Annotated in this window: 105 protein-coding genes (1 of these 105 cut by a window edge); 102 read left to right on the forward strand and 3 right to left on the reverse strand. The window is 52.3% G+C overall.

Going from position 1 to position 98,374, the window contains the following annotated elements:
* The 65 genes from KGZ92_05010 to pgsA all read left to right on the forward strand — a co-directional run.
* On the forward strand, positions 1–593 hold the 3' portion of the coding sequence (locus KGZ92_05010) for an OmpA family protein (protein MBS3888646.1). 118 nt of this gene lie to the left of the window's left edge; 593 of the gene's 711 nt are visible here — the last part of the coding sequence; the start codon falls outside the window, past its left edge; the stop codon is at positions 591–593.
* A 19-nt stretch (positions 594–612) separates the two neighbouring features.
* Positions 613–1,029 carry a flagellar basal body-associated FliL family protein gene (locus tag KGZ92_05015; GenBank protein ID MBS3888647.1) on the forward strand — a complete coding sequence of 139 codons (417 nt, stop codon included), beginning with the start codon at positions 613–615 and terminating at the stop codon, positions 1,027–1,029.
* Positions 1,030–1,040: 11 nt separating this feature from the next.
* Positions 1,041–1,400 (forward strand): flagellar biosynthetic protein FliO, encoded by a 360-nt coding sequence (locus KGZ92_05020; GenBank protein MBS3888648.1) that lies wholly within the window; start codon positions 1,041–1,043, stop codon positions 1,398–1,400.
* Positions 1,322–2,077, forward strand: coding sequence for a flagellar type III secretion system pore protein FliP (gene fliP, locus KGZ92_05025; GenBank protein MBS3888649.1), 756 nt, complete (start codon positions 1,322–1,324; stop codon positions 2,075–2,077). Before KGZ92_05020 ends, fliP begins: the two co-directional genes overlap by 79 nt.
* Positions 2,078–2,107: 30 nt before the next feature.
* On the forward strand, positions 2,108–2,377 hold the full coding sequence (fliQ, locus tag KGZ92_05030; GenBank protein ID MBS3888650.1) for a flagellar biosynthesis protein FliQ: 270 nt from the start codon (positions 2,108–2,110) through the stop codon (positions 2,375–2,377).
* Complete coding sequence (locus KGZ92_05035; protein MBS3888651.1) at positions 2,374–3,135, forward strand: flagellar biosynthetic protein FliR; 762 nt, start codon at positions 2,374–2,376, stop codon at positions 3,133–3,135. The genes fliQ and KGZ92_05035 overlap by 4 nt, the downstream gene beginning before the upstream one ends.
* Positions 3,132–4,199, forward strand: coding sequence for a flagellar biosynthesis protein FlhB (flhB, locus tag KGZ92_05040; protein MBS3888652.1), 1,068 nt, complete (start codon positions 3,132–3,134; stop codon positions 4,197–4,199). Before KGZ92_05035 ends, flhB begins: the two co-directional genes overlap by 4 nt.
* The gene (gene flhA, locus KGZ92_05045) at positions 4,199–6,241 is read left to right on the forward strand and encodes a flagellar biosynthesis protein FlhA (protein ID MBS3888653.1); all 2,043 of its coding nucleotides are present in this window, start codon (positions 4,199–4,201) and stop codon (positions 6,239–6,241) included. The genes flhB and flhA overlap by 1 nt, the downstream gene beginning before the upstream one ends.
* The gene (locus KGZ92_05050) at positions 6,238–7,275 is read left to right on the forward strand and encodes a flagellar biosynthesis protein FlhF (GenBank protein MBS3888654.1); all 1,038 of its coding nucleotides are present in this window, start codon (positions 6,238–6,240) and stop codon (positions 7,273–7,275) included. The genes flhA and KGZ92_05050 overlap by 4 nt, the downstream gene beginning before the upstream one ends.
* Positions 7,272–8,132, forward strand: coding sequence for a MinD/ParA family protein (locus KGZ92_05055; GenBank protein ID MBS3888655.1), 861 nt, complete (start codon positions 7,272–7,274; stop codon positions 8,130–8,132). The genes KGZ92_05050 and KGZ92_05055 overlap by 4 nt, the downstream gene beginning before the upstream one ends.
* A complete protein-coding gene (locus KGZ92_05060; GenBank protein ID MBS3888656.1) occupies positions 8,133–8,777 on the forward strand; it encodes a PilZ domain-containing protein in 645 nt (214 codons plus the stop codon).
* Complete coding sequence (locus tag KGZ92_05065; GenBank protein ID MBS3888657.1) at positions 8,774–9,502, forward strand: FliA/WhiG family RNA polymerase sigma factor; 729 nt, start codon at positions 8,774–8,776, stop codon at positions 9,500–9,502. The genes KGZ92_05060 and KGZ92_05065 overlap by 4 nt, the downstream gene beginning before the upstream one ends.
* Before the next feature lie 10 nt (positions 9,503–9,512).
* Positions 9,513–9,854 carry a hypothetical protein gene (locus KGZ92_05070; protein ID MBS3888658.1) on the forward strand — a complete coding sequence of 114 codons (342 nt, stop codon included), beginning with the start codon at positions 9,513–9,515 and terminating at the stop codon, positions 9,852–9,854.
* Between the two features lie 5 nt (positions 9,855–9,859).
* Positions 9,860–10,600: a flagellar hook-basal body complex protein gene (locus tag KGZ92_05075; protein ID MBS3888659.1), complete on the forward strand. Its 741-nt coding sequence runs from the start codon at positions 9,860–9,862 to the stop codon at positions 10,598–10,600.
* Positions 10,601–10,612: 12 nt separating this feature from the next.
* Positions 10,613–11,362: a flagellar hook-basal body protein gene (locus tag KGZ92_05080; protein ID MBS3888660.1), complete on the forward strand. Its 750-nt coding sequence runs from the start codon at positions 10,613–10,615 to the stop codon at positions 11,360–11,362.
* Positions 11,363–11,380: 18 nt separating this feature from the next.
* Entirely contained in the window at positions 11,381–11,854 is a 474-nt protein-coding gene (locus KGZ92_05085; protein MBS3888661.1) for a chemotaxis protein CheD, read from the forward strand.
* The gene (locus KGZ92_05090; GenBank protein MBS3888662.1) at positions 11,851–12,633 is read left to right on the forward strand and encodes a protein-glutamate O-methyltransferase CheR; all 783 of its coding nucleotides are present in this window, start codon (positions 11,851–11,853) and stop codon (positions 12,631–12,633) included. Before KGZ92_05085 ends, KGZ92_05090 begins: the two co-directional genes overlap by 4 nt.
* Positions 12,634–13,242: a chemotaxis protein CheC gene (locus KGZ92_05095; protein MBS3888663.1), complete on the forward strand. Its 609-nt coding sequence runs from the start codon at positions 12,634–12,636 to the stop codon at positions 13,240–13,242.
* 5 nt (positions 13,243–13,247) lie between these two features.
* Positions 13,248–13,610: a response regulator gene (locus KGZ92_05100; protein ID MBS3888664.1), complete on the forward strand. Its 363-nt coding sequence runs from the start codon at positions 13,248–13,250 to the stop codon at positions 13,608–13,610.
* Positions 13,611–13,617: 7 nt separating this feature from the next.
* Positions 13,618–14,601 (forward strand): flagellar motor switch protein FliM, encoded by a 984-nt coding sequence (gene fliM / locus KGZ92_05105; protein MBS3888665.1) that lies wholly within the window; start codon positions 13,618–13,620, stop codon positions 14,599–14,601.
* Positions 14,591–15,661 carry a flagellar motor switch phosphatase FliY gene (fliY, locus tag KGZ92_05110; GenBank protein ID MBS3888666.1) on the forward strand — a complete coding sequence of 357 codons (1,071 nt, stop codon included), beginning with the start codon at positions 14,591–14,593 and terminating at the stop codon, positions 15,659–15,661. The genes fliM and fliY overlap by 11 nt, the downstream gene beginning before the upstream one ends.
* Before the next feature lie 117 nt (positions 15,662–15,778).
* A complete protein-coding gene (locus tag KGZ92_05115) occupies positions 15,779–16,606 on the forward strand; it encodes a C40 family peptidase (GenBank protein MBS3888667.1) in 828 nt (275 codons plus the stop codon).
* 96 nt (positions 16,607–16,702) lie between these two features.
* Complete coding sequence (gene dprA / locus KGZ92_05120; protein MBS3888668.1) at positions 16,703–17,770, forward strand: DNA-processing protein DprA; 1,068 nt, start codon at positions 16,703–16,705, stop codon at positions 17,768–17,770.
* Between the two features lie 52 nt (positions 17,771–17,822).
* Complete coding sequence (gene topA / locus KGZ92_05125; protein ID MBS3888669.1) at positions 17,823–19,889, forward strand: type I DNA topoisomerase; 2,067 nt, start codon at positions 17,823–17,825, stop codon at positions 19,887–19,889.
* On the forward strand, positions 19,882–21,213 hold the full coding sequence (gene trmFO / locus KGZ92_05130; protein ID MBS3888670.1) for an FADH(2)-oxidizing methylenetetrahydrofolate--tRNA-(uracil(54)-C(5))-methyltransferase TrmFO: 1,332 nt from the start codon (positions 19,882–19,884) through the stop codon (positions 21,211–21,213). The genes topA and trmFO overlap by 8 nt, the downstream gene beginning before the upstream one ends.
* A 17-nt stretch (positions 21,214–21,230) precedes the next feature.
* Positions 21,231–22,109, forward strand: a complete 879-nt coding sequence (xerC, locus tag KGZ92_05135; GenBank protein ID MBS3888671.1) for a tyrosine recombinase XerC — start codon at positions 21,231–21,233, stop codon at positions 22,107–22,109.
* 133 nt (positions 22,110–22,242) lie between these two features.
* Positions 22,243–23,019, forward strand: coding sequence for a GTP-sensing pleiotropic transcriptional regulator CodY (gene codY, locus KGZ92_05140; protein ID MBS3888672.1), 777 nt, complete (start codon positions 22,243–22,245; stop codon positions 23,017–23,019).
* Positions 23,020–23,165: 146 nt separating this feature from the next.
* A complete protein-coding gene (gene rpsB, locus KGZ92_05145; protein ID MBS3888673.1) occupies positions 23,166–23,864 on the forward strand; it encodes a 30S ribosomal protein S2 in 699 nt (232 codons plus the stop codon).
* A gap of 34 nt (positions 23,865–23,898) precedes the next feature.
* On the forward strand, positions 23,899–24,519 hold the full coding sequence (tsf, locus tag KGZ92_05150; protein ID MBS3888674.1) for a translation elongation factor Ts: 621 nt from the start codon (positions 23,899–23,901) through the stop codon (positions 24,517–24,519).
* Between the two features lie 78 nt (positions 24,520–24,597).
* Positions 24,598–25,323 (forward strand): UMP kinase, encoded by a 726-nt coding sequence (locus KGZ92_05155; GenBank protein MBS3888675.1) that lies wholly within the window; start codon positions 24,598–24,600, stop codon positions 25,321–25,323.
* A gap of 32 nt (positions 25,324–25,355) precedes the next feature.
* The gene (frr, locus tag KGZ92_05160; GenBank protein MBS3888676.1) at positions 25,356–25,877 is read left to right on the forward strand and encodes a ribosome recycling factor; all 522 of its coding nucleotides are present in this window, start codon (positions 25,356–25,358) and stop codon (positions 25,875–25,877) included.
* A gap of 46 nt (positions 25,878–25,923) precedes the next feature.
* Positions 25,924–26,661: a di-trans,poly-cis-decaprenylcistransferase gene (gene uppS / locus KGZ92_05165; protein ID MBS3888677.1), complete on the forward strand. Its 738-nt coding sequence runs from the start codon at positions 25,924–25,926 to the stop codon at positions 26,659–26,661.
* Positions 26,658–27,440 carry a phosphatidate cytidylyltransferase gene (locus KGZ92_05170; protein MBS3888678.1) on the forward strand — a complete coding sequence of 261 codons (783 nt, stop codon included), beginning with the start codon at positions 26,658–26,660 and terminating at the stop codon, positions 27,438–27,440. The genes uppS and KGZ92_05170 overlap by 4 nt, the downstream gene beginning before the upstream one ends.
* A gap of 1 nt (position 27,441) precedes the next feature.
* Complete coding sequence (gene dxr / locus KGZ92_05175) at positions 27,442–28,593, forward strand: 1-deoxy-D-xylulose-5-phosphate reductoisomerase (protein MBS3888679.1); 1,152 nt, start codon at positions 27,442–27,444, stop codon at positions 28,591–28,593.
* A gap of 3 nt (positions 28,594–28,596) precedes the next feature.
* Entirely contained in the window at positions 28,597–29,622 is a 1,026-nt protein-coding gene (gene rseP / locus KGZ92_05180; GenBank protein ID MBS3888680.1) for an RIP metalloprotease RseP, read from the forward strand.
* A gap of 8 nt (positions 29,623–29,630) precedes the next feature.
* Positions 29,631–30,701, forward strand: coding sequence for a flavodoxin-dependent (E)-4-hydroxy-3-methylbut-2-enyl-diphosphate synthase (ispG, locus tag KGZ92_05185; GenBank protein ID MBS3888681.1), 1,071 nt, complete (start codon positions 29,631–29,633; stop codon positions 30,699–30,701).
* Positions 30,702–30,713: 12 nt separating this feature from the next.
* Entirely contained in the window at positions 30,714–31,364 is a 651-nt protein-coding gene (locus tag KGZ92_05190; protein ID MBS3888682.1) for a glycosyltransferase, read from the forward strand.
* The gene (locus KGZ92_05195; protein MBS3888683.1) at positions 31,351–32,016 is read left to right on the forward strand and encodes an MgtC/SapB family protein; all 666 of its coding nucleotides are present in this window, start codon (positions 31,351–31,353) and stop codon (positions 32,014–32,016) included. Before KGZ92_05190 ends, KGZ92_05195 begins: the two co-directional genes overlap by 14 nt.
* Before the next feature lie 114 nt (positions 32,017–32,130).
* Positions 32,131–32,595, forward strand: coding sequence for a ribosome maturation factor RimP (locus KGZ92_05200; GenBank protein MBS3888684.1), 465 nt, complete (start codon positions 32,131–32,133; stop codon positions 32,593–32,595).
* A gap of 13 nt (positions 32,596–32,608) precedes the next feature.
* Positions 32,609–33,646, forward strand: coding sequence for a transcription termination/antitermination protein NusA (nusA, locus tag KGZ92_05205; GenBank protein MBS3888685.1), 1,038 nt, complete (start codon positions 32,609–32,611; stop codon positions 33,644–33,646).
* Between the two features lie 11 nt (positions 33,647–33,657).
* Positions 33,658–33,924, forward strand: a complete 267-nt coding sequence (locus tag KGZ92_05210) for a YlxR family protein (GenBank protein MBS3888686.1) — start codon at positions 33,658–33,660, stop codon at positions 33,922–33,924.
* A complete protein-coding gene (locus KGZ92_05215) occupies positions 33,917–34,261 on the forward strand; it encodes a ribosomal L7Ae/L30e/S12e/Gadd45 family protein (protein MBS3888687.1) in 345 nt (114 codons plus the stop codon). Before KGZ92_05210 ends, KGZ92_05215 begins: the two co-directional genes overlap by 8 nt.
* On the forward strand, positions 34,234–36,444 hold the full coding sequence (infB, locus tag KGZ92_05220) for a translation initiation factor IF-2 (protein MBS3888688.1): 2,211 nt from the start codon (positions 34,234–34,236) through the stop codon (positions 36,442–36,444). Before KGZ92_05215 ends, infB begins: the two co-directional genes overlap by 28 nt.
* Positions 36,441–36,731, forward strand: coding sequence for a DUF503 domain-containing protein (locus KGZ92_05225; protein MBS3888689.1), 291 nt, complete (start codon positions 36,441–36,443; stop codon positions 36,729–36,731). Before infB ends, KGZ92_05225 begins: the two co-directional genes overlap by 4 nt.
* A 24-nt stretch (positions 36,732–36,755) precedes the next feature.
* Positions 36,756–37,103: a 30S ribosome-binding factor RbfA gene (rbfA, locus tag KGZ92_05230; protein ID MBS3888690.1), complete on the forward strand. Its 348-nt coding sequence runs from the start codon at positions 36,756–36,758 to the stop codon at positions 37,101–37,103.
* Positions 37,090–38,070: a bifunctional oligoribonuclease/PAP phosphatase NrnA gene (locus tag KGZ92_05235; protein ID MBS3888691.1), complete on the forward strand. Its 981-nt coding sequence runs from the start codon at positions 37,090–37,092 to the stop codon at positions 38,068–38,070. The genes rbfA and KGZ92_05235 overlap by 14 nt, the downstream gene beginning before the upstream one ends.
* Complete coding sequence (gene truB / locus KGZ92_05240) at positions 38,063–38,950, forward strand: tRNA pseudouridine(55) synthase TruB (protein ID MBS3888692.1); 888 nt, start codon at positions 38,063–38,065, stop codon at positions 38,948–38,950. Before KGZ92_05235 ends, truB begins: the two co-directional genes overlap by 8 nt.
* Entirely contained in the window at positions 38,944–39,855 is a 912-nt protein-coding gene (gene ribF / locus KGZ92_05245) for a riboflavin biosynthesis protein RibF (protein ID MBS3888693.1), read from the forward strand. Before truB ends, ribF begins: the two co-directional genes overlap by 7 nt.
* A gap of 93 nt (positions 39,856–39,948) precedes the next feature.
* Positions 39,949–40,215, forward strand: a complete 267-nt coding sequence (gene rpsO, locus KGZ92_05250; GenBank protein ID MBS3888694.1) for a 30S ribosomal protein S15 — start codon at positions 39,949–39,951, stop codon at positions 40,213–40,215.
* Positions 40,216–40,284: 69 nt separating this feature from the next.
* Positions 40,285–42,390, forward strand: coding sequence for a polyribonucleotide nucleotidyltransferase (locus KGZ92_05255; GenBank protein ID MBS3888695.1), 2,106 nt, complete (start codon positions 40,285–40,287; stop codon positions 42,388–42,390).
* Positions 42,391–42,478: 88 nt separating this feature from the next.
* The gene (locus tag KGZ92_05260) at positions 42,479–43,435 is read left to right on the forward strand and encodes a polysaccharide deacetylase family protein (protein ID MBS3888696.1); all 957 of its coding nucleotides are present in this window, start codon (positions 42,479–42,481) and stop codon (positions 43,433–43,435) included.
* A 59-nt stretch (positions 43,436–43,494) separates the two neighbouring features.
* Positions 43,495–44,757 (forward strand): insulinase family protein, encoded by a 1,263-nt coding sequence (locus KGZ92_05265; GenBank protein ID MBS3888697.1) that lies wholly within the window; start codon positions 43,495–43,497, stop codon positions 44,755–44,757.
* 40 nt (positions 44,758–44,797) lie between these two features.
* Complete coding sequence (locus tag KGZ92_05270; GenBank protein MBS3888698.1) at positions 44,798–45,043, forward strand: YlmC/YmxH family sporulation protein; 246 nt, start codon at positions 44,798–44,800, stop codon at positions 45,041–45,043.
* Positions 45,044–45,127: 84 nt separating this feature from the next.
* A complete protein-coding gene (dpsA, locus tag KGZ92_05275; protein MBS3888699.1) occupies positions 45,128–46,012 on the forward strand; it encodes a dipicolinate synthase subunit DpsA in 885 nt (294 codons plus the stop codon).
* A 1-nt stretch (position 46,013) separates the two neighbouring features.
* Positions 46,014–46,595, forward strand: coding sequence for a dipicolinate synthase subunit B (locus KGZ92_05280; GenBank protein ID MBS3888700.1), 582 nt, complete (start codon positions 46,014–46,016; stop codon positions 46,593–46,595).
* A gap of 35 nt (positions 46,596–46,630) precedes the next feature.
* Complete coding sequence (dapG, locus tag KGZ92_05285; protein ID MBS3888701.1) at positions 46,631–47,833, forward strand: aspartate kinase; 1,203 nt, start codon at positions 46,631–46,633, stop codon at positions 47,831–47,833.
* Positions 47,834–47,852: 19 nt separating this feature from the next.
* Positions 47,853–48,731 (forward strand): 4-hydroxy-tetrahydrodipicolinate synthase, encoded by an 879-nt coding sequence (gene dapA, locus KGZ92_05290; protein ID MBS3888702.1) that lies wholly within the window; start codon positions 47,853–47,855, stop codon positions 48,729–48,731.
* A gap of 195 nt (positions 48,732–48,926) precedes the next feature.
* Positions 48,927–49,508 (forward strand): ATP-dependent Clp protease proteolytic subunit, encoded by a 582-nt coding sequence (locus KGZ92_05295; protein MBS3888703.1) that lies wholly within the window; start codon positions 48,927–48,929, stop codon positions 49,506–49,508.
* Positions 49,505–49,714 carry a YlzJ-like family protein gene (locus KGZ92_05300; GenBank protein ID MBS3888704.1) on the forward strand — a complete coding sequence of 70 codons (210 nt, stop codon included), beginning with the start codon at positions 49,505–49,507 and terminating at the stop codon, positions 49,712–49,714. Before KGZ92_05295 ends, KGZ92_05300 begins: the two co-directional genes overlap by 4 nt.
* Before the next feature lie 121 nt (positions 49,715–49,835).
* Positions 49,836–50,648 (forward strand): undecaprenyl-diphosphate phosphatase, encoded by an 813-nt coding sequence (locus tag KGZ92_05305; GenBank protein ID MBS3888705.1) that lies wholly within the window; start codon positions 49,836–49,838, stop codon positions 50,646–50,648.
* Positions 50,649–51,068: 420 nt separating this feature from the next.
* Positions 51,069–52,829, forward strand: a complete 1,761-nt coding sequence (locus KGZ92_05310; GenBank protein MBS3888706.1) for a DNA translocase FtsK — start codon at positions 51,069–51,071, stop codon at positions 52,827–52,829.
* A gap of 25 nt (positions 52,830–52,854) precedes the next feature.
* Complete coding sequence (locus KGZ92_05315) at positions 52,855–53,610, forward strand: helix-turn-helix domain-containing protein (GenBank protein MBS3888707.1); 756 nt, start codon at positions 52,855–52,857, stop codon at positions 53,608–53,610.
* Between the two features lie 59 nt (positions 53,611–53,669).
* Positions 53,670–55,460: a YgiQ family radical SAM protein gene (locus KGZ92_05320; protein MBS3888708.1), complete on the forward strand. Its 1,791-nt coding sequence runs from the start codon at positions 53,670–53,672 to the stop codon at positions 55,458–55,460.
* Positions 55,461–55,489: 29 nt separating this feature from the next.
* Positions 55,490–56,815 (forward strand): 30S ribosomal protein S12 methylthiotransferase RimO, encoded by a 1,326-nt coding sequence (gene rimO, locus KGZ92_05325; GenBank protein ID MBS3888709.1) that lies wholly within the window; start codon positions 55,490–55,492, stop codon positions 56,813–56,815.
* Positions 56,802–57,338 (forward strand): CDP-diacylglycerol--glycerol-3-phosphate 3-phosphatidyltransferase, encoded by a 537-nt coding sequence (gene pgsA, locus KGZ92_05330; protein MBS3888710.1) that lies wholly within the window; start codon positions 56,802–56,804, stop codon positions 57,336–57,338. Before rimO ends, pgsA begins: the two co-directional genes overlap by 14 nt.
* A gap of 14 nt (positions 57,339–57,352) precedes the next feature.
* On the opposite strand, the gene KGZ92_05335 is transcribed toward pgsA, so the two are convergent.
* Positions 57,353–58,075, reverse strand: coding sequence for a pirin family protein (locus KGZ92_05335; protein ID MBS3888711.1), 723 nt, complete (start codon positions 58,073–58,075; stop codon positions 57,353–57,355).
* 125 nt (positions 58,076–58,200) lie between these two features.
* Here KGZ92_05335 and KGZ92_05340 point away from each other — a divergent pair, with 125 nt between their 5' ends.
* From KGZ92_05340 to KGZ92_05455, 24 genes are all read left to right on the forward strand, one after another.
* A complete protein-coding gene (locus KGZ92_05340; GenBank protein MBS3888712.1) occupies positions 58,201–58,719 on the forward strand; it encodes a hypothetical protein in 519 nt (172 codons plus the stop codon).
* The gene (locus KGZ92_05345; GenBank protein ID MBS3888713.1) at positions 58,716–60,188 is read left to right on the forward strand and encodes an AAA family ATPase; all 1,473 of its coding nucleotides are present in this window, start codon (positions 58,716–58,718) and stop codon (positions 60,186–60,188) included. Before KGZ92_05340 ends, KGZ92_05345 begins: the two co-directional genes overlap by 4 nt.
* A gap of 57 nt (positions 60,189–60,245) precedes the next feature.
* A complete protein-coding gene (locus KGZ92_05350) occupies positions 60,246–61,490 on the forward strand; it encodes a competence/damage-inducible protein A (GenBank protein ID MBS3888714.1) in 1,245 nt (414 codons plus the stop codon).
* Positions 61,491–61,550: 60 nt separating this feature from the next.
* Positions 61,551–62,573, forward strand: coding sequence for a recombinase RecA (gene recA, locus KGZ92_05355; GenBank protein ID MBS3888715.1), 1,023 nt, complete (start codon positions 61,551–61,553; stop codon positions 62,571–62,573).
* Complete coding sequence (locus tag KGZ92_05360) at positions 62,563–63,024, forward strand: regulatory protein RecX (GenBank protein ID MBS3888716.1); 462 nt, start codon at positions 62,563–62,565, stop codon at positions 63,022–63,024. The genes recA and KGZ92_05360 overlap by 11 nt, the downstream gene beginning before the upstream one ends.
* 135 nt (positions 63,025–63,159) lie before the next feature.
* Complete coding sequence (gene rny / locus KGZ92_05365; GenBank protein ID MBS3888717.1) at positions 63,160–64,698, forward strand: ribonuclease Y; 1,539 nt, start codon at positions 63,160–63,162, stop codon at positions 64,696–64,698.
* Between the two features lie 47 nt (positions 64,699–64,745).
* Positions 64,746–65,534 carry a TIGR00282 family metallophosphoesterase gene (locus KGZ92_05370; GenBank protein MBS3888718.1) on the forward strand — a complete coding sequence of 263 codons (789 nt, stop codon included), beginning with the start codon at positions 64,746–64,748 and terminating at the stop codon, positions 65,532–65,534.
* A 25-nt stretch (positions 65,535–65,559) separates the two neighbouring features.
* Positions 65,560–66,537, forward strand: coding sequence for a dipeptidase (locus tag KGZ92_05375; protein ID MBS3888719.1), 978 nt, complete (start codon positions 65,560–65,562; stop codon positions 66,535–66,537).
* Between the two features lie 149 nt (positions 66,538–66,686).
* Positions 66,687–67,667 (forward strand): GntR family transcriptional regulator, encoded by a 981-nt coding sequence (locus tag KGZ92_05380; protein ID MBS3888720.1) that lies wholly within the window; start codon positions 66,687–66,689, stop codon positions 67,665–67,667.
* Positions 67,668–67,711: 44 nt separating this feature from the next.
* Positions 67,712–68,389 (forward strand): carbon monoxide dehydrogenase, encoded by a 678-nt coding sequence (locus KGZ92_05385; GenBank protein ID MBS3888721.1) that lies wholly within the window; start codon positions 67,712–67,714, stop codon positions 68,387–68,389.
* Between the two features lie 38 nt (positions 68,390–68,427).
* Entirely contained in the window at positions 68,428–69,594 is a 1,167-nt protein-coding gene (locus KGZ92_05390) for a ferredoxin oxidoreductase (protein MBS3888722.1), read from the forward strand.
* A 41-nt stretch (positions 69,595–69,635) separates the two neighbouring features.
* The gene (locus KGZ92_05395) at positions 69,636–70,493 is read left to right on the forward strand and encodes a ferredoxin oxidoreductase (protein ID MBS3888723.1); all 858 of its coding nucleotides are present in this window, start codon (positions 69,636–69,638) and stop codon (positions 70,491–70,493) included.
* Positions 70,494–70,541: 48 nt separating this feature from the next.
* The gene (locus KGZ92_05400) at positions 70,542–71,246 is read left to right on the forward strand and encodes a 2-oxoacid:acceptor oxidoreductase family protein (GenBank protein ID MBS3888724.1); all 705 of its coding nucleotides are present in this window, start codon (positions 70,542–70,544) and stop codon (positions 71,244–71,246) included.
* Positions 71,234–71,506, forward strand: a complete 273-nt coding sequence (locus KGZ92_05405) for a pyruvate ferredoxin oxidoreductase (GenBank protein ID MBS3888725.1) — start codon at positions 71,234–71,236, stop codon at positions 71,504–71,506. The genes KGZ92_05400 and KGZ92_05405 overlap by 13 nt, the downstream gene beginning before the upstream one ends.
* 65 nt (positions 71,507–71,571) lie before the next feature.
* Positions 71,572–72,822, forward strand: a complete 1,251-nt coding sequence (locus KGZ92_05410) for a Glu/Leu/Phe/Val dehydrogenase (protein MBS3888726.1) — start codon at positions 71,572–71,574, stop codon at positions 72,820–72,822.
* A gap of 147 nt (positions 72,823–72,969) precedes the next feature.
* A complete protein-coding gene (locus KGZ92_05415; protein ID MBS3888727.1) occupies positions 72,970–74,628 on the forward strand; it encodes a methylmalonyl-CoA mutase family protein in 1,659 nt (552 codons plus the stop codon).
* A gap of 15 nt (positions 74,629–74,643) precedes the next feature.
* A complete protein-coding gene (locus tag KGZ92_05420) occupies positions 74,644–75,048 on the forward strand; it encodes a cobalamin B12-binding domain-containing protein (GenBank protein MBS3888728.1) in 405 nt (134 codons plus the stop codon).
* Positions 75,032–75,988 (forward strand): methylmalonyl Co-A mutase-associated GTPase MeaB, encoded by a 957-nt coding sequence (gene meaB / locus KGZ92_05425; GenBank protein ID MBS3888729.1) that lies wholly within the window; start codon positions 75,032–75,034, stop codon positions 75,986–75,988. Before KGZ92_05420 ends, meaB begins: the two co-directional genes overlap by 17 nt.
* Position 75,989: 1 nt before the next feature.
* Positions 75,990–76,406 (forward strand): methylmalonyl-CoA epimerase, encoded by a 417-nt coding sequence (gene mce / locus KGZ92_05430; protein ID MBS3888730.1) that lies wholly within the window; start codon positions 75,990–75,992, stop codon positions 76,404–76,406.
* 6 nt (positions 76,407–76,412) lie between these two features.
* Positions 76,413–77,957 carry a methylmalonyl-CoA carboxyltransferase gene (locus tag KGZ92_05435; protein ID MBS3888731.1) on the forward strand — a complete coding sequence of 515 codons (1,545 nt, stop codon included), beginning with the start codon at positions 76,413–76,415 and terminating at the stop codon, positions 77,955–77,957.
* 9 nt (positions 77,958–77,966) lie between these two features.
* Positions 77,967–78,353 carry an OadG family protein gene (locus KGZ92_05440; protein MBS3888732.1) on the forward strand — a complete coding sequence of 129 codons (387 nt, stop codon included), beginning with the start codon at positions 77,967–77,969 and terminating at the stop codon, positions 78,351–78,353.
* Positions 78,305–78,790, forward strand: coding sequence for an acetyl-CoA carboxylase biotin carboxyl carrier protein subunit (locus KGZ92_05445; protein ID MBS3888733.1), 486 nt, complete (start codon positions 78,305–78,307; stop codon positions 78,788–78,790). Before KGZ92_05440 ends, KGZ92_05445 begins: the two co-directional genes overlap by 49 nt.
* Before the next feature lie 78 nt (positions 78,791–78,868).
* Positions 78,869–79,951 carry a sodium ion-translocating decarboxylase subunit beta gene (locus KGZ92_05450; protein MBS3888734.1) on the forward strand — a complete coding sequence of 361 codons (1,083 nt, stop codon included), beginning with the start codon at positions 78,869–78,871 and terminating at the stop codon, positions 79,949–79,951.
* A 65-nt stretch (positions 79,952–80,016) separates the two neighbouring features.
* The gene (locus KGZ92_05455; protein MBS3888735.1) at positions 80,017–80,586 is read left to right on the forward strand and encodes a phosphate propanoyltransferase; all 570 of its coding nucleotides are present in this window, start codon (positions 80,017–80,019) and stop codon (positions 80,584–80,586) included.
* Between the two features lie 7 nt (positions 80,587–80,593).
* On the opposite strand, the gene KGZ92_05460 is transcribed toward KGZ92_05455, so the two are convergent.
* A complete protein-coding gene (locus tag KGZ92_05460; protein MBS3888736.1) occupies positions 80,594–81,427 on the reverse strand; it encodes a YitT family protein in 834 nt (277 codons plus the stop codon).
* Positions 81,428–81,549: 122 nt separating this feature from the next.
* Between KGZ92_05460 and KGZ92_05465 the strand changes: the two genes are divergently transcribed.
* The 12 genes from KGZ92_05465 (at position 81,550) to KGZ92_05520 (ending at position 96,634) form a co-directional block, all read left to right on the forward strand.
* The gene (locus KGZ92_05465; GenBank protein ID MBS3888737.1) at positions 81,550–82,632 is read left to right on the forward strand and encodes a glycosyltransferase; all 1,083 of its coding nucleotides are present in this window, start codon (positions 81,550–81,552) and stop codon (positions 82,630–82,632) included.
* A 19-nt stretch (positions 82,633–82,651) separates the two neighbouring features.
* Positions 82,652–83,977, forward strand: coding sequence for a tRNA (N6-isopentenyl adenosine(37)-C2)-methylthiotransferase MiaB (gene miaB / locus KGZ92_05470; GenBank protein ID MBS3888738.1), 1,326 nt, complete (start codon positions 82,652–82,654; stop codon positions 83,975–83,977).
* An 83-nt stretch (positions 83,978–84,060) separates the two neighbouring features.
* Positions 84,061–86,670, forward strand: a complete 2,610-nt coding sequence (gene mutS, locus KGZ92_05475) for a DNA mismatch repair protein MutS (protein ID MBS3888739.1) — start codon at positions 84,061–84,063, stop codon at positions 86,668–86,670.
* Positions 86,660–88,345 (forward strand): DNA mismatch repair endonuclease MutL, encoded by a 1,686-nt coding sequence (mutL, locus tag KGZ92_05480; GenBank protein MBS3888740.1) that lies wholly within the window; start codon positions 86,660–86,662, stop codon positions 88,343–88,345. The genes mutS and mutL overlap by 11 nt, the downstream gene beginning before the upstream one ends.
* Before the next feature lie 2 nt (positions 88,346–88,347).
* Positions 88,348–89,283, forward strand: a complete 936-nt coding sequence (gene miaA, locus KGZ92_05485) for a tRNA (adenosine(37)-N6)-dimethylallyltransferase MiaA (protein MBS3888741.1) — start codon at positions 88,348–88,350, stop codon at positions 89,281–89,283.
* A 35-nt stretch (positions 89,284–89,318) separates the two neighbouring features.
* Positions 89,319–89,561, forward strand: coding sequence for an RNA chaperone Hfq (gene hfq, locus KGZ92_05490; protein MBS3888742.1), 243 nt, complete (start codon positions 89,319–89,321; stop codon positions 89,559–89,561).
* 402 nt (positions 89,562–89,963) lie between these two features.
* The gene (locus KGZ92_05495; GenBank protein ID MBS3888743.1) at positions 89,964–90,704 is read left to right on the forward strand and encodes an AAA family ATPase; all 741 of its coding nucleotides are present in this window, start codon (positions 89,964–89,966) and stop codon (positions 90,702–90,704) included.
* Between the two features lie 584 nt (positions 90,705–91,288).
* On the forward strand, positions 91,289–91,720 hold the full coding sequence (locus tag KGZ92_05500) for a hypothetical protein (GenBank protein ID MBS3888744.1): 432 nt from the start codon (positions 91,289–91,291) through the stop codon (positions 91,718–91,720).
* A 166-nt stretch (positions 91,721–91,886) separates the two neighbouring features.
* Positions 91,887–93,164 carry a helix-turn-helix transcriptional regulator gene (locus tag KGZ92_05505; GenBank protein ID MBS3888745.1) on the forward strand — a complete coding sequence of 426 codons (1,278 nt, stop codon included), beginning with the start codon at positions 91,887–91,889 and terminating at the stop codon, positions 93,162–93,164.
* 500 nt (positions 93,165–93,664) lie between these two features.
* The gene (locus KGZ92_05510; protein MBS3888746.1) at positions 93,665–94,222 is read left to right on the forward strand and encodes an RNA polymerase sigma factor; all 558 of its coding nucleotides are present in this window, start codon (positions 93,665–93,667) and stop codon (positions 94,220–94,222) included.
* 983 nt (positions 94,223–95,205) lie between these two features.
* Positions 95,206–95,955 carry an N-acetylmuramoyl-L-alanine amidase gene (locus KGZ92_05515; GenBank protein MBS3888747.1) on the forward strand — a complete coding sequence of 250 codons (750 nt, stop codon included), beginning with the start codon at positions 95,206–95,208 and terminating at the stop codon, positions 95,953–95,955.
* A gap of 58 nt (positions 95,956–96,013) precedes the next feature.
* Positions 96,014–96,634: a hypothetical protein gene (locus tag KGZ92_05520; GenBank protein MBS3888748.1), complete on the forward strand. Its 621-nt coding sequence runs from the start codon at positions 96,014–96,016 to the stop codon at positions 96,632–96,634.
* Between the two features lie 533 nt (positions 96,635–97,167).
* Here KGZ92_05520 and KGZ92_05525 read toward each other — a convergent pair.
* Entirely contained in the window at positions 97,168–97,383 is a 216-nt protein-coding gene (locus tag KGZ92_05525; protein ID MBS3888749.1) for a transposase domain-containing protein, read from the reverse strand.
* A 190-nt stretch (positions 97,384–97,573) separates the two neighbouring features.
* Here KGZ92_05525 and KGZ92_05530 point away from each other — a divergent pair.
* Positions 97,574–98,374, forward strand: an 801-nt coding sequence (locus KGZ92_05530; GenBank protein MBS3888750.1) for a site-specific integrase, incomplete at its 3' end; no start/stop codon positions are given.

The following is a 98,374-nucleotide window of genomic DNA, read 5'->3' on the forward strand; positions in this document are numbered from 1 at the left end:
TTGATATTCAGAAATTTCGCCGTTTTGTGATGTCTTTTCAAGGGCAAGGGGTGCTCGATGGGGGAGATGTTCCAGACACTGTTAGTCCGATACCAGAGCAGCAGGTTGGAGAAGTAGCGACCGAATCCGATGAGCCCTTTTGGGAAGATAGCGGACGTCTTATGGTGCATGTGCAAGAGTTTCTTGATACGCATGATATCGATGCCGAGGTGCAGGTGTACCAAGAAGTGCAGGGAGTCGTGCTAGAGCTTAAAGACCACCTGCTTTTTGACTCGGGGCGCTCATCCATACGGGCGGATGGCATGGGCTTACTTAACACCTTGAGCCTGCTCTTTAATCAATTTCCGAACCAGGTTACGGTGCAGGGCCACACCGACAATGTGCCCATTAGCACAGTGGAATTCCCTACGAACTGGGAGCTTTCTACCTCGCGTGCTACACGTGTGGTGCGTTACTTTGTCGAGGTGCGCGAGTTAAATCCGCACCGTTTCTCGGCTGCAGGATACGGCGAGTTTCAGCCGGTGGACAGTAATGAGACTAGTGAAGGCCGCAGCCGAAACCGCCGCGTTGTTTTTTTATTACGAGGATTTTAGACTAGCGAGGTAGATCATTATGGTAAAGAAAGTAATTATCGGCGTGGTAGTGGTCGCACTTTTGGCCGTGGCTGTGCTCTTTGGGCAGCCACTATTTTCGAGCGTGATGAACATGGTTAATCCGCCACCGCAGCTTGTGGTTGCCCCCTCGCAGGAGTTTACCGTGAACTTGCTCGACTCAGGTATGCGGCGCTTTCTTCGTCTGCGCATGTCTTTTGAGTACTACGATAACAGCAAGTTGGTGGCTGAGCTAAATAGTAGAGATGCCCAAGTGCGTGATACTGTTTTCGCGGTCCTACGAACTAGAAGCGTTAGCGACCTTGTTACTAATGACCATATTGCCACGCTGCGGCAAGATCTAATTACTGCTCTCAACGAGATTTTAGAACATGGCGATATAGTTAATGTTTACTTTGTGGAGTTTGCGATTCAGTAGGGGGTTTGGTCTTGCCGGCTAGTGATTTTTTTGGCGTACTTGTGAACACGATTTCTTCTCTCGCGCTGGTCCTTGGTCTTTTATTTTTGCTGCGCTACTACTTGCTGCGCGGGGTGGGGGGCAGTGCGCCGAGGAGGGCAGCGCAGCTTAGAGTGCGTGAACAATTAATGCTTGGCCCACGGGCCCGCGTAGTGCTTATAGACGTCGCCGAACGCACTTACCTCGTAGGGATGAGCGAGCAGGCGGTGACCATGGTCGAGCTTAAGGATTTGGCTGCTCCCTCAGGCGAAGCATTGCCACCAACATCTTCTACTTTTACCACCCATCTACAAGATGTTCTGACCATGCTACGACAGGGGGGCAAGCGCTAGTGTTGCCGATTCCTCTTTTTGATTTGACGGTGCGCACTCCCGGTTCGCCTGCCGAGGTGGTGGAGAGCGTGCGCCTACTCGTACTACTTACCGTACTAAGCCTGGTGCCGGCCATTATGATGATGGTGACTTCATTTACGCGCACGGTGATTGTGCTCTCGCTCGTGCGAACCGCCGTAGCGGCGCAAAATGTACCCCCCAACCAAGTGATTATTGGTCTCGCGCTTTTCATTACTTTTTTTACCATGACACCGACCATTACCGCCCTGAACGACAGTGCTCTGACACCGTTTCTAAACGGCGAGATCAACCAAGAAGTGGCGCTAGAAAGGGGAGCGGTGCCCCTGCGCGAATTTATGCTGCAGCACACGCGGGAGGCCGACCTAGCTCTTTTTCTCATGGCGACGGATAGCCCGGCCCCGCAGACACCGCAAGATGTTTCGCTTAATGTGCTTATACCCGCCTTTATGATTAGCGAGCTTAAGACGGCTTTTCAGATGGGGGTCATTCTCTTTATCCCCTTTATGGTCATCGACATGGTGGTGGCCAGCACCCTTCTCTCCATGGGCATGTTTATGCTACCCCCCGTCACCATCTCCCTGCCCTTTAAACTACTGTTGTTTGTTATGGCTGATGGTTGGCACTTAGTTGTTAAATCTCTGATCGAAAGTTTTTAACGATACTACATGAGAAGTGGGGGTTTGTAAGTGACAGAGGGTACGGCGTTACACCTAGCGCGCGAAGCCATTGCGCTCACCATGCTTTTGTCGGGCCCGCTTCTTATTGCTAGCCTCATTGTTGGCTTGCTCATCTCTATCTTTCAAGCGGCGACGCAGATTCAAGAGCAGACGCTCACCTTTGTGCCCAAGCTCGTGGCAATAATGTTTACCTTGCTTGTGCTCGGCAGCTGGATGCTTAACACCATGATTTCTTACACAGTCGAGCTGCTATCCACCTTGGGGCAGATGGCGCGATGACTGTTATGGCACCATGGCTGACCTTTCTCTTGATTTTGGGGCGCATTATGTCTATGCTCGTCACGGCACCGCTCTTTGGCCGCCGCGACATACCGCTCATGCCTAAGCTTGGGCTGGGCATGTACATGAGCCTGTTGACCATGACCACGGTAGAGACGTCCTTTAGTGGCAGTAACGCCGCCTTTATACAAGCCTTCTTGGCTGAAGTCGTGGGCGGCTTGGTGGTTGGCTTGCTGGCGTCGTGGCTGCTGTCTAGCTTTGCCATGGGGGGGCAGCTGATGGACCAGCAGGCTGGTTTCGGCACCGCCTCGGTGCTTGACCCCGGGACGGCAACGACGGTCACCCTCATCGGCAACTTGCTGCTCTATGTGGGCCTTTTGCTTTTTTTGGAGCTCAATGGTCACCATCTGCTCATTATGGGACTAATGCGTAGCTTTGCGGTCGTGCCTGCCGGTAACCTAGGCTTGCCGCTCTCCCTCACTGAATGGGCGGTACGCACTCTGACCATTTCTACGGTTCTGTTTTTACGCTTGGCCATGCCTCTACTCGCGGTCATTGTCATCACCGACATTGCTCTGGGTATGATTGGGCGAGCCGTGCCGCAACTTAACGTCTTGATGCTCGGCCTGCCCCTTAAGGCGGGTGTCGCCCTGCTTTTGCTCGGGGTATTATCGCCCTTATTTCTGGCTATTGGCCACGAGGTGGTTATGCAGGTCGAGAATAGCATGGGCTTGCTGCTCGGAGGTATGGTTAGATGAGCCCAGAGCAAGGCAATGAGGAACGCACCGAACAAGCGACGCCTAAGCGCCTGAGCGAGGCGCGAGACAAGGGGCAAGTGGCCAAGAGCACGGATCTCATCGGGGCCATGGGTTTCTTTGGTGTTTTTCTGGCCTTTGCCGCGACGGCAGGGGGCTTTGTCAGCCAGACGCTCGCCTACCTTATGCGCTCGCTTTCTACCTTTGGCGATCCTGCCCTGCTACAAGGCGGCTACGGCCAGTTATTTGGCGGGGCACTGACCATGTATGCCAGCCTCGTTTGGCCGGTGCTCTTGGCTGCCCTCGTCATTGGTGTGGCGGCAAACCTTATGCAAGTTGGTTTTATCTGGAGCATGGACCCCATCAAGCCCGAACTGAGCCGTCTTGATCCCCTTGCTGGGCTCGGACGCATGTTTTCCATGCGAGCTCTGTTTGACCTGATTAAGGCCCTCGTAAAATTACTACTAGTGGGTTGGGCTGCCTACTCGGGGGTGCAAGGGGAGCTAGACAGTTTGCTACAGGTGGGCTTTGCCGAAGGAACAGCCGCCATTGTGCTGGTCGGGCGCGTGCTTTGGACCTTGGCCCTACGCGTGGGCTTGGTATATGTCCTTATCGGCACGGTTGATTTTCTTTACCAAAGGTATGAGCACAGCAAGAACTTGCGCATGAGCAGGCATGAAGTAAAAGAGGAACACAAGCAAATGGAGGGCGACCCGCAGGTTAGAGCCAAGCAAAAGGAACGGCAACGCCTGCTGGCCACGCGCCGTATGTTTAGCGATATCCCCAAGGCGACGGTGGTCATCACTAACCCCACGCATTATGCTGTGGCCTTAAAGTACGAAGAGGCTAGTGGGGGTGCTCCGGTCGTCGTGGCTAAGGGCAGCGACTACCTGGCGCAGCGCATTATTGCCGCGGCCAAGGCAGCCAAGGTGCCCATTATGCCGCAGCCGGAAGTAGCTCGCGCCCTGTATGCCAAAGTTGATTTGGGCCGCGAGATTCCCATCGAATTGTATCGTTTAGTGGCCGAAGTCTTGGCCGCCGTATTTTCCCGCAAAGGAGGACTGTGATGTTAAAGACGCTACTCGGCCAGAGTGACATGATAGTTGCCTCCCTAGTCATTGGCATTATTATTATAATTATTGTGCCCCTGGCCCCATGGGCCTTAGATTTGCTGCTCATTGTTAATATTGCCATTAGCCTAATCGTCTTTCTGACCACCTTCTTTACCACTAATATCCTACAGCTCAGCGTTTTTCCGACCCTGCTCTTGGTGACGACACTTTTGCGCTTGGCGCTCAACATTTCGTCTACGCGCCTTATCCTCTCGGCGGGGGAGGCCGGGGCGGTTATTACAGCCTTCGGCTCCTTTGTTATCGGTGGCAACTACGTGGTCGGTCTGGTCATCTTCATTATTATTACAGTTATTCAGTTTGTCGTTATCACCAATGGCGCGGGGCGCGTGGCGGAAGTAGCGGCGCGTTTTACTCTTGATGCCATGCCCGGCAAGCAAATGGCGGTGGATGCCGACTTAAACGCGGGGTTAATCAATGATGTGCAGGCGAGAACGCGTCGACGTGAATTGCAGCGAGAGTCGGATTTTTATGGGGCCATGGACGGTGCCAGCAAATTTGTTAAAGGCGACGCCATTGCCGGTATTGTCATCACTTTGATTAATATTTTTGGCGGGCTAGTTATCGGCATGCTGCAACTTGGTATGTCCATCCAAGAGGCCGCCGTAGTGTATGTCATGCTGACGGTGGGCGATGGCTTGGTCAGCCAATTGCCGGCTCTCTTAATCTCCTCTGCCACCGGTGTTTTGGTGACTCGCGCCAATACCGACCATAGTTTTGGCACAGAATTGACCGCCCAACTGTTTTCTATGCCTAAAGTTCTCGGCATGGTGGCTGTGCTCTTGGCAGGTATCGGCCTAGTGCCGGCTCTTCCTGCCACCCCCTTCCTGGCAGTTTCAGGCGCGATTGGGTATGCCGCCTATGTGTTGACGCAAGAGGCACAGGAAAAGGTCAGGACGGCAGCGAAAGCGACCCAGCAAGCGCCGCCAAGACCTAGTGAGCCAGAAAATGTGCTCAATCTAATCTCGACAGAACAACTAGAAGCCGAAATTGGCTTTGGCTTAGTGCGCCTAACCGACGGCAGCAAGGGCGGCGACATGCTCGAGAGATTGGCTGCTCTGCGCCGCCGGGTGATGGCCGAGCAGGGGATCTTTATTCGGCCGATTCGCATCCGCGATAATCTGCAGCTTAAGCCCAATCAGTATGTCTTCAAAGTGCGTGGCAATCAAGTGGCGGAGGGGGAGCTAATGCCGAACCACTACCTGGCCATGGACTATGGGGGAGGGAAGGTAGACCTGCCGGGCACGGATACCCTAGAGCCGACCTTTGGCCTGCCCGCGCGCTGGATTGCCCAGTCAGAACGAGAGCGCGCCGAGCTCATGGGACTTACAACTGTTGATGCCACGACCGTGCTTATTACGCACTTGAGCGAGGTGGTGCGACGCTACGCACACGAGCTCTTGGGCCGCCAAGAGGTCAAGGAGCTGGTTGAAAAAGTAAAGGAACAGAACCCGGCCGTAATTGAAGAGCTAACCGCGGAACATGTCACGGTGGGCGAGCTGCAGAAGGTACTACAGGGGCTCTTGCAAGAAGGGGTACCGATTCGCGACCTGGTCACTATTTTAGAGGCCGTAGCGGACAATGTACGAGTGTCTCGCGATAGTGATGTACTACTTGAGAAAACACGCCAATCTTTAAGCAGAACAATTAGCCAAAATATAGCGACACAAGGTACAATATATGCAGTGACTTTGCACCCGCGCACCGAGCAGGGGATGCTAGAGTCCGTCGGAGCGAGCGGCAATGGGCACATACTGCTTGAGCCCGGCAAGCTCAGCACTTTTTTTGATCGCCTAGCCAAGCAGGGTGAAAAGCTGCAGGCACAGGGCAGGCAGCCCGTGGTGCTTTGTCCCTCGCGTTTGCGTCTACCACTCCGCAGGCTTACGGCACGACACTTTCCGCATTTTATTTTTATATCTCCCGGTGAAGTCTCCAGCGGCATGAGTATAGAAACTATAGGCGTGGTAGGTGTGGAATGAAAATAAAAAAAGTCGTAGCTAAAGATATGCAAGTCGCTCTGCACCTACTGCGTAAAGAGCTTGGCCCTGAGGCGGTAATAGTTAGCTCGCGTACCATACGTGAGCCGGGGTTTTGGGGTTTGTTCAAACCCCCGCGCGTTGAGGTCACGGCGGCCGTGGAGCGCATGCCAGAAAAAGAGCCGCATGAGGATTCTTTGCGCGCGGAATTACATGAAATTAGGGCCTTGATACATCAGATTGGCGTGACAGAGCATAAGACCTCGGCGAAGGGCGGCTTAACCCCGAAGTGGGCGGAGCGTTTTAGGGCGGCAGATCTTAGCCCCGAAATCGTTTCTTTACTAAGCGAACAATTAGGGAACGGAGCCGGAGGCAGGGCGGAAGAGGAGAGTCGCGTCTTAGAGCGTCTAGCTAAGTACTTCACCCTGCCGGCGCCTCGCGGCAAGGGTAAGCGTATTTCTGTATTTGTCGGCCCTACGGGCGTGGGCAAGACTACAACCATCGCTAAATTGGCGGCCCGTCGTGCGCTACAAGAGAAAAAGAGAGTTTCTCTAATTACTATCGATACTTTTCGTATCGGGGCGGTGGAGCAGCTTAAGATTTACGGCGATATTATCGGCGTACCGGTGGAAGTAGTTACGTCCCCAAGCGAATTTCGCGAAGTGCTAAAGCTACAGAAGAACAAAGACGACATCTTTGTCGATACCACCGGGCGCTCTGCTAAGAAACCCTTGCAGGTGGGTGAGCTTAAGGCCTACTTCGACGATATACCTGACCTAGACAAGTACTTGGTCGTGAGCGCGACAACGAAGAGTCGTGACTTACTTAGCATCTATCGCGCCTTTTGCGACCTTAATCTTTACGCGGCCATTGTCACAAAATGTGATGAAACGGAGAACCTCGGTGGCATTGTTGACCTATGCTATCGAACTGCTTTACCTGTGGCCTATGCTACCAATGGGCAGAATGTGCCGGAGGATATCCGCGTAGTCGACCCCATGGAAATGGCGAGAATGGTCTTGGGGGTGCAGGGTTGATGGCAGACCAAGCCCAGAGCTTGCGCAAGTTAGCGGCCAAGGACCGTGCAGGGCGCCGCACCAAGGTGATTACCGTGGCCAGCGGCAAAGGCGGCGTCGGCAAAACCAATTTAGTGGTCAACCTAGGTATTGTTTTGGCTCGCCTCGGTAAAGTAACCACGCTGGTGGATGCCGACCTCGGGATGGCCAATGTCGATGTGGTGCTCGGGCAGTTTTTTGAGTTTGACCTCGAGCATGTTCTCAAGGGGCAAAAGACCCTTGAAGAAGTTATCGGTATCGGACCGCATGGCTTACGCATTGTGCCTTCGGCCTCGGGGGTGCCCGAAATGGCCAATATGGAGAATAAGCAAAGAAGCCGTTTGATTTCGGAGCTGGCCAAGCTCGAGCACACCACGGACTTTCTCTTAATTGATACTGGTGCGGGTATCTCACGTAATGTCTTGGCTTTTGCCAACTTGGCCGATGAGGTGCTTATCGTGGTTACCCCTGAGCCAACCTCTTTGGCAGACGCTTACGGCCTGGTCAAGCTGCTTGTTAAAAGCAAGGCGGTACGAAATATAGCTTTGGTGGTAAACAGGGCGCAGGGTGCGCAAGAGGGGAAGTTAACGGGGGAGCGGTTTTTAGCCTTGGTGGAGCGGTTCTTAAGTTTTAAAATGCGTTTCCTTGGTTATATAGCCGATGACGCCGTAGTCGGGCAAGCGGTTCGTAAGCAGCAGCCCTTTGTCATGGGACACCCCGAGTCTTGGCCAAGTCGGCAAGTTGAGAAAATTGCCAGAGAACTCCTGGGCGAGGTGGCGAGCCCAGAGCCGGAGCGTGGGCTCTTGGCTGGATTGATGAGGCTGTTTGGAGGTCGCTAGATGATTAACCCCTCACTCCATATTGGGCTGCGGCTTGAGCTTACCCGCAAAGACGATTTAAGAGTCTATGTGACGCGAGTGGAAGATATCTCACACCTAGAGTTTGCGGTGGGCGTCCCCTTTGGCTCTACTAGCGCAGAAGTTTTTCATCCCGGCGAGGAAATCTTCTGTTGGTTTGGCGATAAGGAAGATCAAGCCTTGTGGGGTTTTGCCGCGCGCGTGCTGCGCCGTGAAGTGCGTCGCATACCTTTGTACTATATTTCCATGCCAACAAACTTTGAACGCGTGCAGCGGCGCAATTTCTTCCGCTTGCCGACTCTGATTCAGGCTCAGTATCGCTTGCTAGGGGAAAATCACTGGTACAAGGCTTTTGTCATTGATATTAGCGGCGGGGGCGTGCGGCTATCTCACCGCGACCCCTTAGCTCACCTAGATATGGTCCAAGTTACTTTCGCTCTACATAAATCTGACTCTCACTTTCTCTTGCAGGGGCAGGTGATGCGGGTGGAGAGGGTAGATTCAGCCGGAATTCTCATGTATCATACGGGTATAAAATTCATTAACCTGCCGATGAGCACGCAAGACCGACTCGTGGGCTATGTCTTTGCCCGCCTGTCGGAAACAAAACGCTTTAGAGGGGAATGAAAGTGCAAGTCCTAACATCAGTTGAGACCGAGCGCGAAACGCTACTGCTCTCTTTCTTGCCCTTGGTGCGGCGTATTGCCGGTCGCATCTACATCCCTAGCCCAGGTGTTTTAGACAAGGAAGACTTAATATCCCATGGGCTGGTGGGACTTATGGAAGCAGTAGACAAGTATGACCCCTCTCGCGAGATAAGTTTCGAGAGTTATGTGTATCGCCGCGTGCGCGGGGCCATGATTGACGCCATCAGAACCATTAGCTTTAGCCCACGCACCGTCAATGAACGCGTCAAGCAATTTCGCGAAGTAGAGGACAAACTTAGAGCGCAGGGGATGGACATCAGCGATGAACAGGTAGCCAGAGAAATGGGTTTGTCGGTGGCGCAAGTGCGTGAAGTTTTGGGGCATATCGCGTTACGATCCTTAATCTCCCTAAATCGTGTTCTTTACTCGGAGGAGGGCGAGGAAGTACCCGTGCTACAGGCAGTGGGCTCTAGCTCAAGCCCAAACCCCGAGGCAATCCTCGAAGAGGCAGATTTGCAGGCAAAATTAGCCGAGTCGCTAGACAAATTACCAGCCCGCGACCGACAATTGCTCAATCTCTACTATGTGGAGGAGTTAACTCTCAAGGAGATTGCCGCTGTTTTTGGTGTTACAGAGGGCCGTGTGTCGCAGTTACATGCCCGAGCTATAATTAGATTAAGAGAAGTAATGGATTACAGGACATAGGAGGGCGCAAGTGCTGAATTTTGTTTTCTTTATTTTGGGCGGTGTAATCGGTGTACTGACTGCTTACAGCTATTTTAGGCTGAACGATAACCGCGCCCAGTTTAATTTAGTGGCCCTAGAGTCACGGGTGGAGTCGCTTGAGGAGCAATTAGCCTACCTCTCCTTGCGAGCAGAGGAGGACAAAAAAGTCACTACGACCCCTCGCGGCAAGCGCCCGGCGACAAATGTAGGCAACCATCAGCGGATCTTAAATCTCTTGGCTGAGGGCTCTGACCCAGAAACTGTGGCGCGGACCACTAATGTGCCGCTCGGGCAGGTGGAACTTCTTTATCGATTGCATCGGAGGGAGTGAGTAGGATGTTGAGGGGTTTGTACCAGGCGACAGCGGCGATGGTCGTTGCCAAGGCTAAACAAGAAAATATCTCTGGCAATATATCCAATGTAGAGACGGTGGGTTTTAAACGCCAAGTTCTCAGCGAAGAAATCTTTTCGCAGGCCATGCTGATGGCCAATGTCGGAACGAACTCTACCGCACTTGGTGGAGCCACGGCCAGAGCGGCCGTTAGTGAGCCCGAGCTTGATTGGACGCGCGGCCAGGTTACCGCTTCAGACTCGCCCTACCACCTAGCTTTGGTGGGCAGGGGGCTCTTTGCGGTGGAAAGAGACGGAGAAGTTCGTTTTACGCGCGCCGGTGATTTTCGTCTCGATGCTTCTGGTTACATAACCGATGCTTTTGGTGGACGGCTTCTACTAAGCGATGGCAATCCGTTGCGTACTGCGGGTGAGAGTTTTCGCGTGGCGGAAAATGGCGAGGTTTTTCTTAATGATACTTCTGTAGGCTTCGTGCAGGTAGCTGACTTTGCTGAACTAGGCGACCTTACCAAGGACGAAAATGGTCAGTTTATCGCCGCGGGAGCGGCAACACCGGCCGCCGAGGTACAAATTAAGCAACATCATCTAGAGCTCTCTAATGTTGACCTGGCCAAAGAAATAATGGACATGCTCCTCGTGAGCCGCGTGTTTCAGAGTGCACAGCGCATTGTGTCCGCGTACGATCAGCTTATGGAGCGGACGAGCAATATTGGTAGCGCGAGATAGGAGGATGAGGCCTTGATAGCTGGAATTAAGCGCAGTTTTAGTGGCTTGCTCGCACAGCTTGGTCGACTTTCGGCTACGGGCGCGAACATCGCTAATGCCACTACCCCAGGCTATAAACGCACTGCGGGGACATTTAGCGAGATACTACTAGCGGGTCTGGACCGGGGCAATGTGCCGGTGGTCCCCGGGGAGGAGAGGCAGCTAGCACTCGGCGTAGAATTCCGCAGTGAGATGCTCTTCACACAGGGCGGGCTACTGGCCACCGGTAGACCTTTAGACATCGCCATTGAAGGTAACTCCTGGATTGAGCTGGAGCACGAAGGAGGACGCATTAGCTTTACGCGTGAAGGTTCCTTCACGCAGGACGCCATGGGGCGGCTGGTGCATGGCTCGGGAGGGTGGCTGCCGGGCATCCTGATTCCACCACAGACCTCGGTCATCGATATCGATCATGCCGGAAGAGTCTCGGTGGGGCAAGAAGGCGTGGTGACAGAGGTAGGGCAGGTACGCCTAGTGGCCTTTATTAATCCTAGCGGTCTGTTAAACGAGGGGCAGTCAACTTTTGCGCCGAGCGAGAACTCCGGCCCGGCACAACCCAATGTAGAAGGACGCCTCCACCAAGGATACTTGGAACTTTCTACGGTGTCGTTATCAGATGAAATGACCTCGCTGATCAGGGCGCAGCGGGCCTACCAGGCCAGTAGCCAGGCTGTGCGAACCTTAGATGAGATGTGGGAGAATGTGAATGCTTTGCGCAGGTAGTCGGGAGGATTTATGGGTATGGAGTATCATGTGGGCATTGGGGAGTTACGAGCCGCGCGGGCCCCAAGCACAATTATCACTCGCGGCCTAGGTTCATGTGTCGGTGTCATGTTGTGTGACTTCGGACAAGGTGTTGGGGGTTTAGCACATGTGATGTTGCCCCGTAGCTCAGAATTCACGAGTTTTACTAACCCCTACAAATTCGCAGATCTAGCGCTTCCGGCCTTACTCGAGGAGCTACGAGCCCTAGGTGGGCGAAATTTTAAGGCCAAGCTCGCCGGCGGGGCCAAGATGTTTGCCGCCGCCACCGAACGCGCCGGCTTTGACATCGGTCTGCGCAATGTGGAACAGGTGCGTTTGACTTTGCGTCAACTCGCTATTCCCATAGCCAACGAGGATGTGGGGGGCAGTGTTGGGCGCACGGTTACTCTAGATACTGCTACGGGGGTAGTTAAGGTGAGAACGGTAGGACGAGGGGAGCAGCTGCTATGAGTGAGCAGGTGGCATATGCCAAGTTTAAAGCGCGTCTAAAAAACCAGTATGGACTAGATCTAGACCTGTACAAAGAGGCGCAAATTAGCAGACGACTGCAGGGCTACATGCAGCGCCACCAGCTTAGCGACTATGCCGACCTAGAAAGATATGTGGCCGCAACCGAAAAGGCCTCGCACTTGATTGACTACTTGGACATCAATGTCTCAGAGTTCTTCCGTAACCCCGAGCTCTTTAGCTACCTAGAACAAGAAATTCTCCCGAAGTTAGCGCAGAAAGGCGAGGCCGTTCGCCTTTGGAGCGCGGGTTGCTCGATTGGTGCCGAACCATACTCGCTCGCTATTGCCCTAGCCGAGGCCAAATTTCGTATAGCGCCCCAGATTTGGGCGACTGACCTTGACGCCGGAGCGCTGCAACAGGCCGCTAACGGGCAGTATAGTCTTGGCGATGTACGCAATGTCCCGCCGGAGCGCATAGCCAAGTACTTTGATGTCGCAGGCACTGCGGTGACTATTAAGCCGCAGCTCAAAAAGGGCATAAGTTTTGTAAAACATGACTTACTGCGCGACCCAATTAGAGATAAATTCAGCCTTATCGTTTGTCGGAATGTCGCCATCTACTTCACCGAGGAAGCGAAGACCAGCATGCTGCACCGTTTTGCTGGTGCCCTACATCCGGGCGGGATTCTCTTTACTGGCGCTACGGAGAGTTACATAAATTACCGTGACTTAGGCTTTAAGCGGCTTCACACATGTTTTTATGAGAAAGCAGGTGAGTAGATGCAGAATATCTCGGCGCAACAAATCGATATACTAAATGAAATTGGTAACATCGGCGCGGGTAATGCCGCCACCGCCCTCTCGCAGTTGATGGGCACGATGGTGGACATGTCCCTGCCGTGGACAAAACTTTGCCTCATTGAGGAAGGCTGCGAGCTACTAAGTCGCCCCGATGAGGCTGGTGTAGGCATTCAAATTGCCTTGGAAGGCAAGATTAACGGTTTGACGCTTTTAACCTTCGATGAAGAGAGCGCTTTGTATATTTTAAACGCTTTTGGCGACATGCTGCCTGATAAGAGGCTAGAGAGCGACATGGCTCGCTCCGCCCTCATGGAAGTCGGCAACATTGTCACGGGGTCCTTCGCTACCGCAATTTCAGAATTTCTTAAGACCACCGCCTGGTGTACCCCCCCGCTCCTCATCCATGATTATTTTGACGCTTTTGTTTGTTCCGTAGTGGTAAGTGGTTGCCAAGAGACAGATCATGTATTAGTCTTTAAGACAGAACTTTTTGTGGGCGGCAAGGCTTTGCAGAGCGACCTGGCCTTTATGCCTACCAAGGAATCCTTTCAGTTAATCATGCGCGAGTTAGACGCAACAAGGGGGTAGAAACTATGAGCAAAAGAATTTTAGTGGTAGATGACGCCGCGTTTATGCGTATGATGCTGTCAGACCACCTCACTAAGGCTGGTTTCGAGGTGATTGGGCAGGCAGAAAACGGCGCCGTGGCTGTTGTGAAGTACAAAGAATTACGCCCCGACATGGTCACTATGGACATTACCATGCCTGAAATGGACGGCATTCAAGCCGTTAAAGAGATAAAAAAGTTTGACCCCACCGCCCGCATCGTCATGTGCAGCGCCATGGGCCAGCAGCACATGGTTATGGAGGCCATACAAGCCGGCGCAAGGGACTTTATCGTCAAGCCTTTCGATGTGGCGAGGGTAGTGCAGGCAGTGACCAAGGCCTTGGCATAGGTGCCCCATGAGGGAAGTTCTTAGTCAAGCCGAGATAGATAGTCTCTTAAAGAGTTTGGAACAGGGTGAAGTTGAAGCCCTTGAAGTTCCCAAGGAACAAATCAAGGTGCGTAAGTACGATTTTCGCCGACCCAATCGCTTTTCCAAGAACAACCTGCGCAATTTGTCGCAAATTCATGACAACTTTGCCCGGCAGTTAGCAAACTTTCTGACTGCCTACTTGCGCACTCCTGTGCAGGCCAAGGTAGCTACCGTGGACCAAGTGGCTTTTGAGGACTTTATGGTCTCTTTGCCCAGCAATACCGTGGCTACGGTGTTTTCCATGCAAGAACCAGGCCTAGCATTGTTTGACGCCGGCACAGACCTTATTGTGCCCATGATTGACCTTGTTTGCGGGGGCGCTGGCGACCCCCTGCGCAAGTCGCGCCTCTTGACCGAAATTGAGCTGGCGATTTATCGGCGAGTGTGCATGCATATTTTGGAGCGCTATCAGTCGGTGTGGGTAGATTTTGCTACTCTCGACTGCAGTATACAGAGTGTGGAGACTAACCCCCGCCTCATCCAGAGTATCGGTCTCGGCGAAATGGTGGCGATTGTTGCGCTTACAGTTACGGTTAACCGCAGCCAAGGAATTATGACCCTTTGTTTGCCATTTCTCGCGCTCGAGTCCATCTTAAACAAGAAGGGGGACGCCATCTCGGCTAGCGACGGCCCCTCCCTCAGTCAACAATGGTCCGCCCGCCAACAGATTCTCAGTGGCGCAGTCCTCGACTTGACGGTCATGCTCGGTGCGAGCGAATTAACGGTGAGAGAGTTTCTCCATCTAAATGCGGGTGATGTCTTTACCGTCAACACTAAGCCGGGTGGTTTCGTGGAGTTAAGTGTAGAAAACAACAAGGCTTTTCTGGCCCAGCCGGGCCTGGTCGGGCGGCAAATGGCGGTGCAAGTAGTGGCGGCACTGGCAGAAGGGAATGATGGGTTTGAGCAATAGATACTTGTCTCAGGCAGAAATTGATGCCATCCTGCACATGGGGGTTGCCAACGAGGCACCTGCTTTAAGCGCCATGGAAGCTGATGCCCTCGGTGAAGTGGGGAACATTTCGATGGGCACCGCCGCCACCACGCTTTCCCAGTTGCTGGGCCAGCGCGTCAGTATCACTACCCCGCGTGTCAGCGTCTCGACTCTAGAGGGTTTGTACGCTCAGTTCACCGTGCCTTATATGGCAATTTCGGTGGACTATATTCAAGGGCTGTCGGGCTTTAGCCTTTTAGTAATTCGTAACACCGACGCCGCCATTATAGCCGACTTAATGATGGGTGGTAGTGGTAGGCCTGAGACAAATGAATTAGACGAGATTAAGGTGAGCGCTGTTTCCGAGGTCATGAACCAGATGATCGGCACTGCCGCCACCTCTATGCATTCTTTGTTTGGTAAAAAAGTAAATATCTCGCCTCCCCAGGTGATCTTGTTTGACCAGCCGCCCAACCCCGAGGCGCAAAGGGAACTACAGGGAGAAACTTTAGTGGTCGTCACCTTTAAGATGGTGATTGGCGCCTTGATCGACAGCGAATTGCTGCAGGTGATGCCCATGCGTAGCGCGCAGCAGATGGTTGAATACCTTATGGGTGGGCAGACCCCTGCGGCAGCTCCCCAAGCGGCAGCCGCAGCGCCACTGCCTGCCGTGACAGAGCCCCCCGCCGCACAACTCGCTGCCCAAGAAGCTCCGCTCGTACAGCGGGCGCAGTTTTCACCATTGCCGCCCGCGCCAAGCTCTATTCCTGGGGCTAGCATTGATCTGATCCTAGATGTGCCTCTCCAGGTGTCGGTGGTCTTAGGTCGCAGCCGCAAAACGATTAAAGACGTCATCACGATGGGCATAGGCAGTGTCGTGGAACTTGATCGCATGGTGGAGGACCCGGTAGATATATTAGTAAACGGTACTCTCATTGCCAAGGGTGAAATTGTGGTCGTGAACGAAAACTTCGGGGTGAGACTGACCAGTATTCTTAGTCAGACGGAGCGCTTAAAAGAGCTCGCCAAGGGGAAGTAAACGGGGAGTAGTCTGACCCGCGCGGGTGACCAGAGAAGCTTGTTTCCATAATATACTGGGAGTCTTCTGACAGGTACAGCGAACACCTCCACGAATTTAACTAGTGGAGGTGTTGTATTGTACAAAAAACTACTTGTCGCAGTCGTCCTGTTGTCCCTCTTGACCACGCTGTTTCCCTTGGGTGCAGCGAGCGAGGCTCCTTTAGGAGCTCGCGCCGCCGAAATCGCGAGAGAAGAAGTGGGTTCCCCCTTTGTAAGGGGCGGAGAAACGCCGCGAGGTTTTGATGCTTCCGGGCTTGTCTACTATGTCTTTGGACAACTCGGCGTCGAGGTGCCGCGGACAGTGGCCGAACAACATTTGTTTGGCGAAGGGGTTAGGCGGAGCGACCTTAGCCCGGGAGACATTGTACTTTTTGCCCATGAGGAGGCGCGCTTTACGGGCATCTTTGTGGGTGGGACTACGGTGGTCTGGGCTAGCAGGAGCCTCGGCCGAGTGCGGACGGCTAATTTGAACGAGGCAGCCATAAGCCGCATGTTTCGAGGCGCACGACGGGTAACGCCTAGTAGCGAGACTAGTATCGCCGACCTAGTGATAGCCACCGCGGAACAGTACTTGGGTGTGCCATACCTTTTTGGCGCGGAAGGGCCGACACGCTTTGATTGTTCTGGCTTCACGCAGTGGGTCTTCGCGGCCCATGGCATTACTTTGCCGCGTACCTCGCGCAGCCAAGCCCTAGTCGGTCGTGCGGTGTCGCGAAATGACCTCGCCAAGGGCGATTTGTTGATTTTTGTGGACACGTGGCGAGAGGGTATCTCACATGTGGGTATCTACATCGGAGAAGGCCGGTTTATTCATACCGTGCCACGAAGTGGAGTTTCTTATGCCAATCTAGGGCAGAGTTACTGGAGCACGCGCCTCCATAGTGTGCGCCGCGTACTACCCTAGTAGTGCCGCGTAGGGCTCCGAAATGAATAACTGGGAAAGGCTGCGTGTAGTACGCAGCTTTTCCTGTTATAATGACCCTAGGCAGGGGGGAGAGTAGTGGAGAGAAGGCGTTTAATGGCCGCATTAGCCCGCGTTCCTGGTATGCGGTATGCGGATATACTTCAGCTCAATTTTGAGTCAGCTAGAGACTTGACGAGCCGCTCGCTCGCGCAAGCGGGCCTGCTTCCGCGCTTGGCTGAGGCTGTGCCGCGGGCCATGCAGGACTTCGATTACGACAGCTGGGAGGAGCGCAATGCTCGCGCCGGGTGCCAAGCACTAGTCATCGGTGAGCCTGCCTACCCAAGTAGCCTGCTCGACCTCTATGCCCCGCCGCTAATCATTTACTGCCGCGGTACACTGGCTAGCCTTAAGCGGGTGGCGGTAGTGGGCACCCGCACAGCGACAGCTTACGGCAGGCAGCTGGTCGAGACTTTTGTGCCGCTCTTAGTTGACAACAATTTTACGGTGGTCAGTGGCTTGGCCAAGGGGATAGACACTTTCGCGCACGAGACGACTCTCAGAATGGGTGGGCATACCATCGCTGTCCTGGGTACGGGTGTAGACAACATGTATCCACGCGAAAATACCAGGCTGGCCTGGCGCATCATAGAGAGTGGGGGGGCGCTCCTCAGCGAGTATCCACCGGGCACCCCGCCGCTACGCCATCACTTCCCTGAGCGCAATCGTCTCATAAGCGGCTTGTCCATGGCATGCCTAGTGGCCGAGGGCGACCGCAAGAGTGGGGCCTTGATAACAGCACTGCATGCCCTAGAGCAAGGTCGCGAAGTGCTGGCCGTGCCGGGGAACATTTTCAGCCCCCAAAGCAGAGGCCCAAATTATCTTATTAGTCAAGGCGCTACCCCATTGACAGACCCTGCCGTATTGCTGCAAACTCTAGGAGTACAAGAGCAGAGAGGGCAGGAGCGCAGGGCAAAAGAACTGGGGAGTCATGCTAGCTTGGTGATGCTTGCTCTAAGTAGGAACGCCTGCTCGGTAGACGACCTCGGTCTCTGCACCAAGCTACCCATGCCAGACCTACTGGCTGCTCTCACCGAATTAGAGCTAGAAGGCACTGTGCTTCGTCTGCCAACTGGGCAGTATATCTGCCAAACCCCGCCCATCTAGCGCCATTTCGGCGCTGTAGTAAGGTTTAATTCACAGGAGCAGAGGTGTTGTGATGGCTGAATACTTAGTTATAGTAGAATCTCCTGCCAAAGCGAAGACAATCGCCAAGTACTTGGGCCGACAGTATACCGTGAAGGCCTCCTTTGGGCATCTGCGCGACTTGCCTAAAAGCCAGCTGGGTGTGGATGTCGACCACGACTTCGCCCCAAAATACATTACCATCCGCGGCAGGGGAGACCTTTTAAAGGAACTTAAGACGGCAGCCCGCAAAGCGACCAAGGTGTACTTGGCCACTGACCCCGACCGGGAAGGTGAGGCCATTTCTTGGCACTTGGCGCAAGCTCTTGAGCTTGATATGACGAAGCCTTGTCGGGTCACTTTTAATGAGATTACGAAGTCGGCTGTGCAAAAGGCTTTTAAGGAACCACGTGACATTGCCGCACTTCTCGTCAGCGCCCAGCAGACTAGGCGCATTTTGGATCGCATTGTGGGCTACAAATTGTCGCCCCTCTTGTGGGCCAAAGTTAAAAAGGGCCTTAGCGCAGGTCGCGTGCAGTCTGTGGCCGTGCGCATCATTGTGGACCGTGACGAAGAAATTGCCGCTTTCATCCCCACAGAGTACTGGAGTCTCATGGCCGAACTCCGGCCAAGTGAGGGCAAAGCTTTTCTGGCTAAGCTTAGTGCCCGCGAGCTACCCGATGAGGCGGCAGTGAAGGCGGTTATGTCAGACCTCTCTCTGGGTACGTTCGTTGTAGAAAGTGTGAAAAAGAGTCAGCGTGAGCGTAAGCCGGCACCTCCCTTCACCACCAGCACCCTGCAGCAAGAGGCCTCGCGCAAGCTAGGCTTCACTGCCAAGCGCACCATGCGTTTGGCGCAAGCTCTCTACGAAGGTATTGAGCTCGGTAAGGAAGGCGCGGTTGGGCTAATCACCTACATGCGCACCGATAGCACTCGACTGAGTGATACCGCTCTAGCCAGCGCTAGTCAGTACATAACTGAACGATTCGGAAAAGAATACCATGAAAGCAGGCAGTTTGCCGGCAAGGGGGGGGCGCAGGATGCGCATGAGGCTGTTCGCCCCACCTATGTGGAGCGCCCTCCTCTCGCGCTTAAAGACTTGCTTAGCCGCGATCACTATAAATTGTACAAACTTATTTTCGAGCGTTTTATCGCTTCGCAAATGGCGCCCGCACTTTATGCGCAAGTGCACGTCGAAGTAGCCGCCAACAAGTACCTGTTTAAAGCGCATGGTTCGCGCATGGTGTTTGCTGGGTTTACGGCCGTGTATAGCGAGAGCCAAGATGAAGCCGATGCCGATGTAGAAAGCGAATTGCCTGAGCTAGTAGCGGGGCAAAGGCTTGCCCTCGGCAAGTTGACGCCGAAGCAGCACTTTACCGAAGCACCGCCTGCCTTTACCGAGGCTAGCCTGATCAAGCTGCTCGAAGAAGAAGGTATTGGCCGCCCTAGCACCTATGCGCCCATTATCGATACCATTGTCGAGCGTGGTTACGTCACTAAAGACAAGAAAAAGTTCATGGCGACCGAGCTCGGCCAAGTCGTAGTGCGCTTACTAAAAGAATACTTCCCTGAAATCGTTGAGGTCGCCTTCACTGCCAAAATGGAGGCGGAGTTAGACTCCATTGAGCATGGCACGGCCACCTCGCAAGAAATTTTGCGGGATTTCTACGCGCCTTTTGCCGTCAAGCTCGCTCATGCCTTTGGGCACATGGAAAAAATTAGCGTTTCAGATGAAGAATCGGATCAAGTTTGCGAACTTTGTGGGCGCCGCATGGTTATCAAGATGGGCAGATTCGGCAAGTTCTTAGCCTGCCCAGGCTTTCCGGAGTGCAAAAATACCAAGCCCTTACTCACGGAGACGGGGGCCATTTGTCCGCTATGTCAGGGGAAGGTCGTACAGAGACGCAGCAAGAAGGGGAGGCTCTTCTACGGCTGCGCAAACTACCCTACCTGTGAGTTTGTGTCCTGGAACAAACCATTGACTAATAAGTGCACGAAGTGCGGGTCCTTCACTGTCGAAAAGAAGAACCGTAAAGATGAGACAACGATTGTTTGTGGCAACCCAGCTTGTGGTTTCCTACAGGAGGAAGTACATGCGTGAGGTAGTAGTTATTGGAGGAGGCCTAGCTGGTGTAGAGGCTACATGGCAGCTAGTGCGGCAGGGTATCCCCGTGGTGCTCTACGAGATGAGGCCAGTTGTCAGCACGGGTGCGCACCATACTGACCTGCTAGGTGAACTTGTGTGCAGTAATTCGCTCAGGGCCAGCGATATTGCTAATGCCGTGGGACTACTCAAGGAAGAAATGCGCAGACTAGACTCCTTGATTTTAGCTGTTGCGGAACAAACAAGCTTGCCAGCAGGAGGCGCTTTGGCAGTAGATAGAACTGAGTTTGCCAACACTTTAACGCGCATCTTAGAGAATCACCCCTTGGTGACCATACGGCGCGAGGAGGTAGGGCAGCTGCCGAGAGAGGGTGTTGTCGTGGTGGCTTCAGGGCCGCTTACCTCGGCTACTTTGGCCGCAGACGTAGGCTCCCTACTAGGCGCAGATTACCTCTCTTTTTATGATGCCGCTGCTCCTATTGTCACCACGGAGTCTATTGATATGGAGAGGGCCTTCTTCGCTTCGCGTTATGATAAAGGCGAAGCCGCTTACCTGAATTGCCCACTCTCTGAAGAAGAATACCATGAGTTTTACCATGCACTCTGTAGCGCCGAGCGACAGGAGCTAAAGCACCTAGATAAAGAAAAATATTTCGAAGGCTGCATGCCCATCGAGCAAATGGCCGAGCGCGGCAGGGAGACGATGCTGTTTGGGCCTTTGAAGCCAGTAGGCTTAGTCGACCCTCGCACCGGCAGGCGCCCTTTTGCGGTGGTGCAGCTGCGCCAAGACAACCGTGCTGGGACTCTCTACAACTTGGTTGGTTTTCAGACTAGGCTTAAGTGGGGTGAGCAGCGCAGGGTCTTCTCGCTCATCCCTGCGCTAAAGAACGCCGAGTTTGTCCGCTATGGTGTAATGCATCGCAATACCTTTATTAACTCGCGCCAAGTTCTCTCGCCCACTTTGCAGTACCGACAGAGAGAGTCGCTTTTTTTTGCCGGTCAGCTCACCGGGGTAGAGGGTTATGTCGAGTCTGCTGCCTCAGGTATCGTGGCAGGCATCAATGCCGGACGCCATCTACGGGCTCTTGAACCTGTAGTTTTTCCGCAAACAACGGCCATAGGCGCTTTGCTCCACTACATCTCCGCAGAAACTGTGGGCACGTTTCAACCTATGAATGTTACCTTTGGGCTCTTTCCGCCCTTGACTAGCCCGCCTAGGGACCGCCGACTGCGCAATTTAGCCTATGGCGAACGTTCGCTCAAAGAGTTGACAGAGTTTTGCGATAAAAATATGATACTCCCTTGTTTGCCAGGGTCGTAACATGGTAATATCTGAATATGGAGAAGTATGTCGACGCCTTTCTGTTGCACCTTTCTGCCGACAAAGGGCTATCCGCAAAGACTGTGGAGAGTTATGCCCATGACCTAGGTCAATTTTGCGGCTTCTGTAGTGAGAGCCGCCCGATCGCAGAGATCTCGCGCACCGACTTGCGTAGCTTCTTGGCCTATCTATATCAACGCGGTTATGCCAAGAGCAGTGTGGCGCGAAAGATCTCTTGTTTGCGTTCTTTTTTCGGATTTTTGTTGCGCGAGCAGGTGGTAACAGACAATCCCGCGGGTCAGATTTTGCTGCCGCGCCGCAAGAAGTCGTTGCCGACTTTCTTGCATCCTCCTGATATGGAGAGACTGCTGGATTCTCCACAAGAAACGCGACTAGAGACGCGTGACCGCGCCCTTTTGGAGTTACTTTATGCCACGGGTTGTCGCGTCAGCGAGATGGCGGGCTTGACATTAGGGGCGGTGGACTGGTACTCTCGTACCCTACGCGTGGTAGGCAAGGGCGATAAAGAGCGGCAAGTGCCATTTGGGAGGACGGCGGCGGACAGTTTGCGCGAGTACCTAGAGAAGGTACGCCCTAAGCTCTTGGCACATGACAACATTAAGCATGTATTCTTAAATTACCGCGGCTCTCCCCTTTCGGAGCGGGGTGTAGGCAGGATACTTGACAAGTATGTCGCTCGGGCTAATCTCCCCGAGGCGACAACCCCCCACAGTCTGCGCCACTCCTTCGCCACGCACCTGCTAGATAACGGTGCTGACTTGCGCACGGTGCAGGAGCTGCTCGGACACTCCTCAGTTTCTACAACACAAATTTACACGCACGTCACAAGTGAACGCATAAAGTCGGTGTATAATAAGGCACATCCTCGTGCCTAGGGAGGGAGTGAGTAGAGGCTCCTGCGCTGCCCCTTTGTCAAAAGAGCAGTAACCAGGTATACTGAAGTAGGGCGCTTTATCCCTGTATTGGATTTCAAGATTTAGGAAGTATATCTTATAGGTGGAGGTTAGTATGGTGAATTTGCTTGAAAAGACCCGTATGTTGAACAAGGTGCTGCGACAGTCCGCTGGTGAGACCGTTAGGTTTAGCGATTTGGCGCAACTTTTTAGCCAGGTGTTTACGGCCAACACTTACATTTTGAACACGCGAGGCAAATTGCTTGGCGTCGCCCTCATTGATGAATACGACTGTGACCTGTTAAAGCGCCACGTGCGCTCTGGGCGTTTTCCTGCTGACTACAACGACAAGTTGATGTCGCTCTCAGAGAGCAATATCAATTGCCGGGAGACAGAGAGTTGTGTCTTTGATGACTCGGTATGTGATCACACTAAGAAACTGACGAGCATTGTACCTATTATCGGTCGGGGAGAGCGCCTCGGGACCTTACTTGTGGCGCGTTTTGATGAGCCCTTAAATAGCGATGACGTCGCTCTGGCAGAGTTTGGCGCTACTATTCTCGCCATGGAACTACTGCGCGCGCGCCAGGAGATGGCCAGCATAGAATCCCGCCAACGCGCGGTGGTCGAACTGGCAGTGGATGCGTTGTCTTATTCTGAGCTCGAAGCCATTGAGCATATTATGCGCGAGTTAGGCAGTGAGCAAGAAGGACTACTCGTTGCCAGCAAAATCGCCGACCAGGCTGGCATTACTCGCTCGGTAATCGTCAACGCCCTGCGCAAGCTAGAAAGCGCGGGAGTCATTATGAGCCGTTCTTTGGGCATGAAGGGCACCTACATCAAAGTGTTGAACAACAAGTTGCTCGAGGAGTTAGCCAAGAAGGATCACTAAGAGTTGCTTGTTAATTATGGGTGTGCTATACTAACTCTCGGTGTTTAAACTACACACGCTCCCGGATGGGCAGAGCTGTGTCCCCCCACGGGGGGATTCTCTACCAAGCGATGGGTGCGGAGGAAAAACAATAGGAGGTGAGTCTCATGGCAGTAGTCAGCATGAAACAACTGCTCGAGGCTGGTGTGCATTTCGGCCACCAAACTCGACGTTGGAACCCAAAGATGGCTCCGTATATTTTCATGGAGCGCAACGGCATCTACATTATCGACCTACAAAAGACTGTCCGCAAACTTGAGGAGGCTTACACGTTCATTAAGAGCGTGATCAGAAATGGTGAGAGCATCCTTTTCGTGGGGACGAAGAAGCAGGCTCAAGAGGCCGTGCTTGACGAGGCACTTCGCTGCAACATGTACTTCGTCAATCAGCGCTGGCTAGGTGGTACTCTGACCAATTTCCAAACTATCGAAAAGCGCGTGAAGAGACTGCACGATCTTGAACGCATGAAAGAAGACGGTACTTTTTCCGTCCTGCCCAAGAAAGAAGTCGTGAATCTCCTCAAGGAGATGGAGCGCTTAGAGAAATTCTTAGGCGGCATCAAGAACATGCAAGGACTCCCTGGAGCCTTGTTCGTAATTGACCCGCGCAAGGAGAAAAACGCCATCGCCGAGGCCCGCAGACTAGGTATTCCTATTGTGGCTATCGTCGACACTAACTGTGATCCCGATGAAGTGGATTACATTATTCCCGGCAACGACGACGCCATCAGGGCTGTCAAGCTTATAACTGCCACCATGGCTGACGCTGTACTTGAAGCACGCCAGGGCGAGCAATTGGCCGAATAATACGCATCCTACAGGCACGAGGGGAGGTCCTATGATGGCTAAAATTGAGGCAAGTCTAGTCAAAGAACTGCGCGAACGTACTGGCGCAGGAATGATGGACTGCAAAAAGGCGCTCGGCGAGACAGCCGGCGATATGGAGAAAGCAATTGAGTTTCTACGTGAAAAAGGCCTCGCTGCTGCCAGCAAAAAGGCGGGGCGCATCACAAGTGAAGGCGTCGTGGAGTCTTATATACACGGCGGGGGCCGTATTGGTGTATTAGTGGAGATGAACTGCGAGACTGATTTCGTGGCTAAGAACGAAGATTTTCGGGCTTTAGTGCGCGACATGGCCATGCAGATTGCCGCCGCTAATCCACAGTACATCACCCGTGAAGAGGTTCCACAGAGTATTATTGAGCACGAAAGAGAAATTTTGCGTGCGCAGGCTATAAACGAGGGCAAGCCTGAGAAGATTATCGACAAAATGGTTGACGGCAGAATCGAGAAATATTTTGCTGATGTTTGCCTCATGGAACAGGCCTTTGTGCGTGAAGGTGAGCAAACGGTCAAGGAGTACATCCAGTCTAAGGTGGCCGTCTTTGGTGAGAATATTGCCGTACGTCGGTTCGCGCGTTTTCAGATGGGTGAGGGACTACAAAAGCGAACTGAAGCCTAGGACGAAGTAAAGGAACACCGCGGTGTTCCTTTTTTCAGATGCCTAATTTGCGGTGTGACAAGGGAGTGTGGAATTTTAATGGAGTGTCCCAAGTATCGTCGGGTCATCCTCAAATTGAGCGGCGAAGCCCTAGCGGGGAAACTGGGTTATGGAATTTGCGGCGAAGTCATGGAAAAGGTGGCAGAGCAGCTCGTTAAGATTCGTCGTAGCGGCATAGAGATTGCCGTCGTTGTGGGTGGCGGTAATATTTGGCGCGGTGCTGCTGGTAGTGCACAGGGTATGGATCGCGCTACTGCGGATTACATGGGTATGCTGGCTACTGTGCTTAATGCCTTGGCTCTCCAGGATGCCATTGAAAAACTCGGCGTGGACACGCGCGTACAGACAGCCATTGAAATGCGAGAAATTGCGGAGCCCTATATTAGGCGTAAGGCCATTACCCATCTTGAAAAGGGGTACATTGTAATTTTCGCTGCCGGAACCGGAAATCCTTATTTTTCGACTGATACCACCGCTGCCCTGCGCGGGGCAGAGATTGGGGCGGAGATTATTCTTAAGGCCACCCAAGTCGACGGCGTTTATGATAGTGACCCCCGTAAAAATCCAGAGGCGAAACGCTTTGCAGAACTATCCTATATCGAGGTTTTGCGCCAAAATTTAGGTGTTATGGACGCCACCGCAACTTCTCTGTGCATGGTCAATAATATTCCCATCTTAGTGTTCAGCCTTGAAGATACCGACAACATTTACCGTGCCGCTTTGGGAGAGGACATTGGAACATATGTAAGGGGTGACAATAATTGATTAAGGAGACGCTGAAAGAGCTAGAGGATAAAATGAAGAAGACGGTGGCCGCCTTGCAGAAAGAACTGGCCGGTTTACGTGCCGGTCGTGCCACGCCAGGGCTTTTAGAGAAGATAACTGTAGAATACTATGGTGTGCCCTCGCCCTTGTCGCAAGTTGCCACTATTACCGTTCCCGAGGCGCGGATGTTAGTTATTCAACCGTGGGACAAGTCCTTGCTAAAGGCTATTGAAAAAGCCATACAGAAGTCAGACCTCGGGCTCACCCCAAACACTGATGGCACCGTCATCCGCTTGACTATTCCGGCACTCACGCAAGATCGGCGTAACGAGCTAGTCAAGGTGGCCAAGAAGAAGACCGAGGATGGACGAGTGGCCTTGCGGAACCTGCGACGTGAAGGCAATGAACTGATTAAGGAACTAGAAAAAGACGGGGAGGTCTCCGAGGACCAAGCCAAGAAGGCGCAGGAAGACGTTCAGAAGCTAACGGATAAGTATATTAAAGAAGTCGAGGATGTTCTGCACGCTAAAGAAGCAGAAATCATGGAGATCTAGTCTGCTACCCCTCTCACCAGGGGTTTTTTGATATAAGGAGGGCAGCATGTTTGGTCTGAGAACCGAAGCCTTAGATATAAGTAACTTACCTTGTCATGTGGCCATTGTCATGGACGGTAACGGACGCTGGGCTGAACGCCGGGGCCTGCCTCGTGTGGCTGGGCATCGGGCTGGTTTAGCGGCGGCGCGGACGATTATCACTGAGTCCGCGCGTCTTGGCATAAAATTTCTCACCTTGTATACTTTTTCCACGGAAAATTGGCAGAGACCAAGGGAAGAAGTAGATTTTCTCATGCGTTTGCCCGAGGAGTTTTGGCGCAAGGAGAAAAAAATGCTAGAAGAGCGTGACGTGCGTATTAATGTGCTAGGGGACATCGCTGGTTTGCCAGAGGCCACGCGTCGCGTGACGCTTGAGGCGATGTCTGCCACTAAGGATCGTCAAGGCATGACAGTCAATTTGGCCCTCAACTACGGGTCTAGAGCAGAAATTTTGCGGGCGGCGCGACTCTATGCAGAGCGTTTCCCAGATGCGAGTGGGGACGAGGCGGCCTTTGCACAGTGCTTGTACTCTGCTGGCATGCCAGACCCCGACCTTTTGCTCAGGCCGGGTGGCGAGAAAAGGCTCAGCAATTTTCTTTTGTGGCAGGCTGCCTACGCGGAGATTGTCTTTAGTGATGTTAACTGGCCAGATTACGGGGTCAAACACTATCATGCTGCCCTCGTGGAGTACCAGAAGCGCAACCGCCGCCGGGGACGGGTATGGAGTCGGGGGGCGAAGCCGTGAATCAACGTATTGTAACTGCCCTAGTAATACTGCCCATTGTCATCTTCTCTACCTATGTGGGAGGGAATATATTCGCCCTCATGGTCACCATTTTAGGGGTGCTCGCGGTATTTGAAGGACGCACCTTGCTCTTGGCGCAGGGCATACACTTTACACGCTTGACTTACCTACTGCCATTGATTTACTTTGGCGTCCTTATTTTCGACCAGGCAGACATGGCCTTGCAAGTAGTGGTAGCATCGGTTTTGGCAATTCTTACGCGACAACTACTGGATTTCCCGAGGTTTAATCTCGTGGCGGCGGGGGCTAATTTGCTCGTCGTCTTCTATCCCACGCTGCTCCTGGGCAACCTACTGCTGCTGCGTCTATCAGCTGGCTGGGAGTGGACCTTCATTCCCTTGGCTGCTGTGTGGGCTTATGATGCCTTTGCCTATTTATTTGGCGTGCGGTTCGGTAAAATTAGAATGTGGACCAGTGTATCTCCGAAGAAAAGTTTGGAGGGGGCCATGGCGGGTCTGGTCAGCAGTGTCCTAATAATGGTGTTGGCGCGACAATTTCTTGATATCGGACTAATGGTGTCCCTTTTCTTAGGTGTAATCTTAGCTGGCACGGCCCACGTAGGTGACTTGGTGGAGTCGGCCCTAAAACGCTCCGTAGGGGTAAAGGACTCGGGAGATTTTTTCCCCGGTCATGGAGGGGTGCTAGACCGACTTGATTCTACGGTTTATGCGGCTTCAGTAGTTTACTGGCTGTGGTCTGCCAATGTGATGGTCTGGTAGGATGAGAAAATTAATCATTCTAGGGTCTACAGGCTCGATTGGTCGGTCTACACTGGAAGTAGTAGCAAAACACAGCGATCGCCTGCAAGTAGTGGGCCTCTGTGCTGGTAAAAATGGCGACTTACTGCTAGAGCAAGTGGCTTATTTTCGCCCCTTAGCTGTGGCCGTAGAGGACCTTAGTTACGTAGAGCTGCTTCGCCGCACTTTTCCCTACGTCAAAGTATACGGCGGTATAGATGCGGCTACAGAGTTGGTTCGTGAAACAGACTGCGATGTCGTCATGGCCGCTATTTCTGGGATGGCCGGGCTAAGGCCAGTTATTGCCGCCGCTAAACTGGGCAGGGCCATTGCCCTAGCGAACAAAGAGAGTTTGGTTGTCGGCGGCAAACTGCTCATGGATGTTACCAAGGCACAGGGGTCAATGTTGCTGCCGGTAGACAGCGAGCATTCGGCCTTGTGGCAAGCTTTAGCGGCTTGGCCGCGGGAGGCCGTGCGAAAGCTTATTTTGACAGCTTCGGGGGGGCCTTTCTTTGGTAAGTCAAGGGATGATTTGCGTGAAGTTAAAGTGGCGCAAGCCCTCGATCATCCTACCTGGAAGATGGGTGGAAAAATAAGCATCGACTCGGCGACCTTGATGAACAAGGGTCTCGAGGTCATCGAGGCACACCACCTCTTTGGTTTTGCCTACGAGGATATTCAAGTCTTGGTGCACCCCGAAAGCATAGTTCATTCACTGGTGGAATTTGTCGACGGTGCCCAGCTAGCACAGTGTAGCAACCCAGATATGCGTATTCCCATACAGTATGCTCTCTCTTACCCAGAGCGCTGGCCGGCAGACTATGTCGTCAATAACTATGCGGGCAGGCAACTTAGTTTTTATGACCCTGATCTAGGCACTTTTCGCTGTCTGCCACTGGCCCTTCGGGCCGGTAAACTGGGTGGGGCCTATCCTGTCGTGCTGAATGCAGCCAACGAAGTGGCGGTGGAGGCTTTTTTGCGCGGCAGGCTGTCATTCCTAGGTATCGCCGAACTGCTCGAGGCGGTACTAGGCGAGCAAGTTCCGGATGCTCCGCGGGCTCTGTCTGATCTTTTTCTCATTGATGAGTGGGCTCGCCGGCGGGCAGCCGAGATTATCAAGCTAAGGACGGTGTAGGGATTGGTTATTTTAATGGCCATTGCCATTATTGGCGTTTTGGTGTTTTTTCATGAGTTAGGGCATTTCTTGACGGCCAAAGCCTCAGGCATGATGGTGCATGAATTTGCGCTAGGTATGGGGCCCGTCTTGCTCGCGCATACACGAGGAGAGACCAAGTACTCTTTGCGCATGTTGCCCATTGGCGGTTTTCTCCGAGTAGCAGGTGAGGAAAATGAGCCTGGTAAGCTGGCTATACCCTTCGACCGGCGTTATGATACCAAGCCAGTCTGGCAGCGCATGGTCTTTGTTGCTGGGGGTTCGCTGATGAACTTCGTACTAGCCTCCTTGATTTTTGCCATAATTTTTATGGCTGTAGGTGTCCCTACCACGGAGCCGCTGATCGGATCGGTTACCCCAGACTGGCCTGCCGCACAGGCGGGGCTCCAAATTGGAGACCGCGTAGTGAACATTGAGGGGCGAGATATTGCCACATGGACCGAGTTGCAGCGAGCCATTGGGGAAACCACGGCACCGACAATTACGGTCGAGATTTTGCGCGATGAGACACGACTTACCCTGTCGATGACTCCGCGGGTGGATGAGGCCACCGGGCGTCGCTTGGTAGGTGTAGCCCCGGCCAATGTTAGGCACGGTTTCTTTACGGCTTTGTTCCTCGGAACTCGCGAGGTAGTTTGGTTTACCGCGGAGATTCTTTCCGTCATAGGACGCATGGTCACAGGCCGCATGCCAGCCGAGGGTGCCGGGCCTATCGGCATGGTAGTCATGGTGGGTGAAGTAGCGCGCACAGGACTGGCCAACTTGCTTTCTTTCGCAGCAATCATCAGCATACAGCTCGGCATGTTTAATCTGCTGCCCATACCCGCCTTGGACGGCAGCAAGCTAGTCTTTCTGGCTCTAGAGGGCGTGCGTGGTAAGCCTATAGCTCCCGAGAGAGAAAACATGATTCATTTTCTGGGCTTTGTCATGCTCATGGTGCTTATTGTGCTGGTGACCTACCAGGATTTGCAGCGACTTAATATCTTTTAGGAGTGGATATGGTGCGGCGGAAGACGATCCCTGTACAGCTGGGTCGCTTGACGATAGGTGGTGATGCGCCTATTGTCATACAGTCCATGACTAATACTGCCACCGAGGATGTGCCGAGCACTTTGCGGCAAATTGTGGCCCTCAGTCAAGCGGGATGTGCGATGGTGCGCATCGCAGTTCCCCATGAAAAAGCGTTAGTTGCCGTAGAAGAGTTGGTGCGGGCGTCACCAGTCCCCTTAGAGGCAGATATCCACTTCGATCATCACCTAGCTGTGGGGTCTCTGGAACGCGGTGTCGCTAAAGTTCGCATCAACCCAGGCAATATCGGGGGGCACGACAAAGTTCGCGAGGTCATGGAAACGGCTGCGCGCTACGGTGCGGCGGTGCGCATCGGAGTTAATTCCGGTTCTTTGCCCAAGCACATTCTGGCGAAGCATGGCTCTCCCTCTGCGCAAGCTCTCTTCGAGGCCGCCTTGGAGTATCAAGAGCAAGTAACTGGGTGGGGTTTTTCTAATCTTGTTTTCTCTTTAAAATCCTCCGACGTAGTGCGAACGGTGCAGGCTAACGAGCTTTTTGCCGCGGAGTCTCCCTTTCCTCTCCATATCGGTGTTACCGAGGCCGGTACCTTGCTTAAAGGTGCAGTGCGCTCGTCGGTTGCTCTGGCCCTGCTGCTCAGTAAGGGCATCGGTGATACTTTACGAGTGTCGCTGACCGCCGACCCTGTAGAAGAAGTCGTGGTGGCGAAGGAGATTCTCATGAGTCTCGGGCTGTACCCTAAAGGCTTGCATGTCGTCAGTTGCCCAACCTGCGCTCGCACGTCGGGGGATTTGATTGCCTTGACAGAGAGTGTAGAACGTGAACTCACAGAGCTCTCCTCTGTGCCGCTACGCGTGGCGGTAATGGGCTGCGCGGTCAATGGGCCTGGTGAGGCCAAAGAAGCGGATCTCGGCATTGCTTTATCTCACGGTAAGGCTGTATTGTTTCGGCAGGGGCAAGCGATCGAAACGATACCACTTGAAGCTGCTGCTGCTCGACTTATAGCCGAAGTGCGCCGCATGGCGTCTACTTTACCAAGATAGGGGTGCCAAGCGATGCGTTGTGTGGTCATAATACCCGCATATAATGAAGAGAAGACAATTGCCGAGGTAGTGGTGGCCGCGGCTGCCTGCCCGCTGGTGGCCGAGGTAGTGGTCGTTAGCGATGGCTCTAGGGATAACACCGCGGTGATTGCTGCGACTGCCGGCGCTACAGTTGTTGATCTGACCACAAATCGAGGCAAAGGCGGTGCCATGCAGGCGGGGGTAACGGAAGTGCCGGGGGATGTGTATCTATTCCTTGATGGCGATCTACTTGGTCTGACACCGCTTCATGTGGCCGCCCTTCTGCAGCCCATAGTAGAAGGGGAGTACGAGGCCACGCTTGGGATTTTTGGCAACGGGAGACTGGCCACGGACTTAGCCCAGAAGATTGCCCCCTTTTTATCAGGCCAGCGTGCTATTACAGCGCGCCTTCTCGCTCAAATACCTGACTTCTCTGCTACGGGATGGGGAGTCGAGGTGCTGCTAACACAACACTTGCAGACTGCCAAAATCCCCGTGGCCCATGTCCCTCTGGTTGATGTGACCCATGTGATGAAAGAAGAAAAGCGCGGCTTGATGTCGGGGGCACTCTCTCGCCTGCGTATGTACTGGCATATTCTCAAGGCATTAGGTAGAGCAAGGAGGCCTAATTGTGATAGATAATGTCGAGCTAATTGCTCGCCTTGGTGTATCGTGCATATTGGGCGGCTTGATTGGGCTTGAGCGTGAGGGGCTTAACCGCCCCGCTGGTTTTCGCACGCATGTCTTGGTGGCTCTAGGCTCTACTTTGATTATGTTGATTTCTATTTATGGGTTTCGCAATGTGTCAGGGCCCCATGACCCCGCACGTCTGGCGGCCCAAGTGGTAAGCGGCATTGGGTTTCTCGGTGCTGGCACCATCATGAAGGAAGGCCTTAGTATCAAGGGCCTGACCACGGCCGCGTCCCTGTGGGTGGTGGCAGCCATTGGGCTGGCCTCGGGTGCCGGCTTTTACGTGGGTGCGGTAGCGACAACCATCTTTGTCTATGTTACTTTGGTGTTTTTTACACGTCTCGAGAGATACTACTTACATCGCGATCACTATGTGCGCTTAACTGTGGTGATGCTAGATACAGCAGGGCAGCTCGGAAAAATCGGCACCGTCCTAGGTAGGCGTGAGATAAGCATGCGCAATATCTGTACTAGTCATGTGGGTGTGGAAGGGGAACAAGTTATTGTTCAGTTAGAAATTAAACTGCCTCATGGGGTGACCCTGCTGCATGTGCTGTCCGATCTTAAAGAGGTGGCGGGGGTAGTGCGTGTCACCGAGTCTTGAGCAGATGGCAATGCTTGCATAGCGTTCTTCCTTTGTGATATGATGTTTGCGGCAAAGAGTGGGGTTTTCCCACTCTTTCGTTCATAAATAGTTAACTCAGCGAGGTGTTTTTTCTTGCAGCAAGCAGCTCTGCCTCTCTATGAATTATTCTTGCCCGTGGTGGATTCTCTAGGGCTCTCGTTAGTCGATGTGGAATGGCTCCCCGCTAGGGGTGGGGCGAGACTCGCGGTGCTTATTGCTCGTAGGCATGGTTCAGTTAGCACTGCGGATTGCGAGGAAGTAGCTCGCGCCCTTCTGCTCGCCCTGGAGGCCTCGCCTTTACTTGCGCCGAATTGTGCTCTCGAAGTATCCTCTCCGGGCTTAGACCGGGTGCTTAAGCGACCACATGAATTTGAGGTGTTTGCAGGTCGCCTTATTGATATCAGTCTCTCTGTGCCATTCTGTGGAAAAGCAGAATTTCAGGGCACTCTACAGGGCAGGGAGGGCGACAATGTGCTGCTAGAACTGCCGTCCGGCGAGTCACTGGCCTTGCCCGAGCAGCATATTAGAAAAGCCAAGTTAGTTTTTAAAATGAAATGAGGGAAACAAGGCAATGAATTCGGAATTCATCGATGCCATCAATCACCTATCTAAAGAGAAAAATCTAGACAAGGGAGTTCTTTTTGAAGCCATCGAGACCGCCCTAGTATCTGCCTACAAGAAGAACTTTGGTGGCAGTGGGAATGTGAGGGTCCAGGTGGACCGCGAAACGGGAGAAATACATGTCTATGCTCTTAAGCGTGTGGTGACCCAAGTGGTAGATGCTCACGCTGATATAGGTATTGACGAGGCTAAATCTACTAACCCTAATTACGAATTAGGCGATGTCTTTGAAGAAAAGGTTACACCGCGAAACTTTGGGCGAGTTGCCGCGCAGACAGCTAAACAAATCGTGGTGCAGCGCATTCGTGAGGCCGAGCGCGGACTTATCTATGAAGAGTTTACTAATCGCGAGAGTGATATCGTTTCGGGCATAGTGCAAAGGGCCGATGCCCGGAATGTAATTATTGACCTAGGCAAAGTGGAGGCAGTGATGCCCACTTCGGAGAGGGTTCCCGGAGAAGTATACCGCATGGGTCAACGGCTTAAAACATATGTGCTTGAAGTCCGTAAAACTACCAAGGGACCCCAAGTGACCGTTTCGCGCAGCCATCCTGGGCTGCTCAAACGCTTGCTCGAGTTAGAAGTAGAAGAAATCCATGACGGCATAGTGGAGCTTAAGTCGGTGACTAGAGAAGCGGGTAGCCGCAGTAAAGTGGCGGTGAGCTCGCGCGACCTAAATGTAGACCCGGTGGGTGCCTGTGTAGGGCAAAAAGGCATGCGTATCCAAATCATTGTCAACGAGCTTGGCAATGAAAAGATTGACGTTATTGAGTACAAGAGTGACCCTGCGCAGTATGTGGCTAATGCTTTGAGTCCAGCCAAGGTCATTCGCGTGGATATTGATGAACTGGCCAAAGTGGCAAGGGTTGTCGTTCCAGACTATCAACTGTCACTGGCCATTGGTAAAGAAGGCCAAAACGCTAGGTTGGCCGCCAAGTTGACAGGTTGGAAGATTGATATCAAGAGCGAGAGCCAGGCCGAAGCTTAAGGGGTGGGCTAATGAAAAAGAAGCATGTTCCAGAACGCACCTGTGTGGGATGTCGCTCTGTCAAGCCTAAACGTGAACTTATCAGGATTGTACGCGACCCTGAAGGACATGTTGATGTGGACTTTACCGGGAAGAAGTCTGGGCGGGGTGTGTACATTTGCCCCAATGTCCCCTGCCTTGAGGCTGCACTAAAGGGCGGCAGAATAAGCGCGGGCCTAGAGACAGACCTACCTCCGGAAGTGGTCTCTCGTTTAAGAGAGAAATTGCACCATGTCTGATAAATTTCTGCAATTTTTAGGTTTGGCGCAGCGGGCTGGGGCGGTCGTAAGCGGGACCATGGCCTGTACTGAAGCCCTTAAAAAGGGAAAAGTCAGCTTACTGGTAGTTGCCGAGGACACCGAGCCCAAGTCAGCCGCCCTCTATCGCCAGATGGCGGAGAGTAAATCTATTCCTTATCTTACCATTTTTTCGCAGGCCGCACTGGGTCATGCCATCGGCAAGAGCAGGAGAGCCCTAGTAGTCATAAATGATGCCAATTTCGCCCGTCGCTTACAGGAGTTAAGCCTGAACATTGGAGGTGGACCGACATGTCCAAAATTAGAATCTTTGAGTTAGCCGAGGAATTGCAGGTACCTGCTGAGACTCTCGTGGAGGCTCTGCGTGATTTAAAACTCAATATCACAAACCCCATGAGCATGGTCGACACACAAGTCGCGTCAGTCATTCGCGAAGTGATTATCAAGCAAAAAAAGAGGCGTCCCGTAGATACAGCGCCTGCGGTCAACGCTGCTCCGGCAGTGGTTGTACCAGAAACGTCTTCACCACTAGAGGCTGTACCTATGCCGCCGACGGATGTGCGGCCTGCACCTGCACCCGGAAACAAGAAACCTGCCGATAATAAGCCTGGCACGCGGCAGCAGGCCGACAGGCCTAGGGATAAACGGCGTGCCGAACCCGCAGCCAATATTGTTAATCGCAAGCTGGCCTCCCATGGGCGCCCGCAGCGGTCTGGCGGCAGCTCAGCGCCCTCGGGTGCTAACTTGACGCCAACTGCGCTAGTGTCTATAGAGAGTGCCGTCACGGTGGGTGAGTTCGCCAAACTCACTGGGCGTTCCGTGGGTGATATCATTACTAAGTTAATGCACTTGGGTGTGATGGCCACCATTAATCAGCAGCTAGATTTTGATACTCTTGGCGTGTTGGCGGCTGAACTCAATATTAAACTCGAAATAAAACTGCCCCCGACCGTAGATGCTGCTACTGCCATTGATGATGATCCAGCCGAGAGTCTGAAGCACCGCTACCCAGTGGTCACCGTCATGGGTCATGTGGACCATGGCAAGACTTCGCTACTTGATTGCATACGTCGCACTAATGTTACTGCTTCGGAAGCGGGGGGCATAACGCAGCATATTGGGGCTTACCAGGTTGATGTTGGTGAGGAGAAAATTGTCTTCTTAGACACCCCAGGCCACGAAGCTTTTACCCAAATGCGGGCGCGTGGAGCAAAAGTTACAGATATAGCTATTTTGGTTGTGGCTGCGGATGACGGTGTCATGCCGCAAACAATTGAAGCCTTAAATCACGCCAAAGCAGCTAATGTGCCCATCATTGTAGCGGTTAATAAGATGGATAAGCATAATGCCGACCCCGACCGCATCAAGCAGCAGCTGACTGAGTATGGCCTCGTGACCGAAGAGTGGGGTGGAGACACAATTTTTGTCGGCGTCTCCGCGTTGCAACGCCGGGGCATCGATGATTTGCTGGCCTCGGTGCTAACCGTGGCTGAAGTTTTAGAGCTTAAGGCTAACCCCGATCGCCCAGCAAAAGGGATAGTCATTGAAGCCCATGTTGACAAGGGCAAAGGGCCCATCGCCACGCTGCTGATTCAAAAAGGCACCCTCAATGTGGGCGATATTGTCGTGGCAGGTGGTGCTTATGGCCGCGTTCGAGCCATGGTCAGCGATAAGGGGAAGCGTCTTAAGAAGGCGCCACCTTCGACTCCGCTCGAACTACATGGTCTTTCTATGGCCCCGCAGGCAGGCGATGAGTTTGTTGTAGTAAAAGACGACAAATTGGCGCGCTCCATGGCGGAAAAAGCGGCAGAACTCCGCAAGTTAGAGCTGCAAAGACCAGTACGAAATGTCACTCTGGATGATTTCTTCAAGCAGGTACAAGCTGGGCAAACTAAGTCCCTTAACTTGATCATCAAGGGTGACGTGCAAGGTTCGGTAGAGGCCCTCAAGCCCGCGGTGGAGAAGCTCTGCAACCAAGAGGTGGATGTCAAAGTCATTCATACTGGGGTGGGTCCTGTAAATGAGAGCGACATCATGCTCGCTAAGGCTTCTAGTGCCATTATTATTGGTTTCAATGTGCGGGCTGAAGTTAATGCGCGCAAAGCGGCGGAGCAAGAGCAAGTGGACCTTAGATTTTATCGCATCATCTACGAGGTAATCGACGATATTAATGCAGCCCTTAAGGGCATGCTAGCCCCTGTTTTCAAGGAGGTAGTCCTTGGCCAAGCTGAAGTGCGCGTTGTATTCCGTGTCACAGGTTCAGGCGTCATTGCCGGCTGCATGGTTACCGAGGGCAAGATAACCCGCCAAGCAAACGCGAGACTCCTGCGGGGCGGCGTCATTATTCACGAGGGCAGGATTGGTTCGCTTAAACGCTTCAAGGATGATGCGAAGGAAGTCGCCACGGGTTATGAATGCGGCATTGGCCTTGATAACTATGACGATCTTAAGGAAAGCGATGTCATTGAGGCCTTTGTCAAGGAACTAGTTTTACCGTCATGAAACATCGCCTAGGACTGCTCTCTTTAGAACTTCACTTTCCTTTGGCGCATTCCCTCAAAGACAAGCGAGCCATTGTGAAATCGCTGATCGCGAAAATTCGCGGCAGGTTCAATGTCTCGGTTGCCGAGGTGGGCCACCAAGAAGTCTGGCAGAGAGCACGCATAGTCATAGCAGTTGTATCAGGTAATGCTCTGGAGGTTGAGAAGACCTTTGCCGCAATAACAAATTTTGTGGAGAGTGCTTTAGCCGAAGGGACGATACTAGATGCGACCGAAGAACTATTCTAAGGTTTAGACAAGGGGGAACGTGTAATGTCCCAATTTCGCACTGAACGCATCAAGGGGCAAGTGAAAGAAGAGCTAAGCGCTATTTTGCGCTTGCTTAAGGACCCTCGCCTCGGCTTTGCCACCGTAACTAGTGTTGAGCTGTCTGGTGACCATAGGCATGTCAAGGCTTTTGTTTCCGTCCTGGGGAGCGAGGATGAAAAAAGGGCCACTCTAGAGGCCCTAGAGAGCGCCACTGGCTTCGTGCGCACCGAGATTGGCAAGCGTATCAAGATGCGTCACACTCCAGAGATAATCTTTCGCCTTGATGAGTCGATCGAACACGGCGCACACATTAACAAGCTGTTGAAGGATATTGAGCGTGAAAACAAGTAACTCCACACTAGGCGAGATTGTTTCACTGATCAACAAGGCAGAAAAGCTCTTGGTCGTGGGGCATATCGCTCCTGATGGCGACTCTTTAGGCTCTTCTATCGCCTTCGCGCGCCTCCTCCGTCAGTTAGGCAAGGAGACGCAGGTGGCTTGCCTAGATCGCATACCACCTCGCTATGAGTTCTTACTGCGCTATGCCCCCTTAATTACTGAGGTGGGGCAGCTTCCGCGCGAAGTCGATTGCTTGGTCGTTGTTGACTGCGGTGACCTGGTGCGGACAGGCTTGCCTGAAACTTATGTTACGGGGCTCACCGTGGTAAATATTGATCACCATGTATCGAACAGAGGAACCTGGGGAAAGTCTTGGGTTGATGAGGACAGTAGCGCCACAGGGCAGCAAATTTTACGCTTGGTAGAACATGCACATTGGCAGGTGGACGGGGGGACGGCTACTTGTCTTTATGCCTCGCTCACTGCCGATACAGGGTTTTTCCGTCACAGCAACACCACGCCAGCACTCTTTAGGGATGCGGCTAACTTGCTAGAGTGGGGCGCTGACGCTAGACTCGTGACGGAGCAGGCACTAGAGCGTAAGAGTCTTGGTGAACTCTGCTTACTGCGCCATGCTCTTCATACCTTGACCCTGCACGGCGGGGGTAGAATTGCCCTGATTATGGTTTCTTTTGACGTCGCTAGGCAATGCGGGGTACAAGCCGATGAAGTCGAGGACATGGTCGATTATGCGCGAGCTGTTCCGGGGGTCCAAGTCGCTATCTTGCTCAAGGAAATGGCTCCCCAAATTACTAAGGTTAGTCTGCGCGCCAAAGGTCAGATTGATGTGAGCGGTGTGGCGGAGACTCTTGGTGGGGGTGGCCATCGTGCGGCGGCGGGGGCTACCCTGGCCTATGGCATCGACGCGGCACGAGAAGTAGTTTTAGAGAGAGTTCTGCGAGTGCTTGGCTGTGACTGACGGCTTTATAAACCTCTATAAAGAAGAAGGGTTGACCTCCCATGCGGTCGTCAATCAAGTGCGCCGTATCTTCGGTGTGCGAGCGATTGGGCATATGGGGACGCTTGACCCTGCCGCTAGGGGAGTTTTACCCTTAGCCGTAGGCAAGGCGACGCGCCTCATCCCCCTTGTTGAGGGGGATACAAAAGTGTATCGTGCCGAACTAGTGCTAGGGCGAGCGACAGACACCTATGACACCTCGGGAACAACGCTCGCGACGGCCGAGGCATCCTCTATTGCAGCTAGCGCCATAGGGCAGGTTTTGCCGCTCTTTGTCGGCAGGCAAGAACAGGTTCCCCCCATGTATTCGGCCATTAAAGTTAAGGGCCAGAAGTTGTATGAGTTAGCGCGGCGCGGAGAGACGATCGAAGTTCCGCCCCGCATTGTACATGTGCAAAGCATTGTGCTCGGTGAATTGCGCCGTGAACAGAGTTTGTCGATCGCCATGCTTGACATCACCTGTTCTAAGGGGACATACGTGCGCTCGCTTTGCTATGATATCGGTCGTATTTTGCACTTGCCCGCGTGCATGGGCAGGCTGTGGCGAGTGAGAAGCGGGCCTTTTGCTGCCGAAGATAGTGTTATGCTTGCCCGTCTCGCCGAAGACCCCTATCGCTACCTAATCCCGATAGATAAGTTGCTCGCAGCTTTTCCGCGCGTAGACCTATGCTTACCTACAGCCAAACAATTTGTGCATGGTCAACGCCTAGCCGTGGTTCATGGGGATGTCGTGGAATGCCCAGTCTATTGTGGACCACTGTTTATAGGTCTGGGAAAAGTAGCAGCGGGAATATTGTCCCCGACCAAGGTCATGGTGCAGGAGGTAGAACTGCTTTGTTGATATCAGCATTAGATCAGTCCATGAAAATTGGCGCTGTCTGCCTAGGAACCTTTGACGGCGTCCATCTTGGGCATCAAGCTATCTTTAAGAAGACCTGTGAGGTGGCTAGACAAAGACAGGGTTTGTCAGTAGTCTTCACTTTTTATCCCCACCCGGGGGCTATGGTAGGCAGGAACCAAGTCGGTTCTATCACTACGAGGCAGCAGAGAGCCCGTTTAATCGCCGAGTGTGGCCTGGATTTGCTCATTGAGCATCCCTTTACAGCGGAGTTTGCTTCCTTAAGTCCTGAGCAGTTTGTGCACGAAGTGCTCCTTAGGTCCTTTCCTAAAGCTACAGTTGTGGCGGGGTTTAACTACAGATTTGGACATGCGGCACAAGGAAATGTAGAGATCTTGCGAACGCTCGGGGAGAGACATTCTTTTAGCGTGGTGGAAGTGCCACCGGTTTTTGTCGACGGGGCCATAGTCAGCAGTACGCGAGTCAGGCAGGACATCCTAGCGGGTAATTTTGCCAGCATCACCGCTTGTCTCGGCAGGGTCTTTGCTTTGCAGGGTGCAGTGGGCACAGGCGATGGTCGCGGACGCACACTCGGTTTCCCTACCGCTAATGTGCATTTTCTACCTGAACAAGTACTACCACCTTCCGGGGTTTATGCCGTTTTCTCGCGTGAATTGGGCTACGGAGTCGCTAATTTGGGTAAGCGCCCCACCTTTCCCCAAGCTAGCACTACCTTGGAAGTGCACTTCTTCTCTCCCACGCCCGATCTCTATGGGCAAGAACTAGAAGTAGAGCTCCTCCACTACTTGCGGCCCGAAAGCCGCTTTGCAGATCAGGAGTCGTTGCGCCTGCAAATTGCTAAAGACATCGCCGACGCCTCTGTCTATACCTTGCACCAGAGAACCTAAAGTGCTAGAATAAAACGTAGCCTTTGGCTGGGTTTTCCGACTCCTCCGCCGGATTACGTGGCCAGGGGAGAATATTATGAGGAGGTGAAGTATATGAGCATCAACCAAGAACAAAAACGCGGCATCATCGATCAGTATCGCCTTCATGAGTCCGACACAGGTTCGGCTGAAGTGCAGATTGCGATTTTGACGAACCGCATTACTGAGTTAACAACTCATTTGAAGATGCACTCCAAAGACCATCACTCAAGGCGTGGTTTGTACAAAATGGTTGGACAACGCCGTCGCCTATTGAATTATCTGCAGGCCAAGGATGTGGAACGTTTCCGCGCCATTAAGGAGCAGCTAGGAATACGCTAAAGAGCAAAGCGGGGTCGCCCGCTTTTCTTTTTAGTTCGATTTGGCATACTAAGCTAAAGGAGGTAGAGCATGAACCAGTACTCCATATCCATCGCAGGACGAACTATGACCTTAGAGACAGGTCGCTTGGCTAAACAGGCCAACGGCGCCGTATTAGTGAACTACGGCCATACCTCTGTGTTGGTGACAGCCACCATGTCCCGTTCACCGCGAGAGGGCATTGACTTCTTCCCCCTACTAGTGGATTACGAAGAGCGCCTCTATGCTGTGGGTAGAATACCCGGTGGTTTCTTGCGTCGGGAAGGGCGTCCTGGCGAGAAGGCAACTTTGGCGGCCAGACTTATTGATCGCCCGCTGCGTCCTCTTTTTCCGGAGGGTTTTCGCAATGACGTGCAAGTCGTTGCCACAGTTCTGTCAGTTGACCAGAATAACCCCCCCGAAATTGCCGCCATGGTTGGCGCATCCGCCGCACTGTCCATCTCCAACATTCCCTTTTCCGGACCAATTGCCGGAGTGATTGTCGGCTTGGTCGACGGGCAGTACATAATCAACCCCACTATCGAACAATCCAGTAAAAGTCTGATCCACTTGGTGGTCGCGGGCACAAAAGACGCTATCATGATGGTCGAAGCTGGCGCTCTGGAAGTTAGCGAAGCGCAGATGATAGAAGCTATCATGGCCGGACATGAGGAAATTAAGCGCATCATCGCCCTTATCGAGACCATGCAAGAAGCGCACGGCGTACCCAAATTGTCCGTTTCCCTGTTTGAAGTGCCAGAGGCACTTCGTGTAGCTGTGGAAGATTATGCTGCTCTTCCCCTCGAGCAGGCCGTCATGGTTGCCGATAAACTGTCCCGCGAGGACGCGATTGCCGCAGTTATGAGCGAAGCCAAACTCAAATTCAGCGAGCTTTTTCCTGGTCAAGGAAAACTCGTCAGCGAGGTTCTGCACGATATAGTGAAGAATATTGTGCGCGAACGCATTCTCGCTTATGCCGAGAGACCAGATGGTAGGAAACCGCGCGAAATTCGTCTGATAACATGCGAAGTCGGTGTCCTGCCGCGCACTCACGGCTCTGGCTTGTTCACACGCGGTCAGACGCAGGTTCTCTCTGTTGTCACCCTCGGCACTAGAGGGGATATACAGATTATTGATGACCTTGGCCTTGATGAGTCGAAGAGGTACTTGCATCACTACAATTTCCCTGCCTACAGTGTTGGTGAAGTGCGCCCACAGCGCGGCACCTCGCGGCGGGACATTGGGCATGGCGCCTTGGCAGAGCGCGCGCTCCTGCCGATGATACCTTCTGAAGAAGAGTTCCCCTACACTATTCGCGTGGTCAGCGAGGTTTTAGAATCTAACGGTTCCACTTCGCAGGCGAGCGTTTGCGGCAGCACCTTGGCGCTCATGGAGGCTGGTGTGCCTATTAAGGCGCCTGTGGCTGGTATCGCCATGGGTCTTATCACCGATGGGCAGCGTCATGTAGTTCTTTCTGATATTCAAGGGATGGAAGACCATCTCGGCGATATGGATTTCAAGGTGGCCGGCACAGCCAAGGGCATCACCGCGCTGCAAATGGACGTGAAGGTGGCGGGCTTAGACAAAGACATTCTCACCGAATCTTTGGCCGAGGCACATACTGGCCGTATGCATATCCTGCACAAGATGCAAGAGACCATTAAAGAACCACGCCCAGATCTCTCCGCTTTTGCCCCACGCATGTTGACCATTTCCATACCGGTAGACAAGATCAAAGATGTCATTGGCCCCGGTGGCAAAATGATTAACAAAATCATTGCTGAGACGAATGTCAAAATCGATATTGAAGATGATGGTAGGGTTTTTATCGCTGCGGTTGATGCGGCACAAGGCATGAAAGCCAGGAGAATCATCGAAGATTTGACGCGCGAAATGGGCATTGGCGAGATTTACAATGGTCGTGTAACCCGCGTAGAAAAGTACGGCGCTTTTGTCGAGCTTATGCCTGGAAAAGAAGCCTTAGTCCACATTTCACAACTCTCGCACGGTCGGGTCGCGAGAACGGAAGACGTGGTCAACATTGGCGATGAAATACAGGTCAAAGTCATTGGCGTAGACCGTCAGGGACGCATTGATGCCTCACGAAAAGAGCTGTTATCGCCACAATCTAATGGTGGACCGCAAGGACAAGCCTAGGGATATGGGAGCGTTGCCCTGGCAATGCTCTTTATTTTTTTGGCGCCACCCACATATACATTAGAGTATAGAGTGGGGAGGGTTGCCGGTGAAAAACAAAGTAACCCTAGTTGTTGTGGTGCTGCTTTGTGCGCTCTTGCTCCAAGCCCTTCGGCCTAGCACAGCCATTCCTGTGGCCCGGGTAGCCAAAGGAGTGACTTTAGCGGGCATGGAGATTGCGGGCTGGACTGAAATGGAGCTAGAAGCGCACTTAGAGAGCGTTCAGCCACAGCTTTTTAGCGCGCCAGTTGAGCCAAGTTATGACAAGGTACAGCGCGGGGTCATCCCAGGGCTGGCTGGCCGCGAGCTAGATATCGCCGCCACTCTAGCGCACTGCCTAGGGGCCTTGCCGCAAACCAGTTGTGACTATGTTTTTCGCCCGGTCCTGCCTAGCGAGCCTTCGCTCGAGCTACCTATTTTTCAGGGCAACCCAGACAAAAGAAAGATTGCTTTCGTCATCAATGTAGCCTGGGGAAATGAAGAACTGAGCGAAATTCTCGATATTTTGGATTACTACAAGCTGCAGAAGACATTTTTCTTGGTCGGGCGTTGGGTCAGTAAATACCCTGAATTAGTTAGGGAAGTATATAGGCGTGGACACGAACTAGCAAACCATGCTTACTCTGACCTGCACTTGTCGCAGCAGAGCAGCGAAAAGATCAAGGACGAAATTTTGCGCACGACGGCAGCCATCGTCGCGGCCGTAGGGCCACTAGAAATTCGCTTCTTCAGCCCGTCCTACAATGATTTCGACCAGGAAGTCATACAAGCCGCAGCGGCACTCGGGTATCAGACGGTGCTCTGCAGCTTGGACACTGCGGATTGGATGCGCCAAGGGGCAGACCAAATCGTTCGGCGCATCGTGCCGCGAGCCCACAATGGCGCTATCGTCTTAATGCATCCCGCTAGGGATACCCCGCGCGCACTGCGTATCATGATTCCTCTGCTTAAGCAGAAGGGTTTTGCCTTGGTGACCCTAGGTGAGCTGCTTTCGCCTCTACCCTAGTAGATGTGCTTGGAAGTGTTTGGAAAAATAGAATGAATGGCTTGAATAGAGGGATTTTGATGGAGATCAGCAAGAACAAAGCAGGCATAGTTGTGGCGAGCGAACACATTCCCCATGTTGACACTGTGGCCCTCGGATTTTGGGTGCGCTGTGGTACCCTCTACGAGGGAGAGTCTGAGCAGGGTTTGTCGCATTTTTTAGAGCACTTGTTTTTTAAAGGAAGCCAGGAGCGTAGCGCGCGTGACATCGTGGAGGCCATTGATAACGTGGGTGGCGAGCTCAATGCCTACACTACCAAGGAATATACTTGTTTCTATGTTAAAGTGCTCAAGGAGCATTTGGGCTTAGCGGTAGATGTACTTAGCAATATGTTAAGCGCACCTAAGCTCTCGGTTAGCGACGTGGAAAAAGAGAAACAGATTGTACTTGAAGAGATAGCTCTTTACGAGGACACGCCTGACGAACTCATTCACGACTACTTGGCAACCACGATATGGCCGCATCATCCCCTGGGTCTGCCGATTTTAGGCAACAAGGAAAGTATCATGGCCCTCAATCGTGAGAAATGTTGGGATTTCTATCGGAGGCATTACCAGCCGCGCAACATTGTTATCACGGCAGCCGGAAATCTTCTTCATCAACAGCTCGTAGAACTAGTGGAAGAAAAACTCAAACTCGATGGTGAGCAGGGTGGCGACGCTTCTCCCGCCACGGCTACCGCCTACTCAGAGCGCTCCTGCTTTGTTGATAAGCCTACCGAACAATTGCACATTTGCTTGGGGTTTCCGGGCCTAGCCTGGCAACACGAGGACATCTACACCTTGAGCATGCTAAACAACATCTTGGGAGCAGGCATGTCTTCGCGCCTTTTTCAGCTCGTTAGGGAAGAGATGGGGCTAGCCTACAATATTTATTCCTACAGTGCGTCTTTTGTAGAGAATGGATATTACGGCATCTATGCCGGACTCTCGCCGCGCAATGCCGAACAACTCGTTACGGCAATTGGCGGTGAGCTTAAGGCCATGAAAAATGGCCTTGTCAGTGCCGCCGAGCTAGCGCGAGCGCGTGAACAGGTTAAAGGCGCCATAGTCATGGGGCTAGAGAGCACGGCAAATCGCATGAGTCGTATGGGGCGCGGGCTCCTCTTGGTAGGGGAGGTTACCCCGACTTTAGAAATCGTCAACAAGATTGAGGCCGTTACTCCCGATGACATCCAAAGATTGGCAGAGCGTTTACTCAAGATGGGTAGCAGTACTATCTGTGCCTTAGGACCAACCAAGGATCTACCTGATCTCAGTGCCACACTTCACGCTGCCTTCTAAGCACAGTCATCTCATCATAGACATAGATGAGGTGAAGGAAGTGAAGTTCAGTGAGCTAGCCGGAAAAGAGATCATCAACACCTTTGATGGCTCCAGACTAGGGCTCCTAGGAGACAGCGACCTAGTTATCAATGGGCGCACGGGTAAAATATTGTCTCTAGTGGTCTGCAAGCGTGGTCTTTTCGGCCTCGCTAGAGGGCAGAATGAGAGCATTCTCTCGTGGACAGCAGTCAAGAAAATAGGCCAAGACATGATTATTATTGACATGGGCAAACGAAGTCTCTGAGCTACTTGCAGAGACTCTTTTTTTTCACCCCTACAGCCCGCAGCACATATAGTGATGTTGAAGTAGCTGTAGAGGAGGATGAATGTGGCTACCACTCTAGCCGGTCTCTGCATTGCCCTGGTAGGCGGTGATTTGCGAGTCGAGCATTGCCTCCAAGGTCTCATCTCCCAAGGGGCCAGGTTGTATGGAGTAGGTCTCGAGAAGCTACCGCCCACCCTAGACATGGTGCATTGTAGCCTAGAGCGGGCGGTGCACGAGTGCCACGCCCTAGTGCTGCCCATGCAAGGCTGTGATGAAGACGGCTCTGTGAAAAGCAGTTTCTGTAATGAGCCCCTGTCGCTAGTCGGTGAGTATCAGGCACGAGGTCTCTTGGTCTTAACGGGGGTAGCCGGGCCTACATTGCGTTTACTGGCTGCTGATTACGGCTGGAACTTAGTCGAAATTGGTGAAGATGATGAACTAGCCTACCTCAATGCGGTTCCGACAGCTGAAGGAGCTGTGCGCCTAGCGCAAGAGTTAGCGCAGAAGACGATTCATCATAGCAAGGCGCTAGTCATAGGCTTTGGGAGGTGTGGGACGATTCTAGCACACCTTTTGCGCAACATGGGCGCCGAGACTTATGTCTATGCAAGACAAAACGGCGATTTGGCACGAGCTATTGCGCTTGGGTTCATAAAGGTTTCTCAAGTGGAACTGGTTGAGACGTTCTCGCGCATGGACCTAGTTTTTAACACGGTACCTGCCGTCATAGTGGGTCGCGAGCTGCTCTTGGTCTCACAGCCCAAAGTGATCGTCATCGATATTGCCTCTAGGCCCGGGGGGGTTGACTACAGCGTGGCTAAGGAGCTAAAGCGTGTCGCGGTGCTAGCCCCAGGACTACCCGGTAAATGTGTGCCGGAGACCGCAGGGCGAATTCTCGGCGCCGTGCTGCCTCGACTCATAGTGGAAAACATGGCGAAGGAGAGGTAAAATGATAGCTAAGCGTATTGGTTTCGCTTTGACGGCGTCCTACTGCACCTTTTCGTCTGTACTACCTGAAATACGGGAGCTCACCGCTCGTGGCGCCCAAGTAATCCCCATTATGAGCGAAAATGCAGCCACCTCCGACACTAAGTTTGGTCAAGCTGCCATGTGGAAGGAGAAAATACTAGAAGTCTCTCGGGCGCATGCTATAATCGAAACTATTGTGCAAGCAGAACCTATCGGCCCAGGTAAACTGCTAGATCTTTTAGTGGTTGCCCCTTGCACCGGCAACTCGCTTGGTAAAATAGCTAATGCCATCACCGATAGTGTAGTGACGATGGCCGTTAAGGCGCACTTACGCAATATGAGGCCCGTGCTAATCGCGGTATCAACCAATGATGGCTTAGGCCTCAATGCCGTCAATATAGGCAAACTCCTAAATAGCAAAAACGTGTTTTTCGTTCCGTTCTCACAGGATAACCCCGAGTTCAAACAGAATTCCCTAGTAGCGCATATGAACCTCATACCAGATGCGGTAGAACATGCTTTGCGTGGTCTGCAGCTCTCCCCGGTGCTCCGCGGCACATAGTTTACTCGCTTCGGCCATGAAGATTGGAGGTCATTATGGGCATTATAGTACAGAAGTTTGGCGGTACCTCAGTTGCCACAGCAGAGTTGCGGCAGAAAGTTATCCAGAAGGTCGTAGAGGGCAGGGCCCTCTACGACGTCGTCGTGGTGGTATCGGCCATGGGTCGCAAGGGGGACCCCTATGCGACAGACACTCTTATCGGCCTGCTGCAGCAAGCAGGTGTCCCCGATAAGCACGATTTAGACATCATGATGGCTTGTGGTGAACTGATGTCGGCCGCTCTAGTGGCGACTAGCTTGCGACAGGCCAGAATAAAGGCTGTAGCTTTGGCCGGCTGGCAGGCCGGCATTGTTACTGATGCGACCTTTGGCGACGCACGCATTATTACGGTCAAAGCTGACTACTTGAGAAGTCTCATTGCCCAGGGTATAGTGCCAGTTGTGGCAGGCTTTCAGGGCGCTAGTGACAATGGTGATATCACGACGCTCGGCAGGGGTGGTAGTGATACTTCTGCCGCGGCCATAGGCGTGGCCTTAGGCGCGAGTGCCATTGAGATTTACACAGATGTCGACGGCATAATGACGGCCGACCCACGTGTGGTGCGTGACGCGCGCGTCATCAACACCCTAGACTACTCTGAGGTCTTTAACATGGCCTCGCAAGGTTCTAAGGTCATTCATCCGCGAGCCGTAGAACTGGCCATGCAGCGCAACATACCCCTCATCATTAAGAGCACGCTGAGTGAGGCGGCGGGTACGGTCATTGCTAACAACGTTCTCTTTGAAAGAAAGATTGGCAGAGCGGTAACTGCAGTCGCGCATTTGCCCGGGGTATCACAGGTGACTATCACGACTCCGAGCGATGATAGTACCTTGGAATATGAGATCTTTCGACGTTTAGCTCTAGCGGTGGTCAGTGTGGACTTAATAAACGTGAGCCCCGCGGAAAAGAAATTCATCGTGCAGTCCGAGGCCGTGGAGAAGGTGCAAGACGCCTTGCGCGATCTACCTGTGGTAGTTAACCATAGAGCGGGTTGCGCTAAGGTGAGCGTCATCGGTACAGGTATGCGCGGCATACCTGGGGTCATGGCCAAGGTGGTAGCCGCCATGCGCGAAGCTGCGGTGCGCATTTTGCAAACGAGCGACTCCTACTTGACTATCTCCGTTCTTATCGACGAGAAGGACATGGAAAGAGCTGTGCAGGCTTTGCATCACCAATTTGAACTTAACATCGAGTAGAGTAGGGGGGGGTAAAGTCATGAATTTTGGTCGACTGATGACCGCGATGATTACGCCTTTTGGTGAGGATGGCCAAATTAGTGCCGAGGCCGTTGGGGTGGTCGTAGAACATCTGGTGCAGACTAAGACGGACACTATTGTCGTGTCTGGCACGACAGGGGAATCGCCCACACTTAGTCAGGATGAAAAGACTTTTCTCTTACAGACCGTAAAGAAGATGGCTCGCGGCCGCGTAAAGGTACTTATGGGCACGGGTACCAATGACACCAAGGAGACTATCGCCAATTCGCGCCGGGCCATACAACATGGGGCGGATGGCATCATGCTCGTGACTCCCTACTACAACAAGCCACCTCAAGACAGTCTCTACCAGCACTTTCTCGCAGTGGCGAAAAGCGTAGATGTACCGGTGCTCCTCTACAATGTGCCGGGGCGCACCGGTTGCAATATGCTGCCGGCCACGGTGGCGAAGTTATCGCAGGTAGAGGCCTTCATTGGTGTGAAAGAAGCTAGTGGCAGCTTAGACCAAGTCAGCGAGATCGCCCGCTCGGTGCGAGAGGGTTTTCTTATTTATTCGGGTGACGACTCTCTCACTTTACCCATGCTCTCTGTCGGAGCGGTAGGGGTGGTAAGCGTGTCCTCCCATATTGTGGGCAGCGAGATGAAGGACATGATAGAGGCCTTTTTCGCTGGTAGAGTTGATGCTGCCTGCAAAACGCATCTCCATCTCTTGCCCTTGTTCAAGGCACTCTTTACTACGACTAGCCCCATTCCCCTAAAGTGGGCCCTAAACCGCCTCTGTTATCCGGCGGGTGAGGTTCGGCCGCCCCTCTACGATATGTCGGTAGCGGACAAGGCTTTAGTGGAAGAGTCCTTACGATTAGTTGGTAAACTTTAGCATGGTATTTTCTCCGCTCGAATAGCCACACTATCAATGAGTCGACGTGGGGTGCCTGTCGACTAAGAAAAGAACGGAGAAAGAGCTGTGCGTCAAGAACAAGAAGAAGTAAAACCCGCTGTTCCACCTCCCTCTACATCCCTACAAGAGTTTGGTCAACTGCGTCTACCATCAACCGAGAGTAGTCTTCACGTCATGACCATTGTGGGACAGATAGAGGGGCATATGATTCTGCCACCTCAGAACAAGACGACGAAGTACGAGCATATCATTCCACAACTAGTGGCCATCGAGCAAAACCCAAAAATCTTGGGGCTCCTGGTCATTCTTAATACCGTGGGGGGAGATGTCGAAGCCGGCCTGGCCATAGCAGAAATGCTGGCCACCATGTCTAAACCAACAGTGTCTCTAGTCTTAGGGGGTGGGCATTCCATCGGCGTGCCCATTGCCGTGGCGGCAGGACATTCATTCATCGCTGAAACGGCGACCATGACCATTCACCCCATTCGTTTGACTGGGATGGTCATCGGAGTACCACAGACATTTGAGTACTTAGAGAAAATGCAAGAGAGAGTAGTACGCTTTGTGGTGAATAATAGCGGCATCAGCACTGAGAGATTTCGTGAACTGATGTTTAGGACGGGGGAGTTAGCCAGAGATATTGGTACGGTGATTGTAGGAAAAGAAGCCGTACAAGAAGGGCTCATTGATGATGTGGGTGGCCTGGCACAGGCCCTTAGCAAGCTGCGCCAGATGTGTCATATAGGTGCAGAATGATCTACTCCATAGTTCCACCAGAAGTAATTTTTGCCGAGAACATAGCGCTTAAGTATCCTGAAGAAGTTGTTTACTTGGGCAAGAGAGTCTTGGTACAGCCGATGGATGATAGGACCTGCCAAATTATACAGTTACTCAGTAGTAGTCCTAGCGATTTTTTGTTACCGGCCTTTTCGCCCGGCAACATCATTACCCTCCACACGTAGTAGTAGTAGTAGTAGTAATATGGAATAGGGCTGCCCTATGGAATTGGGTAGTCCCTTTTCTTTGCCGCAGCGAAGGGCCCCTCGTTGTGGTATAATCCATGTAGCGAAAGGGGAGGTTTTTTTGTCTCTGGGGGCTGTTATACTCTTGGCTATTGTGCAGGGACTGACCGAGTTCTTGCCTATTTCTAGTTCCGGCCACTTAGTTCTCGCCCAGTACTTGCTAGGGGTAGAGTCGCCGGGAGTATCTCTTGAGGTGGCCCTCCATATTGGCACCCTCATTTCGGTGGTCATCGTTTTCTGGGACGATATTTTTGGCTTGCTGCGTGCGGTAGTTAGTATCGTACTAGACCCCTACAATAGGCGGAGTCCCGCGACTGCAGCGTATCGGCGCTTACTTTTTCTCTTGGTCGTCGGCAGTGTGCCTACCGGCCTCTTGGGGGTTCTCTTTGCTGACACTTTTGAGCTTTTGTTTGCTAGCCCACGTTTTATCGGCTACGCCTTGCTAGTAACGGGCATTATTCTTGTCATAGGCACTATGAAGCAGGGAAAAAGAGAGATGCGGGACATTGGTCCTGTCGATGCTCTCTGGGTGGGACTAGCGCAAGGGCTGGCCATCACCCCTGGTATTTCGCGTTCTGGCACAACTATCGCCGCAGGTCTCTTTAGGAATTTCGATAGGGATACGGCGACTCGTCTTTCATTCTTGCTGTCCTTACCAGCAGTGTTGGGAGCAGCTCTGCTTAAAACGCCCGAGCTCTTAAACGATTACGCCACGCATCCTCTTTCTCATGTGCTGCTTGGCATTGCGGTGTCGGCCCTTGTTGGCGTAGTGGCCATTAGGTACTTAGTGGCCCTGCTCAAGCGCGGCAAATTGCAGTATTTTGCCTACTATGTGTGGGCAGTAGGTGTTTTGACGATAATTTTTGTCCAGTAAGAGGGTGGGGAGTTGAAAACTGTGCCAAGGCGCAACATAAAGAAGACATCGTCTGCCAAAACGGGTCTGTCAAACGAAATTCTCGCTGTTCTTATGATCATTGTGGCCGCGTTCTTGGCACTGAGTTTGCTTGCGACCGATCTCACCGGTCATGTCGGCAGGTTCGCGAGCGTCATACTTGTGGGCTTGCTGGGCAGAGTGGGGGCAGTGGTAACCATGATCTGCGCCATGCTAACTGGGGTGCTGGCCTTAGCGGGAAGAAAGAAAGCCACGCGCAGAATTCACTGGTTTATGGTGCTAGTTGTCGCCGCCGTACTCTTGGCCAGTGCCCTCGCGGTTCCCGCGATTAGGCGCGATTTGCCCTATAGTTACAATACTCCTGGCGGTGGAGGCATAGTGGGAGGCTTTCTCGGCAACTTGATGGTTAGCTTAGTGGGTGAAATTGGCGCCTGGGTGGTAGTCGTCACGGCGGTGCTGCTAGGTCTCTTGTGGGTTACGGGAGTATCCTTAGTGGCAGTAGTGCGGCGCCTACTAGGCTCCCTGCAAGGAGCGCTGTCCTTGGCACGAAAACAGCGGCGACCCGCTGTGGCCACTAAGACTGTCGCCCTACCACCATCCCCCGAGGGGTGGTCAGATATCACGGAAAACGAACATATCCCTGAGCCCACGCCGCTGCCGAAACCGCAGCCCGTGGTGCTAGAGGAGCTGCCCGCAGGCAAGATAGAGCAACTAAAATTGCCCCTCTCGGATTACCAGCTACCAGACCTTGACCTTCTCAACCGCGCCCTACGCACCAGTGTGGTACGTGGCAGCCGAGAAGAAAAAGACAATATTCGCACCCTAGAAGAAACGCTCGCTAATTTTGGCGTGAGGGCTAAAGTCGTTGAAGTCACCAGAGGGCCTACCTGTACCCGTTACGAAATGCACTTATCTCCGGGCACGAAGGTTAGCAAAGTTACAGGCCTTAGCAATGACTTGGCCATGAGCTTGGCCAGTGAGGGCGTGCGGATAGAGGCTCCCATCCCCGGCAAAGCGGCGATTGGCATCGAAGTTCCTAACAAGGCCAGGGGCTCCGTCTTCTTGCGCGATGTGGTGGAGAGCACCGAGTTTAATGCCAGCACATCACCCTTGACAGTAGCTTTGGGCAAAGATATAGAGGGCACGACGATTATCGCCGACCTGACTCAGATGCCACATTTGCTGATTGCTGGTGCTACGGGTGCAGGCAAGAGTGTGTGTATAAATACTATTATTTCTAGCGTATTGTACAAGGCGAAGCCAAGCGAAGTTAAGATGATGCTGATAGACCCTAAAGTAGTGGAATTATCGCTCTACAACGGTATACCTCATCTTATTGCGCCCGTATTAAATCACCCTAAGAAAGCAGCCCATGCCCTGAAGTGGGCCACAGGAGAAATGGAAAAGAGGTACGCTCTCTTCGCGAAGGCTGGCGTGCGCGACATTGCGCGATACAACGAGAGGGCTCTCGAGCGAAACCTCGACCACATGCCCTACTTACTCATCGTCATCGATGAGCTGGCCGATTTGATGATGGTGGCGAGGGCGGATGTAGAAGATGCCATTTGTCGTCTCGCGCAAATGGCGAGGGCCGCCGGGATGCACCTGGTCATTGGTACACAGCGGCCCTCTACGGACGTGATCACCGGTCTTATCAAGGCCAATATCCCCTCCCGACTTTCCTTCACGGTATCATCTGCCACCGACTCCCGTGTAATTCTCGATATGTCAGGCGCCGAGAAATTGCTTGGCCGAGGAGATATGCTCTACCTCCCTGTGGGGCAGAGCAAGGCCAAGAGAGTGCAAGGAGCTTTTGTATCGAATCGTGAAATTGAAAAAATCGTAGACCATGTCTCAGCCCAGGCTGAAGCCGTGTATGCACCCGGGCTCGCTGCTCTTGACGATGTCGATAACAGCGTTCCAGAAGGCGACAGCGAGCAAGACGATCGTTTTCTAGATGCGGTGCGCGTCATTGTCGAAACCGGGCAAGCCTCGGTGTCCATGTTGCAGAGGCGCATGCGGCTCGGCTATACTAGGGCCGCGCGTATTGTAGACCAGATGGAAGAGGCGGGTATCGTAGGCCCAAGCGACGGTAGCCGACCGCGCCAGATCAACAAAAGCCACGCTCTGGTAAAGCAACTGCTTGACAACAACAAAGGGTGATGTGCGAGCATAAGGGGGGAGACAAGTGCAGGGGATCGGTAAAGCCTTGCGTCAGGCCAGAGAGGCAGAAGGCCTCTCGGTGGCAGAAATGTACCGGCGTACTCACATTAGAGAGTGGATCGTGGAGGCCATTGAGGCCGAGAATTATGCGGCGATTCCAGGTGGGCCTGCCTACCTTAGAGGCTTTGTCCGCCGTCTGTGTGTGGAGCTTAATCTCGACCTTTTAGAGTTGTCTCAAGGGGTGGAACTAGAGGGGCGTGAAAATAGGCCGCCCTTAACACAAACTACGCCAGGGCGGCAGCTCAATCGGGCTTCCTTAGCAGGAGTGGTACTGATGTGCTGTGCGTTCTCTTTGGCGGCCCTGTACTGGTTTTTTGGCTTGCCCAATACACCAAAGCCCCCTGTAGCCAATTTGCCCCCCGTAGATCCTCCCCAGGTCGTGACACCCATAACCCCACCCACCCCTCCTCTAGTCGAGCAGCCTACCTTTGTTTTTGCGGGGGTGCTAGAGGGACGACATGTATTTGTCGTCAAAGAGTGGCCAGTGCAGCTTAAGGTTGCCGTGCGCGAAGAACAGTGCTGGGTCATGGTAGAAGTCGATGGCGCAGGCGGTAGATCGGCCATGCTACAGGCTGGGGAATCAAGGGAGTTTACCGCCAATCTGTCTCTCCGCCTTCGTCTAGGGCGAGCCCGCGTAGCAGATATTATAGTCAATGGGCATTCCTTGCCTGGGCAGACGGGCGATGTGATGGATTTCACTTTTACGAAAGCAGGCCCATAAGGGGTCTTTTTTTTGGAGGTAGTATGGAAAAAATGTCACTGGCAAAACATCCCCTACCCATGACGCGGGCGGAGATGGCCATGCGCGGCTGGAACGAGCTTGACTTTCTCCTGATTACGGGGGACGCCTATGTCGATCACCCTAGTTTTGGTGTTGCGCTCATTGGCAGGCTACTCGAGGATGCCGGCTACAGGGTGGGTATTATCGCCCAGCCTAATTGGCGCGACATAAATTCTTTCCAAGTGCTGGGCACACCAGCCTTAGCAACCCTGGTGACGGCTGGCAATTTAGACTCTATGGTAGCGAATTACACAGTCGCCGGCAAGCCTAGGCGGGAAGATGATTTTTCACCTGGTGGCCGAGGAGGCAATCGCCCGGACCGGGCGGTAGTAGTTTATGCTAACAGGGCGCGCGAGGCGCACCCTGGGGTTCCCGTTGTCATGGGAGGAATAGAAGCCTCGCTAAGGCGGCTAGTTCACTATGATTTTTGGTCAGACAAGATTAGGCGCTCTGTCTTGTTCGATAGTAAGGCCGACCTGCTGCTTTATGGCATGAGTGAGTTTTCCTTACTAGAAGTTGCGGAGAGGCTCCGTTTTGGCAAAACGCACTTTGCCGATATCCCAGGAGTGTGCTATATTGTTTCACATGTGCCGCAAAGCGCCGTGCTCTTACCTAGTTACGAAGAGATCTGTCAAAACAAAGAGCGTTTTGCGGAGGCATTTCGCCTAGCCCATAATGAGCAAAATCCGTACACAGGGCGCATGCTCTGCCAAGGACATGGTGAGACAATGCTCTGTGTTAATCCACCACCGCTACCGCTCAGTACGGCGATGATGGACAAGGTTTACAGCCTGCCCTTTACGCGACAAGTGCATCCCCGGTATGCGAACGAAGGTGGTGTAAAATCGCTCGAGGAAGTGGAGTTTAGCATAACCAGCCATAGGGGCTGTTTCGGCAGTTGCTCCTTTTGCGCTTTAACAGCGCATCAAGGGCGCAAAGTGCAGCGCCGTAGTAAGGCCTCGCTGCTCGCGGAAGCTAGGCTCCTAACTACATTGCCAAACTTCAAAGGGTATATTCACGACATTGGTGGTCCTACCGCTAACTTTCATAATGCCGCCTGTGACAAACAAGAAGCGGAGGGCGGTTGCCGCGATAAGGAGTGCTTGTCGCCCCTGCCCTGTAAAAGGCTCAAGGCGAACCACAGCGATTACTTAGAGGTACTGCGCGAAGTGCGGGCACTACCTGGCGTAAAAAAAGTATTTGTGCGCTCAGGAGTCCGTTTTGACTATGTCGTCTTAGATGCCGACGACACTTTTTTGGCAGAGTTATGCCAGCACCATGTCTCAGGGCAACTCAAAATTGCCCCTGAACACATTTCGCCCCGTGTTTTGCGCCTCATGGGAAAACCAGCGCGGCACGTCTATGAAGAATTCTCGGCCCGTTTCCACCGCTTTAATGAGAAGCTGCAGCGAGAGCAGTACTTGGTGCCCTACTTTATGTCTAGCCATCCTGGTAGCACCCTAGAAGATGCCGTTCTTCTGGCCGAGTATCTAAGAGACAACAATATTCGCCCCCAGCAGGTGCAGGATTTTATTCCTACTCCAGGCTCTATGTCCACGTGCATGTACTACACCGGACGGCATCCTTTGACGGGCGAAAAGGTGTATGTGCCGCGCACCAGTCAGGAAAAGAGATTGCAGCGCGCCCTGCTACAGTACTTTTTACCGAAAAATTATGCCTTAGTGCGCGAAGCGCTCAGACTTATAGGTCGCGAAGACTTGATAGGGCATGGTAAGAAGGCTCTCGTTCCACCAGATCAAGTTGTACCGCATAGAACAAAAAAACGCTAGATGCACTAAAAAATATGGGAGTGGACGAAATGCGGATCGGTTTTGTTAGCCTCGGTTGCACCAAGAATCAAACTGACAGTGAGCTTATGCAGGGCCTCCTTACGGCGGGCGGGCATACTCTAGTCAGAGATGTGGCGGATGCCGAAATTATTATCGTCAATACATGTGGCTTTATCCAAGCGGCCAAAGAAGAGTCAATCCAAGCCATTTTAGCGGCAGCAGAACACAAAAAAGCGCTGTGCCGCAAGCTTATTGTCGCCGGGTGTCTTTCCCAACGATATGCGGAGGAACTGCTTCTTGACATACCAGAAGTAGACGGGCTTGTTGGCACGGGTAATTTCACCACTATTGGTGAGGTCGTAGCTAGAGTAGAGGCGGGGGAGCGCGTCTTAGCAGTCGGTGGTGCTGATTACGACTACGAGGAAAGCATTGAACGCACTACCACTCACACCTATTCTGCTTATGTAAAAATAGCTGAGGGCTGTAGCAACTGGTGTTCCTACTGCGTTATTCCACTAGTGAGAGGTGAATATCGCAGCCGGAGCATGGAGAGTATTTTGCGCGAAGTGGCACAACTAGAAAGCAAGGGACTCAAAGAGCTTAACTTAATTGCGCAGGACACAACGCGTTATGGTATTGACCGTTACGAGCAAACAAAACTCGCCGAGCTACTCGAGAAGCTCCACGCCATACCCGGTCTTAACTGGATACGTCTCTTGTACTGCTACCCAGACTTCTTTACGGATGACTTAATTGCGGCCATTGCAGCTCTCCCTAAGGTCTGTAAGTACTTGGACATGCCCCTCCAGCATATCAACAATCGCGTCTTAAAGGCCATGCAGCGCCGAGGAACTAAGCAGGACATCATGGCTCTCTTGACAAAACTGCGCACCAACATACCGGATTTAGTTTTGCGTACTACCTTTATCGTCGGCTTTCCAGGTGAAACCGAGGATGAATTTCGCGAGCTGATGCAGTTTGTGGCCGAGATGAAATTTGACCATGTCGGTGCTTTTAAGTACTCTCGCGAGGAGGATACTGCGGCGGATGACTTAGAGGATCACATCCCTGAAGAAATCAAAGAGGCTCGCTACCGAGAACTGATGTTACTACAGCAAGAGCTTAGTCGCCAGCACAATCAGCGCTTCATCGGCACTGTGCTAACGGTATTGGTAGAGGGAGCGTGGGAAGAAGGAAATGGCGTCCTCGGGCGGGCAATGAAAGACGCCCCTGAAGTAGACGGTGTGGTCTACGTACAAGGGGCGCAGGCTGCTGCGGGTCAGTTTATACCGGTGCTCGTGCAAACTTCGTCAGAATACGATTTGTTTGGGGTGGCTTACCATGAATCTTGCTAATAAAATCACCTTAAGCAGGATCTTCCTCTTGCCGGTGTTCCTCTTTTTTATCTCAGAACAGATGCGCTACGGCCCACTTATTGCTGCGGGCATTTTTATCTTGGCCGCGGCCACTGATGGTCTGGACGGCTACGTGGCGCGCAAGAAGAAGCAGGTCACCACGCTCGGAAAACTACTGGATCCCTTAGCGGACAAATTGCTTGTTATGTCAGCGCTAGTATCCTTGGTGGAGCAGGCGGCATTGCCAGCTTGGATTGCCATTGTCATCTTAGCACGGGAATTTGCCGTCACCGGGCTTAGGGGTGTGGCTGCAGCCGAGGGGAAAATCATTGCCGCGAGCAAGTTTGCCAAACTAAAAACAGTAACCCAAATTGTCGCCATAGTGGCGGTTATGACCAACAACTACCCCTTCGCCCTTATTGGTTTCCCCTTTAAGGACATCGCCCTGGCGCTAGCGGTGCTTTTTACCGTCTTGTCAGCACTGGAATATTTTCGTGACGCGGGAACATTGCTTGAGTCTTAAGGCCGGAAGTATCTCTAGGGCAGGTCAAAGAGTAGTACCTCGGCTAGGTCGCCGTTTTCTATGCTCACTTTCGGAGCAAATGTTTTTAGCGCGTCGCCACCTAGAAGTACCTGCCCATTGACCTTGACGCTGCCCTTAATGACCTGCACATAGGCCCTTCGACCTGTATCTAGTGAATAATCAAGAGCTTCATCACCGTGCAATTTGCAGAGAAATATTTTGGCGTCTTGCTGCAAGGTAACTCCTGTTTCCGTCGCTTGGGGGGCAGCAATGAGCAGCAGTCTACCGCGAGCGTGCTCTACGTCAAGCTGCTTCTGTTCATAACTTGGCGCCACTCCACGCACATTAGGCTCTATCCATATTTGCAGAAGATGCGTATCTACGCTTCCCTGACTATGCTCACTATGGCGCATGCCGCTGCCGGCCGTAATCCTTTGCACCTCGTAAGCCCCCATGGTCGCCATATGCCCCATGGAATCTTCATGGCGCAATTGGCCGCTCAACACCAGCGTTACTATTTCCATATCGCGATGATGATGCATACCAAAGCCATGGCCTGGTTGCACGTAATCTTCGTTAATGACTCGTAGTGCTCCAAAGCCCATGTGCGCGGGATCGTAGTAATCGGCGAACGAAAAAGAATGGTATGTCTTGAGCCAACCATGATTGGCGTGTCCGCGGTCTCGGCCTAGGCGGATTGTATCGGAGAAGCTACTCTGTTCTGTCACTGTATTCATCCTCCACTCGGGTAGTTTATGTTGCTACTGCTATTGTACCATAAATTGTCTTATAGCGCACGGCGCAGCAAGGATAGAGATTATGGTATACTGGCAGTATGTTATGTAAATTAGGAGGGCTATGGATGCCTTGGCAGCGTTCTAACTGGAAGCTGATTGTGGTGGTGTCTGCTGTCTCCCTAGTCGCCCTAATCGCTATACATGTGGTATGGCAACGAATGATGTTAGAGGGCTCTCTGCTGCGGTCCCTGCGTAAAGATGCTGACGTACTGAGCGTGACTCTCGAGACTTCGAACAATAAGAGTATCGCCCTAATTGAGCTAAAAAACGTAGCTCGATTGGCTACGACAATCCGTCGTTTAGAAAGTATCAGTGAGACAGGTAGGCCACACCTTAGCGAGATTATCTGGAAGGATAACTCTAGTCCCCGTCTCGACCAGCTCTATCAGGAAATGCACTATGCCCTGTATGAAGCGCGTCTTAGCGGCGCGTTTGTACTGCTATCTACACGCGTAAATGAGGCAGTGAGTCTCGCCAGTATCGATGGCTATGTTCTTGAAGTTGATGATAACGCTTTGTACCTAGAGCTCTATGACGCGGAACACTACCTTTACCGGGTTATACCGCTACCGGTGTCGCCATGAAAAACCATGTAGAGATTGCCGCAGGCTTGTTTCTTGGCACTCTAGGGTATCTCGCCTACTTGGGGGTAGATGCTGTTTCTCTGGTCGTAGTCTTAGGTCTTGGTGCAGTGGTCTTCTACCGGCTGCTGCAGCCAGCTGGCTACGGCAGAGCACAAAACATCGACCCCAGTAAAGATGAACAACTTCTTTTTGACGACATAGGTGGTCTCACCACCGCGAAGCAAGAACTCACGGAAGCTCTCGACTTTATCCGCCTAGATCAAGACGCGGCACGCATGGGCATACGCCCGCTCAAAGGTATTCTGTTATGTGGCCCGCCAGGCACCGGCAAGACCCTGCTGGCACGGGCAGCTGCTTCTTACACAGACGCCGTTTTTCTTTCCGTAGTCGGCTCGGATTTTGTGCAAATGTACGCGGGTGTAGGTGCGGAGAGAGTTCGGCAACTATTTAGCCAAGCGCAGGAGCTGTCTAAAAAACAGGGCAAAACACGCGCCATTGTCTTCATCGATGAAATCGATGTCCTCGGCGTTAAGCGAGGTCAGCATAGCAGCCACATGGAGTATGACCAAACTCTCAACCAACTCCTTTTTGAGATGGATGGATTGACTACCACCATGCTAACTAGGATCCTAGTGATTGGTGCGACCAACAGGGCAGACTTGCTAGATGCTGCGTTGATACGTCCAGGACGGTTTGATCGGGTGGTCAAAGTTGATTTGCCAGAGAGAGAAGCTAGATGGCACATCCTCAAACTGCACACGAGAAAGAAACCGCTAGCCACATGTGTAGACTTAGAAAAGCTAGCCAACGAGACGGCGGGATTTTCTGGCGCACATCTTGAGAGCTTGGCCAACGAAGCCGCTATTCTGGCGTGGCGGGCACAGGAGACCTTACTGACCCAGAGACACTTTGAGGAGAGCATTGACAAAGTCTTGCTGGGGGCCGAGATGCCCCGCCAAGTAGCAAAGGCCGAAATGGAGCGTATTGCTATACACGAACTCGGGCATGCTTTTGTCTCTGAGGCACTGCAAAAGAGAAGCGTCTGCCATATCAGCATTCTGTCGCGGGGCTCTGCCTTAGGGTATGTACGTCAGCAACCGCAGCAAGACATGATTCTCGAAACAGAAGAGACGCTACGGGTTAAGATGGCCTTCCTCTTGGCCGGAGGTGTGGCTGAAGAAATGTTCGCGGGGAGCCGCAGTCTAGGAACGCGCAGCGACTACCACGCCGCAATGCAAGTGGCTCTGAACATGGTAGCTGCGGGGATGTCTGAGCTAGGTATTGCAGATGAGAACCTGGTCCCTAAAGCGCAATTGCATGCCGCCGTACAGAAACTGATTGCCGAGGGCGAGGGGGTCGCTAGGAGCATTTTGCACCAACACAGCACTCGGATAATGGTTGGTAAGGACATGTTGCTAAAGCAGGAGAAAATGTGTGGCGAAGAGTTGCGCATCTTATTGGCGAGCTAAGTAGGCTCGCCCTTTTGTTGTACATTTCTGTTATAGTAAACGGGAGGGGGGATCGGTGTGGTAAAGGCTGAGATTATCTCAGTAGGCACAGAACTACTACTCGGGCAAATTGTCAACACAAATGCACAGTTCCTGGCACAGCAGATGGCTGAACTTGGTTTGGCCCTCTACTTTCAAACAGTGGTCGGTGACAACGAATCGCGCCTTCAGGAGAGTTTGCACAGGGCCTTAGAGCGGGCACAAGTGGTTATCCTCACGGGTGGTTTGGGGCCAACCGAGGACGACATCACCCGCGAGGCCGTGGCGCATTACTTGGAGAGAGAGCTAGTATTCTCGCTAGAAGTAGCAGAGCGCTTAGATAGTCAATTTGCTGGCCGTGAAATGCCAGCGAACAATTTACGTCAAGCCTACCTACCCAGCGGGGGAATCATGCTGCCAAATCCCCATGGGACAGCGCCTGGTATCATGCTAGAAACGGAGCTATGCCAATTTGTTTTTCTCTTGCCCGGACCGCCCCGCGAAATGCAGGCCATGTTTAGAGACTATGTGGTGCCTCACTTACGCGCTAAGGGCCTGTTGCAGGGGCAAGTTTGTTCGTGGACGCTGCATTTTGTGGGCATTGGCGAGTCCAAAGTCGCACAGATACTCGAGGATCTGATTCGCACCCAGACAGTGCCGACTATTGCCCTCTACAGCCGCTTAGGCGAAGTAGATGTTCGTTTGACGGCCTATGCTGCGAGTGCTGCTCTAGCAGAGCTCATTATTGCTCCTGTACGCAGTCTGGTTATAGATAGGCTGAAAGAGCATTACTATGGTGAGAACGAGTGCACACTGCCGAAGGCGGTCGGCTTGGCCTTAGAAGCCGCAGCATCGAAGCTCTCTCTGGCCGAGTCTTGTACGGGGGGACTAGTGGGGCATCTTATCACGAGCGAACCGGGCTCTTCAAACTATTTTCTCGGCAGCATGGTCTGCTACTCTAATGAGGCCAAGGTAGAGGTCCTAGGAGTAAGCAGAGAGACACTGCAAAAATATGGTGCGGTGTCAGAACAGTGCGCGCGCGAAATGCTTAGTGGGGCGATGAGGCTTGGTCAGGCAACGGTGGGCCTAGCCATAACCGGCATTGCTGGTCCGGAGGGAGGTTCAGACTTAAAACCTGTGGGCACGGTCTGGCTGGCCATAGGGTGTAACTCACGCGTGCAAACTGTGAAACTCACGCTAAGGGGTGACCGCGCTGCCATCAAAGAACGCGCCGCTAGGCTGGCCTTGGGTCATCTGCTGAATATGTTGCGCCAGAGGAATTAGTTGCGAACATTTGTTCGTTAGAGTATAATTTGCACAGGGAGATTGACAGGAGGATTGGCTATGGAAAAGAAAAAGGCATTAGAAATGGCACTGCATCAGATCGAAAAACAGTTCGGCAAGGGTTCTATCATGCGCCTCGGAGGCGACCAATTGGTAGCGCTTGAGGTGATATCTACGGGTGCGCTCTCGTTAGATATTGCCCTTGGCATTGGTGGGGTGCCGCGGGGGCGAATTATCGAGGTCTTTGGCCCTGAATCGAGCGGTAAAACCACAGTAGCTCTCCATGTCATTGCCGAAGCACAAAAAAACAAGGGCGTGGCAGCTTTCATCGATGCTGAGCATGCGCTTGATGCCTCCTATGCGCGGAAGCTCGGCGTGAACATAGACGATTTGCTGGTCTCGCAACCTGATACCGGAGAGCAGGCCCTAGAGATTGCCGAAGCCTTGGTGCGCAGCGGTGCACTTGATGTTGTCGTCATCGACTCTGTTGCCGCCCTAGTTCCCCGTGCCGAAATAGAGGGTGAGATGGGTGATGCCCATGTTGGATTACAGGCACGTCTTATGTCGCAGGCCTTGCGCAAACTTGCGGGTGCCATAAGTAAGTCAAAGACTACAGCCATTTTTATCAATCAGTTGCGCGAAAAAGTAGGGGTCATGTTCGGCAGTCCCGAGACCACGCCTGGCGGTAGGGCTCTAAAATTTTATGCTTCTGTACGCCTAGACGTGAGACGGGTTGAGTCGCTCAAGGTAGGGCAGGATGTTGTCGGTAATCGCACTCGCGTAAAGGTTGTCAAGAATAAAGTCGCTCCCCCCTTTAGACAAGCTGATTTTGATATTATATACGGCGAAGGCATCTCTCGCGAAGGTTGCATCATTGATACGGCCACCGAAAGCAACATTGTGGTAAAGAGCGGGGCATGGTATTCCTACGAGGATGAGCGCTTAGGACAGGGTCGCGAAAATGCCAAGCAGTACTTGCGTGAGCACCCCGAGACAGCACAGAAAATTGAGTTGCGCATTAGAGAGAGCCTGAAGCTCGGTCAAGTCGCGCACAAAACCGACGGCGAGTCTTTTGAAGAATAGCGAAGTTTATAAAACCGCAGTGCGCATCTTAGCTAGGCGGGATTACACGCGGGCGGAACTTGGCCAAAAGTTAAGGATACGTGGCTTCTCGGCAGATTTAATCGCTGAAGCCTGCGAAACGCTGATTGAGCGGGGCTTCTTAGATGATCAGCGCGTGGCGCAGAATATGCTAAGTGCCGCACTCAGCAAAACTGACTTGGGGAGCAGACGTCTCGCTGAACAACTCTACAAGCGCCTGCTCCCGCGGGCCGTAGTAGAGGAAGTAGTGGCGAGTTTTCTTAGTCAGGCTGATGAGCTGTCTAGGGCTACGACAATGGTCGAGCGGTTCATTAGTCTCGGCCTTGAGAAGGCCGCCATCGAGCGGAAACTTTGGCAAAAAGGCCTCCCGGCGGCGGTCGTGCGGGCGGCCTTCTCAGACGTCAACCTTGACAAGAACACCGAAGAGGGCTAAAATGTTCCCAGAGAGTAGAAATTCTCTCTTTGCTAGTCGAAGTGGCCCTTAATGAGTTCCGCGTGGGATCCCCTAAGCTGGCCGAGGGTTCTCGGTCATTTTTTTGTAGTTTGTTAAAGAAAGGAGGAGAGGAATATCGAATTTTTACTGTTATTTCTTATTTTACTGGCATTACCTGCCGCAACTTACGGCGGTTATCTATACCGGAGACGAGTTGGCGAGAAAGTTATAGGCGACGCTGAGACACATGCCGCGCAGAAGATCGAAGAGGCCAAAAAACTGGCCGAAGCCAAAAAGCGCGAATCTATACTAGAAGCTAAAGACGAAGTCTACAAGTTGCGCCAGGAATTTGAGCGTGAAGTCAAGGAGCGGCGCGCTGAAATAGTGCGCACCGAGCGCCGACTCGCGCAAAAGGACGAGACCCTCGATAAGAAAATTGAGCAAATAGAGCGCAAGGATGAGCTATTGACTCGGAAAGATACAGAAGTGCAAAAGCTTAAAGACCGCGCTGCAGAGTTAGTGGACAAGCAACAGACCGAGTTAGAGAGAGTTGCTGGTTTGTCTAACGAAGAGGGCCGTCGGCTCCTTCTGGCTAATGTAGAAAGAGAAGTCCGCCACGAGGCCTCCATTTTAATCAGAGATGTGGAGCAAGAGGCGCGAGATGAGGCCGATAAGCGAGCGCGAGAAATTGTCACTTTGGCAATTCAGCGTTGCGCTGCGGACCACACTGCGGAGACCACCGTTTCGGTCGTGGCCTTGCCTAATGATGAGATGAAGGGTCGTATCATCGGTCGAGAAGGCCGAAACATTCGTGCGCTAGAAACCCTGACGGGCATTGACTTGATTATTGATGACACACCAGAGGCCGTTATCATATCGGGATTTGATCCGGTGCGCCGCGAGGTTGCTCGCATTGCCCTTGAGCGACTCATTGTCGATGGGCGCATTCACCCTGCCCGCATTGAGGAGATGGTGGAGAAGGCCCAGAAAGACGTCGAGCAACGTATTCGTGAAGAAGGCGAGAAAGCCGTCTTTGACGTAGGTGTTCACAACGTGAATCCAGAGATTGTAAAACTCTTGGGTCGCTTGCGTTATCGCACCAGTTACGGCCAGAACGTTTTGAAACATTCTCTCGAAGTGGCCCATCTTGCCGGCATCATGGCGGCGGAATTAGGTGTAGATGTGCAATTGGCCAAACGGGCTGGCTTGCTACATGATCTGGGCAAGGCTATCGATCACGAGGTCGAAGGGTCACATGTTGCCATTGGAGCCGAAATGGCTAAGAAGTATCGCGAACATCCTCAAGTTGTCAATGCTATTGCCTCCCATCATGGCGATATCGTAGCAACTTCAGTGGAGTCTGTTCTCGTAGCTGCTGCCGATGCCATTTCTGCAGCACGGCCCGGTGCACGGCGTGAGAGTCTTGAGAACTACATTAAACGCTTGCAAAAGCTAGAGGAAATCGGTTCATCTTTTGAGGGCGTGGACAAGGTCTATGCCATACAAGCTGGGCGAGAGATTCGAATCATTGTAAAGCCAGATCGCATTGACGACTTATCCGCTATCAGGGTGGCGAGGGATATCTCTAAGCGCATTGAGAATGAGTTGGAATACCCAGGTCAGATTCGGGTGACTGTCATCCGCGAGACGCGGGCTGTTGAACTAGCAAAATAGCATTCTAAAAGCCGAGCCATGCTCGGCTTTTGCTACAGGAGGACATTATGCTCAACATACTTTTCCTCGGAGACATAGTTGGTCGTCCCGGTCGCGAGGTAGTCAAGAAATTGCTCCCTGGCCTTCGACAACAGTTCAAGATTCACTACTGTATTGCTAATGGAGAAAATGCCGCTCATGGCACGGGGCTGACCAAGGAAATTGCTGATGAGCTCTTGTCCTCGGGCATTGATGTGCTCACTGGGGGTAATCATACTTGGGACAAGAAAGAAATCTTGACCTTTATTGATGACTATCCTCGCGTGGTGCGACCGCAAAACTATCCCCCAGGAGCCCCTGGGCAGGGGGTATTCTTAACTGAGATTGGGCTTCCGCCCGTGCCCTTTGCGGTGGTGAATTTAATGGGGCGGGTCTTTATGCCCCCCATTGACTGTCCATTTCGTACTATGGACGCGGTACTGCAAAGACTGCCTGAAGACGCAGTCGTGTTGGTTGACTTCCACGCCGAGGCCACTTCCGAAAAGCAGGCCCTAGGTTTCTACTTAGATGGCAGGGTCGCCGCCGTCATTGGCACGCACACCCATGTTCAAACGGCCGATGAGCGCATTTTGCCTAAAGGTACCGCCTTTCTATCCGATGTAGGGATGTGTGGCCCCCATATTTCTGTTCTAGGGGTGCAAGTTGAGCAAGTGGTGCGAAAATTTGTCACAGGCTTACCGGCCAGATTTGAAATTGCCGAAGGTCCTGTGATGCTGTGTGGGGTAGTATTAAGCATAGACCCGTCGACACGAAAAGTTGTCGCGCCTCCAGAACGTATTTTGCGTGTACTAGCCTGAGTTCTTACTTAGGGAGGCTCTAAGCATGGATTATCAAAGTCTCCACTTCAGCACCATGGTTGTTGACACCCACTGCGATACACTTATGCGCGTCCTGCAAGCAAAACCCTATCGTTTAGCCTGGCATCATGAAGACGGTCACGTCGACATACCGCGCTTGCGGTTTGGCGGCGTGGGGCTTCAGTTTTTTGCCTCTTACATTGAGCCTGAATTCAAGCCGGAGCGAGCTCTTAAGCGGGCCCTTCAGTTCTGCGACGGTTTCTATCGTGAACTGCAAGATAATCCTCTGGATTTGCACCACATTTTGTCCTACGCCGATGTATTAAAGGCACAAGGTGAGAAAAAAATCGGCGCGTTGCTGTCTATAGAAGGTGGCGAGGCCCTAGAGGGTGATTTGGGTGCCCTGCGCATGTTGCATCGCTTGGGTGTTCGTTCCATCGGTCTGACCTGGAATGAACGTAATCAAATTGCGGAGGGTGTCGGTGATTGTCGAAGTGGGGGCGGACTAACAGATTTCGGTGTTAGTGTCGTTCTGGAGATGAATCGACTTGGGATGATCGTTGATGTTTCACACATGTCGGAGCCGGGATACTTAGATGTCCTCGCCGTCAGTAAGCAGCCCATCATCGCCTCACACAGTAATGCTCGAGCCTTATGCAACCATGTGCGCAATTTGACCGACACGCAGATTTTGGCCCTCCAGAAGAACGGAGGCGTAATGGGCATAAACTTTGCCTCTGATTTCGTGCGGTCAGGGGAACGCGCCACGGTGAGCGACGTGGTCAATCATATTGTGCATATTGCCAGTCTCACTGGTAGTTGCGACCATGTCGGCCTTGGGTCAGACTATGATGGGATACCTACTACTCCCACAGGACTAGAGGACGTCTCAAAGTTACCAGCTTTGACCAAGGAGATGTTGAGACGAGAGTTCACTGAAGTAGAGATTAGGGCTGTCTTGGGAGGAAACTTTCTCCGTGTAATGGCTGCGGTCTTGGGGTAATACTAGAATATGGATACCATGAGCAGTAGAACGACAAAATATTTTGTCGTTCTACTTTTTACGGAAGGAATTGATTCATTGGCACCGAAATGAGATACTAGAATGGATTAATGGACTAATCCATTAGGCATGAGGGGTGGGGTGGACTAGTGGTCGCGATAGAGCTCCGCAGAAAATCTGGAGTGCCCTTGTATGTGCAACTTAAGGAGCGCATTAGACAGCAGGTGGAAAGTGGCGCTTGGTCGCCGGGCTTCAAGCTACCCACGGAGAGAGAGTTGTCTACCTTGCTTTCTGTCAGCCGCAATACGGTTAGCCAAGCCTACAGAGAGTTAGAAACAGAGGGGATCCTTGTTTCTCTCCAGGGCAAAGGCACCTACTTGACAGAGACAGATCCATTCACACTCAATGCTAGTAGAGCACAACGTTTGCATGGCATTGTTGAGCAGGCGCTAGATAGCGCCCTGCACGAAGGATTTGACTGCGAGGAGTTTCAGGAGGTCGCTCGCCGCCTAGCAGTACAGAAACAGCGCTTGCTCAGTGAGGTGCGTATCGTATTTGTCGAATGCAATCGCGAACAAGTCGACTATTTCTCGACGCAATTGGCTCTTGGCAGTGGGATCAGCATTGTTCCGCTACTCTTAGAAGAGCTGCTGGCGGGTGGCACTACCGCTCGTCGCATCGTCGATGAGGCAGAAATTGTGGTGACAACGTTTTTTCACGAAGAGGCAGTGAGGACTGCTATTGGTGCAGACAAGCTCTTGCTCGCCGTGGCTCTTGACCCACAGTTAGAGACGGTAGTGCGTATCGCGAGAATTCCGCGCAGCAAAAAACTAGCTCTCATCTGTATTTCACCCATTTTTGCCGAGAAAGTCCAAACGTCACTCCTTGCGGCAGGGGTGGAGCATAAGTTGCTCGTGGCAACGCAGGGGGAAGATAGCGCGGTTCTCCGTGAACTTCTAGTTGAGGCCGATATCGTTCTGGTATCCCCCGGCCGTAAGCGCGAGGTGGTCGCCCTTTGTCCTAACGGTAAAGAAATTATTGAATTCGTCTATCGTCCTGACCTAGGCTCAAGCAATCTATTGAAGAGCGCGATTCTCAGGCTCCGCGAAGGAGGAGTAGAAAGCCGCTAAGACCCATTTCTGCGGAATTACAGACTAAGGTGGTGTAGACATTGATTAAGAAGAAGCCCTACCGCGTCGTGCGCGGCCCAGAAGGTTTGCTACCCCCAGCAGCAGCCTCACGCGGCATTGTTCTCCCAGAAAAAGGAGAAGGCCTCGTAGAAGGTTGTATTGTTACCGAACAAGATACTCTAGAGGTTATGGCGCGACAGCTTCTGACCGGCAAGAACCCCACTATTTTTCCTGGACCGCTCGTACTGTGGGCATGGAGGGATGGCGTTGCCGAAAAGGCTGCGGCTGTGCTCGAATTAGCAGACGAGATTCCTGGCGTGCGTATCATTCCTATGCCTGACTACCGTCCTATCTACCCTAAGATTGACCCCGAAGCCGTCATCAACCCATGTCATCCTAACCTCACTATTTGGCACAACAAGATAGAGGTCTGTGTCTTTGTGGGTGTGCACTGTCATTTTGCTAATATAACACTCAAGATGATTCGGGCCGGTACCAACTGCTACACCATCACACTTTGTCACGAAGCGGGACATGAGGACTCTATGGCTTCGCTACCTTTCTGCGGTGTTGACCAAGTGCGTGCCCTTACGGAGACCATTCGCAGATTAAAGAGCGAAGGCTTGCGCCCGCGGTATGCCGAGGCACCCGGAGTTCAGTTAACGGCCACACAACAAGCGGTATTGAATGGTTTGGTCTGGCAACAGGGAGCTACTAGTTAGGTTATGCGGGCGCGGTAGCGCCTAGGGGAGGTTACATTATGGACAAAGAATCGAAACAACGCGTGGTTACACCTGAGTATATGTTTTTTGAGGCCCCGCGCACTAAGGCATATATTACGGGCAGCGAGGCCGCTAGTGAGGCGGTGCGACGCGCAAATCTAGACATAGCCATTGCCTATCCCATTACGCCCCAGAGTGAGACTATGCAGCGCGTAGGCGACCTTTACGGAGAAGGCTACCTTAAAGATTACTACAGGGCCGAAGATGAGATCGGTGCTTTTTCGGCAATTTCTGGTGCTTCACGAACCGGCGTCCGTTGCCTGACGGCTTCATCCGGTCCTGGCCTTATGCGTGGTTTAGAGGTCATTGCTTCGTGGCCGGGGCATCGATTGCCGCTAGTTTTTCTCATTATGTGCCGCGTCATCAATGCGCCTTTGTCAATTCAACCTGATAATTTGGAGCTCGACTACATGCTAACCACGGGGAGCATTCTTTTTCATGCTGAGAATCAGCAAGACTTCTTTGACTATACTTTGGCCGCCTTCATCATCTCCGAAAAGTGTGAAGTCACCTTGCCTGTGGCCGTGGCCGTGGACGGTTTCTTTGTCACCCATGCTCGGGGCTGGGTAGAGATGCCCTCGGCCGAACTAAAGCTGCCGGGGCGCGACTGCTACAATGAAGCAGTACCCATGATTGACAACGAGAACCCACCTATCCGCATTGCCCGTGACGCACCAGTACAGAAGAGCAACTTTATCAGCTATCAGATGCATGCTGCTTGGCAACAAGAAATTCATGCCGCGCAGGAGCGCTCGCGTCGCTGGATTACCCACTACTTGGGTAGTTTACTCGAGGTCACTAACGGAGACGCCGAAACGATGATTATCGCTTCGGGAAGCGCGGTTTCGCAGTCCCGCGAGGCCCTCCGCCAGGCCGAGGAGATGGGCAAGAAGGTGGGCTTGATTAAGATCAAGAGCTTGCGTCCCTTCCCGACTGAGGAACTCCGCGCTGCCTGTCAACATGCTAAGCGCATTATCATTCCCGAATTTAACTGCCCTGGCTGGCTAAATCGCGAAGTGCGGGCAACGCTCTACGGTCACACTCAAGCTGAAATAGCTGATGGTCCTAGGGTTTATGGGGGCATCACTATGCCTACCGAAATGATTCTAGAATGGCTGTTTGACAGCGAGAAGGATGAGCAGTAACCGATGGTAGTGAGGAAGTTCATAAAGAGAGGCGTTTTAATATGGCACTGAGAACATTAAATGTAGCCCCTGGTTTTATGCGCTTTATGCCCAAGGAGTATCAAGATTTGGTGGAGAAAGGACCTTTCGGCCGCCAAATCAAGCTAACTGACTTGGGTACTTTCAAAGAAATTCTCGAAGAACATCCGATGTGTGAAGGTTGCGCCATGGCCTTTTTCGTGCGCTTGTCACTCATCGCCCTGCCTAATCCAGAGCACACGGTGATTGTCGGCACGGCCGGGTGCGGACGCTTGTCTTTGTCTCAAGCTGCTATTCCTTTTGTCTATGGCAATTACTGCGATACGAATGGCGTGGCCACAGGGATTAAGCGTGGACTTGAGATTCGCTTTCCGAATCAGACAAAGGATGTAGTCGTCATGGCGGGTGACGGTGGTCTCTCTGACATTGGTTTCTCCCAAGTGATGCATTCCTGGTTTCGTAAGGAAAAATTCGCGACGATCATGCTCGATAACGAAGTCTATGGCAATACCGGAGGTCAAGAGAGTGGCATGACCCGTCAAGGGGCGGTGGTTAAAATGGCGCCTCTAGGCAAGCAATTTGAAAAAATCGACATGCTCGGTCTAGCTAAGACGGCAGGGGTAGCCTATATTGCCCGTCTAACACCAACAAATCCAGGCCGGGTAATCAGCACTATTCGCAAGGCAGTACTGATAGCCCGCGAGATTGGTCCTACCTATGTGCAGGCCTACACCTCCTGCAACATCGAATACTCAATCTCTCCTGAGAAAGTCATGGACGACGCGCGTCAAGTGGAGAAGGAGCGCTATTCCTTCGTAGAGATTATAAGCGACGAGGCCAAGGCCTACCTTGAGCGCATTGAGGCAGAAAACAAAGCCTAGGCAGGCCTAAGCGCCGGCAAGGGCAATACATTCTAGGAGGAGTAGGGTATGAGGCGATATAACATTCGCATGGCCGGTGTAGGTGGGCAGGGCGTCGTGACGGCCTCCCACGTGCTCAGCAATGGTGTGATCCTTAGTGGGGGAGAGAGTACGATAGTTCCCTTCTTTGGTTCAGAAAAGCGCATGGCTCCGGTTGAGAGTTATGTGCGCATAGCTGATAGCAAGCTGTTTGAAATCGGGGAGATTATCTTTCCAAACTTCATCGCGATCTTTCATAGTCAGGTAATCACGCACGGAAAGTCCTATACCATGCCTTTTTACTCAGGGCTTAAGGATGATTCCACCATCCTCATCAACTCAGAGCATCCCATTAAGCTAAGCCGTGATGAAGAGCGGGAACTCGAAGATAAGAGGGCGAGGGTCTACTACCTACCAGGCATGCAGCTGGCACTTAAGCATGCGGGAACTGAGGTGGCCACGAACATGGCGATGATTGGTGCGCTGTCGGCCATTATGGGTGTGCCTGACATGGCTTCATTAGAGAAAGCGGTACGCGAGCGTTTTCTCGGCAAGGGTTTTGTGGCCTCTGGCGGCACGGCCTCGCTTGACAAAGCCATGGAAAAAGGCTTTTCACACAAGTTTGAGTTGGTGCAAAAGAATCTAGACGCCATACAGGCAGCCTATAATTACGCGCTAGAGCGCTGTTGGTCGCAAAACGTGCCCAAGGAGGGTGACCTAGCATGTACAAAATAGCCCAAGTTGATGCCGAGAAGTGCTCGGCAACAAATTGCCGCCTGTGCACCTTGTACTGCCCGGAACCAAATGCCTTGCTCTACGATGAGAAGCGTAAATGTGCCTTTGTGGCCGTGGACCGCTGCAAGGGTTGCTCGGCCTGTGTACGCATTTGTGCTGACATCGCCAAGCGCAGTTGCATCAAAATGATTCCTGTCGCCGAGGTGAAAGACGGTTTTGAAATGTCTAAGTACGGCTTTCCGGGAACACCCAAGCAGTAACTGCGAGTGCTAGCTTCGCAACCGAGATGCAGTTCTGCATCTACGAAATAAAGGGAGGAATATTCATGTCCAAAGAGAATCTCAATGTTTTTGCACAAGTGCAAGGGCAAATCAAAGAGGCCTGCGACATCCTCGGTTTAGAAAACAGCTACTATGAAATTCTGAAGACCCCGCAAAGAGCTATGGAAGTGGCCGTACCTGTGCGTATGGACGACGGCTCGGTAAAGACTTTTGTCGGCTATCGTTCCCAACATAATACGGCCAATGGCCCCGCCAAGGGAGGTATCCGCTTTCATCAGGACGTCACCTTTGATGAAGTAAAGACTCTCTCGATGTGGATGACTTTTAAGTGTGCCGTAATCGGACTACCGTATGGCGGCGGCAAGGGTGGCATCACGGTTGATCCAAGCAAGCTCTCTCAAGGCGAGAAAGAGCGTTTGGCGCGTGGCTTTGTCCGTAAACTTGGCGATTTTATCGGCCCAGAGATCGATATTCCCGCACCCGATGTCAATACTAACGCGCAAATCATGGCTTGGATGGTAGATGAGTACAACGCCATGAAAGGCTACAACAATCCTGGCGTTATCACCGGCAAGCCTGTGCTCATTGGCGGTTCTTTGGGACGCACCGAAGCCACGGGACGGGGTGTGGTTATCACCACGCGTGAAGCTTGCGCCGCGATGAAGATTGACCTCAAGGGTGCCAAGGTGGCTGTGCATGGCTATGGCAATGTCGGCAGCTTTGCCGGACTCTACCTGCATGAGATGGGCTCTAAAGTAGTAGCCGCCTTTGACCTTGGTGGTGGCGCCTATCACCCAGACGGCATGGATGCCAATCAACTCCAAGACTATGTCGCCAAGAATCGCACCGTGGCTGGTTTCCCTGGCAGTAAGCCCATCACCGCAGACGAATTGTTCGCCCTTGATGTAGATATTCTCGTGCTAGCGGCCCTCGAAAACACCATCACCATGGATAATCAGCACCTAGTAAAAGCTAGAGTTGTTTCTGAAGGTGCTAATGGTCCGGTAACCACAGAAGCGGGCAAGAAAATGCATGAGCGCGGCATTGTCATACTGCCCGACATTCTTGCTAACGCCGGCGGCGTAACCGTGTCGTACTTTGAGTGGGTGCAGAATCTGCAAAACTACTACTGGCCGCTAGAAGAAGTAAATGCGAAGCTGGAGCGCAACATGGTTAACGCCTTTAGCGCTGTGTGGAAGATGGCTAACGATAAGAACGTCGATATGCGCACGGCAGCCTACTTGGTGGGCATTCGTCGCGTAGCCGATGCTATGAAGCTCTACGGCTGGGTATAAGACGAGAATAGAACTGATAAGCCCTCCCGGTTAGCTGGGAGGGCGACAAGTTTTGCGAAAGTGCATTCTCATTGTGCGATAATAGTGCTAAAATGTATACAGTATTACAGACCCTTAGGCGAAATTTCCTCATGAGGAGGCTCTTTGATGGACGAGCATTTGCAAGACCAACTTTCCAAGTGGGTTGAAAAGACCAATAGGTCGTTAGCCAAAAATCCGGAGCGCAAACTAAAGTTTAAGAATGCCTCACAACTCACTGTCGAGCGCGTTTACACGCCCCAAGATGTCAGGAATGACTATGTAGCCAACATCGGGCTGCCAGGCGAGTACCCTTTTACGCGGGGTGTGCAGCCAACCATGTATCGCGGTCGATTTTGGACCATGCGGCAGTACGCTGGCATGGCCAGTGCGGAAGAGTCTAATGCCCGCTATCGCTACTTGTTAGAGCAAGGGCAGACTGGACTCAGCGTGGCCTTTGACTTGCCCACGCAAATAGGGCACGACTCTGACCATCCCTTAGCCGAAGGTGAAGTCGGCAAAGTCGGTGTGGCCATTGATTCGCTGGCTGATATGGAACTTTTGTTCAAAGATATTCCTCTGGACAGAGTGAGCACTTCCATGACCATAAACGCTCCCGCGGCGGTTCTACTGGCTATGTACATTGCTGTAGCGGAAAAACAGGGCGCAAGTATGGACAAGCTCTCGGGCACCATTCAGAATGACATTCTTAAAGAATATGTGGCGCGCGGTACTTACATTTTCCCCCCGGCACCTTCTATGCGTCTGATAACCGATATTTTTGCTTTTTGCGCGCAACATGTGCCGGAGTGGAACACCATTAGTATCAGTGGCTACCACATACGTGAGGCTGGTTCCACGGCCGTACAAGAAGTAGCCTTCACCTTGAGCGATGGTATTGCTTATGTGGAGGCGGCTATCAAGGCGGGTCTCGACGTTGACGATTTCGCCCCACGTCTGTCCTTCTTCTTTAATTCTCACGTGGACTTCTTTGAAGAAGTGGCCAAATTTAGAGCCGCGCGGAGACTGTGGGCCAAAATCATGAAAGAGCGTTTCCAGGCCAAGAACCCGCGCTCCATGATGCTACGTTTTCATACGCAGACTGGCGGTTCAACGCTCACGGCGCAGCAACCTGACAATAATGTGGTGCGTGTTGCGTTACAGGCCTTAGCTGCGGTCTTAGGTGGCACACAGTCCCTGCATACGAATTCTCGCGATGAGGCTCTGGCCTTACCTACAGAGGATTCTGTGCGTATAGCGCTCCGCACCCAGCAGATTATCGCCTATGAGAGCGGCGTTGCCGACACGGTAGACCCACTGGCAGGGTCATACTATGTGGAAAAAATGACCGATGACATCGAAGAGGCGGCCGCCTTGCTAGTACACAAAGTAGATGCCCTGGGTGGAGCGGTAGCGGCAATTGAAAAAGGTTTTATGCAGCGCGAAATTCAAGATGCCGCTTACGGATGGCAAATGCAGGTGGAGAGTAAGGAACGCGTGGTCGTTGGGGTCAATCAGTTCCAGATAAAAGAGCCCTCGCCGCGCGGCTTACTGCGAGTTGACGGCAGCGTAGGGGAGATGCAAAAGCTAAAATTAAAGGAACTACGTGCTACCCGCGACAATGGCGCTGTGGCCCTGGCTTTAGGGCAGCTTGAGAACTGCGCGCGGGGAACAGACAATTGTATGCCCGCCATACTTCGGGCCGTGCGCGTCTATGCCACTCTGGGAGAAATTTGCGATACCTTGCGCAAGGTCTTCGGCGAATATCATGCGGATAATGTCCTTTAACGGGAGGGGTAAATGATGGCAGAAGAAAAGCGAACTCGGGTACTAGTGGCCAAGCCTGGCTTAGATGGTCATGACCGTGGCGCGAAAGTGGTCGCTAGGGCGTTAAGGGACGCCGGCATGGAAGTCATTTACACTGGCCTGCGGCAAACGCCAGAACAAATTGTCGAGGCGGCGCTGCAAGAAGACGTCGATGTGATTGGGCTGAGCTGTTTGTCAGGTGCGCACAATCACCTCTTCCCGCAAGTTGTCGCCTTGCTTAAACAGCATCAAGCAGAGGATATTCTGGTGGTGGGCGGCGGCGTTATTCCAGACGAGGACATACCTTTTCTCAAGGAGCAGGGGGTCAAAGAGATTTTTACTCCCGGCACAGGCACGAATGCCGTAGTGGAGTATATCAAGAAGAATGTTGTCCATAGATAAGCTCAGCGAAAGGTTCTTGTCTGGCGAGACTCGAGCACTGGCCCAAAGCATCTCCTTGGTCGAAGATAGCGCCAAAGAGGCCGCCAAATTTCTACGCCTGCTAGGTGTGCCTAAGGCGTTGCCGAGAGTCATCGGCGTGACTGGACCGCCTGGGGCCGGCAAGAGCACTTTGACGGCACGCTTGGCGCTAAGTCTCCTTGATAAGGGTGAGAAAGTCGCCTTGCTACTTATCGACCCTTCCAGTCCCTTTACAGGGGGTGCCATCCTAGGAGATCGCATCCGCATGCACGACTTGGCGGGAAGAAAAGAGGTCTTTATACGTAGCCTAAGCTCGCGTGGCAGCTTGGGCGGACTATCTGCGGCCGCCATCCGCGTGTTGCGTTTGCTCGAGTACGGCGATTTTTCTACCATCATTTTGGAGACTGTTGGCACGGGACAAGCTGAGACTGATGTGGTCGAGGCAGTAGATACTGTGGTAGTGGTTGCTGTGCCGGGTCTTGGCGATGATATTCAGGCGATGAAGGCGGGTATCATGGAAATCGCCGATATATTCGTCGTTAACAAGGCCGACCGCGATGGAGCAGAACGCACCGCGCGGCAAATTGAGGCGATGTTGGGTCTGCAGGAGGAAAAGCGCAGGCTGCCCGTTCCCGTATTGACGACGGTAGCGACGACAGGGCAGGGGATAAGCGAAGTGTTGCAGGCCTTAGACCGCCACACTGCCTACTTGACCACCAGTCAGGAGCTAACGGTGCGGCGGGTAAAACGTCGGCAAAAGGAACTCTACGCTTATGTAAAGGATCTCTTGGTGGACGACTTCTTTGCCTGGGCGAAAGAGGCAGGGAGGGAGGTTGCGCCTAATTCTCCGCAGGGGGCAGCCGAAATCTACAGTCTGGCCGAGCAGTTGATCGCCGAATATTATGCGGAAAGGACGGGATAAGATGCTTAAAAAAATTGATCATATCGGCATCGCAGTAAGGGACCTAGAGGCAGTTCGCCACTTCTACACCACAATTTTGGGGCTGCCCGATGCTGGGGAAGAAGTGGTACCTGAGCAAAAAGTCCGGGTAGCCTTCTTGCCTATTGGTGAGACAAAGATCGAGTTGCTCGAGCCAACTGCGCCCGACAGCCCTATCGCCAAATTTCTCGAGGCTAAGGGCGAGGGCATACATCATCTCTCCTTTGCAGTGGATGATATTGTCGCGACTTTAGAACAGCTCAAGGCGCAGGGAGTACGGCTCATTGATGAAGTCCCGAGATTCGGCGCGCACGGCGCTAAAATTGCTTTTGTTCATCCTAAAGCTAGTAATGGGGTGCTTGTTGAACTGTGCGAGCGCACCGAGCATGAGGAGGCTTAGACGTAGATGCTAGAGAAAATCCAGGAGCTCGAAGTTAAGAGACAGGCACTGTCTCTCGGAGGCGGGCAGAAGCGTATCGACAAGCATAAAGAAAAAGGCAAATTGACCGCCCGTGAGCGCATCGAGTTCTTGCTTGACCCCCATACTTTTGTGGAACTTGACCTCTTTATGAAGCACCGTTGTACGGATTTTGGCATGGAGGCAACTGAGGCTCCAGGCGAAGGAGTAGTCACCGGCTATGGTACCATTGACGGCAGGTTAGTCTACTTGGCCTCGCAAGACTTTACCGTGGTGGGCGGCTCGCTAGGCGAAGCCCATGCCCAAAAGATTTGCAAAGTCATGGACATGGCGGTGCGTAACGGAGCACCCATGATCTCTATCAATGACTCGGGCGGCGCGCGTATCCAAGAGGGTGTGGATGCCCTCAATGGTTACGGCAATATTTTCTACCGCAATACGCTCGCCTCAGGGGTCATTCCCCAGATTTCAGTCATTATGGGGCCCTGTGCAGGCGGAGCAGTCTATTCACCGGCCTTGACCGATTTTGTCTTTATGACGACTGGGCACAGCCAAATGTTTATTACTGGACCGCAAGTAATCAAGGCGGTGACCGGTGAAGAGGTCTCTATGGACGACTTAGGCGGGGCCGCGGTCCACAATACTACCAGTGGTGTAGCACATTTTATGGCAGCGAGCGATGAGGATTGCTTGAATGAAGTGCGGCGTCTAATCACTTTCTTGCCCAGTAATAACCTGGCACAAGCTCCGGCTAATTTTTCCGATGACCCCGTAAGTCGCTCGCAAGATCATCTGCTTGAGCTTGTTCCTGCGGAAGCGAACCGCGGCTACGACGCTAGGCAGCTGATCGCCGAAATCGTTGACGATGGGGACTTTATGGAAGTGCAGCCCTTCTATGCCGAGAACATTGTGGTCGGCTTCGCCAGACTTAACAGCAACACCGTAGGCATTATTGCTAATCAACCAAAGGTTATCGCTGGCAGTCTCGATATCAATGCCTCGGACAAGGCCGCGCGCTTTATTCGCTTCTGCGACAGTTTTAATATTCCCTTGGTTACTTTTGTCGACACACCCGGCTACCTTCCCGGCGTCAACCAAGAGTATGGCGGCATTATTCGACACGGCGCGAAACTACTCTATGCTTACTCCGAAGCTACCGTTCCTAAGATTACCGTAATTGTACGTAAGGCCTACGGTGGTGCTTACTTGGCGATGTGTAGCCGGGCCCTAGGCGCAGATGCAGTCTTTTCCTTTCCTACCGCGGAGATCGCCGTTATGGGGCCAGATGGCGCGGCGAACATCCTCTTTAAGGACGCCATAGCGCAGGCCGAGAATCCTGCTGTTACTCGTCAAGAGAAAATTGCCGAGTATCGACAAAAATTCGCCAACCCCTATGTGGCTGCCGCAAGGGGCATGGTGGACGACATCATCGACCCGCGCCACACGCGCCGCGTGCTCTGTAACGCCCTTGAAGCTAACGCTACCAAGCGTGAAACTCGCCCCACCAGAAAACATGGCAATATGCCCCTGTAGGAGGAAAGCATGACGAGTGAAGTATTTTTCTACGGCTTAAAAGTCACCGCTATTGGTATGGGCATCGTCTTTGTCGCCCTCTACCTTATGCAGCTACTGCTCTTAGCCCTAGGTTTTGTTGTGGGCGCCGCCACCAAGGAGAGTAAGACAGCACAAGTTGTGAGCACTGAAACGGCGAACCATGTAGAAACAGTGGAAGTAGTGGATGAAGCTGTGACTCTAGTGCAGCCGACGCAGGAAGTCACCTATGGCGTTATGATTGCCATTTCTGCGGCTCTAGCCGCGGCCATGGGCAGTCGTCCGGTCAATATTGTGAGCATTCGCAAAGACCACATAGCTGTAAGTTCATGGCAACAAGCGAGTCGTTCTGGAAATGCAGAGCGTCATCACAATTAGGAAGGAGCGATTTTGTGCTTAAGAAATATCGCATTGTCGTTAATGGAGAAGTTTATGAAGTGGAAGTAGAAGAAGTGGGGGTGTATTCTGCCGCTCGACCAGCAGCCCCCCTTGCTGCACCGGCGACGGTAGTCGCTCCTCCCCGTGTAGCCGCAGCAGCGCCGGTAGCGCCACCTGTAGCTAAGCCGGCACCACAAAAGAGTGCCTCCCCCAAAGTTACCGGCGCGGGTGTAGTGGCGAGCCCCATGCCCGGGACAATCCTAGGTGTTAAAGTAAAAGTTGGCGATGTTGTAAAGTACGGACAGCCAGTAGTAATCCTCGAGGCCATGAAGATGGAGAACGAGGTAGTCGCCACAACTGACGGCACCATACGCGAAGTTAGAGTCAACAAGGGCACCGCCGTTAACTCGGGTGACGTCCTCGTCGTTATTGGCTAAACAAGGGGAGGAAAGACATTGCTGGCTGAAATTGTAGCGATATTGATAGATCTCTGGAGCACGACAGGCTTTGCCAACATGACCCAGGGACAATTTATTATGATAGTCGTGGCCTGTTTCTTTCTCTACCTGGCGCTCGTTAAAGAGTATGAGCCACTCCTGCTCCTGCCCATCAGTTTCGGGATGCTGCTAACTAACCTGCCTTTGGGTGGCTTAATGGCACCTCCTTCTGGCAATATGGCAGGCGGACTGATGTACTATCTTTACCAGGGCGTTAAGCTTGGCATCTACCCACCCCTTATCTTCCTGGGCGTGGGAGCAATGACCGATTTTGGACCCCTTATCGCCAACCCAAAAACTTTTCTACTCGGTGCAGCCGCGCAAATCGGCATATTTGCCACTTTCATTGGGGCTCTAGCGCTTAACTTCACTCCCCAAGAGTCAGCCTCGATAGCTATCATTGGCGGAGCTGATGGCCCTACGGCTATATTCTTGGCGGCACGCCTAGCACCCCATCGCCTCGGCGCCATTGCTCTCGCCGCCTATTCCTACATGGCGCTTGTTCCCGTGATACAGCCTCCCATTATGCGCCTGCTGACGACCGAAAAAGAGCGCCAGTGCGTTATGCAGCAACTGCGGGTCGTCTCAAAACTCGAGAAAGTTCTCTTCCCCATCATCGTGGCTGTCCTCGTCAGCCTCTTGCTGCCGCCCGCTACACCGCTTGTGGGTATGCTGATGTTAGGGAATCTTTTTAGAGAGTCGGGAGTAGTCGCTCGTTTGTCAGAAACTGCGCAAAACCAATTGATGAATTTGGTAGTTATATTTCTCGGCTTAAGTGTGGGCGCAACAGCTCAGGCTAAATACTTTCTCACTTGGGAGACTTTGGCCATTATCTTCCTCGGTCTTGCTGCTTTTGCCGTGGGCACGGCGGGCGGCGTAATATTTGGCAAAATAATGTACTATGCCACAGGGGGTAAAGTCAACCCCTTAATCGGCTCGGCTGGTGTGTCGGCGGTACCCATGGCCGCACGAGTATCGCAGAATGAGGGCCGCCGGGCTAACCCCAGTAACTATTTATTGATGCATGCCATGGGCCCTAATGTGGCCGGAGTCATCGGCTCAGCCATAGCTGCAGGCGTCCTCTTGTCCATTCTTGGCTAAAGAAAAAGGAGGGGCGTAACCGCCTCTCCTAATTAATTAAGTTGATTTGCAAAGGAGCTGTGAGTATGAAAATTCCTGTAGGTGTATCTAGTCGCCACCTGCATTTGTCCGTCGAAGATCTGGCCACACTTTTTGGGCCCAACCGCAAGTTGCAGAAACTGCGCGATCTCAGCCAAACAGGGCAGTTTGCGGCCATGGAAACGGTGACATTAGTCGGCCCGAAGGGCGAGATTGCCAATGTCCGTGTCCTAGGTCCCGCTCGCGCCCAAAGTCAAGTAGAGGTGAGCTTCTCTGACGCCGTGAAATTAGGTATAAACCCCCCGGTGCGAGATTCGGGCTCCCTCAGTGGGGCGGGTAGCATTCGCATTGAGGGACCCATGGGGGCAGTAGAGGCAGAAAATGCCGTAATAATTGCCTGGCGTCACATTCACATGACCCCCCATGATGCCGCAATTTTTGGCGTAGCCGACAAAGATAAAGTCAGTGTCTCTGTGGGCGGAGAACGGGGCATGACCCTGCACCATGTACTAGTCAGGGTACGCCCGGATTTTAAACTAGAAATGCATATTGACACCGATGAAGCCAATGCCTGTGGACTTCGCAATGGTGACTTAGTGGAGATTTGCCCGCGTTAGAAATAGGCTACGGAGCAGCAAAGCCTTCCCCTAGCACTTCGTGGGCCTCGGTGACGATAATAAAGGCCGTCTTGTCAATCTCGAGCACTACTTGTTTGGCGCGACTAAGTTCCATCCTGCCCACGACGCAGAGGAGAGTAGTTTTCTCCTCTTTACTGAAGCCACCTTTGCTGGGGAACATGGTCACACCGCGCTCTAGCCTGGTCATGAGCAGAGCGGCAATTCTGTCTGCCTCGTGAGAAATGATAAAGAGTGCCTTGGCCGAGTAGATGCCTTCTAGCACCACATCAATGAGTTTGGCGCTGACAAAAATGGCGATAAGCGCGTACATGGCATACTCGGCCGTAAATATGATGCCGGCCAAAAGGACAACGGCAGCATCAATAAAGAGCAGCGCTTGTCCGATACTTACGCCACTGTAGTGAGTGACGAATTTAGCCAGTATATCGGTCCCACCCGTCGAACCCCGGAAACGGAATACAATGCCCATGCCGATGCCAGTTACTACTCCACCATAAATTGAAGCCAGCAGGGGATCTTGGGTTAGCACCACAGCGCCCTGCGTGAACTCGACAGCGAGCGAGGTCGCGAGAGAACCCAGGATGGTGTAGATACCAAAGCGCGGCCCAAAAACGATGAAGCTAGCAATAAGCAGGGGGATGTTAATCGCCAGTAAGACTATTCCGGGCGACCATCCCCATAGATGATAAATAATAGTCGCAATTCCGCTTGCGCCTCCAGCAGCAATGCGGTTAGGGATAAGCAGAGCGTTTAGCCCTACGCCCACGATAATCGACCCGATGATAATTCCTAAATACTCAATTAAACGACGCCACCACATCCCAAATCACCTCAGCGTATTATATCATGCCACAAGGCGATACTGGCACGCTCTCTGTTCGCATTACTGGCTTCCTCTGTGATAGAATAGCTACAATGCATGTCTACCTAGGAGGCTGATCGATGAATATTATCATTTTCTCTGCCAACATAGGTCATGGCCACAATCTCGTTGCGGAAGCTACCGCTGAGGAACTGCGCCTTGCGGGACATACGGTCCAGCAAATAGATGCCTTAGAATTTGTCAGTCCATTTTTTTCCAAAGTACTTTTGGAGAGTTACCTTAAGTTGCTGCGATACACCCCTAATATATATGGCAGAATTTATCAATGGACTGAGGAGCCCACCTTCTTTGACTTTTCCTCCATAATCAATAATTTGTTCTGCAATCTTTTTAAAAAGTTGCTTTCCCAATTTAAGCCAGACGCCATTGTCTGCACCCATAGCTTTCCAGCTGGCTTTCTCTCCGCACTGAAGATCAAGCTAGACATTGACGTGCCTTTATTCGCTGTAGTCACTGATTTTACGGTGCACTACACCTATGTTCATCCTGCAGTTAACACCTATGTCGTGGCATCGCCGAAGCTTACCTACCAGCTACGGCATATTGGAGTGGAAGAGCACCAAATTGCGCCTATTGGCATACCCATTCGCCGCCGCTTTTCTAATCCGCCGAGTAGGCCAGAAGCTAGAGAGGCCTTGGGGCTAGAGAACCGCCCTACCTTGCTACTAATGGGAGGCGGGCTGGGGATGGGTACTCCCACCGAAATGGTAAGGGTCCTAGACCACTACTTAGATGGCCCACAATTAATAGTCATTGCCGGTAAGAATGAGTCCTTGTATCGAGAATTGCTGGCCTCACGTTTTCGCAATGAAGTGCACATTGTTGGCTATGTGGATAATGTTGAGACTTACATGGCGGCTGCAGACCTACTGGTGACCAAGCCAGGCGGTGTCACTTGCGCCGAAGCCTTGGCCATTGGTCTACCCATGGCCGTGGTCTCACCGATACCTGGGCAGGAGTTTCGCAATGCCTCGTTTCTAGTTGAGCAGCAGGCTGCCGTTCAATTTGATATGAGCTTCTTGGCGCCGAAGTTAGCTGACTTACTGGCAGACGATCTGCGCCTGTCTTGCATGAGCCAGCTGGCTAAACGCTTAGCTAGGCCTCTGGCCGCCCGTCACTTAGTTGATCTACTGCAAAGATAGGAGCGGAGACGAAGAAACAATGAAGTATCTCTTTCATATATTTGGTTGCCAAATGAACGAAGCAGATGCCGAAGTCTTGGCCGGCCACCTTGAGACCTTGGGCTACTCCTCTACAACAACGGAAAGCGAAGCAGACCTAATCTTGTTGATCACTTGCTGCGTCAGAGAGCATGCTGAGAGCAAGGTTTACGGCAAGCTTGGTGAGCTTTATAGCCTGAAGCAGGAGAATCCTCGCCTCATCCTCGGCATTTGCGGATGCATGCCACAGCAAGAGGACGTGGCCAGAAAGCTTGAGACGCGCTTCCCCTACTTGGACTTGGTGTTTGGCACGCATAACCTGCCTGACTTTCCGAAGCTACTGGCACAGGTCGAGGCCACAGGTGCAGCGGTAGTAGAAGTCCTTGGCGGGGCAGGTGCTATCGCCGAGAATCTACCCCGAGCCAGGCGTGACAGTTTAAAAGCATGGGTCACCATTATGTACGGGTGTAGTAATTTCTGCACGTACTGCATCGTGCCTTATGTCCGAGGGCAGGAACGTAGCCGTGAGGTCTCGGCAATTCTTGCTGAAATTAGCGATTTAGCGACTAAGGGCTACCGAGAGATTACGCTGCTCGGACAAAATGTTAATTCGTATGGTCGCGATCTCGCGGGGCAGCCAGATTTCGCCGATCTCTTGGCGGGCATCGAAACTATCTCTGGTATTTCTCGTGTGCGCTACATGACTTCACATCCTAGGGACTTTACCGATAAACTTATACAGGTAGTAGCGCGTGCAAAGAAAGTGTGTGAGCACTTCCACCTGCCAGTGCAAAGTGGCAGCAACGCTGTCCTTAAAGCTATGAACCGCGGTTACTCTAGAGAGCAGTACCTGGCCTTAGTTGATCGTATTCGCCGCGCTGTGCCTACTGCCGTCATTACGACTGACATTATCGTCGGGTTTCCCGGTGAGACGGAGGAGGATTTTGCTGAGACCTTGAGTTTGCTTAGGGAAGTCCGTTTTGATGCCGCCTATACCTTTGCCTATTCCCCCCGTAGCGGCACAGTGGCGGCAGATTGGGTTGAAAACCTTAGTAAAGAAGAGAAAAATGCGCGTCTTCGGCACTTAATCGATGTCGTCAATGAAATCTCCCTAGAGTGCAACTTACCACTGCTAAATCAAGTCGTGGAGTTGTTAGTGGAGGGGCCCAGCAGAACAGACCCTTCACGACTTACCGGGCGGACCCGCAGCAATAAGTTAGTGCACTTTGTAGGCGAGAGCTCATTGATTGGCAGACTAGTCGAGGTGCGAATCACCAAAGTACAGACATGGAGTCTAAAGGGAGAACAGGTCGGCGTTCCACATTAGTGACGGTAACCTCCTTTAGACAACACATCCCTTGCGGACTTAAGCGCAGGGGATTTTTTGTGCCTTTTGGGGTGATATAATTGATGTCAAAGGGGAGTGGTTTTGTGCAGCAGTATACTCCTATGATACAGCAGTATCTAGAAATCAAAGCCCAACATAGTGACGCCATATTGTTCTTTCGTTTGGGAGATTTTTATGAGATGTTTTTCGAAGACGCAGAAGTGGCCTCGCGTCTTCTGGCCATAACACTCACATCACGTGACGGCGGACAGGGGCAGAAGGTTGCTATGTGCGGCGTTCCGTTTCATGCGGCTGAGGCCTACCTCGCTCGCCTGCTTAGGGCAGGGCAAAAAGTTGCCATTTGCGAGCAGGTAGAGGACTCTAGCTCCGCTAAGGGCCTAGTGAGGCGCGAGGTCGTGCGCATTGTAACTCCCGCCACTTACAGTGATGCCCCTGCGGATACTAACAACTACGTCTCGTGTTGGCAAGAGCAAGACGGTGAAAGCGTCCTGGCAACGATAGACTATACTACAGGCTCAGTCTCAGTTACCTCCTTTGACGGTGAGACAAGTTACGGTCTTGTAGTCGACGAAGTGCACAGGCTGTCTCCCCGCGAGGTGATTTTGCCCCAACTAGCTATCCCCGACGTCTTAGAAGAATCTGTGACTAGACTGTCTGCACTGAGGCGCACAACCCGTGGCCTGACGGTAGAGGAATCGTCCTCTATGATTAACGCTATCTGGGGCGATGTCGAGCTCACGCCCTTGGCCAGCATCACGCTAGGTGAGATTATCGCCTACCTCAAGGATCTCCGCCTAGGAGACTTTTCGCACTTGACGCGCCCCTTGGTAAGTCTAGGAGGGCGCGGTGCCCTACTAGATATGACTACCCGGCGCAATCTAGAGGTAACGCGGGCGCTAGGCAGTGGAGAGAGGGAAGGTTCGCTTCTCTGGGTGCTCGACTTCACCGCAACAGCCATGGGTGCCCGCCTAATTAAGCAGTGGCTAGAGCAGCCCTTAATAAGTACCGACCAAGTAAACGCCCGTCTCCAGGCCGTGGATGCGTTGTGGCGAGATAACCTGTGGCGTAATCAGGTGAGAGAGGCGCTTAGGCGGGTTTACGACCTACCACGTCTTTTGGCCAAGGTGGTCGCGGGCACGGCCCATCCTCGCGACCTAGTTACCTTGCAAAAGTCACTGGCAGGGGTGACTGAGCTTAATTCCCTGCTCTCTGGCTTTGTGGATGGTTTACTAGGCGAAATTATGGCTGAGCTCATGCCTCATTCTGATTTACAGCAGTTACTTACAAATGCCTTGCTGGAGAATCCCCCTGTAAACCATCGCGACGGCGGAGTGATTAAAGAGGGCTTCCACGCTGAGGTAGACGCTCTGCGCTCCGTTTGTCGCGATACTAAGTCCCTTCTGGCTTCCTTCGAGGCTGAGGAACGTCAAGCCACAGGCATTAAGTCGCTAAAAATTGGCTTCAATAGAGTGTTTGGCTACTACATCGAAGTCACCCATACTAATCTCAGTCTGGTGCCGCCACGTTACCACCGCAAACAGACTCTAGCCAATGCTGAACGTTTTGTTACGGCAGAACTCAAAGAGCTCGAGAACACCATCATGACGGCAGAGGAAAGACTACTGGCTTTAGAGGAAGAACTCTTTGTCTCCCTGCGCCAGAGGGTCGCCGCCGAGGCGCGCAGTATCATGTCGGTGGCGCGGCGAGTAGGGGAGCTTGATGTGCTGCAAGCCTTTGCCGAGGCCGCTAGTCGGTACCGCTTCGTTAAACCAGAAGTCAACGCGAGCAAGACCATCGCCATTACTGGAGGACGACACCCAGTCGTGGAGCGCACCGTAGGGAATCATCACTTTGTGCCCAATGACACTCACTTGGGGCCAGGCGAACTGGCCGTGATTACCGGGCCAAATATGGCTGGAAAGTCAACATATATGCGACAAGTTGCCTTAATTGTGCTGATGGCGCAAGTCGGTAGCTTTGTCCCCGCGGAAAAAGCCACCATCGGCTATGTTGACCGGATATTTACCAGGGTAGGCGCAGCGGATGATCTTTATGGTGGACAAAGTACTTTTATGGTGGAGATGCTAGAAACAAGCCTGGCTTTGGCAGAAGCAACAGAGCGTAGCTTGCTCCTCTTTGATGAAGTTGGTCGGGGTACCAGCACCTATGATGGCATGGCGCTCGCACAAGCAATTATGGAGTTCGTTCATGACCAGGTGAGTGCTCGCACCCTGTTTTCTACCCACTACCATGAGTTGACACGTCTGTCCGACCACCTCGCCCGCTGTCAAAACTATGTTGTGGCCATACTGGAGAGCGGCAAGGAAGTAATCTTTCTCCATCGTGTGCAACCTGGCAAGGCCAGTAAGAGCTACGGCGTTCACGTGGCCCGCATGGCGGGGCTGCCCCGTTCGGTCATTAGCAGGGCCATCGCCTTGCTCAAGGAGCACGAGAGCAAGAAGTCGCAACCCTTTCAACAGACTAACTTTTTGCAAGCTGTTGCCGAGGCTCCACTCTACATGGAGCCTGACCCGCGTACGGCTCTAGCCTTAGCCATATATGAAGAATTGACACAACTCACGCCAGAGGCTTTAACCCCTCTACAGGCCTTACGCTTGCTCTTTGAACTCAAGCAAAAGACCGAGAAAGTTGGTGAAACTCGTGACGATTAACGTTTTATCAACTGAGTTGGCTAATCAAATCGCCGCCGGTGAAGTAATTGAAAGGCCTAGTTCCGCAGTCAAAGAGCTCATGGAGAATGCCCTTGATGCGGGTGCCACAGAAGTCAGCGTCGAAATTACCAAGGGAGGGCTGTCTCTACTGCGCGTTACCGATGATGGCTCAGGCATGAGCGCTGAAGACTTGCGACTATGCCTTTTGCGCCATGCCACCAGCAAACTGCAGACCATTGACGATCTCTTTGCCATGACAACTTTAGGTTTTCGCGGCGAGGCTTTGCCAAGCATTGCCTCTGTCAGCCACCTCACTATACAGAGTCGTCTGCGCGGCTTTGAAGGAGGCCATGAGATTAGGTGTAGCGCAGGACAAGTAGTAACCGCGCGCCCTGTGGGTAGGCCCATAGGCACGACTGTAGAAGTGCGCGATCTCTTTTTTAACACACCGGCACGACTTAAATTCATGAAAAGCGAGACTGCTGAGGGGCAAAAAGTGCTGCAAGTGGTGGAAAGAATCGCACTTTCCCACCCCCGCACCAGATTTACTCTGAAAATTGACGATAGGGTGGTTTTACAAACGCAGGGGAATAATAACCTAGTTGACGCCGCTCTGGCAGTGTACGGAGTAGGGGTGGCCAAGCACTTACATTACTTCGCACCGCAGGGAGGAGGAATACTATCTCTTTCCGGTGTTTTGGGGGATTTCTCACTTCACCGTCATAATCGGCTCTGGCAGTCAATATATCTCAACGGCCGCTATATTGAGAGTAGGCGCCTCGGAGCGATCCTAGAGCAAGCCTATCGCACCCTCCTGCCGCCCAAGCGGAGCCCCGTGGCTGTACTACATTTGCAAGTGCCAGCTAGCGAGGTGGATGTTAATGTGCATCCCACCAAGGTTGAGGTGCGTTTTCGCGATGAGCAGGCCATTTGCGGGGCCTTTATGAACATTTTGCGCCAGCAGTTAGAGGTAGTGGCAGGGAGACAAGTGGGGCGGGGGGAAGCTGCGCAGGGAGGGCAGGTCGCTACACCAGAGTACGCCCGCTACGAGCCGGCAGCACCCAACTTGTTTGTGCCGCGAGTGGAGCAAGGGATACCTAGTCAGTTGACAATTCTACCGCCTACAGCACCATATCGACTGATCGGTCAGGTTTGCTTGAGTTACATTCTCGTTGAAAAACAGGGCAGTGTCGTTATCGTGGACCAGCACGCAGCCCACGAAAGAGTGCTATGGGAGCAGTTCATGACACATAGCCATGGAGTACAGGCGCTTTCCATCCCCATTTCTATTGACTTTGGCCCCGCAGGGTACAACTTAGCTCCGCGGCTGGCGGAGATGGAGCGCTTAGGCTTTAGCTTTGAGCATTTTGGCGGTAATACCTACTTACTGAGGACCATGCCAGCTACCTACTTGGGGACTTTTGATGCCGAAGTCTTGCGCGAAATTGCTCTAGAGCACGATGCCGACCAGACCCCCAATTGGGAAGAGGCTGTCGCAGCCAGACTTGCCTGCCGCGCTGCCATTAAGGCTGGGGTACGACTCTCCCCTAGCGAAATGGTGGAGCTCCTTGACAAGCTATACGCGACGAACTTGCCCGTGACATGCCCCCATGGTCGGCCAATTGAGATATCGTTTACGGAAGAGGCGCTCTACAAACTTTTTCACCCGAAATGAGGATGAGCATGAAACCACGCATACTGGCAATAGTTGGACCCACTGCTGTAGGCAAGACTAGTCTTTCCCTGCAAGTAGCGGCCAGGCTACACGGTGAAATAATTTCCGCTGATTCCATGCAGGTTTATCGCGGCATGGATATCGGTACCGCCAAGCCGACTCTAGCCGAGAGGTCCCTGATACCGCACCACTTGATCGATGTCGTGGACCCCGGTGAGTCATTTAGTGCCGCAGATTATCAGCGTCTAGCGCGAGCCGCGGTGAACGACATTTTAGAGAGAGGTCGGCTGCCCATTTTCTCTGGTGGTACGGGGCTTTACATTCGGGCAGCCATCGATGACTACAACTTCACCGCTAGCGAGAACAATCCGGCAGTGCGTAAGAAGCTCCAGCAAGAATTGCAGGAAGCGGGCTTAGCCGCTCTCTACACGCGTCTTCGGCAAGTTGACGCGCGGGTCGCTTCCCGACTGCCGGCGACAGATCAGCGTCGTATTATTCGCGCCCTAGAGGTTTTTGAAACAACAGGTCGAGCTCTTAGTTCATGGGAATCGGAGAAGGATATTAAGAACGCCCTCTATGACGTGCTTATGATCGGGCTGTTGCGCCCCCGCGAGGAGTTACATGCTCGTATCGATGCGCGGGTAGAACAAATGTTTGCCGCGGGCTTGTTAGAAGAAGCTAGACATCTCTATGCGCAGGGGATTAGCCTAGTCGCTCTTCAGGCGCTAGGCTACAAAGAGTTGTTAGGATATCTAGAAGGACATTCTACATTGGAAGAGGTGAAGGCCATCCTCAAGCAACAGACCAGACGCTATGCCAAACGCCAAATGACCTGGTTTCGTGCTGACAGTCGCGTGCACTGGGTGGACGCCCAGGACTCCCAGAAAGCAATATCGGGCATCTTGGAAATTCTTGCAAAGGAGTGGCACATGTATTAGAATTAGTCTGACTAGAGAGAGATGGGAGGCCAAAAATGTCTAAAGTAGTACTGAATCTACAAGATCTATTTCTAAATCAGGTGCGCAAAGAGAATCTGCCCGTAACTATTTTTCTTGTCAATGGGTACCAACTAAAGGGCATCGTTAAAGGTTTTGATAACTTCACTCTCGCTATGATGGACTCCGAGGGTCGTCAGCAGTTAGTCTATAAACACGCTATTTCTACCGTGCAGCCGGTACGGCCCATCAACATGGGTCTAGTTGAAGGGGATAGCTAAACGAAGGTATGGCAGGGCCGCCCCATTAACGGGCGGCCCTGTTCATTCGGCGGTAGAGAAGCAGTTATCGCCCTCTTCTGGCGCGCAGGGCGAGTCCTAGGCACATTCTGCTCTGCTTTGGCGTATACTGTGGCGATATGTTGTGTGGGGGTGGTAGGTGTGCGTCCTCGTACTTCTAGCGAAGTATATGCCCTGCTTGAGTCAGGGCATATCAGTGTGTCTCAAGCGCTTAAATTTTTGCGAGACCTAGAGCTCCGTATCCCTGTGCAGGGTGCGGAGCCAGATAGTATCTCTCCAAATGCTGAACAAGGGGCAATCTCCCCCTCGCCATCATTGGAAGACGTACTGCTAGAGTTTAATTCTTTGATTGGCCTACAGGATATCAAAACCTTAGTAAGGGAAATGCAGGCCTTTATACATATTCAGAAGAGACGCCAGGAAGAGCGTCTGGTAACGGAACCCTTGGTCTTGCACATGATCTTTAAAGGTAACCCAGGCACGGGAAAGACCACAGTGGCACGACTCTTAGGTAAGATCTTGCGCCTAATGGGGGTGCTCGCCAAAGGGCACTTGATTGAGGTAGAGCGTGCCGATGTGGTGGGAGAGTATATAGGGCATACCGCGCAAAAGACGCGCGAGCAGATCAAGAAGGCCCTAGGGGGCATCCTATTTATTGATGAAGCCTACGCTTTGGCACGGGGTGGGGAGAAAGACTTTGGCAAGGAAGCGATAGATACCTTAGTTAAAAGCATGGAAGACCACAAAGATAATCTAGTGGTCATCTTGGCTGGCTACCGCCGTGAGATGGAAGACTTCCTCAAGACAAACCCAGGGCTAAATTCTCGCTTCCCCATTCATGTCGACTTCAAAGACTACTGCATCGATGAACTGCTCGAAATTGCCGCGCATTTGCTGGACAAAAAACAGTATCGCCTGAGCACAGGGTCTGTGGCCAAGCTTGGCGCTATCTTGTCGCAGCAATTGCACAGCGACCGCGAAAACTTCGGCAACGCCCGCCTAGTGCGAAACCTCATAGAGCGAGGCATCCGCAAGCAGGCCCTGCGGCTCTTTAAGAAAGAACGGTCGTCACGCGACGAACTGATGCTCATTTTGCCGCAAGATATTAAAGAGGAAGAAGAGTAAAGTGTGGGGCCAGTGGCATGGGGAGACGATTTCAACCACAGAGTACACAGTTCCTCTGTGACCTCTGTGACCTCTGTGGTTAAAAAAGTTCCCCTTCCTCGTCTAACCTCCAATTTCCAACCTCCAACCTCCAACCTTGCGCCAACCAGACTAAGAAAATTCCCCACCGGTGCCTGGGGAAAAAGCCTTGCAAAACTGGGGAAATTCCTATTGCAAAAAACACCTATCCCCTTTGTTGAGTGTCGAGGGGGATTAATGGTCCCATACCCCCACTTTGCCCTCTGGCAAGGTGGGGGTTATTTGACGCTTACGGGTTTTGCTCCCTTGGCGTTTTGCGTTCCTAACGCCTTTTGCTTAAAGTTTTCTCCACCAGTTTTTCGGAAGCCCTTTACGAACAACTCTGCGGCGGGTGGTTTCCTAAGAAGTTCATGTGACAGCTCTGAGTTGTCACATATATCCTTGACATACAGGAGAGGTGGCGATAAAGTAAGATGTGGCAATAACTGCTAAATATTAGGTCGGAAGGAGGACTGGAGAGAGCTTGCGGTAATTGCCGAAAAAATGACGGAGGAGGATGAATTTCTATGGTGGCAGGCAAAGGTCTTTGGCTCACGAATAGACCTGCGAAACGTCTAGTTTTTGTAGTGCTGTGTTGTTTGCTGCTGGTATCTGTTTTTGCTGGGCTTACTTTCTCCGCTCCGGCTGACCTTACGCCTGAAATGGCCATTCTAGGGCCGTATGTTCAGACTTATGACCTTGATGCTCTACAGTGGGAATTTCCCTTTACTTTGGTCGGGTTTGGCCCAGGTGCTCGTACAGCTCGCTTGGCAGAGTTTAGTATTGACGGGCACGACTTGCTGAGAAATGTCCCCATGCCGCAAAGAACCATGACCGTTCATCGGTTGGATGACGAAATCAGCCGCGCAGCGTTTAGGGACTGGAACAATTATCGCCGGCGGGCATCAGTCCTGCGTGTGCGCAATGACGAGCGAGTTTATCTATCCGCCGCCGAGTAAACGCTGTGGCCCATCGCCGCACCGATAATTAGGAGGTTGCCAAGGTTGTTTCCTCAATCGGCAATCCCGTGCCCGTCAGTGGTAACAGGATAAGGCACTTGTGGGGGCGAATACGACGGGAAGGCGTAGCGGCGAAAGGCAAGCCGCTAAAGAGGGAGGCGATTTCATGCTCGGGCAGCGCGTTAAGCAGGCGCGATTAGCGAAGGGCCTCACCCAGGCAGAACTGGCCCACGGCAAGTTTTCACGATCCTACATTGGGGCTATCGAAAGAGGCAGAATCAAACCTTCGGCGGAGAATCTAGCTGTAATTGCCGAGTTCTTAGGGCAGCCGCTCCTGTACTTCATGCCACAAGCGCAAGAGGAGGCAGAGACTAAGTTGTTGGTACTGCTAAACGAGGTGAAGGCTCTGCTAGCGGTAAAGGAATTTGATCAGGCTAGGGCCATGTTTGAGGAATGTAGCGATTTCGACAGTAGTCAAGTTGCTCCTCTAGTACAGGGGCTCTACTTTGAAGCAAAGGCCAATATTGAGGCCTCTGACAAGATGTTGCTTAGAGCGGTTGACACATTTAAGGTTGCTGCACAAGCATATGAGTTAGTTGGCCAGACTCTGGACGCTTGGAGATGTACATTTAGTGCAGCTATGGCTCTTTACCACTGTGGCCAACTAAGCTATGCGGTGTTCATGGCGCTTGAATCGTTAGGTCATTTGAAGAATGCGCCCGAGCACGAAGATGAGCTCAGTAAGACACACTACCTAGTCGGCAGCTGCTACACCACACTCGGCAACTGTGGTGCGGCGAGTGCCCACTTTGCGTTAGCCGAAGAAGTCGGGAGCTTAGGTGCAGCGCTTGGGGTTAAGGCGCTGATTGCCAAGGCCAGTTGCCTTGCTCGGCAAGGCAACTGGCCTGCGGCCTTGGTGGATGCTCAAAGAGCGGCGGCACTATCTGATCAGCTTGTCGCCAGCGAGCTTAAGGCCGAAGCCTTGATTGGGGCAGCTGTTTGCTTGATCAGCCTGCAAGATACGCTAGGTGCCCAGCGAATGTTATCTGAGCTGCTAGAGCTGCCACAAATCGGTATAGCGACTAAGCGCAAAGCCTACAGGGAGGTACTGCTTGCGTTGAGTGAGCTCCCTGACCACTGTGAAACCTTTCTTTACGAAGACGCATTACAGGGATTGATGTTAAAACCTGATGACACCACTCTAGAGTGGGAGCAGCTTAAAGACAAGTGGGCACTGACGAAGTGCCGGCTGCGCCGCGCCCCGCTTTGTGCCGAAAGTACAGTCAGCTCCTTTAGTCAGAGCTTTACCAGCCTCGAGCGCTACCGCGATGCCGCCGATGTCCTTGTCTTCGGCGCTAAACTACTAGAGCAGCAAGAAGAACACCGCGCGGCTTTACTACTTATGAAGCGTGCGTGCAATTTACTGATAGGCAGGCCTCAGTAGACACGCTCTACTATCATGTCCTTGTGATACTTCCATCCATCGCTTACAATTTATTTGACATGTAGAATTCGGATGGAAGCGAGGTGTGATTAATGGGGCCCTAGTTCTATTGCAGAAAACACCCTGCCTAAGCCGTAAGAGCAAACTGTGATTCGCGAGTAGCTGAGTCCGACAGCAACTCGGGGTCAGGCCGTGAGTGCGATGAACCCCGAAAACAAGCACCCCTCCCAAGCTCTTGGCTTGGAAGGGGCCTACTCTAAAAACGGACGGACTTATCACGCAGTCCGCCGTCCTATTTGTCGCACGGTCTATTCGGCGTTCGTTTTGTCGGGGTTTTGCGACAAAAAAAACGTAGACTTAATGCCACAAAACTGGATGATGAGGAATTGCGGATTATGATGAAGGTGTTGGAGCGTTCGTATTTGTAGAAACGTGGGGGCGACGAAAGTACATCTACTTGTGATATATGCATAATGTTACGGATATGGGGGTGGGGTTCATTGCTGCCATTCAACGGAAATGCGCCGATTAGCGAAAGCGATAAGCGGCTTGTCGAATCGCTATATGACAAGTATCACCGCCTAATGTTGTATGTCGCGAATCAGATGCTGGGTGACTATGCAATGGCGGAAGATGCCGTGTCGGAATCGCTCATCAAGATGATACGGCACCGGGAAAAATTACGTGATGTTTCCAGTTGTCAGACGAAGGCTTACATTATTAAGATAGTAAAAACCACTTCCCTTACACTTCTAACGCAGAAAGCATTGCGAAGTCTTGAGCCAGACGATTTGCTTGAAGATAGTCCAGAAGGGGGTATCAACGTGCTGAACGATTTGGTCGTGCAAGAGGGGTGCCATACCATAATGAAGGCGGTTCAGTCACTGCACAGTACGTTAAAAGATGTGGCGTACCTGAGCCTTGTCCACGAACTCAAGCATGATGAAATCGCCCACGCGCTAGATATTAGTGTGTCCGCATCTAAAAAGCGGTTATCTCGGGCAATGAGGGCTATAAAGAAAATCTTAGGTGGCGATAACGGTGTGAGAAATAGTTAACTAAAGAAACGAGCGGATATTTGACGTTCTGCTTAAAGCAGCGCCCAGCAATGAGGAACTTAAATAGATATAACCGTACGCTGGATCACTAAGCAAAAAAGCACAAGCGGTTATCAACGGGGGGCTTGGAGTCATTCACACAAGGTAAACCCTGCGGGTGCTGGCGAGGACTGCCGCCGTCTTATGCGTGGTGTTGGGCTTAAACAAAAGTGTCCTCATGGCAACTCCGGCATCTCGCAACCTTATACTCAACTTCTTAATTGCTATTCGGCATGACCCTGTTGCCATTGATTTTGGTTTTGGGGTTGTGCACATAGTGAGGATGACCATGATACTGTCTTTAGGTATGCCTCAGAAGGCTTTGAGTTGATTAACAGGCCAACAATGGAAACTATGACAGCTTGCTTTAACTACCACCTTCAATACATCAATCGTATTAGTCATGGCGTAAATTTACATGAAACGGCGGCAAATAGGGTATCTAAGAAGTTTTGGGGAAAGTATGTCACCAAAACCTATCTCCGACTGTTATATGTGCACGAGTGAAAAATATAACGAGAAATGGAGTGAAGTTATCGTTAAAAGGTAGCTATATAGCTTTGCCTAATCCTGCCGGTGCTGGCGTCTTCTGCTGTGACCTCAAAGGCATATGGCGGGAACACGGGCGCTCGACAAGCAATTCAGCCGGTCCAAATGCACGACCACACACATTGCCGCATGGTGAAAAATTGATGGTGCGGTTTTTGGATTTGGTAACGCCCGCATTTTGTGGTCAGAGCAGCTACTATCACCTAGCGCTCACGGCGAAGGTGTTCCGAGGCGGAACCAGCGAAACGGTTTCGTTTACCAGAACTTCATGGGCCATTTAATTGCCCTCGCATGAATGCAATTACTCTGGGAAGATTATTTATGATAACTATGAGAAATCGATTTACCAAGAAAACGCATAGCTTTCATCACTAAATTTGTAAAGGAGATGTTTTATGTTAAGCGTCAATGTGCCACTAGGCAACTTCAGTCCGGGAAGGCTAGCAGGTACTCCCAACATACCAGATATGCTAGTTGTGCATACTTCTGGTAATACCACGCAGAGCGCAATAAATACTATAACAAACCCATCTTCTGGTGTGTCCTATCATTTTATAATCGCCGCTAATGGGGCAATAACGAGAGCTGTTGGTATTCGTGATACAGCCCACGCAAATGGGACGGGGAGCGGAAATCTGCATCACACACTTTCGACGAATCATATTGTCCGTTCAAGGCCTGTAAATGCAAATAACTATACCATAAGCATTGCATTTGGTGGTATGAACTTGAATGCAGGGCACTTAACACAAGCACAAATTAACTCCTGCGCTAGTCTTATGAATGGTTTGCGTGCAGAGATATTCACGATTTGGGGGACTTGGACTGATTTTTGGAGAACAAACTTTGTAGGTCACAATGAGGTGAAACCGCGTATGAGGGATGGGACGGTACGTCATTGCCCTCAATGGAGTACGGCTGTTCCATTCCCGTATACTACCATACTTGATCTGTTCCATAGTCAGCCTATACTCCTGCCCTTTAGCGCTAATGAACCGATTATCGTAGGCAAGGCGACAAGTGAAGAAGGTGATTTATCTTACTCATCTTATTACGACTCGGAGATTTATGATATTGTTCATGGGTCGTCAGATGATAAGTGGACAGAAGGTTGTTTTTGCACCAACAACACTCGTCATCCATAAAATGGGTGACGAGTGCATGACGTGACGAGTAGACAAGAGGGAGGTTTCGGCGACGATAATGCGACATGCAGGGAGGTTGCTTGGAGGCACAATAGCCCTTTTGATTTTAGGCATATGGATAACGGGGTTCGGAATACACAGCAATGATGTAGACTCTGGCGATGCGAACCAGAATATTAAGGTGACCACCGAGGAAATGTTGGAGATGTCCCTTAGATATGGGATATCGCAAACGAGGTATTTTGACCTCTTTGAGCCTGCCGATGTCTTTGACGATAGCCTGTCTCGCAAAGACGAAATAATAAGTCTATTCTTAAGCCGCTTTCATGCTCATGTTTCATTCGATGAGGAAGGAAGTGCAAATACAGGTGGCGTGTGGATATTCATCCCAAAGAATAACGTAACTGCTTTACGATATGTTGAAATCGACCATAGGGCTGATAAATACGGCAATCATTTCTTTGAATCGGCGATACTTTTTGAACTTGAGTACCTCAAAAAGGAAACGCCTCTTGTAATATCCGAAGCAGGTGCGCAATGGGCATTTCCAACAAGAGGAATTTCATTCGTGGACTCGGACGGTTTGAGGAGATTGCTAGGTGTTGGCAGGCAATTTAGCGGTTATGGCCCAGAAAGTTTTCTTGTTGAACTTCAAAGCAACCCTCCAACAATTTATTGATAGCCTCTCGGCATTCGTTGAGGTCGATGGGGCAAGGTTTTGTTTGAAAAGCATCCATGGTAGTAGAGATTCCAGCAAAAAAACCATTGTTGGGTGCCTAGGTATTGAGAAGATTAGCGAAATTGCTTGGAGTTATGATGTTGCGTCCGCCATTCATTGGGAACCGAAATTAGCGGTGATTATGGCTATGCCTTTCATCGCTTTTATTTGTTTGATACCGGATTGAACATCGCCGTAAACGAAAGCGGCAACATCATGGCGGCAACCGTTCTGTATAGGCAAGATAATCAGCGTCTTTTTTGTTTTAACGGAATTGATGGCACTGCCACATACGATGATGTGGCGGGTGTGAACGCTTTTAGAACGTAAGCGTCAAACGTTGCACACCACCTCACCCATTTTCGCCAATTCCCGAAGAATGCCTGTGACATTTAGAAGCCCAATGTCCTTGCCACGACCGCACTTTCCGGCAAACAGCTCCACAAATTGTACTCACATATGAAAAAACCCCTGCGCAGGGCGGGGGCCTAAGTTTATATTTGTTTTTTGCTTCTACACCTTGCTGGTAACTCTTTAGACCAGGGGAGCAATCGCTCGAGATTCTGTGGGTCTGAGATGTCCATGTTCGGCATCTCCTCGAAGAGGTACTCAAGGTATGTATATGGGTTAAGACCGTTCTCCTTTGCCGTCTCCACAATGCTGTAGATGGTGGCGCTAGCTTTCGCGCCGCGCGGGGCATTGCAAAACAACCAGCCTTTCCGGTTATGCTCTTAAGAACATAACCGGAATTATGCTCAGACACTATTTATGTGCAGTTAATTCCCCGCGCTGAAAGAGACCGAGAAGACCGCGTGCTATCTGCCAATTGACCGACACAAAGACTCCGCATAACTGTCCATAATGTCACAGGCTCAATAAGAGCTAAGAGGGGGTGACATTATGGAAACGAGAGAATCATTGACTTCCCAGATTGCTGACTATGAGGCATTCCTGAGAGAAGAGTACCAGCCAAGTACCATTAAGGGCTACAAAAAGGCAGTGCAGCGCTTTGTTGAATGGGTGAAAGAAACACAACCAGCATCGGAAACACAGATCGAACCATTAATGCTGGAGTACATTAATCCCAACAACCAAGTCGATGGACGGCACAGTATCACGACAGTGCGTACAGCAATCCGACTCTTCTACTACTTCCTGACTGACCGGAAGCTGTCACCTTGCGAGAGGTCGTCTAGCAACGAATCTATCGAACGGGAAGCTATGGATTACGCATTGTATCTCGAAAGAGTGGCTCGCCTAAGCCCACCGACTAGACAATCCCACCAGAATTGTTTAAGAAGGTTTCTATACCGTCTTTTCCCAAGCTCCCAATTTGACAGTTCTGCAATCTCGGTTTCAGTGTTACAGAGCTTTCTGACCACAGAGATGACGCACTTCAAGCCTTCATCTCGGAAAGCTTTCATTGGCGTCATTAGAAGCTACTGCCGCTACTTGCGTTTCAAAGGTGTAGAGGTGGACAAAGGGTTACTCGTACTTCCGCTCTCAGCTCCAGTGTGGAAGGTAGCTAGCGTGCCAAAGACGTTAACACCAAAAGGGACGGCAGACTGTGCGAGAATGCGTATTTTAGTAGCCTTCACTACTCTTAGAATGCGTGTTTTAGGACCCCTCACTGGCCAACAGGTGCAATCTGGCAACAGTTTTCTCCTTGCCAAAATAGAGACAAAGAAGAAGAGTAGCAAG

The organism is Bacillota bacterium, from assembly GCA_018333655.1.
Taxonomy (GTDB): Bacteria; Bacillota; UBA994; order UBA994; family UBA994; genus BS524.

Coding starts and splice junctions, on each gene's coding strand:
- KGZ92_05370 (MBS3888718.1), top strand. CDS start 64,746: ATGCTCAACATACTTTTCCTCGGAGACATAGTTGGTCGTCCCGGTCGC.
- infB (MBS3888688.1), top strand. CDS start 34,234: ATGTCCAAAATTAGAATCTTTGAGTTAGCCGAGGAATTGCAGGTACCT.
- KGZ92_05415 (MBS3888727.1), top strand. CDS start 72,970: ATGGACGAGCATTTGCAAGACCAACTTTCCAAGTGGGTTGAAAAGACC.
- KGZ92_05465 (MBS3888737.1), top strand. CDS start 81,550: ATGAATATTATCATTTTCTCTGCCAACATAGGTCATGGCCACAATCTC.
- nusA (MBS3888685.1), top strand. CDS start 32,609: ATGAATTCGGAATTCATCGATGCCATCAATCACCTATCTAAAGAGAAA.
- uppS (MBS3888677.1), top strand. CDS start 25,924: ATGTTTGGTCTGAGAACCGAAGCCTTAGATATAAGTAACTTACCTTGT.
- KGZ92_05405 (MBS3888725.1), top strand. CDS start 71,234: ATGTACAAAATAGCCCAAGTTGATGCCGAGAAGTGCTCGGCAACAAAT.
- KGZ92_05495 (MBS3888743.1), top strand. CDS start 89,964: ATGCAGGCCTTTATACATATTCAGAAGAGACGCCAGGAAGAGCGTCTG.
- KGZ92_05060 (MBS3888656.1), top strand. CDS start 8,133: ATGATTAACCCCTCACTCCATATTGGGCTGCGGCTTGAGCTTACCCGC.
- recA (MBS3888715.1), top strand. CDS start 61,551: ATGGAAAAGAAAAAGGCATTAGAAATGGCACTGCATCAGATCGAAAAA.
- KGZ92_05410 (MBS3888726.1), top strand. CDS start 71,572: ATGTCCAAAGAGAATCTCAATGTTTTTGCACAAGTGCAAGGGCAAATC.
- KGZ92_05085 (MBS3888661.1), top strand. CDS start 11,381: ATGGAGTATCATGTGGGCATTGGGGAGTTACGAGCCGCGCGGGCCCCA.
- KGZ92_05515 (MBS3888747.1), top strand. CDS start 95,206: ATGTTAAGCGTCAATGTGCCACTAGGCAACTTCAGTCCGGGAAGGCTA.
- KGZ92_05440 (MBS3888732.1), top strand. CDS start 77,967: ATGACGAGTGAAGTATTTTTCTACGGCTTAAAAGTCACCGCTATTGGT.
- KGZ92_05505 (MBS3888745.1), top strand. CDS start 91,887: ATGCTCGGGCAGCGCGTTAAGCAGGCGCGATTAGCGAAGGGCCTCACC.
- ispG (MBS3888681.1), top strand. CDS start 29,631: ATGGTGCGGCGGAAGACGATCCCTGTACAGCTGGGTCGCTTGACGATA.
- meaB (MBS3888729.1), top strand. CDS start 75,032: ATGTTGTCCATAGATAAGCTCAGCGAAAGGTTCTTGTCTGGCGAGACT.
- miaB (MBS3888738.1), top strand. CDS start 82,652: ATGAAGTATCTCTTTCATATATTTGGTTGCCAAATGAACGAAGCAGAT.
- KGZ92_05100 (MBS3888664.1), top strand. CDS start 13,248: ATGAGCAAAAGAATTTTAGTGGTAGATGACGCCGCGTTTATGCGTATG.
- KGZ92_05090 (MBS3888662.1), top strand. CDS start 11,851: ATGAGTGAGCAGGTGGCATATGCCAAGTTTAAAGCGCGTCTAAAAAAC.
- KGZ92_05460 (MBS3888736.1), bottom strand. CDS start 81,427: ATGTGGTGGCGTCGTTTAATTGAGTATTTAGGAATTATCATCGGGTCG.
- KGZ92_05015 (MBS3888647.1), top strand. CDS start 613: ATGGTAAAGAAAGTAATTATCGGCGTGGTAGTGGTCGCACTTTTGGCC.
- rbfA (MBS3888690.1), top strand. CDS start 36,756: ATGTCCCAATTTCGCACTGAACGCATCAAGGGGCAAGTGAAAGAAGAG.
- KGZ92_05450 (MBS3888734.1), top strand. CDS start 78,869: ATGACCCAGGGACAATTTATTATGATAGTCGTGGCCTGTTTCTTTCTC.
- topA (MBS3888669.1), top strand. CDS start 17,823: ATGGCTGAATACTTAGTTATAGTAGAATCTCCTGCCAAAGCGAAGACA.
- KGZ92_05340 (MBS3888712.1), top strand. CDS start 58,201: ATGCCTTGGCAGCGTTCTAACTGGAAGCTGATTGTGGTGGTGTCTGCT.
- KGZ92_05225 (MBS3888689.1), top strand. CDS start 36,441: ATGAAACATCGCCTAGGACTGCTCTCTTTAGAACTTCACTTTCCTTTG.
- KGZ92_05095 (MBS3888663.1), top strand. CDS start 12,634: ATGCAGAATATCTCGGCGCAACAAATCGATATACTAAATGAAATTGGT.
- miaA (MBS3888741.1), top strand. CDS start 88,348: ATGAGCATGAAACCACGCATACTGGCAATAGTTGGACCCACTGCTGTA.
- mce (MBS3888730.1), top strand. CDS start 75,990: ATGCTTAAAAAAATTGATCATATCGGCATCGCAGTAAGGGACCTAGAG.
- rimO (MBS3888709.1), top strand. CDS start 55,490: ATGCGGATCGGTTTTGTTAGCCTCGGTTGCACCAAGAATCAAACTGAC.
- KGZ92_05050 (MBS3888654.1), top strand. CDS start 6,238: ATGAAAATAAAAAAAGTCGTAGCTAAAGATATGCAAGTCGCTCTGCAC.
- KGZ92_05295 (MBS3888703.1), top strand. CDS start 48,927: ATGACCATTGTGGGACAGATAGAGGGGCATATGATTCTGCCACCTCAG.
- codY (MBS3888672.1), top strand. CDS start 22,243: ATGGTGAATTTGCTTGAAAAGACCCGTATGTTGAACAAGGTGCTGCGA.
- KGZ92_05215 (MBS3888687.1), top strand. CDS start 33,917: ATGTCTGATAAATTTCTGCAATTTTTAGGTTTGGCGCAGCGGGCTGGG.
- dxr (MBS3888679.1), top strand. CDS start 27,442: ATGAGAAAATTAATCATTCTAGGGTCTACAGGCTCGATTGGTCGGTCT.
- flhA (MBS3888653.1), top strand. CDS start 4,199: ATGTTAAAGACGCTACTCGGCCAGAGTGACATGATAGTTGCCTCCCTA.
- dapG (MBS3888701.1), top strand. CDS start 46,631: ATGGGCATTATAGTACAGAAGTTTGGCGGTACCTCAGTTGCCACAGCA.
- KGZ92_05420 (MBS3888728.1), top strand. CDS start 74,644: ATGGCAGAAGAAAAGCGAACTCGGGTACTAGTGGCCAAGCCTGGCTTA.
- rpsO (MBS3888694.1), top strand. CDS start 39,949: ATGAGCATCAACCAAGAACAAAAACGCGGCATCATCGATCAGTATCGC.
- KGZ92_05455 (MBS3888735.1), top strand. CDS start 80,017: ATGAAAATTCCTGTAGGTGTATCTAGTCGCCACCTGCATTTGTCCGTC.
- KGZ92_05210 (MBS3888686.1), top strand. CDS start 33,658: ATGAAAAAGAAGCATGTTCCAGAACGCACCTGTGTGGGATGTCGCTCT.
- KGZ92_05155 (MBS3888675.1), top strand. CDS start 24,598: ATGGAGTGTCCCAAGTATCGTCGGGTCATCCTCAAATTGAGCGGCGAA.
- KGZ92_05310 (MBS3888706.1), top strand. CDS start 51,069: ATGGTTAGCTTAGTGGGTGAAATTGGCGCCTGGGTGGTAGTCGTCACG.
- rpsB (MBS3888673.1), top strand. CDS start 23,166: ATGGCAGTAGTCAGCATGAAACAACTGCTCGAGGCTGGTGTGCATTTC.
- flhB (MBS3888652.1), top strand. CDS start 3,132: ATGAGCCCAGAGCAAGGCAATGAGGAACGCACCGAACAAGCGACGCCT.
- pgsA (MBS3888710.1), top strand. CDS start 56,802: ATGAATCTTGCTAATAAAATCACCTTAAGCAGGATCTTCCTCTTGCCG.
- KGZ92_05190 (MBS3888682.1), top strand. CDS start 30,714: ATGCGTTGTGTGGTCATAATACCCGCATATAATGAAGAGAAGACAATT.
- KGZ92_05300 (MBS3888704.1), top strand. CDS start 49,505: ATGATCTACTCCATAGTTCCACCAGAAGTAATTTTTGCCGAGAACATA.
- frr (MBS3888676.1), top strand. CDS start 25,356: ATGAAGAAGACGGTGGCCGCCTTGCAGAAAGAACTGGCCGGTTTACGT.
- KGZ92_05345 (MBS3888713.1), top strand. CDS start 58,716: ATGAAAAACCATGTAGAGATTGCCGCAGGCTTGTTTCTTGGCACTCTA.
- fliM (MBS3888665.1), top strand. CDS start 13,618: ATGAGGGAAGTTCTTAGTCAAGCCGAGATAGATAGTCTCTTAAAGAGT.
- hfq (MBS3888742.1), top strand. CDS start 89,319: ATGTCTAAAGTAGTACTGAATCTACAAGATCTATTTCTAAATCAGGTG.
- KGZ92_05265 (MBS3888697.1), top strand. CDS start 43,495: ATGGAGATCAGCAAGAACAAAGCAGGCATAGTTGTGGCGAGCGAACAC.
- dapA (MBS3888702.1), top strand. CDS start 47,853: ATGAATTTTGGTCGACTGATGACCGCGATGATTACGCCTTTTGGTGAG.
- KGZ92_05075 (MBS3888659.1), top strand. CDS start 9,860: ATGTTGAGGGGTTTGTACCAGGCGACAGCGGCGATGGTCGTTGCCAAG.
- KGZ92_05375 (MBS3888719.1), top strand. CDS start 65,560: ATGGATTATCAAAGTCTCCACTTCAGCACCATGGTTGTTGACACCCAC.
- KGZ92_05390 (MBS3888722.1), top strand. CDS start 68,428: ATGGACAAAGAATCGAAACAACGCGTGGTTACACCTGAGTATATGTTT.
- KGZ92_05395 (MBS3888723.1), top strand. CDS start 69,636: ATGGCACTGAGAACATTAAATGTAGCCCCTGGTTTTATGCGCTTTATG.
- KGZ92_05255 (MBS3888695.1), top strand. CDS start 40,285: ATGAACCAGTACTCCATATCCATCGCAGGACGAACTATGACCTTAGAG.
- KGZ92_05335 (MBS3888711.1), bottom strand. CDS start 58,075: ATGAATACAGTGACAGAACAGAGTAGCTTCTCCGATACAATCCGCCTA.
- KGZ92_05035 (MBS3888651.1), top strand. CDS start 2,374: ATGACTGTTATGGCACCATGGCTGACCTTTCTCTTGATTTTGGGGCGC.
- KGZ92_05500 (MBS3888744.1), top strand. CDS start 91,289: ATGGTGGCAGGCAAAGGTCTTTGGCTCACGAATAGACCTGCGAAACGT.
- KGZ92_05435 (MBS3888731.1), top strand. CDS start 76,413: ATGCTAGAGAAAATCCAGGAGCTCGAAGTTAAGAGACAGGCACTGTCT.
- KGZ92_05320 (MBS3888708.1), top strand. CDS start 53,670: ATGACGCGGGCGGAGATGGCCATGCGCGGCTGGAACGAGCTTGACTTT.
- KGZ92_05065 (MBS3888657.1), top strand. CDS start 8,774: ATGAAAGTGCAAGTCCTAACATCAGTTGAGACCGAGCGCGAAACGCTA.
- KGZ92_05280 (MBS3888700.1), top strand. CDS start 46,014: ATGATAGCTAAGCGTATTGGTTTCGCTTTGACGGCGTCCTACTGCACC.
- KGZ92_05400 (MBS3888724.1), top strand. CDS start 70,542: ATGAGGCGATATAACATTCGCATGGCCGGTGTAGGTGGGCAGGGCGTC.
- KGZ92_05445 (MBS3888733.1), top strand. CDS start 78,305: ATGGCAACAAGCGAGTCGTTCTGGAAATGCAGAGCGTCATCACAATTA.
- KGZ92_05520 (MBS3888748.1), top strand. CDS start 96,014: ATGCGACATGCAGGGAGGTTGCTTGGAGGCACAATAGCCCTTTTGATT.
- xerC (MBS3888671.1), top strand. CDS start 21,231: ATGGAGAAGTATGTCGACGCCTTTCTGTTGCACCTTTCTGCCGACAAA.
- mutS (MBS3888739.1), top strand. CDS start 84,061: ATGTCAAAGGGGAGTGGTTTTGTGCAGCAGTATACTCCTATGATACAG.
- trmFO (MBS3888670.1), top strand. CDS start 19,882: ATGCGTGAGGTAGTAGTTATTGGAGGAGGCCTAGCTGGTGTAGAGGCT.
- tsf (MBS3888674.1), top strand. CDS start 23,899: ATGGCTAAAATTGAGGCAAGTCTAGTCAAAGAACTGCGCGAACGTACT.